This window comes from Rhizobium sp. rho-13.1, assembly GCF_007000305.1.
Taxonomy (GTDB): Bacteria; Pseudomonadota; Alphaproteobacteria; order Rhizobiales; family Rhizobiaceae; genus Rhizobium; species Rhizobium rhododendri.
This window is the reverse complement of sequence record NZ_SCFL01000003.1, coordinates 227,126-340,087: the sequence shown is the minus strand read 5'-3', so window position 1 is coordinate 340,087 and position 112,962 is coordinate 227,126. Positions and strand designations below refer to the sequence as shown.

Below are 112,962 nucleotides of genomic sequence, written 5' to 3'. Positions count from 1 at the left end.
TCTTCTCTCTGTCCTTCGCCGCCTTTTTCGTGTTCCTCGGCGACAACACGCCATTCGCGCTCGAACAGGCGCCGATCCTCGGCATCTTCACGATCGAAGCGCCGCGCTGGATCTCCTGGGCCATCGGTGACTTCTCCGTCAAGCTGATCGTCGGCCTGGTAATGCTGCTGCCCTACGGCGCCCTCATGAACGTTCTGAAGCCGGCGCAGCCGGTTCGGGGCTGAGGGACTGTCCCTGAGAAACCGGTAGCGGTTCCTCACCGCAGAAGCCGGAATTCCAGCATCAGGTTGCGCTGCAGGATCGAGTGATTGTCGTCGGAGACCATGATCAGGTGGATCGTGCCGTCTTCGGCGCGGAAGGCGTCTATGCCTTCCATGTTGTCGATCTGTTCGTCGGCATTGGCCTCGAAGATCACCTTTCCATCGACTACGGCACCCGGCTTGATATCGCCGCCGACAATGCGGCGCAGGCGCATGCCGATGCCGTGGGCGAAGTCGAAACGCCGTTCCAGAAGCAGCAGGTCGCCGTCCGGGAGGAACACCCCGTCGCTGACATCGTAGTCATCGTAATGGCGGACGGTGAAGCGGCCTTTCAGGGGGCCGTCGAGAATGGCGGCGAGCATGTTGCCGTCCTTGTCGAGGCTGCGTTCCGTCACCAGTACGGCATTGCCGGCAAGCGGGCTGCCCGGCGGGCCAATCATCAGCGCTTCGAGGCTCTGGTTGCCGCGCAACGCATTGCGGTTCATGAGGATAGGGATCGAGCCCGACGGCTTGGACGTCTCGAAGCCGGGATCGGGATAGACGTCGACCCGGTGGTTCTGCTCGTAGCTGACAAGCACGGTGTTGCCGCGCAGCGCAACGCCCTCGGCATCCATTGCGCCCTTGCCTTCGTGCATCTGGCCAAACCGGTCGATCATCGGCGTGATGACCGCCTCGGAGATGCCCTGCAGCTTGCCATCGGCATCACGGTCGATGGCGCCTGTCCACCAGTGCCCGGTATCGAGCACGGAGACGAAGTGCCGGTGGTCTGGCCGCAGCCGGATGGCCGAGGCGGCACCGAACAGATCGTTGCTCGAGGTCATCTGAAGGCCGCCCAGAAACTCGAGATCGCCGAATTTAGTCACCGTCGAGCCAAAACGAAAAGCGGATATCTTGCTGGCACGGATCTCGGCAGGTCCGCCGGCGGAGGGATCGCCGGCAGACACACAGCCGGCCAGCAGCGCGGCCAGCAGGCAGACGCGGGAAAGTCGCTTCATCAGGCCCTCGGATATCAGGAAACAGCCGTCGGCGAAAACCGGCGGCGCGTTGTCAGCCAGCCCGGCGCCGCCGGCTACCGCGCAGCTGCGTCTGGTCTTCGAACAGCGATGCCAGCTGCTCCGTCATGGCGCCGGCCAGTTCGTCGGCATCGACGATCGTGACGGCGCGACGATAATAGCGTGTCACGTCGTGGCCGATGCCGATGGCGAGAAGTTCGACAGGCGAACGGGTCTCGATCTGCTCGATGACGGCGCGCAGGTGGCGCTCCAGATAATTGCCCGGATTGACCGACAGCGTCGAATCGTCGACGGGCGCACCATCCGAGATCATCATCAGGATCTTGCGCTGCTCGCGCCGCGCCAGCAGCCGGTTATGCGCCCAGATCAACGCCTCGCCGTCGATATTTTCCTTCAGCAACCCTTCGCGCATCATCAGGCCGAGATTGTTGCGCGCCCGGCGTAGCGGCTCGTCAGCCGACTTGTAGATAATGTGGCGCAGGTCGTTGAGGCGGCCCGGCGTCTGCGGCTTGCCGCCGGCAAGCCATGTCTCGCGGGACTGCCCGCCCTTCCAGGCCTTGGTCGTGAAGCCGAGGATCTCGACCTTGACGCCGCAGCGCTCCAGCGTACGCGCCAGGATATCGGCGCAAGTGGCGGCAACCGTGATCGGCCGTCCGCGCATCGAGCCGGAATTGTCGATCAGCAGCGTCACCACCGTATCGCGGAACTGCGTGTCGCGTTCCATCTTGAACGACAGCGGCTGCATCGGGTCGATGATCATCCGCGTCAGGCGGGCGGGGTCGAGATAGCCCTCTTCCAGGTCGAAATCCCACGACCGGTTCTGCTGCGCCATCAGGCGGCGCTGCATCCGATTGGCGAGGCGTCCGACGGCACCCTGAAGATGGGCCAGCTGCTTGTCGAGAAACGCCCGCAACCGCTCCAGTTCGGAGGCATCGCAAAGCTCCGACGCGCTGATGGTCTCGTCGAAATCCTCGGTGAAGACGTGATAGTCGACCTTTTCGTTGAAATCGGAGAAAGGAGTGTTCGGGCGGCGCGTCTCGCCGGGCGTTTCGGAATCGTCCTCGCCCTCGTCGGTCATGTCGTCGTCGGAAATCTCCGCGCCGTCCATCTCGCCGTCGTCCATCTGCTCGTCGGCCTGCTCGCTGTCTTCAGCGGGCGCGGCGTCAGCGCCGGCATCTTCGTCGACCTCGTCCTGGTCCTGCTCGTCGCTGCGTGGCTGGTCTTCCTCGGAGGTGCTGTCCTCGTCGTTCTGCTCGGTCTCGTCGTCGCCGTAGTCCTCGGCCATTTCCATGGCTGAGAGGACGTGGCGCATGGCGCGGGCAAAGGCCTGCTGGTCGTTGATCGCAGCCGGCAGCGCATCCAGAGCGCCGGCGGTCTTTTCCTCGATGAACGGACGCCAGAGATCGAGCACCTTTCCAGCGCTTTCCGGCGGCTTCTGGCCGGTCAGCTTCTCGCGGATGATCATCGCCATGGCTTCGCCGAGCGGCGCATCTTCCTGACGCTCGACACCGGCAAAGTTCGCCTTGGCATATTTCTCGGTATTCATGGAGTAGATGTTGGCGGCGACGCCATCCATCCGCAACGTCCCGATCGATTCAACGCGCGCCTGCTCGACGGCATCGAAGATGGTGCGGGCGTCGGTGCCCTGCGGCGCCATCGTCGCATGAACGCGCGCATCGTGGCAGGCAAGACGCAGCGCCATGGAATCGCCGAGCCCGCGGGTAACGGCAAGCTCATGCAGCGTTGGCCGCTTCGACATTTCTGGCAGGCGGATGCGCTCGCCGCTCATGCCCGGACGTTCGTTGGCAAACGTCACCTCGACTTCGCCGTCGCCGGCAATCGAGCGCACGCAGCCGGTGATCGCCCGGCGCAACGGCTCCATATCGACCTGCGTGCCGGGCTTGCCCTTCAGATTGTCTCCACGACCTGCCATATGACTTCAGTCTTTCCGAGCTATCATGTCGAGCATGAAATGCTCTAGGCCTCGAGAACGATGTTGGCGGCGCTTTCCTTCAGCTCGACGCCGAAGGCGCGCTGATAGTGCTCGGCCACCAGCGGACGCTCAAGCTCGTCGCACTTGTTGAGGAACGTGACGCGGAAGGCGAAGGCGACATCACCGAAAATCTCGGCGTTCTCAGCCCAGGTGATGACGGTACGCGGGCTCATCACGGTCGACAGGTCGCCGTTCATGAAGGCAGCGCGCGTCAGGTCGGCAACCCGTACCATCTTCGAAACGGTCTCGCGGCCGGCCGTCGTGCGGAAGGATTTGACCTTGGCGGCGACGATGTTCACTTCCTGCTCGTGCGGCAGGTAGTTCAGCGTCGAGACGATCGACCAGCGGTCCATCTGCGCCTGGTTGATCTGCTGCGTGCCGTGATAAAGGCCCGTCGTGTCGCCGAGGCCGATGGTGTTGGCGGTGGCAAACAGGCGGAAGGCGGGATGCGGGCGGATGACGCGGCTCTGGTCGAGAAGCGTCAGGCGACCCGACGATTCCAGCACGCGCTGAATGACGAACATCACGTCCGGGCGCCCAGCATCGTATTCGTCGAACACGAGCGCGACATTATGCTGGTAGGCCCAGGGCAGGATGCCGTCCTTGAACTCGGTGATCTGCATGCCGTCCTTAACGACAATGGCATCCTTGCCGACAAGGTCGATACGGCTGACATGGCTGTCGAGGTTGATACGCACGCAGGGCCAGTTGAGGCGCGCGGCGACCTGCTCGATATGCGACGATTTGCCCGTGCCGTGGTAGCCCGAAATCATCACGCGCCGGTTATGCGCGAAGCCGGCGACGATGGCGAGCGTCGTGTCGCGGTCGAAGAGGTAGTCCGAATCGAAGTCCGGAACATAGGCGTCGCCCTTGCTGTAGGCCGGCACGCGCATGTCGGAATCAATACCGAAGGCTTCGCGCAGCGAAACCGTGGTGTCGGGCAGCTGCGAGATATCAACGTCAATCTTACTCATCATGTCTCCAAGGCGGGTGATCGCACCCGGCCGCATTGCATGTTCTTTGTCGCGACTGCTTCGCCACCGAAGATGGCCGCTCATCTCGAATGGTCAAGACGACGGCGATTCTTCTCCGGGACTAAAGCGAAATCTCTGTGCGACCGGGCTGCGCCGGAGAGCATGACAAGCAAAGTCCCGGACAAGAAACGCCGCGCCCGGAGTGTCGACCGGAGATCGCAGCGACAAACGCGCGGGATCACGCCTTGGCCGCCCGGCTGTCCCGGTCGATCTGGACCATACCTCATCCCATTTCGAACTCAAGGAGACGGATTAACAAAAACCGTTCTGCTTCAACAATTGATAGGCCTGGACGACGGCCCGGAAGCGGTCTTCGGAGCCCCGGTCACCGCCATTGGCATCCGGATGGTGTTTCTTGACGAGTTGCTTGTAGCGGCTCTTGATCTCGGTCGCCGTGGCGCCGAAGGTCAAATCCATCGTGTCGAAGGCCTTGGCCTCCAGTGTTTTCAACTTGCGCGCTGGCGCTTCGAAACGGGGTCCCCGACCGAGCCCTTCCGCCACGAAGCCGAACGGATCGCGCATCCTCGGGTGGGCGCCGGAGCGGACCTCGGAATGCAGCGGGCTGTTGCGCGCTGCCTTGTTGACGCCGACGCTCCAGGTCGGGCGGTGACCGGTGATCGCCTCCTTCTGGTAGCGGGCGATCTCGCTGTCCGACAGGCCTGAGAAGTAATTATAGCCCTTGTTGTACTCGCGGACGTGCTCGAAGCAGAACAGGAAGAATTTGCCTTCGGCATTGCGGCCGACCGGCGCGCGATGCACACCCTTCTTCTCGCAGCCGTCCCATGTGCAGATGGGGTCGGCAGGCGTCTCGTCCGGTACCTTTCTACGGCGTGTCCGGATGCCATCGAAGAATTTTGAGTCTAGTCCCATGGGGCTAATTATGGGACGTCCGGCGGCCTACAACAAGAATTGACAAACCGGAATCTTGCAGGCTTTGTGATCCGTTTTCTTGAAACCGAAGCAGGCTGCAGATCATGACCGTTCAATCGCGCATCGAAGAAACGCTGACGCAGAATTTCGCGCCCGAGCGCCTTGCCGTCATCAACGAAAGCCATCTCCACGCCGGCCACCATCCCGACATCACCGGCGCCGGGGAAACCCACATGCGGGTTCGCATCGTGTCCCAAAAATTCGCCGGCATGCCCCGCCTCGCCCGCCACCGCGCCATCACCGCCCTCCTGAAACCCGAACTAGACGCCGGCCTCCACGCCTTGGCCATCGAGCCCGCAGCACCGGGTGAAGAGATCGCCTGGTAGGTCTGGCCGGGGTTCTAGCAGCCGGCTGATGAACCAGCGTCGCGCTTCAGAGGCGGGGTTACAGCCAAAGTTAGAGCGCCACTCTCTCCGCCCTCATTTCTGTGCTCGTCACAGGAATCCAGTGCGCCCAAGTCCTTGGGCGCGACAGAACTCTCTCAACTTAAGTGCATCTTCTCGCCGCGCAGACGCGCCACGGCTGGATCCCTGTGACAAGCACAGGGATGAGGGAGGTGAGTTTTGTCGCGTTATCAAATCGACGTCCAAGGTGCTGCAGATAGCAGCAACGCCGCCATCGGACGGCGACTAAGCCCGCCTCAGCCCTACACAGGATCCGTATCTGCCGCCTCAGCCGGCCGGATGCGCAGCTTGGTAATCCTGTTCTTCTCGCGCTTCATGACAATGAAGCGCTTGCCGTAGAAGGTGAAGGCCTGGCGTTCCTCGGGGATGGTCATGGATTCGTGGATGACCAGGCCGGCGATCGTCGTTGCCTCCTCGTCCGGCAGGTTCCAGTCGAGGGCCCTGTTGAGATCGCGGATCGGCACCACGCCATCGACGACGATCGAGCCGTCCGCCTCCTGCCGCACGCCCTGGATATCGAGATCGTGCTCGTCGGCGATGTCACCGACGATCTCTTCGAGGATATCCTCCAGGGTGACGATGCCCTGCACCTCGCCATATTCGTCGACGACCACTGCAAAATGCTGCTTGCGCCGCAGAAAGGCGTTCAGCTGGTCCTCGAGATTGGTGCTATCGGGCACGAACCACGGCTTTTGCGCGATCTTGGCGACATCGAGGTTCTCCGGCTCGACGTTCGGCTCTGCCAGCGCCCGCAGCAGGTCCTTGGCATGGATGACGCCAATGATATTGTCGGTCGTCCCGCGCCATAGAGGCATGCGCGTATAAGGGCTTTCCAGCATGGTGCGGACCACCGCCTCCGGCGCGTCGTCGGCGTTGACGGCCCGCATCGACGTGCGGTGAACCATGATGTCGGACAGTTCGAGTTCGCTGAGGTCGAGGACGCCGCCGAGACGGTCGCGGTCGGCCTTCACCACCGATCCCTCGCGGTGCAGGAAGTCGACGGCGCCGCGCAGTTCCTCGTGGGCCGACAGCATCGACACTTCCTTGGAAAGGTTGATGCCGAACAGCGCCAGGATCTGCCGGACGATGACATTGACGACGCTCGACAGCGGCCCGACCACCGCCACGAACAGCTTGACCATCGGCGCGACATAGAGCGCGAAACGGTCCGGTGCCGAGATCGCCCAGCTCTTTGGCAGGACTTCGGCGAAAATGACCAGGATGACGGTCATCGCCAGGGTGGCCAGTGCCACGCCCGAGCTGCCGAACAGCCCGAGGAACAGGCTGGTGGCAATCGACGAAGACAGGATGTTGGCAAGATTGTTGCCGATCAGCAGCGCCCCGATCAGCCGGTCACGACGCTCGATCAGCCCGTTGACGACAGCAGCACGGATCTCGCCATTGGCCTCGAGCGTATGCATGCGGCTGCGCGATGCCGCCGTCAGCGCCGTTTCGGAACCGGAAAAGAAGGCCGAGACCAGAACGAGCAGGACGATGGACAGGAACTGCGGCCAATATTCCGCAAGTGCTGCGAATGTGCCTTCGATGGTCATTGCGGGTGATTTTCCTTGAGGAAGCTCAGCACTTCCGAAGAGGGAACATCGTCGGCGACGAAGGCCTGGCCGACGCCGTGCGTGAGGATGAAGGTCAGCTTGCCGCTCTTTACCTTCTTGTCCTGGCCGATGGCTTTCATCAGCATCTCTGCTGGTGGCAAGGCGCCCGGGATATCGCTCATGCGCGTCGGCAGGCCGACCGCCTTCAGATGTGCCTCGACCCGGGTCGCATCGTCGGGGCTCGCCAGATTGAGCCGGGCGGAAAACCGATGGGCGAGCACCATGCCGATGGAGACGCCCTCGCCGTGCACCAGCCGGCTGCTGTCGTAATTCGTGGTCGCTTCCAGCGCGTGGCCGAAGGTATGTCCGAGATTGAGCAGCGCCCGCGCGCCGTTTTCGTGCTCGTCGGCCACCACCACATCGGACTTCGCCTGGCAACTGGCGGCAATAGCCTCGATGCGGGACGGGCCGCCGGCAAACACGTCACGCCAGTTGGCCTCGAGCCAGGCAAAGAAGTCCGGCTTGTCGATCAGCCCGTATTTCGCGACTTCGGCATATCCGGCCCGGAATTCCCGTTCGCTCAACGTATTCAGCACGTCGCTGTCGGCCAGCACGAGGTCCGCCTGGTGAAAGACGCCGACGAGGTTCTTGCCCTGGCGGGTGTTGATGCCGGTCTTGCCGCCGACGGAGGAATCCACCTGCGACAGCAGCGAGGTCGGCACCTGAACGAAGCGCACGCCACGCCGGACGATACCGGCTGCAAAGCCGGCGAGATCGCCGATGACGCCGCCACCGAGCGCGATCACCATGTCGTTACGCTCGACGCGGGCTTCCAGCACCGCGTCGCAGACCGTCATCAGCGGCTCGAAGCTCTTTGTCTTCTCGCCGGCCGGCAGCACCAGGCTGGCAACAGCGATGCCAGCAGCCTCGAGGCTGGCTGTCAGGGCGGCGAGATACAGCGGACCGACATTTTCGTCGGTGATGACGGCAGCCCGCCGACCCCTAAGGCGCGCGGTAATCTCCGCACCGGCGCGCGCGATCAGGCCGGGGCCGATCAGGATATCGTAGGCCCGTTCGCCGAGCGGCACGTGGACGAGACGCTCGGACACGTCAGGAATGGCACTCATGATACTTTACTTTCCTGGCTTGTGCGGAGGATCGCCGCCAGCACGTCACGGGCGATGATATCCTTGTGGACATCGCGCGACATGACGGTGAGATCAGCCTCCGCATAGATCGGATAACGCGCCTTCATCAGGCCCTCGAGCGTCGCCTTGGGATCCCCGGTCTTCAACAGCGGCCTACTATCGCGCTTGTTGACGCGCTCCCAGAGCACGTCAAGATCGGCCTTCAGCCATATCGAGAGGCCTTTGCGCTTGATATGCCAGCGGGTGCGATCGTTGACGAAAGCACCGCCGCCGGTCGAGACGACACGCGGGCCGCCTTTCAGCAGTCTCTTGATCACCCGCGTTTCGAGCGACCGAAACTCTTCTTCTCCATAGGCCGTAAACAGTTCGGATATGGTCATTCGCGACACCCGCTCGATCTCGGCATCGGCATCGACGAAGGGAATTGCGAGATGGGTTGCAACGAGCCGACCTATCGAGGTTTTGCCGGCACCCATAAGACCGACGAGGATAAGATTGCGCTGACCGAGCGCCGCTCGGGCTCTGTCTTTGAGGCTTTGCGCAAGGGTTAGGACAGGTTCACACATCGGGCCATTCATAAATTGTTTGCAAAGGGTATCGTCAAATGCGCCCATAGCGTCAAGTCGCCGCAGTATAAACACCTCTGCAATACATCTTCGCTAACGCTGGCCTTGCCGAAATGCCCTTGGCCTCTTGCCGCACACCCAGGAGACTGCATGCCCACACTGTTTCGCTTCCTTGTTTTCTGCGCGGTGATAGCGGGGACGGTCTATGGAGCGATGTGGGCACTGGCCGTTTTCGTCGAGCCTAAGCCGCGCGATATCACAATCCGCATCCCGGCCGAAAAGCTCAATCCGCCATCGACAGGCACGATCAAGCCATGAGAGATCTCGGACGCGCCCACATGGAAGCTTTCCTCGAAATGATGAGCGCCGAGCGCGGTGCGGCGCTCAACACGCTGTCGTCCTATCAGCACGATCTCGACGACCTGCACGGCTTCCTCAAGGCCCGTGCCGTCCGAATGACGGAGGCGGCGTCCACCGATCTCGGTGCCTATCTCACAGGCCTCTCGAACCAGGGCTTCAAGGCATCCTCGCAGGCCCGCCGCCTGTCGGCGATGCGGCAGTTCTACAAGTTTCTCTATGCCGAAGGGCTGCGCACCGACGACCCGACCGGTATTCTCGATGCGCCTAAAAAGGGCCGCGCACTGCCAAAGATCATGGGCGTCGAAGAGGTCAGCCGCCTTCTGGCGCAGGCTGAAACCGAAGCCGAACTGGACGGGCCGAACAAGCTGCAGCGCGTGCGGATGCTGGCGCTGCTGGAACTCCTCTATGCGACCGGCATGCGCGTCAGCGAACTTGTCTCGCTTTCCGCCAAGGTACTGGACCACGAAGGCCGCTTCCTGATGATCCGCGGCAAGGGCAACAAGGAGCGCATGGTGCCGCTGTCGCACTCGGCCATATCGGCGATGAAGGCCTATGGACAGATGCGCCTTGCGCAGGAGGCCGCCGCCAAGGAGCCACCACCGGAAAGTCCGTGGCTGTTTCCATCCTCTTCGAAGGAAGGCTATCTGCCGCGCCAGGTGTTTGCCCGCGACCTCAAGGACCTCGCCATCCGCGCCGGCCTGACGCCATCGCTGATATCGCCGCACGTGCTGCGGCATGCCTTTGCCAGCCATCTTCTTGCCAACGGCGCCGATCTGCGCGTGGTGCAGGAACTGCTTGGCCATTCGGACATTTCCACCACGCAGATCTATACCCATGTGCTGGAAGAACGCCTTCACCAACTGGTGCAAACGCACCACCCCCTTGCCAAACAGGCGAAAAAGCAGGATTAGGACCGGCAACAAAGGCCGGAGCCTGACAACCCCGCCCGCGCAAAAGGAACGGAAACGCCCCTCATGCACCAATATCTCGATTTCGAAAAGCCCATCTCGGACCTCGAGGGCAAGATCCACGAGCTGAAGAAGCTGGCCCTGGAAGACGAAAGCATCGACACTTCCGATGAGGTGAACAGGCTAGAAGGCCGCGTCCACGAAGCAACGCTCGAGATCTACTCCAAGCTCAATGCCTGGCAGAAGACGCAGGTCGCGCGCCATCCGCAGCGACCGCATTTCATCGATTATTCTGCAGCCTTGTTCGAGGAATTCACGCCTCTGGCCGGCGACCGGAAATTTTCCGAGGACGCCGCCATCCAGGCCGGCCTCGCGCGCTTCCGTGGCCAGCCTGTTGCTGTCATCGGCCAGGAAAAGGGCAGCGATACCAAGATGCGGCTGAAACACAACTTCGGCAGCGCCCGGCCCGAGGGCTACCGCAAGGCCATCCGCGTACTCGAGATGGCGGATCGCTTCGGCTTGCCGGTCATCACCCTCGTCGATACCGCAGGCGCCTATCCCGGCGTCGGTGCCGAAGAGCGTGGACAGGCGGAAGCCATCGCCCGCTCGACGGAAATGTGTCTCGGCCTCAAGGTGCCGATCATCTCGGTCATCGTTGGCGAAGGCGGGTCTGGCGGCGCCATCGCGATTGCCACCGGCAACCGCGTCTACATGCTGGAACATTCGATCTACAGCGTCATCTCGCCCGAAGGTGCGGCCTCCATCCTCTGGCGGGATTCCGCCCGTGCGAAGGAAGCTGCCACAAACATGAAGATCACGGCCGAGGACCTGAAAGCCTTCGGTGTCATCGACGGCATCATTCCCGAGCCGCTCGGCGGCGCGCACCGCGATCCGCAAGCCGCAATCGCCTCGACCGGCAACGTCATCGCGACAGCGCTCGGTGAGTTTTCTGGTCTGTCCGGCGAGCAGGTCCGCAACGAACGACGCCAGAAATTCCTCGCCATGGGCCGCAATCTCTAGGCGAAACCCGTCCAAACGTAGAAAATCGCGCGAAATTCTGCCGTAAAAAGCCAAATCTTGGCCACATTGATGTTATCCAACGAACCTCGGGCAAAGAATTGCTTGCCTGGGGGCACCGGCCGATGCATAGGCTGGTAAGGAATCGTCAAGCATAAACGCCTATGATTTTGGTTCCTTTGATGGGTTTGCGATAAGGGTCACCCGACCCGTTTCGCGTCTAGGGCTTAGTCACACATGCGCATTCGTTACCTTGCCTCTCTTTCCCTGATGGCGCTGGCACTCGCCGGCTGCAACGACACGCTCGATTCAGCAACCTCGATCGACCTGTCTAAGGTCAAGAACAAGGTCGAGCAGCCGCTCCCGGACCGCATCGTCGCCGAAATGGCGAAAAAGGGCATGGACCGCAACTCGCCGATCATGATCCGCATCCTCAAGGAAGAGGGTGTCATGGAGATCTGGAAGGCGAAGACCGACAACCGCTTCGACAAGATTGCTGAATACAAGATCTGTGCGTGGTCCGGCCGCCTTGGCCCGAAGGTCAAGGAAGGCGACCGGCAGGCGCCCGAAGGTTTCTACAACCTGACGCCGGCCAACCTTAATCCGAATTCGAAATATTACCTGGCCATCAACACCGGCTTCCCGAACAAATACGACAGCGCCAACGGCCGCAGCGGCGTCAATCTGATGATTCACGGCGCCTGCTCGTCGTCCGGCTGCTATTCGATGACGGACCAGCAGGTTCTCGAAATCTACGCCTTCGCGCGCGACGCCTTCAAGGGCGGCCAGAAGACCATCCAGCTCGAAGCCTTTCCGTTCCGCATGACAGCCGAGAACATGGTCCGCCATCGCCTCAATTCCAATATCGACTTCTGGAAGATGCTGAAGGTCGGGTACGACGATTTCGAGGTGACCAAGCGTCCGCCGGAAGTCGAGGTCTGCGAGAAGAAATACGTCTTCAACCAGCAGTCCGACGGTCCCTTCACTGCAAGCGGCAAATGCCCTGCCATGACCACGCCGCCTGCCCTGCAGTCGGCTCTGGTCGCCTACAACAAGATCTACAAGCTCGATTACGACAAGGCGATGAGCAAATATAGCGATACCGCCTGGTACGACCCGACCGAAGCCGAGCGCAAGGCGGTCGTCGCCAAGCAGCGTGCCGGCCACGATCTGGCATACGCACCGACGGGCTCGGCCCTGGCTGCCGGCAAGATCATGAAGGTCACCGAACTCGAAACGCTGATGGCTCGCCAGTCGAACCTTCCGACGACATCTCCGACCATCATGGCCGGAATGCCGTCGGGCGTCCACAATGCCAAGGGTAGCATTGCGCAACTGCCGATGACGACTGCCTCTGTGCCGACGGTAGGCAGCGCGCCGGCAGCGACATTGGCCCCGACAGCCGTAGCCGTGACATTGCCGGCGACCGTGCCGGTACCGGCCCAGAACCCACTGGCCTATGCGCAGGTCCCCTCCCCGGTCGAGACAGCTCAGGACCAGCCTTCCGACAAGAAGCCGCCGTTCTGGAAATTCTGGTCTAAGAGTGAGTAGGCTCGACGCCGGGACCTATGACCTGCGCGGACTGAAATGTCCGCTTCCCGTTTTGAAGACCCGGAAAAAACTGGCTTCGATGCCACAGGGCGCAGTGCTGACTGTCGAGACCAGCGATCCGCTGGCCATCATCGACATCCCGCATTTCTGCAACGAAAACGGCCATACGCTGCTGGACAGCGCCAGCACGGCGGACGGCCATCGCTTCACGATCCGCAAGGGTTGACTACAGGCGCATTCCCGGGATCGCCAGCGGATTGTTTTCCAATGCCTCTCGGTCCGGCATGTCGATGCGCGGCTTGCCGAGGAAGGCGTCGAACAGGTCCTTGACGAAACTTTCCGGCAGATCCTTGGTGATCAGCACCATGCGCGTCCGCCTGTCGGCTGGATCCGGCCACGCCGGCAGTCGCACCGGCGCGTGAAAGATGTTCTGGACGCCATGCAGCACGACAGGCCGCTCGGGACGATCCTTCAGCGCCACGATGGCCTTCATGCGCAACAGCTTTTCCCCATGCGCCGAGCGCAGCAGGTCGATGAACATATCCAGCGCCATCGGATCGATCGGCTGGCTCTCGACAATCGAGAACGACCGGATCGACGCATCGTGACGATTGACGTCATGGCCATGCTGATGCCCGTCGCCATGATGGTGATCATGGTGATGATGACCATGCCCATGGCCCTGATCATGCTCATGCTCATGGTGATGCGCGTGATCGTGGGCATCGGCGGTCATCTCGTCCTGCAGCCAGCGGCCGACATCGGCAATTTTCGAGCCGGGATCGTACAGGCCGTTGACGAGGATGGCGGCGCGGGCAGCCTCCTCGCTGTCGCCGTCAACGATCGGGGCGCGCGGGTTGAGCAGCCGCAGCCGCGCTTCCAGCGCTGACGATGAAGCAGCACCCGCCATGGTGCCCTTGGAAATGATCAGCCGGTCGGCGACTGCCACCTGCCGGCGCGCTTCCTCGTGATTGTCGAGGGTCTGCAGCCCGTTGACGGCATCGACGACAGTGACCATGCCGTCGAGATCGAAGCTCTGGGCGATGACGGGATTGCCCATGATCGCCTGCATCACAGGCGCCGGGTCGGCAAGCCCCGTCGTCTCGATGACGACGCGGCGCAGCGTGCGGCTGCGGCCGGTCTGCATCCGGTCCATCAGCATCGCCAGCGTATCGACCAGCTCCCCGCGCACGGTGCAGCAGAGGCAACCATCGGACAATTCGATGATAGAGTCGCCGGAGCTCTCGACCAGCAGATGGTCGATGCCGACATCGCCAAATTCGTTGATGACGACCGCCGTGTCGCGCATCTCCGGATCCTTCAGGATGCGGTTGAGAAGCGTCGACTTGCCGGCGCCGAGAAAGCCGGTGAGGATGGACACCGGCACCTTGTCAGGCGTGCTGTTCATGATCTGGGTCCGATCAGTTGGTCGGGCGCGGCTGCGGAACCGGAATGCCTGCGACATCGCCGGATACCTGTTGCGAACTCTTCGCGACAGACGCCTTGTCGGCCGCCGCATCGGGTCCGCCGCCGATCAGCCCGGCATAGGTGAAGTTGGGGGTATGGGTCATCTCGTGGATATAGGGAGAAAGCACCTTCATCCGGCCTGTCGGGTCGCGCGTCTCGCTGCGCATCTGCGCGCCCTTGGCGCTGCAGATATCGTTGGTAACGTCCGCCACCTGGTCCTGGCCGGGACCATAGGGTTTCAATGTCTGCAAGGTGTCGTTGCCGGGAAACTGCGAGGTAAAGCCTTTTTCGAGCATGTCGGCCGACATGTCGGCGCGTTCAGCCAGGCTGTTGGTGCCGAGCACGACGGATACCAGCGTCCGGCCGTTGCGCGTCGCCGAGGCGATCTGGTTGAAGCCGGATGCACAGATGAAGCCGGTCTTCATACCATCGGCACCGTTGTAGCGGCCGATCAGCAAGTTGATGTTGGGCACCTGCTTGACGCCGTTGGTAAAGCCCTCGAGCGCGAAATAGCCGGCATACTGTGGAAACTCGCGACGCAGGGCGACGGTTACGATCGCGAGATCACGCGCCGTCGTGTACTGCCCCTTGCCGGGCAGGCCGTTCGGATTGATGAAATGCGAACTCGTCATGCCGAGTCGCGCTGCTTCCGCGTTCATCTTGGCGACGAAGCCCTGCTCGGATCCGCCGACCGTCTCGGCAACAGCCATGGCCAGATCGTTGGCCGATTTCACCAGCATCATCTTCAACGCATTATCGAGCGTCATCTTCTGGCCGGGCTTGAAATACATCTTGGCGGCAGGCTGGGCAGCGGCGTGCTTCGACATCACCACCGGGGTGTCGAGGCTGATCTGGCCGGCCTGGATGGCGCGAAACGTCGTATAGACCGTCATCAGCTTGGTCAGCGACGCGGGATACCATTTGCGGAACGCTTCCTCGTGCTCCAGCACGCGGCCGGTACTGACATCGACAAGGATGTGTGGGTTTGCAAAGGCTGCGGATGCACCGCTCAGGAAAAGCGCTGTGACGGCAGCACCCACCGGCAAAAGCCGCAAGGCGGCAAACAAAGAATTCTGCTTCGTCGGCACGGTCTGTCCTTCAGTGTCCGGAATTTTCTCGAACCTCGCAGGTATTTAACCTATATGGCTATGAGAAGGCAAAGGTGATCGACGGTTTATTTCCGTCTTCCCACGCCATATCAAAGAGATTGATCAGCAGGAAAATCGACCATGCCCATCTTGAACAGAGCAGCGGAACTGCAGGACGAAGTGACCGAATGGCGCCGCCACATCCACGCCCATCCGGGCTTGCTGTACGCTGTCGAGGAGACCGCCGCCTTCGTCACTGACAAGCTGAAAAGCTTCGGTGTCGACGAGATCGTCACCGGCATCGGCCGCACCGGCGTCGTCGGCATCATCCGTGGCACTGGCGAAGGTCGCACCATCGGCCTGCGCGCAGATATGGATGCTTTGCCGATGACCGAGATTTCCGGCAAGCCCTGGGCATCGAAGACACCCGGCAAGATGCACGCCTGCGGCCATGACGGCCACACCGCCATGCTGCTGGGAGCCGCCAAATATTTGGCGGAAACACGCAATTTCACCGGCAGTGTCGCCGTCATCTTCCAGCCGGCCGAAGAAGGCGGCGCCGGCGGCAAGCTGATGGTCGAGGACGGCATGATGGACCGTTTCAAGATCGCCGAAGTCTATGGCATGCACAATATGCCGGGCATCCCCGTCGGCAAGTTCGCCATCCGCAAGGGTGCGATCATGGCGGCGACAGACGAGTTCAGCATTGTCGTCAAGGGCCGGGGCGGCCATGCGGCGATGCCGCACACGACGATCGACCCCATTGCCATCGGCGCGCAGATCGTCACCAACCTGCAGATGATCGCCTCGCGCAGCGTCGACCCGCTCGGCTCCGCCGTCGTTTCCGTCACCAAATTCAACGCCGGCTTCGCCCAGAACGCCATCGCTAACGAAGCGACGCTCGCCGGCACTGTCCGTACGCTGGATGCCGGCATTCGCGATCTCGCCGAGCAGCGCCTGCGCCAGGTCGTCGCCGGCATCATTGCCGCCCATGGGGCCGAAGCCGATGTCCGCTATAACCGCAATTACCCGGTGACATTCAACCACGCCAACGAGACCGATTATGCGGCCGATGCGGCTCGCGACATCGCCGGCGACGCCAACGTCAATGCGGAAGTCGATCCGATGATGGGCGGCGAGGATTTTTCCTACATGCTCAACGCCCGGCCCGGTGCCTTCCTGTTCCTCGGCAACGGCGACACCGCCGGCCTGCACAATGCCGCCTACGACTTCAACGACGAGGCCATCGCCCACGGCATTTCCTTCTGGGTCCGCCTTGCCGAGCAACGTCTCGGTTCGTGACGGCAAGGTCGCGGTAACGACTGAAGCTCATTCACGGTGACCAATACCCGCGATGGCATTGATCAAAATCAATGCCATCGCGTCTTTCTCCCCTAATGTGCCCGGAGTTCGGTCAGCCACGTCGGTCAACAGAGCCGGTGTCGCCTGCCCTCTTCAGGTCTCGGGAGAAATATAAATGCTCGCCAAGAACGTCATGACAACCAGTGTCATCTCGATCCAACCCACCGCGAGCGTCCGCAGCGCCGCGCTTTCGATGATCGCTCACTCCATCAGCGGCCTGCCCGTTATCGACGACGACGGACGAATGATCGGCATCGTCACCGAGGGTGACCTGCTGCGTCGCGTCGCCGTCCGCGCGCAGGATCGGCACTACGACCTGCCGGGGCCAAACGATCCCCCTTCGCTGGATGACTACGTGCATACCCATGGATGGTCGGTCCGGGATGCGATGTGCAGCGATATCATTACGGCGGCCCCCGACACCGATGTCCGCGAGATTGCCGGCATCATGCTGTCGCACGGCATCAAGCGCGTACCGATCCTCGACAAGGGGCAACTCATCGGCATCGTCAGCCGCTGCGACCTGCTGGGCATGATCATCGACGCACCCTTCGATATCGTCGCTTCCGGCGATGAGGCAATTCGCCTCGCCATCTCCACCCGGCTGCAGGACGACCTCGGCATCGACCCCGCCCACGTCAGGGTAACGGTATCGGGCGCACGCGTTTCTATCGGCGGGCGGCTTGAGACGGACCTGCAGCAAAAAGCCGTCCGTGTGCTCGTCGAAAGCGTTCACGGCGTGACCGGCTACACCGACCACACGACGCTGACGGACTGACCACCCGAGTTCGGACTGACATCCGAGCGATCGGCTGCGACGGCATACCAAGGAACGACCATGGACGAAGCCCAAAAGAGCAACAAACCGTTGCAGACCGTGACGCGTGGCACATTCGCCAACGACGTTCTGGAAATCATGCAGCGGGAGAACGTCAGCATTGTGGTGGTGGTCGAGACAGGCATCATCATCGGCACCGTGACGGACCGCGACATAGCCATGAAGTGCCTCCTGTCGGGAAAGCTCCCGGGCGCCATCACCGCCTTCGACGTCATGACGCTGCAGCCGGACGGATGCATCGGCAAGGCCATGCGGCGCGCAGAACTGCACATCATGGAATAGCGGCAGACGGTCCCGTCCCGATGCAGCGCCCGGCTTTGCATGCCCTTCCGAACATGGAGTTCGGCAAAAGATGAGTTGCGACACGCTTGAGCCTGCGTTATGGAGACCGGGGTAAAACCGTTATGTCCACGTAGCTCAGTAGGATAGAGCACAGGATTCCTAGTTGCATTAATTGGGGGCTGCATTTGAAAGATTGCAGTCGATCTGCTCAAAGTCGGGGAACGCTTCGCTGATCTTTCAGCATGCCAATCCCGAGCCAAGCTCCGGAGAAATCCGGTGAAGGTGTAGAGACTGGATGGGCAGCACCTAAAGGCCTCGGCCCATGGTGAAGGGACAGTCCAGACCACGAACGCCTCCGGGCGGCGGTTAAAACCGAAGTGGTATGAATCCTGGGGTCGGAGGTTCGAATCCTCTCGTGGACACCATTTTTACAAAATTTCCAGACGTAAGCGCGTCAAACTATCCGGCACCGGCAAAGCTCGGTGGCGGGCTGGAGTTGTGACATTTCGGCAACCTCGGCGTGCTGAAAGTTCTGCTTCGCCGTGATCGACGCTGATCCCTGTTGATACATTCCGTTGTCCCGATATGCTTATATTCAGCGGGGATTCGCCGCTGTTCCAGGTGGAGCATGTAATAGGCCGCAGTTGCAGCAGACAGTTTTGCGCGCAGCTGCCACGGCCAATCCCGACAGATTGGATAGATCATGAACATTCGCACATTGCTGTTGGGCTCGGCCGCAGCCCTTTCCATCGTCTCCGGAGCAAAGGCTGCCGACGCCATCGTCGCCGCCGAACCGGAACCCCTTGAATATGTTCGCATCTGCGACGCCTATGGCGCCGGCTACTTCTACATTCCAGGCACGGAAACCTGCCTCAAGATCGGCGGTATGGTGCGTACCGAAGGCGAATGGCACGATGCCTACCAGCCTGACCACAAGATCGGCACCTTCTGGCATACGCGCGTCGAACTGAACGTCGATACCGCAACTGACACCGAATACGGCGCGCTGAAGACCGAGATGGTCTACCGCTTCGAATCATCTGAAGGCATCAACACCAACAAGGTCCTGTTTGCCAACATCAGCCTCGGCGGCTTCCTCGTCGGCAAGGCGGATTCGCAGTTCTCGTCCTACACGGGCTATGCCGGCGACATCATCCAGGACGACGTGGTTTCCTACGGCCCCGGACCGATCAACACCGAACTCAACCAGCTGACCTACACCTACGATCCGGGCAATGGCTTCACCGCGATGGTCTCGGTCGAGGATTCCCAGTCGGCATCCGACGCAAATTACGACTCCTCCTTCGTCCAGAGCAATGGCCGCAGCTGGCAGGTCTCCAAGGCCGACACCTATACCCCGGATGTCGTTGCCGGCCTCGGCTACAAGTCCGGCATGTGGAGCCTCAAAGTTGTCGGCGGCTACGACTCGATCGTCGAGGAAGGCGCTATCAAGGCCCGCGTCGATGCCGATTTCGGTGTCTTTTCGGCATTCCTGATGGGCGGCTGGAACACAGACGGCGACAAGCTCAACAAGTATGCTTCGGGCTACGTCACCGATGGCGCCTGCCCCGTCAACAAGGAAGAGCTTTGCGGCTGGGGCGACTGGGCTGTCTGGGGCGGCGTCAACGTGCCGATCAACGACAAGCTGAAGGGCAACGTCCAGGTCGCCTACACCGACAGCAAGATCCTTGCCGCAGCTGCCAACCTGCAGTTCAAGCCGGTCGGCGGATTCACCATCGAGCCGGAAGTCGAGTACACCAAGTGGGATTCGACCAACAACGACGCCTGGGCCGGCATTCTTCGCTTCCAGAGAAGTTTCTGATAGGCTAGACCCTCACTATCGTCTGCCAAAGGGCCCGGCTTTCGGGCCCTTTTCTGTGTTCAAGCCGCTGGTCGATTGCCTCCTGCCCCACAAGCGAGTTTTCCCATGCTGCGCCGGTTCTTTTCCTATTACGCCCCTTACAAGAAGCTCTTTTATCTCGATTTCGGCTGCGCAGTCGTTGCTGGCCTTCTGGAACTCGGGTTTCCGCTGGCGATGAAGCTGTTCATCGACACGCTGCTGCCAGGCCAGGATTGGGGCCTGATTGCCGGTGTCGCGGTGCTGCTGCTGGTTGTGTACGTGATCAATACCGGCCTCATGGCGGTCGTCAATTACTGGGGACACGCACTCGGTATCAGCATCGAGACCGACATGCGTCGCCAGGCTTTCGACCATATCCAGAAACTCAGCTTCCGCTTCTTCGACAATAACAAGACCGGGCACCTGATCGCCCATGTCACCAAGGATCTCGAGGAAGTCGGCGAAGTCGCCCACCATGGCCCGGAAGACGTCTTCATCGCCATCATGACCTTCATCGGCGCCTTCATCCTGATGTTTACCGTGCACTGGAAGCTGGCACTGCTGACGACCGTCATCGTTCCCGTGATGACCTGGATGGTCAGCCGCTATGGCGCCCGGATGACGGAAAACTGGCGGAAGCTGTTTGGCCAGGTCGGCGAGTTTAATGCCCGCATCGGCGAGAGCGTCGGCGGCATCCGGGTCGTCAAGGCATTTGCCAACGAGGACCACGAGCGCGCGCTATTCGCCGTCAACAACGAAGGATACAAGGCAACCAAGCTGAATGCCTATGCCTACATGACGGCGAGCCTCACGCTCTCTTATTTCGGCACCCGGTTCGTGCAGCTGCTGGTGATGGTGGCCGGCACCTATTTCGTCATTCGCAGCGAGCTGAGCTATGGCGGCTTCGTCGGCTTCCTGCTGCTGGTCAACGTCTTCTTCCGGCCGATCGACAAGATTACCTCCGTGCTGGAAAGCTATCCGAAGGGTATCGCCGGCTTCAAGCGCTTCACGACACTGATCGACACCGCCCCGGACATTGCCGACAGACCGAACGCCATTGCGGTTGAGCATCTGAAGGGAGACATCGCCTATACCGACGTCAGCTTCGGCTATGATGCCAATGGCAGGATTCTCGACAGGCTGAACCTGACGATCAGGGCCGGAGAGACGATTGCTTTCGTTGGCCCGTCAGGCGCCGGCAAGACGACGATCTGCTCGCTGCTGCCACGCTTCTACGAAGTCGACAGCGGCGCCATCAGCATCGACGGAATGGACATCCGCGACATGACGCAGGCCTCGCTCAGGGCGCAAATCGGCATCGTCGCCCAGGATGTCTTCCTGTTTGGCGGCACGATCCGCGACAATATCGCCTATGGACGCCTTGGCGCCAGCGACGACGAAATCATGGATGCGCTGAGGCGGGCAGCGCTGGATGAATTCGTCCTGTCGCTGCCGGACGGACTATCCACCCGCGTCGGCGAGCGCGGCGTCAAACTGTCCGGCGGCCAGAAGCAGCGACTGGCGATTGCCCGCATCTTCCTGAAGAACCCGCCAATCCTGATCCTCGATGAAGCCACGTCCGCGCTCGACACGGCCACCGAATATGCCATCCAGCAATCTCTCGCGGCGCTGTCCGAGGGACGCACGACGCTGGTGGTCGCCCACCGCCTGGCAACAATCCGCAACGCAGACCGGATCATCGTGGTCGGCACGTCCGGCATCGTCGAGGACGGTACGCACCAGCAGCTGCTCGCACGCCGGGGTCCCTATGCACGGCTGCACGAGGCGCAATTCGGGGCGGTTGCCTGATTTCTGATAGTGGAGCCGGTTTACCGCGAGGTGGAAGCGTCTACCGCCCCTGACTGGCTATACCTTCGGCACATTCGGAAGCCGGGGCGTATCCGATACGAAGACGCCGGCCTCCTCCGCTGCGGCGAGGAATGCTTCGCGGGCGTCATCGGGCGGCAACTTGTTCATCATCACCTGCCCGAAAGTCCGCAACGCATGGAAATAGGCTTCTCCCTCGCTGACTGGCCAGTAGCGGGAGAGCAGGTTCATGGCTTGCCGGGTGGAACTGACGATCATGTAGAAGCCGAGCTTGTCTCGCTCGACATAACAACTCTCAGACCACTGCTTATCCTCAAGCGTCATGGCGCCCCCCAAAAACGCAAAAGCTACGTATCAATCGATCTGACGGACTATCGTTCCGTGCACCCGGATGCTCTTCGCAACGGCAGGTACGGTCCGGCATCTGCCATTCGGAAAATGGCGATTTTGTATCAATCGTTGTAAATATAGGAACCGCACATGTCTTCATCACTCTCGGGAGCGGCGTGGCCCGTGAAAACTGCCACGGCCGTAAGCCCCTCGCCAGCGCCCCAGGTGGCGATATAGCTGACCTTGCCGGAGCCACACAGCCTGTTGCCATTTTCGAGCACCGGATCGGCAGGGTTTTGCACCCGGTAGACGGATGCTGGAACCCTGTGACCGTCGATACGGAAATGGTCGCTGACCAGATCCGAGAAATCGAGCGATTCCCCATTGGCAAAACTGATGCTGAAATCGTCCATCGAAATGTCACCGGTTATGCTGGACGCGGTGTTGCTATAGGCCGTGTAGGCGTCGGCGCGGACCGGGGAAGACCCGCCGATGCCAATCGCGCCGGCGATGCACACCGACATAGCGATGACGAACCTGTTCAGCATAGTTACCCCCCACGGCACGAATTGGAGCCCGATTGAACTCGAAAAGCCGGCAAGGACGCAGCAAACCGGTAAAATCAATGGTCAATCCGAGGCTTTATTGCACTACCCGCACAAAAATGCATCGAATTTAACTGCCGGCCTTTCCTTATGAACATGGCTACATAGTTAAGCCAGGTGGCCGCAAGGCATATTCAAGACGCAAGGAGTTGGGGATAATGGGTTCATCTGTTTTGATTGGTATTCTGATCACGTTTCTGGTGATCATTCTGGTGCTTTGGCTTGTTCAGCGTTTGCCCATCGAGGCTCGCATCCGCCAGATCGTGCAGATCATCGTGATCATCATCGGCATCATCTCGCTGCTGAAGTACCTCGCGGTATTCTAGGCCAGATCCAGTCGACGGATACGGGATTGCCCGTGTCCGTCGATTTTCCAAAGCCTGCCCATAAAAGCCTACCGCCCTCCGAGTGACGGGCTGAACACCATCAGGCTCAGGATTTCAAACAGCACCTGGGCACCGGCCTGCGCCGTATTGGTGGTCGTATCGTATTGCGGCGCCACCTCCACGACATCTCCACCGACAATATCGATCCCCTTCAAACCACGGATCAGCTCCAGCACCTCGCGTGTCGTCAGGCCGCCGATCTCAGGCGTACCGGTTCCCGGCGCAAAGCTCGGGTCGAGACTGTCGATGTCGAACGACAGATAGGTCGGCCCGTCGCCGACGATGGCCCTCGCCTTTTCGATGATCGCCGGAATACCTAGACCCGTCACGTCCTCCGCGTGGATGACCGTGATGCCGGACTCGAACGAAAATTCCCAAAGATATTCGGCCGAGCCACGAATGCCGATCTGCACCGTGCGCGTCGGATCGAGAACCCCGTCTAGCACGGCGTTTCGGAAAGGCCCGGCATGGTGGAACTTGGTCTGGTCGAAAGCGCCGCTGGTATCGCAGTGGGCGTCGATATGGATCATTCCTACCGGCCGCTTCCTGCCGACGGCTTTCAGGATGGGATGGCTGATCGAATGGTCGCCGCCGACCGATAGGGGCAGGACGCCGGCATCGACGATCTGGTTGACGCGCTTCTCGATATCCGCATGCGACTGCTCCAGCCGGTATCGGCTCTGGAAGGGCACGTCGCCGATATCGGCAACACGGATATCGAACACCGGCGCCGTACCGAGCACATGATTGTAGGGACCGATCCGCTCGATGGTGCGCAGCGCACGCGGCCCGAAACGCGAACCCGGGCGGTTGGTGACGCCGAGGTCCATCGGAATTCCGAGGATTGCTACCTGCAGATTGCCGAAATCGGGATCTTCCGCAGAAACCGGCAGATAAGGCGCACTGACGAATGTCGGCAGGCCTGAATAGGGCGCCAGCCGGGTGCCGCTCTTCGAAAAGATCTTGTCGCCGACCTTGCGAAACGCTTCGTCGAAAATCGCGCCGCCTGCAGCATCGCTGAATTTCGCCCGCAACGCGTCCAGCTTCGTCTTGTCCCAGCTCATAGCCGCTTCCTCTGCCCGATGTTGTTCCCGCCTGCCTCGCCCGACAAAGCAGTTGAGAATGCCGTTGCACTCGTTGTAGCAATGGAAAAACGAGAAAGCCAATATGACCCGCGCCCAAGCCAACCCCCTCGTCACCCGCCTCTCACCCCCGCCGATCCCCTCGGTGCACGCCTGGGGGAAGGCCTATGATGGCAGGCTCGGACCGCTGATCGATCTGTCGCAGGCAGTCCCCGGCTATCCGACCCATCCCGAGATGCTGCGCTTGCTCGGGCAAGCCGCCGCCTCGCCCGCCATGACAGGCTATGGCCCGATCGAGGGAGAGCCGGTGCTGCGCGACGCCTATGCGCGGCATGTCAGCACCGTCTATGGTGCGGAAATCAACGCCGACCACATCCACATCACCGCCGGCTGCAACCAGGCCTTCATGTCCACCGCGATTGCCCTTACGGCTTCGGGAGGCAGCGTGGCGCTGACAAATCCCTACTACTTCAATCACGAAACGACGCTGTCGATGCTCGGTATCGGGCATAGCCTGGTTCAATGCGACGCGGCCAATGGCTTCCTGCCCGATCTCAACTCGGCGCAAGCAGCGCTCGCAACCGGTGCACGGGCGCTCGTGGTGGTGACGCCCAACAACCCGACCGGTGCTGTCTATCCGAAAGATCTGCTGCATCAGCTTTTCAAGCTCTGCCAGGAGCACGGCGCCTGGCTGATCATCGATGAAACCTACCGCGACTTCCTACCCGAGGATTTCGGGCGGCCGCATGCGCTTCTGTCCGAACCCGGCTGGGAAGAAACGCTGGTGCTGCTCTACAGTTTTTCGAAATCCTTCTGCATTCCCGGCCATCGGCTGGGAGCGATCACTGCAGGACCGAGCCTCGTCGCGGAAATCGCCAAGGTCATGGACAATATGCAGATCTGTGCGCCCCGTGCGCCGCAAATGGCGGTTGCCACCGCCTTGCCTGTTCTCGCCGACTGGCGCGCCGGCAATCGCCAGGAAATCGCCCGGCGGGCCGATGCGCTGCGACTGGTGTTCGCCGATCTGCCGCAATGGGAAATCGGTGCCATCGGCGCTTATTTCGCTTTCGTCCGCCATCCCTTTTCCGGGCAGTCATCGGCAGAGGTTGCCGAGAGGCTCGCAAGGCAGGCCGGCGTCGTCTGCATTCCCGGCAGCTATTTCGGCGAAGGACAGGATCGCTATCTGCGGCTGGCTTTCGCCAACGCCGATGTGACCTCCATCGCGCTTCTCAGCGATCGCCTGCGGTAGGCCAGGTTGCCGCTGGCTGGAAACAGCCGGCAAACTGGAACCGCTCGCCCGGATGGGTGATTTCGACGTAGGTGACGGTGCGGCCATTCTGCCAGGTCTGGCGAACGAGGTTGAGGCAGGCTTCGCCACGCTCGGTCTCCAGCAACCGCGCTGTCGCCTGATCGGCCGAGATCGCCCGGATGACATGACGGGCCTTGGTCCAGGGCACCTGCTCCAGCAGCCATTTTGCCGGCGGCAGCACGGCAAATTTCTCCTCCCGGGCAAGCGGCACCAGATCCAGCATGATGATACGGCGCTCGAGCGCATTCGGCCTGCCATCGACGATGTGCAGGCATTGCAGCCTGAGGATCTCGGCCCCCACCGGCTCAGAGAGCAACTTGGCATCGCCTGCGTCCAGTCGTTCGATCTTGCGCGTCAGTATACTGTGGTCGTGGCTGTGCCCGGCAAGTTCCGCGGCAGTGCTGATATCCTGGATATCCATCACGGTGCGGTCGATCTGCGGCAAGGCGACAAACGAACCGGTCTTGCGCCGGCGCACGACCATGCCACGCGCAACAAGCGCCGACAGCGCCTTGCTCACCGTCATGCGCGAGCAACCGTATTGCGCCACCAGATCCTGCTCGATCGGAATGCGGGACCCAGGCTGCCATTCGCCCGCCAGGATTTTCGCCTCGATATCGCTGAAAATGGTCTGGTAAATTGATGCCAAGGTCGACCCTCGATCCGTGTGGCAACAGAGCCTACCGGTCACCCGGCAATGGCGGGCGATTTGCCTGCAGCTGTCAGCCGGCACATTTTTTGCGTGTCCAGACTTTTACATTGACACTGTAGGCCCGCCTATATCTATTTGTATAGTCAAAAGCGGATCGCAGAAATCCGTCTCGCGGGAAAATCACATTCAAATCCTCCGACAGGGGGATGAAAAACTGGAGAGAGATCATGAAAACCAATTCCCTGCTGAAGGGTCTTCTCGGCGCTGCCTTCCTGCTAGGCGCGACGCTGTCGGCCCAGGCTGCTGATACGCTTGCCGCAGTCAAGGCTGCCGGCACCATGAAGGTCGGCACCGAAACCGCCTTCGCACCCTTCGACTTCATCGATGCCGGCGAGCATGTCGGCCTCAACGTCGATCTCTTCGCCGAAATCGGCAAGGAACTCGGCGTCAAGATCGAATGGGTCACACTTCCCTGGGACGGCGTCTTCCCGGCCCTTGAAGCTGGTAAATTCGACGTCGTTGCCGGCCCGGCTACCATCACCAAGAAGCGTCTGGAGCATTACCGCTTCACGCCGCCGATCGCCGAGGCGAGCATCGCCATCCTGAAGAAGTCCGGTGACAAGAAGATCGTGAAGCCGGAAGACATTGCCGGCACCAAGATCGGCGTCGGCAAGGCGACTTCGCAGCTCGACCAGCTGAAGGAATATTCGGCTACCCTGCCCAAGCCTGTCGACGTGCACGAATATGTCTCGTTCAACGATGCCTATGCCGACCTCGCCGCAGGCCGCGTCGAAGGCGTTGCAAACTCGCTGCCGAACATTGCTTTTGTTGCCAAGCAGCGTGAAGGCGTATTCGAAGTCGTCACGCCGACATTCGGCAAGAAGTCCTATTTCGGCTTCATCGGCCTGAAGGATGCCGATCACGCGCCTCTGATGGACGCGATCGATGCAGCTCTTTTGAAGATCAAGGCTGATGGTCGCATGGCCACGTTGCAGAAGAAGTGGTTCGGCGCCAGCTTCGACACCCCGGATGCCGTCAAGGACCCGGCATTCTGATCTGCTCGTCTTTCTGACTGATTGCGCCCCGGCTTATCCCCGGGGTGCGATCCGAGACAGGATCGGGTCTCACTGACTGCCAGGCGAGCGAATTCGAGACATGTCCTACAAACTCTTCGAACTGCTTTTGCAAGCATCGATCTACACGATCACCATCAGCGTCGCGTCGATCCTGATCGGCTTCACGCTAGCCTTGCTGATCTCGGCGATGACGCTGTCGGGCCAGCGGCTGTTCATCTGGCCAGCCCGAATTTTCATCAGCTTCTTTCGCGGCGTGCCTCTGCTGGTGCAATTGCTGCTGATCTACAATCTGCTGCCGGCCATTGGCGTGAACGTGCCGAGCATTGTCGCAGCCATCATCGGCATGTCGCTGTCGACGGCCGCCTATCAGGCAGAAAACCTGCGCGGCGGCTTTGCCAGCGTGCCGCGCGGCCTGATAGAATGCGCCGAAATGGTCGGCCTGACGCCGGCCCAGATCTTTCGCCGCATCAAGGCGCCAATCGCCATGCGGCTGACCTTTCCCGCCCTCGTCAACGAGGCGATCCTGCTGCTCAAGGCCTCGTCGCTGGTATCCGTCGTCGGCATCATCGAATTGACCCGCATGGCTCAGGACCTGTCGGCCAGCACTTTCCAGCCGCTGCAGATCTTCGCCTCGGCCGGCCTCATCTACCTGATAATCAACTGGATCGTGGCGCTTGCAGGCGGCATGATCGAGCGCGCGTTGCCGGGAGCGCCGCGATGACCTTCGACATCCATGTCATCATCGACCAGTGGCCGGCGATCGTCAGCGGCGGCCTGGTCACCATCCTCATCTGGATACTCGGCACCGTTGCGGCCGCCTTCCTCGGCTTCCTCGTTGCCGTCGCCCGCCGCTACGGCGGCCCCGTGGTCGATGCGATCTTCGGCCTGCTGGTTGCTATATTGCGCGGCACGCCTTTCCTCATCCAGATCTTCCTGGTCTACTATGGCGGCCCCTTCATCGGCCTGTCGCTCGATCCGATCCCGGCCGGCCTGATGGGTCTGTCGATCTACGGGGCGGCCTATTACAGCGAAATCTTCCGCTCCGGCTTTGCGGCCGTGCCTCCCGGCCATATCGAAGCCGGCGAATGCGTCGGCATGAGCCAGGGCCAGATCATCCGACGCATCCTGCTGCCGGAAATGATCATGCTGGTGCTGCCGCCTTCGCTGAACATGACCATCATCCTGATGAAGGAAACGGCGGTGCTGTCGATCATCACGGTGCCCGAACTGACGGCCACGCTGAGTGCCATAGGCTCGCAGCAATATGCCTTTGTCGAAGCGCTCTTCGTGCTCGCCGTCTTCTATTGGGTCCTGGTCGAAGCCACCGGCTGGCTCGGCCATCTCGCCGAAACGAAACTCACCAGATTCAGGTTTTTCAACGCATGAGTATCCCGGCAATCGCAGTCAAGAACCTGGTCAAGAAGTTCGGCGACACGACCGTACTGCACGGCATCGATCTGGAAATCCCTCAAGGACAGGTCTCCTGCCTGATCGGCCCCTCCGGCTCCGGCAAGAGCACGCTGTTGCGCTGCATGGCCTTTCTCGAGGAAGCGACAAAGGGCACCATCACCATCGATGGCGAAGTGCTCGGCTTTACGGAGAATGCCCAAGGGGTGCGGGAACGCCTGTCGGCCGCGACCAACCGGGCTATCCGCGGCCGTATCGGTATGGTCTTCCAGCAATTCAATCTCTGGCCGCACATGACGGCACTCGGCAACGTCAGCGAAGCGCTGAAGACGGTGCACAAGATGAGCCGCAAGGATGCCGAAGACAGCGCCATGGCACAACTGGTCAAGGTCGGGCTCGAAAACCGGGCCGGGCATTATCCGTCACAGCTGTCCGGCGGCCAGCAGCAGCGCGTGGCAATTGCCCGGGCGCTGGCCCTGAAACCGAAGATCATGCTGTTCGACGAGCCAACCTCGTCGCTCGACCCGGAACTGACCGGCGAAGTGCTGAACGTAATGCGCGACCTCGCGTCTGAGGGCATGACGATGGTCGTGGTTTCCCACGAGATCGGCTTTGCCGCCACCGTCGGCCAGCAGATGACATTCCTCGACCATGGCAAGATATTGTTCAGCGGCACGCCGCAAGAGGTCTTTGCCAAGCCCCGCCACCCCCGCCTGGAGCAATTCCTCGACACCTACCTCGATCGCGGCGCCTCGACGCTGCTTTAGGCGGCATTCCAGCATTCTGACTGTCCTGCGCCCCGGACTATGCCTATAAGTTTTCGACCGGACGGAGATCGAAATACTTCAGGGGTAATTTCATGCTGCAGAAACTGCTCGACGGTGGACCGATGACGCGGACGGTCTCGCTGCCTCGGGGACGGCACAGGCTGCATGCCATGCCGACCAGCGCCGGCTATGAGATCCGCCAGAACGAGACTTACGACTGGGATGGCCGCAAGCGCGGGCAGACACCGTTTACAGTACTGCAGCACACCGTCAGCGGCGAAGGGCGTTTGCGCTACGAAAACCGCAATTATCGTCTGGGTTCGGGCGATACGCTGCTGGTCATGGTGCCTCACAACCATCGCTACTGGCTGGAGAAGAACAGCCGCTGGGAGTATTTCTGGATCTCGATGAACGGCGAGGAAGCGCTGCGCATCCACCAGCTGATTCTGGCGGCGGCCGGCCCGCTGCTGAAGCTGCCGCAAGGGACTATCGACCAGCTGGCGGATTGCAGCCTGCAGCTGATCCACGGCGCCAAGAGCCCCGCCCAAGCCTCCGCCGTCGCCTATAGCGCCGCTATGGCACTCTACGACGGGGTGTTCGGGTCACACGCCTTCATGCAGACCCAGAGCGCGATGCAGGCAGTTGTCGATCACATCAACGCCAATCTCGACAAGCCGCTGCCCGTCGAGGAACTGGCGGAAGTAAGCGGCCTCAGCCGGGCGCATTTTTCGCGGGTTTTTGCCGAGAGCGAGGGCCTGCCGCCGGCAGAATTCGTCCTGCAGCAACGCATGCAGAGGGCTGCCGTTCTGCTGACAAAGGCAGCCTTCCTGCCGGTCAAGGAAGTGGCGATCATGTCGGGCTTCGACGACGCCAACTATTTTTCAAAGGCGTTCAGGCGGGTCTATGGCCTCAACCCGACAGAGTTTCGCACCACCGGCATGTACGCATCACTGCGCAACGTTCCGGCGACCAACCGCTGAAACTGGCTCGGAGGTCACGTAATGGCAATGTGATTGGTGACGGAGGCAACCCCGGGCACAGCCCGCGCGACTTCGGCAGCACGCTCGACTTCGTCGGCGGTTGCGACAGCGCCCCGAAGAACGATCGCATCGCCCTCGGCAGTCACAATCACATCGGAAGCGCTGATGCCGCCGGAGACCGCGAGTGCCTCTGCCACGCGCACCTCAAGTGTCGCATGATTTGGGTTTTCGACTTCGATTTCAGGCTCTTCGCCGTTAAATGTTGCGGGTTTCAGCACCATGACTGCATCTCCTTGTGTTTCAGGAGATAAAACGCCGATACCGGCCATAGGTTCAGACACGCCGATGCGCCGATGCCATTACCACTTGATCCGGTAGTTCATGCGCAGATCGCCCGCCCGTGTCGCGGAAAGCGGATCGGCAACGGACGCGGTGAAGCGAAGATGCGGTGCAAGCGGCTGGTTGAGTGCCAGCGTGCCCGTGATGTCTCCGGTAGCCGAGGTCACCGTACCGCTCGCCGAAACCGCAGTGCCGGCCCAGGGATACGTCATTGTCAGCGCTTGCGTCGCATCGATCGACGGCGACACACCTGAGGCAGCCGCGTAGTTGAGATTGAGCGAGTTCGATGCCTTCAGGTCGAGATTGCTGGAATAGATCCAGCTCCTGGATCGGCTCAGCGAAACACCACCGCTGCCACCGAGGGTGTCGATCCGGACGACGACGGCGCGATCTTCCGTCGTCCCCAGTCTTTGCCGGCTGTCAGCAACCTTGCCCCAGACGGTCGCCAGTTCGGAGCCGCTTAACAGCTGGCCGCCAGTCCCGGTGCTCAGCCCGAGGTCGGCGCCGGCGCTTGCATCGACAGCCAATGGCAGCTTCACCCCGACTGTGGTCTGATACACCCTCGGGGCCACCTTCACGGGAGCCCAGATCAACGCGCCGTCGGCCTTTGCCGGCAGAGCAATCGTCATTGTGCCGAGCACGACGCAAACGGGCGCCATGCGGAACAGCATTTTTGCCATGGATCATCTCCAGGGTTGGTATCGAGACAGACGGACATTGTCCGCAACGGGGGCAACCGAACACCGCACGATAGAAACGGTTCGGGTACCTCTTGCTAACAGGGCCAGGGCCCGGACGATGGGATCGTCACCAGCGCAGCGCATCTTATCGATGAAAAGAGTAAATGCCGCGTTGTTATGGTTCAATGATCCCATCCGTACCTATGCTTGTAAACCCCCGTCCTTCAGAATTATGCTGCAACGCACACTTGCCGCCCCGAACCTTCCGCGCTAGAGCCTGCGAGAGCAGGGATGACACCGAGTTGCCAAAGATGCAGATACGCGAACCATGACATTGGATAAGCAGGCGCCGCGTCGGCTGACGATCATGGGCTCGACCGGCTCCATCGGCCGGAACACGCTGGACGTGATCGGCCATCTCGGCGGACGCGATGCGTTCGAGGTCAAGGCCCTGACGGGAAACGGCAATATCGCACTGCTGGCAGAGCAGGCGAAGGCCGTTGGCGCCACTCTTGCGGTCACGGCCGACGACAGGAACTACAGCCTCCTGAAAGACGCCCTTGTCGGATCGGGGATATCGGTGGCCGCCGGTCGCAGCGGCCTCGAGGAGGCTGCCGACATGGAATCCGATTGGGTCATGGCGGCCATCGTCGGCACAGCTGGTCTGGCACCCACCCTTGCGGCTGCCCGCCGCGGTGCCGATATCGCCCTTGCCAACAAGGAATGCCTGGTCTCCGCCGGCGATCTTTTCGTCACCGCAGTCAGGCAGGGCGGCGGACGGCTGCTGCCGGTCGACAGCGAACACAATGCCATCTTCCAGGTGCTGGAGGAAAGCCAGCGCCACGCCGTCGAACGCGTCATCATCACCGCTTCGGGCGGCCCCTTCCGGACCTTTACGCTCGAGCAGATGGCCGATGTTACCGTCGAGACGGCGCGCGCCCATCCGAACTGGTCGATGGGTCTGAAAATCTCGATCGACAGCGCCTCGATGTTCAACAAGGCGTTGGAAATGATCGAAGCGCGGCATCTGTTCGGCCTCACCCCGGATCAGATCGAGGTCGTCGTCCACCCGCAGTCGGTGGTCCATTCCATGGTTGGCTATTCCGACGGTTCGGTGCTGGCCCAGCTTGGCGCGCCCGATATGCGGACCGCTATCGGCTACGCCCTGTCCTATCCGCGCCGGGCACATCTGCCGGTGGAGCGGCTGGATTTCACAAAGCTGGCACGCCTCGACTTCGAGACGCCGGATGACGTCCGGTTTCCGGCCATCCGCCTTGCCCGACTGGCGATGACCCGCGGTGGCGTCCAGGGAGCGGTCCTGAACGGCGCGAAGGAAATTGCGCTTGACGCCTTCATCGCCGGCCGCACCGGCTTTCTGACAATGGCAAAGGTCGCGGAAGACGTGATGGACCGCCTCGCCCATCTGCCGGCCGCGTCGAGCATGGACGACGTATTCGCCGCAGACGAAGAAGCCCGGCGACTGGCGACCGGGCTTCTGAACTAAATCGGCGAATGGAGCGAACCGTCAGGCGACGGCGCGTGCGAGCGCGCAGCGTGCCCAGAGCGATTGCACAGCCTCGACCAGATGGGCGATATCCGCATCGCTGTGCAGCGGCGTCGGGGTAATGCGCAGGCGCTCGGTCTTCTTCGGCACGGTCGGATAGTTGATCGGCTGAACGTAGACATCGAAGCTGTCGAGCAGGATATCCGAGATCCATTTGCACTTGGCAGCATCGCCGACCATGATCGGGACGATGTGGCTGGGGTTCGGCAAATGCGGAATACCGGCAGCATCCAGCATGCCGCGCAGCTTGCGGACCCGGTCCTGGTGGCGGGCGCGTTCGAAGCTGCTGGATTTCAGGTGCTGGATCGACGCAACAGCGCCAGCAGCAAGCGCCGGCGGGATCGACGTCGTGAAGATGAAGCCTGAGGCAAACGAGCGGATGAAGTCGCAGAGCGCTGTCGATGCGGCGATATACCCGCCCATCACGCCGAATGCCTTGCCGAGCGTTCCCTCGATGACCGTGATGCGATCCATCAGCCCTTCGCGCTCGGCGATGCCGCCGCCACGCGTACCGTACATGCCAACCGCGTGCACCTCGTCGAGATAGGTCATGGCGCCGTACTTGTCGGCGAGATCGCAGATTTCCTTGATCGGCGCGATATCGCCGTCCATCGAATAGACGGACTCGAAGGCGATCATCTTCGGCGCCTTGGGATCGGCAGCGGCGAGCTTGGCTTCCAGATCTTTCAGGTCGTTATGACGCCAGATCACCCTGTCGCACTTGGCATAGCGGATTCCCTCGATCATCGAGGCGTGGTTCAGCGAATCCGAAAAGATGATCATCCCCGGAATGCGCGAGCCGAGCGTGCCAAGCGCTGCCCAGTTCGAGACATAGCCCGAAGTAAAAACCAGAGCCGCTTCCTTGCCGTGCAGGTCAGCCAGTTCGCGCTCGAGAAGAACGTGGTAATGGGTCGTTCCAGAGATATTCCGGGTGCCTCCCGCACCCGCGCCACAGTGATCGATCGCCTCTTTCATCGCCGCGATTACCTTGGGATGCTGCCCCATTCCAAGATAGTCGTTGGAACACCAGACAGTCACATCCTTCGGTCCGTCGGCTGTGTGGCGCGTCGCGCGCGGAAAATCACCGCGATGGCGCTCCAGGTCGGCAAAAACGCGATAGCGCCCTTCCTGATGCAGCCCGTCCAACTCGCCCTTAAAAAACGCTTCGAAATCCATCATTTTCTCCAGTACCGTGACCGTGTTGTATGACTGCTGCACGGCACGTCAACCCTATCCCGTCCGACTGCGGCAAATGGCCGTAGTTTGGAATAGCTCAAAAGAGAAAATAGCCCATCGGCGCGCTTTTGCAATTGATCCATGCCAATGCGCGATGGACTTTCACGATGAAACAATTGCCTGACCTTGCGTTTAGAGCAGAGATCCATGTCGGCAAGCAACATTCAGCAAAAAACCGCATAGGTCGGTAGACAATCATATTTAGCGCTATATTTTGGTGTTTACACCAGCATTAAGACGGTGCTGACACCGCGCGGACACAATGGGGACGGCCAGCCGCTTTGACGGCAAAGCCAACGTGGAGAGAGATTTATGAAGAAAGTCCTAGCTTTCGTGCTGATCGGATTGTCGATCGCAAGCTGCACACCGACCGAGCAGGGTGCGGGTATCGGCGCAGCGTCCGGCGCCCTGATCGGCGGTGCGGTCACCGGCAATTTTCGAGGCGCAGCCGTCGGCGGCGCTATCGGCGGGTTAACGGGTGCAGCGATCGGCAGCGTCGCCGAACAGCCCGGCCAGTGCTACTACCGAGACCGCTACGGCCGTCGCTATATCGACGACTGCCCACGCGGCGGATACCGCAACGACGGCTACTAAGCCACATCGCCTCCAGCGCGCCCCGGACGAGGGTCCGGGACGTCTGCATCCCAGGGGCGCAGTCTCACGTATATTATTAAAATGCTACACATGGCGACTTTGAACCGCTATGGTGAGACGGCGTTAACGGTTTGGGACGCAAAGCTGGCTAAATTACAAGTAATCGTAAAGCGCCGTATGTACATCAGACGAACCGGCCCGGGGATTGGTTTTGCGTATCGACGAGCAGGCACCGTTATTGCGGTCGCGGCGTGCGTATTTGTGAGTCCCGCTCTCATCACTGATGCCTTCGCTTTCAAGCTCTTCGGCATCAATTTTTTCGGCAAGGATGAGGACAAAACCGATGCGGTCGCCGATCCCGTCCGCTATTCGGTAACGTTGAATACCGGCAACGCCGACAAGGACCTCAAATCTACGCTCGAGTTGAGTTCCATGCTTGAGGCCGACAAGGACAAGGCTGTGTCAGGCGATCTGGGCGTCGTCATCAAGGCCCGCGACGACCGCGACCGACTGCTGGCATCCCTCTACGAAAACGCGCGCTACGGCGCGGTAGTAACGATCACCATCAACGGCACCGATATAGACCAACTCCCGCCGCAGCCGACATTCGGCCGGGCGAAACCCGTGCCTGTGGTCATCACGGTCGATCCAGGCCCGCTGTTCAAGCTCGGCAAGATCCGACTGGAAGGCGACGCCGCCGGTCGCGACCCGACGAATTATGGCCTGGTATCGGGTGGTGACGCCGGTTCGCTGGTCATCATCAAGTCGGCCGACAAGGTCGTTGCCGAGATGAAAAGCGAAGGCCGGCCGCTCGCCCGGGTGATCAGGCGCGATGTCGTCGCCGACCACGCGACAAATACGGTCGACGTCACGCTCGACGTCAAGAGCGGCCCGATTGCCAATATCGGCGACGTCACGGTGACCGGCGAGAAACGTCTCGATCCGACTTTCGTCCAGCGTTATTCGCGCCTTAACAAGGGGGATCGCTATTCCCCAGAGCAATTGAAGAAAGCCTCCGAACGGCTACGCAAGCTCGGTGCGATCGGCAGCGCAACGATCCATCAGCCCGACAAGCTCGCACCTGATGGCACGTTGCCGCTGAACCTGGAGATTTCGGAAGCCAAGCGCCACTACTTCGGCGCAGGCGCGCAATACTCAACCACCGATGGCTTCGGGCTGCAGGGTTACTGGGGCGATCGAAACGTTTTCGGCAAGGCGGAATCTCTACGCATCGAAGGTACGGTGTCCCGCCTTGGCGAAACCACCAACTACCAGGATCTCGATTACGAGGCCGGGATCATCTACACGAAGCCGGCCGCCGTGCTGGCTGCCGGCACCTTCATTGCCAGCATCAAGGCAGTGAGCACGAATCCGGACAACTACAGCGCCAGGACGATTACCGGCGATGTCGGCTACTCCTATGAGCTCAGTGACTACGACACTGCTCTGGCAGGCGGTCGCGTGAGCTACGAGGACAGCACCACCGATGCTTTCGGCGACCAGCAGTTCCTGACCTTCTCCGTACCGCTCGAGTATATCCGCGACACACGCGACAACAAACTCGACGCCACCGAGGGTTACCGGGCGACGCTCGACGCGCAGCCGGGCTACGAGGCGCTGGGCGGGACGATCTTTACGTCGCTCGAAGGCTCCATCTCCGGCTACAACGGCATCGGGTCCGACGACAACGTCGTCTTTGCCGGCAAGCTTGCAGCCGGCTCGCTGCTCGGCGCGGACAATATCTCCGACATCCCGACGACACGGCGCTTCTTCGCCGGCGGCGGCGGCTCTGTGCGCGGCTATGCCTACCAGGAAATTACCGCCTACAATGCCTTGAACCAGGCACTCGGTGGCACGTCCTATGCGACGGTGTCGCTGGAGGCGCGCGTCAAGGTGACCAAGACCATCGGCCTCGTGCCATTCATCGACGCCGGCAGTGTTACGGACAAGAACATCCCGGATTTCTCCGACGTTCGCGTCGGCGCCGGCGTGGGCTTGCGCTATGCCACGCCGTTCGGTCCGATCCGGGTGGACTTTGCCGTGCCTCTCAACAAGTACCAGGGCGGCACGTCCTATGGCATCTATGCCGGCATCGGACAGTCCTTCTGATAGTGCAGCAATGTCGACCTAAGATTCCGGCACGAAATGGGGTAACATCGCTCTGATGGGCACTTTGATAAGAGTTTTGAGCGGACTGACCAGGCTCGTCGGCATCGTCCTCGCAGCCGTCGTGGTGATTGCGATCGGCTTGGTCCTGGCGATCGGCTTTGCCCCGGGCGTGACCCGTTTTGCCGTCGATGAAGTCGCCAAACTCGCCTCGACGCCTGACCGCCGTATCACCGTCACGGACCCCTCCGGTCTTTTGACGGGCAAGCTGCGCGCCGGCAACGTTACGCTCTCCGACACAAAGGGAATTTTTGGCCAGATCTCCGGCCTGTCCGTCGACTGGTCGCCGCTTGCCCTCATCAAGGGCACCTTCCATGCCGAGACGATCGCCGCTGACAAGGTAGATTTCGTGCGCTTGCCGATCAGCACTGCGGAAGTCGTGCCGGAGCCGACGCAGGCAACGCGCACAGCGTTCACCTTGCCCGTCGCCGTCACAGTCGATGCGTTCAACCTGCCCGAGATCCAGCTCGGCAAGCAGATTGCCGGCAACGACTTCGCGCTGGCAGCCTCGGGCAGCCTCGATGCTGAAGGCAACAGCATGGCGATGAAGCTCAACGCCAACCGCCTGGATGTGCCGGACGCAAGGCTGGTGGCCGATGTCGTCTTTGCACCCGATGACAACCAGCTGAAACTCCAGGCCAATCTCGCAGAGCCGAAAGGCGGCATGCTGGCCGGTCTGCTGCGCTTGCCCGGAAGCCCGGCAATGAACATCGATCTTTCCGGCCAGGGTCCGCTCTCAGACTGGACCGGCAAGCTGCAGGCGGCCCTCGATGGCCAGCAGATGGCGACGATAGACGGGCGCCACGTGTTGTCGGCAGACGGCGTGCGCCACATCACTGTCAAGGGCGGCGGCAAGGTGGACTCTCTGCTGCCACCGAATTTCCGGCCTCTCTTTGCCGGCCAGACGACCATCGACGTCGCAGCCGCCTTTGACGGCAAAGGCAAGATCGATATCCAGACCGGCAATCTCGCGACAGGCAGCGTCGTGCTTGCGGCATCCGGGACACTCGATCCTGCCGGTAATAACAGTCTCAATGCCAATCTTATCGGCACCTCTGGACCGGTAGACTTCCGCTGGCCGCTGGCCGAAGGCGAGGCTCGCGCCCTTATTTCACGCGTCGATCTCGCCCTGACCGGCGCAGCAGGGTCGGCAAAAATCGATGCCAGGGCGCAGATCGACAGCGCCAGCGTTCCGCAGGGGCGGCTTTCAAAGGTAGACCTCACCGCAAAGAGCGATGATTTCAATGTCTCGGCAAGCTCCGGTCCGCTGCTGCTCAACCTGTCGGTCGGCGATGCTTCCTTCGTCAATCCGGACCTGCAGCGGGCAGTTCACGGCCCGCTCTCGCTATCCGCCCCCTTGCAACTCTCTTCCAACAATATCGGCTTCAATGGCACGACGCTGCAAAGCGGCGGTATCAACGGCACGCTCAACGGTCGCTACACGCTGACCTCGCAATCTCTGAACGGCAATTTCAAGCTGGCAGTAGCCCCCGCAGCACTGCCCGAAGCGATTGCCCAGAAATTCGATACGCCGATTTCGCTGGAGGCGCAGGTCGCCGGCACTATCCCGTCCAGGATCAATCTTTCCAATCTCCATCTGAAATCCGGTACCGCCGAGATCAACGGCAATATCGCCCTTGCGGACGAGGCACTGACAGCGGATCTTTCCGGCCGATTGCTCAAACTTTCAAAGCTGCTGGAAACTGCCGACGGACAGGCCGACTTCACCGTCAAGGCAGCGGGGCCGCTGGCAAAACTCGGCGTCGATGCCAGCCTGAAGGCGATCAACGTTAAACTGGCCGGTCGCCTGCTGGATACGCTCGACGTCGCTGTCAAAGGCGTCGCCGATCCGAAGGCGCCCGAGGGCAGCGTCACGGCGTCGGGTGCAATCGACGGCAAGCCGATCAACATCAGCGCCAATGCTACTTCCAAGGATGGCGCAACCGACATACCCGGCCTCAGCGTGGAGATCGGCGATAACAGCCTGAATGGGTGGCTGACCCTATCGCCAGGCTTCGAGCCGGCCGGCTCCTTGACCTTCGACTTTCCTGATATAGGGCTGTTGGCGGCACTGGCCGGTCAGCGGGCAGACGGCAACCTCCGGGGCGAGGTCAAGATCGACAACGACAACGGCAAGACCTCTGCCGTGATCAATGCATCCGGTTCCGGAGTGCGGCGAGACGATCTTTCCATCGTCAAGCCGGAGATCGCGCTGACCATCAGCGACCTCAAGGCATTCGCTGCCAATGGCAGCATTCGTGCGGGCGAAATCGCTTCCGGCACGAACAGGCTGGTTGCCCCGGCCCTGACATTCACGCAGCAAGGCAGCCGTACGGACTTCGATCTGAAGGCCAATTACGACGACAAGCCGGTGACGGCGTCAGGAAATGTCGTGACGGGCAACGGCCAGACGGTTGTCAGCCTCGATAACTTCGCGGCAACCCCAATGGCTATTCCGGTAAAGCTCGGCGCACCGACGAAAGCAACGATTGCCAACGGCATCGTGACACTTTCCGGTATGACCATCCAGACCGGCAGCGGATCGATCAACATGACCGGCAGCGCCGGTGCGGCTCTCGATATCCAGGTCAAGATCACTAGCCTGCCCGCAAGTCTGGCGAACACCTTCATGCCAAGCCTCGCCGCCGAGGGTACGATCTCCGGAACGGCCAAGGTAACCGGCAAGCCGGCGTCCCCCAGCGTCGTGTTCCAGGCAGACTGGGCCAATGCCGCAACGAGCCAGACGAAATCAGCCGGCATTTCCAAGCTGGGCATCAAGACAAACGGTAAGTTTGCAGACAACAAGGTCACGATCGATCTCAATCTCGCCGGCCCCTCCGGTCTGTCGCTGAACGGTGGCGGCAGCGTCGAGGTTGCAGGCAGCAAAGCCCTGGCCCTGAAATTCGACGGCACCGTACCATTCGACGTCCTTGCCGGGCAGTTATCGGCACAGGGTTACGTCGCCAGCGGCGCGGCCAAGGTCAATGTCCAGATCGGTGGCACGACCGCAGCGCCGGCGATCACCGGTAGCGTCAACGTCAGCGGCGCCAAGCTCCTCGATATCCGTCGCAACCTTGCGGTCAACGCAATCTCCGCCAACCTGACGCTGGAGGGCCAGCAGGCGCGCCTCGTCAGCCTGAATGCGACGCTGGGAAGCGGTGGCACAGTTTCCGCCAGCGGCACGGTCGGTATCTCCGGTGACTTCCCGGCAGACATCGCCATCAAGCTCAACAGGGCCACCTATGTCGACGGCACTCTCGTCACCGCCACCGTCGACGGCACGCTTGGCATCAAGGGACCGATCCTGACCGCGCCCGTCCTCAGCGGCCGGCTGAGGCTGGAGAAGGCGTCGATCACGGTGCCGGAAAAACTGCCCGCCTCGCTGTCGGAGATCAACATCCGCCACAAGAACGCCCCCGCCGCCGTGACCGCCCAGTTCAAGAAGGACAGGGCGGAAGGCGCCACGCAGAAATCGATGAGCCTCGGGCTCGACCTGCAACTCGATGCGCCGTCCCAGATCTTCGTGCGCGGTCGTGGCATCGATGCGGAACTCGGCGGCAGCGTCATCATCAAGGGCACGGCAGCAACGCCTGTCGTCACCGGCGGCTTCACCATGCGCCGTGGCCGATTGACCATTCTCAGCCGTCGGCTTGATTTCACCGACAAGAGCCGCATCAGCTTTGCCGGCGACCTGACCCCCACCCTCGACATGGAAGCGACCTCGACGGCGAGTTCGACGACCGTGACCGTCAATGTGTCAGGCGTCGCCACGGACCCGACCATCGGCTTCTCTTCATCGCCCGCTCTGCCGCAGGACGAGGTCATGGCACAGCTCATCTTCGGCCAGTCCATGGCCAAGCTTTCGCCGGTGCAGATTGCCCAGCTTGCCGACGCCGCCAGCCAACTCGCCGGTGGCCGCTCGACCTCGCTGTTCGAGGGTTTGCGCAACCAACTCGGCGTGGACGACCTCGATGTCACTACCGATTCCAAGGGCCAGACCCAGGTCGGCGTGGGCCGCTACATCAACAAGCGCACCTATCTGGAACTGCAGCAGGGCACCGGCAATTCGACCAAGGCCGTGATCAACCTCGATGTCGGGCGCGGCATCAAGCTGCAGGGCTCGGCTGGCTCCAATGGTGCCGGTGGCGCCGGCGTCGTCTATGAACACGAATACGACTAGAAACCGGTCTTGCTGGTTTTCAGGAGAATGTTCGATTCCGTCGTGTTGATGCCGTCGATGAGCCGGATGCGCCTGAGCGTCTCGTCGAAGCCGGCAAGGTCATGGCTCTCCAACTCGGCGATGAAATCCCATTTGCCATTGGTACTGTGCAGGGCGCGCACCTGCGGCAACCCGCGCAGCTGATCGGCGACCCGGTCCGCCAGCCTGCCGAGCACCTCGATCATCACGATTGCGCGCACACCGGCAGATCTTGTCTCGTGGCCCGTGCGTATCGTGAAGCCGGTGATGGTGCCGTTTTCCACCAGCCTGTCGATGCGCGCCGAGACTGTTGCGCGCGATGCGCCCGTTGCCGCAGCCAGCGACGAAACAGGTATCCGCGAATTATGCCTGAGTGCACTCAGAAGCTCCCGGTCCAGATCATCCATAGACATCTCACTTTGTAAAATTGGCCTTAGCAATCTGCACAATCATACGCAAAAACCGACACTTTTCCATCTTTTTGCTGTCATCGCCGTAGGCCATATTTCCCTGACAATTCAGGGAACAGCCTCATGAACACCCACTCGACCTCTGTCACGCTGATCGGCGTTCCTCTCGAAGAAGGCTCTGGCCGACGAGGCGCGGCCATGGGGCCGACGGCGCTCCGCATCGCCGGCATCGACACGATGCTGATCGAGCTCGGCCATAGTGTTATCGATGCCGGTGACCTTCACCCTGAACCGGCCGGCGACTTGCCGGATCATCCAAAGGCTCATCACCTGAAGGTCGTCGGCGCCTTTACCCGGGCGCTGGAATCAAGCGTATACGACGTGGCCAAGGCAGGCGGGTTTCCCATCATTCTTGGCGGCGACCATGCCCTGTCGATGGGCAGCGTCTCCGGCATGGCGCGCTATGCAGCCGGTATCGGCCGCCCGCTTTTCGTCTTGTGGCTCGACGCCCATGCCGACTTCAATTCGCCGGTGACGTCTCCGTCCGGCAATATCCACGGAATGCCCGTGGCGTTTTTCTGCGGCGAGGCGGAATTCGCCGACATCCTGCCGAAGGAGCGACCCTTCGTCGATCCGCGCAAGGTCTATCAGGTCGGCATCCGCTCCGTCGATCCACATGAGCGCGACGCCATCCGCGAGCACGGTGTCAATGTCTTCGACATGCGCGCCATCGACGAGCACGGCGTGGCCTCCATCATCAGCAACATCCTGACGACCGTGAGCAATGCCAATGGCCTGCTGCATGTCAGCTTCGACGTCGATTTCCTCGATCCGGACGTCGCACCCGGCGTCGGCACCACCGTTCCCGGCGGCGCCACCTTCCGAGAAGCCCATCTGGTGATGGAGATGCTGTCGGACAGCGGCCTTGTATCGTCGCTGGATCTCGTCGAACTCAATCCGTTTCTCGACGATCGCGGCAAGAGTGCCCGCGTTCTTGTCGAACTGACGGCCAGCCTGTTCGGCCGCCGCATCTTCGACCGCCCGACCCGCGCCGCCTGATCTTGGAGAGGAGACCGCCCGTGACCTTGTCCGCCAATCTCACAGCCACCGAACAGCGCCTCGGCGCCCACAACTACAAGCCGCTCGACGTCGTCCTGTCACGTGGCGAAGGCGTGTATGTCTGGGACACCGACGGCAATCGTTATCTCGATTGCCTGTCCGCATATTCGGCGGTCAACCAGGGTCACTGCCATCCGAAAATCCTCGCGGCCATGACCGAGCAGGCCGGCAAGCTGACGCTTACCTCGCGGGCTTTCCGCAACGACCAGCTTGCCTACCTCTACGAAGAGCTCGCCGCCCTCACCGGCTCGCACAAGATCCTGCCGATGAACTCCGGGGCCGAGGCAGTCGAGACCGTCGTCAAGGCGGTCCGTAAATGGGGATATGAGGTCAAGGGCGTCGCCGAGAACCAGGCGGAGATCATTGTCTGCTCGGAGAACTTCCACGGCCGGACGCTCGGCATCATCAGTTTTTCGACGGACCCCGATGCCCGCAATGGCTTCGGCCCCTACGCGCCCGGCTTCGTCACAGTGCCCTTCGGCGATGCCGATGCCCTGGCGGCAGCGATCACCGAAAATACAGTTGCAGTTCTGGTGGAGCCGATCCAGGGCGAAGCCGGCGTCATCATCCCGCCGGCCGGCTATTTCACGCGTGTCCGTGAACTCTGCACCGACAACAACGTCACGCTGATCCTCGACGAGATCCAGACCGGGCTTGGCCGTACAGGCAAGCTGCTGGCTGAGGAGCATGAAGGCATCGAGGCGGACGTGACGCTGATCGGCAAGGCGCTGTCAGGCGGCTTCTATCCGGTGTCGGCGGTGCTTTCGAACTCGGAGGTGCTGGGGGTCCTGAAGCCCGGTCAGCATGGCTCGACCTTCGGCGGCAACCCGCTAGCCTGCGCCGTCGCCCGGGCCGCGCTGAAGGTGCTGACGGAAGAAGGCATGATCGAGAACGCCGCCATTATGGGCAATCGCTTCCTCGATGGCCTCAGGGCAATCCGGTCCAACATCGTCAAGGACGTTCGCGGTCGCGGCTTGATGATGGCGATAGAACTGGACCCGGAAGCCGGCGGCGCCAGGCCTTACTGCGATGCCTTGAAAACACTCGGCATTCTGGCCAAGGACACCCACGGCCATACCATCCGCCTTGCACCCCCGCTTGTCATCACAGCAGATCAGGTCGACTGGGCCATCGAGCGACTTGCCAAGGTGCTCGCATAGCACGACCCTTTCGTTGTCTCTATAGTTAGATGCATGCGTGCTTACCCCTAGGATTTCAGGGGTAAACAATAGAATCTAAGTAAATTTTTAATGACTTCATTCTAATACAAATAGCAACGCGCATCAGACTTCCGAATAAAAATGACATTTCACAAATTTAAAATTTTCGTCTGAACTACAAATAACTCAACACACAGCAAATAATCAGCCATACTTACAAATTAGATAGAATATAAAATGAAAATGGGCGGTGCTCACATTTTACATTCTGCTGATTGGCGAAGTGTGCCTTGACGACATTGCTTCCTTGGAGGAAAATTCTATGTCGATCATACCGTTCAGTTCCGGGGCCAAAGCCAAGGCGATCAACGCAGCCCTCATGAAATCCCAGGCAGTCATCGAGTTCGACCTGACGGGGAAGATCACCACTGCCAATGAGAATTTCTGCAACACCCTTGGCTACAAGCTGCAGGATATCGTCGGCAGGCACCACAGCATTTTCTGCGACCCCGCCTATGTCGCATCCAGCGAGTACCGTACCTTCTGGGCCAATCTCGGCGACGGCAAGTTCGATTCCGGCGAATATAAAAGACTTGCAAAGGACGGACGCGAAGTCTGGCTCCAGGCGACCTACAATCCTGTGCTGTCGCACGGCAAACCCTGCAAGGTGGTCAAATTCGCCAGCGTCATCACCGAAGCAAAATTGCGCGCGGCCGATGCCGAGGGCAAGCTCAATGCGATTTCCCGCGTCCAGGCCGTGATCGAATTTACGCCTGGTGGAGAGATCCTTACGGCAAACGAAAACTTCCTGTCGCTCCTTGGATATAGGCTCGAGGACATCAGCGGCCGTCACCACCAGATATTCTGCGACCCGGCCTATGTTTCAACGCCGGCATACAGGAAGTTCTGGGAAACGCTCGCCTCCGGTCAATTTATCGCGGAAGAGTTCATGCGGATCGGCAAGGGCGGCAAGGTCGTCTGGATTCAGGCTTCCTACAACCCTATTCTGGACATGAACGGTCGCATCTTCAAGGTCGTCAAATTCGCAACCGACGTCACCGAACGCGTCCGTGCAGTCGCAGAACTGGCCGCTGGCCTGACGGCGCTTGCCAACGGCGATCTGGTATCGCGCATTGAAAAGCCGTTCATTCCGACGCTTGAAAAAGTCCGCGTAGACTTCAACCACTCCGTCGAGAAGCTGGAATCCGCCATGCGCGTGGTGGCCGAAAATGCCAACGCGATCGCCGCCGGCGCAAGCCAGACCCGCACAGCCTCCGACGAGCTCGCGCGGCGTACCGAGCAACAGGCCGCCGCCGTGGAGCAGACAGCCGCTGCCCTGGAGGAGATTACCCAAACGGTTGCCGATAGCGCCCGTCGGGCCGAGGAATCCGCCAATCTGGTGGCCCAGACCAGAAGCGGAGCCGAACTCTCCGGAGCGGTCGTGCGCAACGCCGTTAATGCGATGGGGGAAATCGACAAGTCTTCACGCGAAATCAGCAACATCATCAGCGTCATCGACGACATTGCCTTCCAGACAAACCTGCTGGCCCTGAACGCCGGCGTCGAGGCAGCGCGGGCCGGAGAAGCCGGCAAGGGCTTCGCAGTCGTCGCCCAGGAAGTCCGCGAACTCGCACAGCGCTCGGCCAAGGCGGCCAAGGAGATCAAGACACTGATCACCACCTCCTCGACGCAGGTCAAGAACGGCGTGTCGCTCGTGGATGAAACAGGCCGCGCGCTGGACACCATCGTCCGCCAGGTCGGCGAGATCGACACGAACGTTGCCGCTATCGTCGTTGCGGCGCGGGAACAGGCGACCGGGCTGAAAGAAATCAACAACGCCGTCAACTCCATGGACCAGAACACCCAGCAGAATGCAGCCATGGTCGAGGAGACGACAGCGGCAAGCAGCAGTCTCGCCAACGAGGCCGAGAGCCTGCGCGAGTTGTTGGCGCAGTTTAGATTTGGGCAACACTCTTCCACTATGATTCGCTCAGGGCGTCCCGATGCCAGAGCGACGACGGGTTCGGCGCCCGTATCGAGGGTGAAGGCCGTTCGCGCCAGCGGTCGCGGGGCCACAGCCGCGCTTGCTCAGGAAAATTGGGAAGAATTCTAATGGCAACCATCACGACAACGAGTTTCAGCGGCGAGACCCTCGAGATCATCGCTTTCCGGCTTCACGAGCAGGAATTCTGCGTGAAGACGACCACCATCCGCGAGATCCGCGGCTGGGCTCCTTCAACCCCGATCCCGCATGCACCTTCTGACGTCATCGGCGTCATGAACCTGCGCGGTTCGGTGATCCCGATCATCGATCTTGCCTACAAGCTCGGCATGAAGAGCACGGTCGCCAACGAACGCAGCGCCATCGTTGTCGCCGAGGTCCACAACATGGTGATCGGCATGCTCGTCGACCGCGTCTCGGACATCCTGACGATTGGCTCGGACCAGGTGCAGCCGGTCCCGGAAGTCACCGCTTCCTTCGATCGCTCCTATTGCGAAGGCATCATCGCCACCGAAAACGGCATGATCTGCTTTCTCAACCTGGCGAAGATGTTCAAGGAAACCGACGCCGAAGACATGGCTGCTTAGAAAACATGGCTGCTTAAAGACGTGGCCGCATAAACTGCCGTCGTCTTCCACAAATGAAACCGCTCCGTTCCGGGGCGGTTTTTTTATTGCCTTAATGCCTGAACCCGTGCGCCCGCAGACATTATACTGACCGCACAATCTTTGGTTTTATTGTCTATTTAGAATATACCATAATTTAACTATTTTTATCCATCTTTGTATTGCGACATCATGTTGCGGACAGCTTAACGCAGACAGCCAGTGCAACTCTGGCGCACCTAGCAAATCGATTATTCAAATACGGCCGTTCCGGATGGATCGACCAACGCCTCTTCGTGCGATGTGCCTGAGGGCTGTTGTCGCGCCTGGAGGCTTCAATGGAGCATTGGCGCTGGCGTGGGGCTGCGCCAGGAAATGAGGCACCTCGCTATGAGCTTCGGACTGACTTCAGACGCCCAGCATATTCTCAATGCCATCTCGCGATCACAGGCAGTGATCGAATTCGACCTGACAGGCAAGATCCTGAAAGCAAACGAAAACTTCTGCAACGCGCTCGGCTACCAGCAGAGCGAGATCGTCGGCAAGCACCACAGCATGTTTTGCGACCCGGATTACAGCGCCTCGCAGGAATATCGTAATTTCTGGGCCAGCCTTGGCCGCGGCGACTATGCTTCAGCCGTTTTCAGACGCATCGGCAAGAACGGTCGGAATGTCTGGATTCGGGCAAGCTACAATCCCGTTCAAAAGAGCGGCAAGCCCTACAAGGTCGTCAAATTCGCCTCCGACATCACGGCCGCATACACCAAATCTGTCGAGGACGCAGGCAAGCTGGATGCGCTTTCCCAATCTCAGGCCATCATCGAATTCACACCGACGGGCGAAATCCTCGTCGCCAATGAAAATTTCTGCAATGCGCTCGGCTATTCGCTCAGCGAGATCGTTGGCAAACACCACAGCATGTTCTGCGATCCGGCCTACAGCCGCTCCGAAGAGTATGCAAACTTCTGGCGCCGTCTGGCGGGTGGCGAGTTTGTCGCCAACGAGTTCGTCCGCCTCGGCAAGGGTGGTCGCGAAATCTGGATTCAGGCCGCCTACAATCCGATCCTCGATGCCAACGGGAAGGTCTTCAAGGTCGTCAAATTTGCGACGGATGTCACCAGCCGCATGAGTGCCATCGCGAAACTCGGCGAAAGCATGAAGGCACTGGCGCAAGGCGATCTTACCCAGACAATTGACACGCCGTTCGTACCCTCGATGGAGCAGTTGCGTCGCGATTTCAACGACGCGCTGGGCAAGCTTTCGGCGGCGATGGAGACTATCGGCGGCAACGCCAGCGCTATCGCAGCCGGCTCGCGCGAGATCGGCACGGCGGCAGACGACCTGTCCAAACGGACGGAGCAACAGGCCGCCTCCATCGAAGAGACGGCGGCAGCGCTCGAAGAGATCACGACCGCTGTCAACGACAGCAGCAAGCGTGCGGACGAGGCCGGGCGGCTTGTCGCCCAGACAAGGCAAGGGGCCGAGCAATCTGGCAATGTGGTGCGCAACGCAGTTGCCGCGATGGGCCAGATCGAACAATCGTCCCGCGAGATCAGCAGCATCATCGGTGTCATCGACGATATCGCCTTCCAGACCAACCTGTTGGCGCTGAATGCCGGCGTCGAGGCCGCCCGTGCCGGCGAGGCCGGAAAGGGCTTTGCAGTCGTTGCCCAGGAAGTCCGCGAACTCGCTCAGCGCTCCGCCGGGGCTGCCAAGGAGATCAAGGGGCTGATCAACAAGTCCGGCCAACTGGTGAAAAACGGCGTCGCGCTGGTCGACGAGACAGGCAAGGCGCTCGAGGAAATCGTCCAGCAGGTCGGCGATATCGACAAGAATGTCATCGCCATCGTCGTCGCCTCGAAGGAACAGTCGCTCGGCCTCAAGGAAATCAACCAGGCCGTCAATGCCATGGACCATGCGACCCAGAAGAACGCAGCCATGGTCGAGGAAAACACTGCGGCCAGCCACAAACTTACGCACGAGACCGAGGAGTTGCGGACGCTGCTCGCCCAGTTCGGCGTCGCCGGCGACAGGCCCTCGCGCACGGCAGCCGCCTCGCCACGCTCCCGGACCGCGCCATCGCCAGTTCGGCAACCGGTGTTGCGGGCTGCCAGAAGCAGCGGTTCGTCATTAGCCGTCGCCGAGAGCTGGGAGGAATTCTAGCCGCGATATCAGGCGTTGAGACCGCATGCGGCGTTGCTCAATCGAGTGCCGCGTCGATGATCCGGCGGGGGTGGGTGAATATCTCGAAATCCTCCCCCCGGACCAGCGCAACAAGCGTCATGCCCGCCTCTTCAGCAGTCCGGATGGCGAGCGCCGTCGGAGCTGATATCGCAATCAGCACGGCGCTGCCGAGGATGGCGGCCTTCTGCACCATCTCGACCGACAAGCGGCTGGTGACCACCACCGCGCCTGCGCTGGCGTCGAGACCGGCACGAACGACCGCACCGCACAGCTTGTCCAGAGCATTGTGACGGCCGACATCCTCGCGCACGGCCGAAAGCCCCTTCCCCGGCAGGTAGAAGCCCGCCCCATGCACAGCCCGGGTCTCGCGATGCAGCGGCTGCGCGGCATTCAGCAGGGCGACAGCGCCGGTGACTTCGGCCATGGTCAGTGTCAGGCCGACACCCGAGATATCCGGTACCGGGCGCACAGCCTGCTCGATCGACTCGATGCCGCACAGGCCGCAGCCGACCGGGCCGGCCATGTGACGTTTGCGGCTGCGCAACGCGTCCGCTACAGCATCGACAAGCGTGATCTGCACGTCGATACCCTGCTCATCCTCTACAGCCTCGAGGGCGGCGATCTCGCCAACCGTGGTGACGATGCCCTCCGTCAGGCTGAAGCCGACAGCGAAATCCTCGAGATCGCCCGGTGTCGCCATCATCACCGCATGCGAGGAGCCACCATAGGAAAAGGCAATCGGCACCTCTTCAGGCACGCTGCGAAGGCTTCGCGCCATCTTGCCGTCGCGGCGCGCAAATCTCTCGACATGCGCAGTCGTCTCGAACTTGCTCACCGCTTTCCCATCAGCAAATCAGCTGCCCACCGTTGATCTCGATCCCCTGGCCAGTTATGTAGCCGGATAAGGATGGTGCCGACAGGAACAGGTATGCCGGCGCGCAGTCCTCTGCCGTCCCTAGACGCTGCAAAGGGATCGTGCGTCGGGTCGCCTCGAGTTTTTCCTGGGACGAATAGCGCTCGTGGAATTCTGTCGTGATCGTCCCCGGCGACACGCAGTTGACGCGGATACCGTCCGGCGCCAGTTCCCGCGCCAAGGCCTTGGAATAGGTGGCAACGAAAGCCTTCGAGGCCGAATAGATTGCCGAACCCGGACTGCCTCCCGTCAGCGCGGAAATCGATACCGTGTTGACGATGGCCGCCTGCCCCGAGGCTCTCAGCAGCGGCAGCAGGCCTCGCGTGACCTCGACGACAGCTGTCTGGTTGAGCTGCACCACGGCCTGATATTGCGCGTCGGTGAGGTCGGCGGCCGGGTAGCGTCCGAGCATCGTCCCGGCGTTGTTGACGAGCACATCGACCGTGCCAGCATGTTCGCCAACGGCCTTGACGAAGGCAGACGTCCCATCGGCAGCACCGAAGTCGGCGGCAAAGATCACGGCACGCCCTGTATCTTTGGCGTCGCTGAGAAAAGCCGGCAACGGGCGGCTTTCATCCCGGCCGATATGCACCAGCACGCGCGCGCCACAGTCGAGAAACTGCCGCGCTACCTCAAGCCCGATCCCACGGCCCGCACCCGTCACGACAACGGTCCGGTTGGCAAACAAATTGGATTGAAACACTAGAATTCTCCCAGGCCCGATGGCTCCCATCCCGCTATCATAGGGTTTAGATCCACGAAGGAAAGCCGATTGGCGGGAGGTTTAGCGGAGAAATCGGTATCGGACGAACAAGCCGGTTCAAAAAATAAAAGCGGCCGAAGCCGCTTTGGAGATCTCGTCCTGACGCTCTGTATCAGTCGCGGATGACGCTACCCTGCAGATGCGAAAGTTCCATGATGAACTGCTCAAGCTTCGACTTGTGCTCGTGATGAACAGCATCGTTGAGTTCGGCCTGCGCCGCGTCGATACGACGGGTCAATTCATCGCGCTGCAGTTCGTCGACCGGAACGGCGGATTCGGCAAGCAGCGTGCACCCCGTCGGCAGGACGTCTGCAAAACCACCGAAAACCACATAGTCCTTCTTTGCGCCGCTGCTGGAGCGGACGCTGACCACACCTGGCTTGATGGTGGTCATGGTCGGCGCATGGTTTGCCATGACCGTCATCTCGCCTTCGCTCGCCGGAATGACGACAGCCGTCACCATTTCGGACAGCAGCAGCCGCTCGGGAGACACCAGTTCGAATTTGAAATCAGCCATGGACCGTCACTTCTCGATTGTCTTTGGTAAGGCAGTGGCGCTGGCAAAGCCTGGCGCCACCGACAAGCATCAAACGGCAGCAGCCAGCTTCTTTGCCTTTTCGACCGCTTCCTCGATGGTGCCGACCATGTAGAAGGCAGCTTCCGGGAGGTGGTCGTAATCGCCGTTCACGAGGCCCTTGAAGCCCTTGATCGTGTCTTCGAGCGCAACGAGCTTGCCCGGAGCGCCGGTGAAGACTTCGGCAACGAAGAACGGCTGCGAAAGGAACCGCTCGATCTTGCGGGCGCGGGCAACCGACAACTTGTCGTCTTCCGACAGTTCGTCCATGCCGAGGATGGCGATGATGTCCTGCAGGGCCTTGTAGCGCTGCAGGGTCGACTGAACCTTACGGGCAACTTCGTAGTGCTCTTCGCCGACGACCAGCGGGTCGAGCATGCGCGAGGTGGAGTCCAGCGGATCGACGGCAGGATAGATGCCCTTTTCGGCGATCGAACGCGACAGGTTCGTCGTTGCGTCCAGATGGGCGAACGAGGTGGCCGGAGCCGGGTCGGTCAAGTCGTCGGCGGGGACGTAAATCGCCTGAACCGATGTGATCGAGCCCTTGGTCGTCGTGGTAATGCGCTCCTGCATCTGGCCCATGTCGGTGGCCAGAGTTGGCTGATAGCCCACGGCCGAAGGAATACGGCCCAGCAGAGCCGACAGTTCCGAACCAGCCTGCGTGAAGCGGAAAATGTTGTCGACGAAGAACAGAACGTCCTGTCCCTTGTCGCGGAAGTCTTCGGCGATCGTCAGGCCGGTGAGCGCAACGCGGGCGCGCGCACCTGGTGGCTCGTTCATCTGACCGTAGACGAGAGCTGCTTTCGAGCCTTCGCCGCCGCCCAGCTTGTTCACGCCGGATTCGATCATTTCGTGGTAAAGGTCGTTGCCTTCGCGGGTGCGTTCACCGACGCCGGCAAACACCGAGTAACCGCCGTGCGCCTTGGCGACGTTGTTGATCAATTCCATGATCAGAACGGTCTTGCCAACGCCGGCGCCGCCGAACAGGCCGATCTTGCCGCCCTTGGCATAAGGTGCGAGCAGGTCGACGACCTTGATGCCGGTAACGAGGATCTGCGCGTCGGTGGACTGCTCGATATAGGCAGGTGCTTCCTGGTGGATCGAACGCTTGGTCGCGGTGACCAGCGGACCTGCTTCGTCGACCGGCTCGCCGATGACGTTCATGATGCGGCCGAGCGTCTCGGGGCCGACCGGAACGGTGATCGGGGTGCCGGTGTCCGTGACGGTCTGTCCGCGAACGAGACCTTCGGTGGCGTCCATGGCGATCGTGCGGACGGCGTTTTCGCCGAGGTGCTGCGCGACTTCCAGAACAAGGCGGTTGCCGTTGTTCATGGTTTCCAGCGCATTCAGGATCTTCGGCAGTTCGCCGTCGAACACAACGTCAACGACGGGTCCGATGATCTGCGTGATCTTGCCGGTCGAACCGACTGCAGGCGTTGCTGCTGCGGGGGTAGCTGCCATAGCCATATTCTTACCCTCTTCCTAACCTCAGAGCGCTTCCGCGCCCGAAATGATTTCAATGAGTTCCTTGGTGATCTGCGCCTGACGCTGGCGGTTGTAGCTGAGCGTCAGTTTGTTGATCATCTCACCAGCGTTCCGGGTCGCGTTATCCATCGCGCTCATCTTCGCGCCCATCTCACCGGCAACGTTCTCGAGGAGCGCGCGGAAAACCTGGACGGAGATGTTGCGCGGGATCAGATCCGTCAGGATCGACGCGGCATCGGGTTCGTATTCGTAGATCGCATTCGCCTGGGTCGCTTCCGTCGCGACCGGTGCAGTCGGCACGATCGCCGGGATAAGCTGCAGCGCCGTCGGCACCTGCGATATCACGGACTTGAATTCGGAGTAGAACAGCGTGCAGACATCGAATTCGCCGGCATTGAACATCTCGACGATGCGCTTGCCGATTTCATCGGCATTGGCGAAGCCGATCTTCTTGACGTCGCGAAGTTCCTTGCGCTCGACGATCAGCGAAGCAAACTCGCGACGCAGGATGTCGTAACCCTTCTTGCCGACGGTAAAGATCTTGACCGTCTTGCCTTCGGCCAGCAGCCTGCGGGTATGATCGCGTGCAAATCGGGCGATCTGCGAATTGAAACCGCCGCAAAGACCGCGCTCGGCCGAGCAGACGACGAGCAAATGTACCTTGTCCTGACCGGTTCCACGCATCAGCGCGGGCGCCTCGTCACTGGTGCCGACCGCCTGCGTGATGTTTGCAAGCACGGCGCCCATGCGCTGCGAGTAAGGGCGGGCAGCCTCGGCCGCCTCCTGAGCACGCCGAAGCTTCGCCGCTGCGACCATCTTCATCGCTTTGGTGATCTTCTGCGTCGCCTTGACGGAGGCGATCCGGTTTTTCAGATCCTTAAGTGAAGGCATCCGTTATCCGTCCTAAAGTGATGCCTTGATCAGGCGAAAGACTTGCCGAAGGTATCGATGGCAGCCTGGAGCTTGCCCTTGATATCGTCGCTGATGGCCTTCTGGTCGCGAATGGCGTCAAGGATATCCTTGCCGTCAGACCGCAGATAAGACAGCAGGCCCTGCTCGAACTTGCCGATATCGCTGACAGCGACCTTGTCGAGATAGCCGTTCACACCGGCGAAGATCACCGCGACCTGCTCTTCCGTCTTCAGCGGCGAGAACTGCGGCTGCTTCAGGAGTTCGGTCAGGCGTGCGCCGCGGTTCAGGAGGCGCTGCGTCGAGGCGTCCAGATCCGAGCCGAACTGCGCGAAGGCAGCCATTTCGCGATACTGCGCAAGTTCGCCCTTGATCGAACCGGCAACCTGCTTCATCGCCTTGACCTGAGCGGCCGAACCGACGCGGGAAACCGACAGGCCGACGTTCACAGCAGGACGGATACCCTGGTAGAACAGATCGGTTTCAAGGAAGATCTGGCCGTCGGTGATCGAGATCACGTTGGTCGGAATGAAGGCCGAAACGTCGTTGCCCTGTGTTTCGATGACCGGCAGAGCCGTCAGCGAACCGGAGCCCTTTTCGTCGGAAAGCTTGGCAGCACGCTCGAGAAGACGCGAGTGCAGGTAGAAAACGTCGCCTGGGTAGGCCTCGCGGCCTGGCGGGCGGCGCAGCAGCAGAGACATCTGGCGGTAGGCGACGGCCTGCTTGGAAAGATCGTCATAGCCAATCAGAGCGTGCTGGCCGTTGTCGCGGAAGTATTCGCCCATGGCGCAACCGGCAAACGGTGCGAGGTACTGCATCGGCGCCGGGTCGGACGCGGTGGCAGCAACGATGATCGAGTACTTCAGCGCGCCGCGCTCTTCGAGCACCTTGACGAACTGGGCAACCGTCGAGCGCTTCTGGCCGATGGCGACGTAGACGCAATAGAGCTTTTCAGCATCAGGGCCGTTGTCGTGGATGGCCTTCTGATTGAGGATCGTGTCGAGAATGATGGCGGTCTTGCCGGTCTGGCGGTCACCGATGACAAGCTCGCGCTGGCCACGACCAACCGGGATCAGGGCATCGATGGCCTTGAGGCCGGTCGACATCGGCTCATGCACCGACTTGCGCGGGATGATGCCAGGAGCCTTGACGTCGACGCGCGAACGGCGGGTCGCGTTGATCGGGCCCTTGCCATCGATCGGATTGCCGAGTGCGTCAACGACGCGGCCGAGCAGTTCAGGACCGACCGGAACGTCGACGATGGCGCCGGTGCGCTTGACGATGTCGCCTTCCTTGATGTCACGGTCGGAACCGAAGATCACGACGCCGACATTGTCGGATTCGAGGTTGAGGGCCATGCCGCGAATTCCGCCGGGGAACTCGACCATTTCGCCGGCCTGGACGTTATCCAGACCGTAGACGCGGGCAATGCCGTCACCGACGGAGAGAACCTGGCCGACCTCGGAAACCTCAGCCTCCTGGCCAAAATTCTTGATCTGGTCTTTCAGAATTGCGGAAATTTCCGCGGCGCGGATATCCATCAGCCAACCTCTTTCAATGCAAGCTTAAGGGTAGAAAGTTTGGTGCGTAGCGACGTATCAATCTGTCGCGACCCCACTTTCACAATCAAACCACCAAGAATAGACGGGTCCACCGTTACGGCGACCGTGACTTCTTTACCGGTAACGCTCTTCAGCGCCACCTTCAATTCGTTTTCCTGCTCCGGCGTCAGCGCATGCGCGGAACTGACCTCGGCAGTGACTTCGCCACGCTGCTCGGCAGCGATCAGGCGGAAAGAGCGGATCATGCCCGGCAGCGCAAAGAGACGACGGTGACGCGCAACGACCTTCAGGAAGTTTGCGAAGAAACCGGTGATCCCAGCCTTGGCCGACAAAGCCTCGATGGCCTTGACCTGGTCTCCGGACGAGAAGACCGGACTGGCAACGAAACGCCGCAAGTCTTCGCTTTCGTCGAGCATGGCCTGGAAACGGTCGAGATCGGCAGTCACCTGGGCGATGGCGCCCTCGGCGAGCGCAAGCTCGAACAAAGACGATGCATATCGCTCTGCCACACCGGATATAGGATGGGATGTGTCTGCCACGGGCACAATTTTCCCTGATTTCAACCCTAAAGTTAGGATCCGGGCGTGCGGATGCCTAGGACTTTGAATTGGTTTTGATTTCCCCCAAGAAATCCGCGGGAGATGCCCCCGCTTCTTCCCATTTCCGAGCCCGTCTAACATAGGAAGTTGAGACTCGCAACACACCTCGGTCCCTATTGCGCCTTTCGCGGGGATTTCTGCCGCAAAAAGCCGAATTCTCCCCGCGACGAGTTGGCGCAGGTCAAATTCTGCTCAAATCCAGCCGAGAAAATAGATAATCGGCAAAGCTGCAAGAGCTACCTGGATGACAAGCATCACCAGGTTGACGACGACGTTTCCACGGTCCGACATCAGCGACAGCACCCTCCCGAATGCTGCAAGCGCGAAAGACGTGCCGAGGGCGAGATAAACCATGGGCTGTGCCAGAAGGATCGCCATCAGGCCGAAGCCGATATACGATCCGCCCATCGACCGGGCCTCCGCATAGGCGCCGAGGCGACCCTCGCGCGGCTGCAGACCGAGAATGCGATAGGCATATCCAGGCGCAAACATCATGAAGAGCCCGAGCAAGGCCGTAAAGGCAGCCGCGCAATAGGCGAGCTGTTCGCCCCGTTCAGTCGGAAAATAAAATTCCATCACCGTTCCCAAATCATCTGAAGCATTGCCGGCCTTATGGCACGAAGTCCGTGTCGAGGAAATATGGATGCCCCGCCCCATGGTTTTGGTAACCAATGCTGTCGGCAGCGGCTCGGTTTACAAAAAGCTCTGCGGGTCGATATCGAGTTGCACATGGACGGAGCCGCGCTCCTTCGGCCCTTGCGCCAGCAGGGTGCGCAAAAAACCCTGCATGTCCGAATTGCGCCGGCCGTGCACCAGGAGCCGGAACCGATGCCGGCCGCGCACCAGCGCCAGCGGCGCTTCCGCCGGCCCGAGAACGGCAATGCCCGGCACGTTGGGCGCGGCGTTGCGCATACCGCGCGCATGGGTTTCGGCATCCTGGCGCGTTTCGGCCGAGACGATGATCGAGGCAAGCCGTCCGAACGGCGGCAGCAGAGCTCTTTCCCGCTCCGAAATCTCGCGTTCGTAAAACGCAGCCGCGTCACCCGAGACGATCGCCTGCATGACGGGATGCTGCGGCTGGTAGGTCTGCAGCAGGCCATGGCTTTTCAGGCCGGTCCGACCGGCGCGGCCGGTGACCTGGCTCAGCAGCTGGAATGTCCGCTCGGCCGCCCGTGGGTCGCCATTGGCAAGCCCGATATCGGCATCGACGATACCGACCAGCGTCATCAGCGGGAAATTGTGGCCCTTCGCCACCAGCTGCGTGCCGATGACGATATCCGCCTCGCCATTGGCGATCGCCTCCAGCTCCAGCCGCAAGCGTTTGACGCCGCCGAGAATATCGGAGGACAGGACGATGGTCCTTGCATCCGGAAAATGCTTCTCCACCTCCTCGGCGACGCGCTCGACACCGGGTCCACAGGCCACGAGATGATCGAAGGTGCCGCACTCCGGGCAGGCTTCCGGCGTCCTCTCCGCATGGCCGCATTGGTGGCACTGCAACTGCTGGCGAAACCTGTGCTCGACCAGCCAGCTGGAGCATTGCGGGCACTGGAAGCGGTGTCCGCAGACGCGGCAGAGGGTCAGCGGCGCATAGCCGCGCCTGTTGAGGAACAGCAGCGCCTGGTGCCCGTCCGCGACCGTCTTTCCAACCGCACGCAACAGCACCGGCGACAGGAAACCGCCGCGATCTGGAGCATGCCGGCGCATATCGACGAGGTGAAGATCCGGCAACGCCGCATCGCCGAAGCGCGTCGGCAGGTGGATGGTGCTGTACCGGCCGCTCTGGCCGTTGACCTGGCTTTCGACCGATGGCGTCGCCGACACCAGCACCACGGGAAAATCGCCGATCCGGGCACGCACCACAGCCATGTCGCGGGCATTGTAGAAGACGCGGTCCTCCTGCTTGTAGGCAGGGTCGTGCTCTTCGTCGACAATGATCAGCCCGAGATCCTCGAACGGCAGGAACAGCGCCGAGCGCGCACCGGCGACCACGCGCACATCCCCCGTTACAGCTTGCCGCCAGACCTTTTCGCGCGTGCGCGGTGCGAGATCGGAATGCCATTCGGCGGGCTTCGATCCGAAGCGCTGCTGGAACCGCTCGAGAAAACTTGCTGTCAGGGCAATTTCCGGCAGCAGGATCAGCACCTGCCGTCCCTGCCGCAAAGTCTCGGCAATCGCCTCGAAATAGACCTCGGTCTTGCCGGACCCGGTGATCCCGTCGATCAGAGATACCGAGAACGTCGCGTTCCTGACCTCGTCGATCACCTCGACTGCCGCCTGCTTCTGCGGCCCCTCCAGCCGGGCAGCGACGAAATCCGGATCCGGCTTGGCAACGACAGGCGGCGGGGTGAGGAAGATGGTCTCGAAAACCCCCTGCTTTACCAGACCGTCGATCACGCTTGTCGACACGCCGGCAGCGTGCGCGAGGCCGCTACGCGTCCACGAAGGCGCGCCGACGGCCATTTCCAGCACGCGGCTTCTGGCCGGTGTCAGCCGGTCGGGTGCGCCGCCGACGAACTTGAGCCCCTCGACCATCGGCTCCGGATCGAAGGCAGCCGGCACGCGCAAGGCCATCCGCGCCACATGACCGGGTGGCGAAAGCGTGTAGGTCGCCACCCAGTCGATGAAGTCGCGCATTTCTTTCGCGAGCGGCGGGCAGTCGAAGACACGGGTGATCGGCCGCAGCTTCTTGGGGTCGACGCCGTTGTCATCGCCACCGTCCCAGACGACGCCGATCACCTGGCGCGGACCCAGCGGCACCTGCACGACCGAACCGGGCTCGACCGCCATACCCTCGGGCACGGCATAGGAATAGGGCCGAGGCGCAGGCATAGGCACCAGAACTGGCACAGTACGCGTCACCGGCGGCACCTTCGCAAGCGCGCCGAACAGATCGGAGGAATCGTTGTTCATTACGGCAGACCATGCCCGGAGTTGGAAAGAAATGAAACCGGCGAATGGTGCCGAATGATCACCAACTTGGGAATGTCGCGTCAGAGCGAATTCGCAACGAGCGGGCGCGGTGCCAGCTCGCTTGTCGGTGACGAAAGCGGCGTGAACTCGGCATCGGCGTCCGCCGCCATGTCATGCACCGTCAGCTTTTCCAGCGCCCTCGTCACTTCGTTGACATCGCCTTCCAGTTGGTCCGGGGATATCAGCTTGCCGACGCGGAAGTCGAAGCGGTCGCCGCGCTTGTTGAGCAGTTCATAAAACACCGTCATGTCGCGGAGTTCGGTGGACCATTTGGCAAACCAGTAGAACAGGCCGGAATTGCGCGCCGACAGATGCACCGGCAGGATCGGCAGATTATATTTTCGTGCCAGCGCGACCGCCGACGTCTTCCACGGCCGCTCGTTCAGCTTGCCATTCGCCCAGTAGGCAATGCGACCGGAGGGAAACAGGACCATTGCCTTGCCTTCCTCGACCGTCTTGTTGGTAAGAACCAGCGTCTCGCGCGTCTTCAGCTTACTCTTGTATTCATCGCGCCATTCGACCGGAATGATCATCTCGGCAAAGCGCGGATTGACACGCACCGCGTCCCGATTGGCAAACACCATCATGTCCGGCCGGCGCGCCTTCATCAGGTCGAAGATCGCCACACCGTCGGCAATGCCGGTCGGATGGTTGCTCACCAGAATGAAGCCGCCGCTGGCCGGAATACGCTCGGCATTCTGGCAGCGGATGTCGAGCTGCAGCAGGTCGCTCATATATTCGAAGGACTGGAATCCGGGAAGCTTGGCGACATCGTCGGCAAAACGGATCGCCTTGTGATAGCGCAGCAGCACGTGCAGGAAGGGACGGATGAGCGGCCAGAAAGGGCTCTTGACGATCTTCTCGCCGCGCTCGGCGATCAGCGTATCGACGATATGGCCGGGCCTTCCCTGCGACACCAGGGCGATGGCGCCGGCAAGCTGTCCGAGGGTCGAGGTAGAATCGCGGCGCGTCATGGAAGGTCCTGCATGCTTATGTCGTGGTTATCGCGGCGTAAGATGATCGAAGCATGACACGCCAGCCGGAACGTTAGCGATTCCATAACTCTCATTGAGGCAAAGTGGCAGCCTAAAATTGGAATTCAAGAGGTTTACCGTGGGCGAGATCCTGATCATGGCCCATCCCCAGCTTCTGGACGAGCGCCAGAAATGGCTGGAGGCGCTCCGCAGCGAGCGCAGGCTATCCGCCCACACGCTGGATGCATATGAGCGCGATACACGCCAGTTCCTGTTTTTCCTCACTGGCCACCTTGCCGGCCCGACCACATTGAAGGACATCCAGGCCCTGCGCCCGGCCGATTTCCGCGCCTTTCTGGCGAACCGCCGCCGCGATGGCGCCGGTGCACGCTCGCTGGGCCGCAATCTCGCCGGATTGCGCTCTCTCCTGCGTTACCTGGAGAAAAAAGGGCTGGTGAACGCTGCCGGTGCCGCTGCCGTCCGCTCGCCGAAGCAACCGAAATCTCTGCCGAAGCCACTGTCCGACAGCCAGGCCATCAATGTCGTCAGCGACGAAGCCCAGATGCACGAGGAACCCTGGATCGCCGCGCGGGACGCCGCCGTGCTGACGCTGCTTTACGGCTGCGGGCTGCGCATCTCGGAAGCGCTCGATCTCATGCCGGACGATCTCCGCCCCGGCGCAACGTCGCTGCGCATCACCGGCAAGGGCAACAAGATGCGCATCGTGCCGCTGCTGGCAGTCGTCGTCGATGCCGTGGAGCGGTACAAGCAGCTCTGCCCCTACGATCTCGACCCGGCCCTGCCGCTGTTTCGCGGCGCTCGCGGCGGAAAGCTGCATCCCGGCCTTATCCAGCGCGGCATGCAGAAACTTCGCAGCGCTTTCAACTTGCCGGAAACGGCAACACCACATGCGCTGCGGCACTCGTTTGCCACCCATCTGCTGGCCGGCGGTGGCGATCTTCGCACCATCCAGGAGCTGCTCGGCCACGCCAGCCTGTCGACGACGCAGGTCTACACCGGCGTCGATTCCGCCCGCCTGCTCGAAGTCTATGACCGCGCCCATCCGCGGGCTTAAACTCCGGTTAACCGAATGCGTTAAGAGAATATCCGCTCCGCGCGGGGTAGAGCAGATGCAGATCCCGTCCGCTGAAAGATCGTCATGACATCAGTCTACCGCCAGAAGACCCGGCCCGCCATCCTTTCGACGCTCGGCAACGCCGGCTTCTGGGCGGCGGCGTCCCTGCCCCTTGCATTCGCCGTCACGCTGGTTGTCACGCTGGCTTCTTTTGCGCCCGCCCATGCCGCAGACGATGCGGCCTGCGGCGGCAGGAACCTGCTTGCCGAACTGCAGAAGAACGATCCGGCGAAATACGCGTCTTTCCTCGCTGACGGTGACAAGGTCGCGAACGGGCGCAGCATTTTCTGGAAGATTGAAAAGCCCGGAGTGAAGACCTCCTGGCTGCTCGGCACCATGCACGTCACCGATCCGCGCGTGCTGGTCATGCCGAAGGGCGCGGCGGAAGCGGACGCCAAGGCCGACACGATCATCGTCGAATCCGACGAAATACTCGATGAAAAGAAGGCGACGATGGCGATCCTCGCCCGCCCGGACCTCACCATGCTCGCCAACGGCGCGACGATCAATTCGCTGCTGCCGGCAGCCGACGCCGCCAAGCTCGAGGCCGGCCTTGCCAAACGCGGCATCACGCTGGGCGCGGTGTCGCATATGCAGCCATGGATGATCTCCAGCGTCGTCGCATTGCCGTCCTGCGAACTCTCGCGCAAAGCCAAGGGCGCACAGTTCCTCGACCAGAAGATCGCCAACGACGCAGCCGCAGCCGGCAAGCAGGTCAAGGGGCTGGAAACGCTCGTCGAGCAGCTTCAGGCCATGGCCGACCTGCCGGCCGCCTTCCACCTGAAGTCGCTGATCGAAACCCTGCAGCTCGGCGACAAGATGAACGACGTCGTCGAGACGATGACCGAACTCTATTTGTCCGGCAATGCCGGGGCGACGATGGCTATGCTGAAGGTCGTCACGCCCGATGGCGAAGACACCGATAGCGACGGCGATTACGCCTCCTTCGAGCAGCGCATCATCCTCGACCGCAACAAGGTCATGGCCGAGCGCGCCGCGCCGATCCTTGCCAACGGCAACGTCTTCATGGCCGTCGGCGCCCTGCACCTGTCAGGCGACCAGGGCCTGGTCGAACTGTTCCGCAAGCAGGGCTTTACGCTGACGGCGGTTGATTGATCTGGCGGCTCGAGGAGCGTCTCACCTAAGCAAATTTGCGGCCCCATAACACAGTTTTCGGCATGGGGGATAAATCCGGCGTGATTTATTTTTTCACGCAGTCAAATCAGGTTCTTACAGATTTTCGAGGCTTGTTTCATCCCCATACCTGCCGGTGGGCCTATACTGCAGAGGTCAAAGGAAGGGGAAGCCGGGTCGCGAACCGGTCGCTCCAACGGGACGATATCCGGTGTCCGATGATGGTTGGAAGCGATGATCACGAGGCGTTGGGCTGAGTGATCGGGATATCGGGTAGCGGAATTCGGACCCCCGTATCGATATCGTCAAATCGCAACCGATCGGCAGGCAGCCACACCCCGACACAAACAACACCAGCCACCCGGCTGCTTGCCATTTCCCCATCACGTTCGGCCATATCAGGCGCGACGCATTTTGGCATGCCTGCAGTTGGCTGGCATCGAAGCAAGCGCAGGAGCGCCAGGGCGAGAGGCCTTGGCGCTCCTTTCGATTTTACATATGGATCGGCTTGAAGGCGGCAGCCATGGCTGCTTCCTTGACGGCTTCCGACATAGTCGGATGGGCGTGGCAAACACGGCCGAGATCTTCTGCAGAGCCGCTGAAATCCATCAGCACGGCGATTTCATGGATCATGTCGCCGGCACCGAAGCCGATGATGTGGCCACCGAGGACCTTGTCGGTTTCCTTGTCGGCCAAAATCTTGACGAAGCCATCCGTTGCCAGCATGGCGCGGGCGCGGCCGTTGGCGCTGAACGGGAACTTGCCGACCTTGTAGGCGACGCCAGCGGCCTTGAGCTCTTCCTCTGTCTTGCCGACGGAAGCCACTTCCGGCTGGGTGTAGACGACGCTCGGGATGACGTCGTAGTTGACGTGGCCGGCCTGGCCAGCGAGAATTTCCGCCAGCGCGACGCCTTCGTCTTCCGCCTTGTGGGCGAGCATCGGACCCTTCACGACGTCGCCTATGGCATAGATGCCGGCTACGTTGGTCTTGAAGTGGTGGTCGATTTCAACGCGGCCTCTGTTGTCGAGCACGACGCCGGCTTCCTCGAGGCCGAGGTTGGCGGTGTACGGCTTGCGGCCGGTGGCAATCAGCACGACGTCAGCATCGAGCGAGGTCGCTTCACCGCCCTTGGCCGGCTCGAAGGTGACCTTGGCGCCCGTCGCCGACTTCTCGACGCCGGTAACCTTGGCGCCCAGGTGGAAGTCCATCCCCTGCTTGGCGAGCAGGCGGTGGAACTGCTTCGACACCTCGCCGTCCATGCCGCCGAGGATGGTGTCGAGATATTCGATGACCGTGACCTTGGCGCCGAGACGCGACCAGACGGATCCGAGTTCGAGACCGATGACACCGCCGCCGACGACGATCATCGTCGCCGGGACCTTCTCCAGCGCAATGCCGCCGGTGGATGAAATGATGATCTTCTCGTCGAGATCGACGTGGACGCCCGGAATGCCCGCAACGTCCGAGCCGGTGGCGATGACGATGTTCTTGCCTTCGATTTCCTGGACCTGGCCATCATCGCCGGTGACCGAAACCTTGCCGGCCGAGACGATCTTTCCTGAGCCGATGAAGCTGTCGATCTTGTTCTTCTTGAACAGGAACGCGACACCCTCGACGTTCGACTTCACGGTGGCATCCTTGTGAGCCATCATGTTGGGCAGGTTCAGGGTTGGAGCAGCGACCTCGATGCCGAGCGCTTCCATGCCGTGACCGGCCTGGTGGAACATCTCGGAGGCATGCAGCAGGGCCTTGGAGGGAATGCAGCCGATGTTGAGGCAGGTGCCACCAAACGTGGCGCGCTTCTCGATGACAGCGACCTTCATGCCCAGCTGTGCTGCCTTGATGGCGCAGACATAGCCGCCAGGGCCGGTTCCGATAACGATCACATCATAAGACATCGAGAATTCCTCTTGGATTTTTCCGGTTAGTCGGCGGCGCGCGCCAGGGCGAGACGAAGGCCGAAGCCGACCAAGGCCGCTCCGGTGATACGGTTGAACCATTTTCCGCCCGCAATGAAGCGGTCGCGGATCGGCTTGACGGTAAAGAATACCGAGACTGCGGCAAACCAGGCAACGAGCGCCGTCGCCATGCCGATGCCGTAGCTGAACTGGATGAGCGCAGGCGTGTCGTGGTGGACCAGGGTCGAAAACAGCGACAGGAAGAACAGCACTGGCTTAGGGTTCAGCGCATTGGTGATGAAGCCTGTTGCCAGGCATCGCCAGGCGGACACCGGCTTGCGGTCGTCTTCCGTCACCGCGATATCGGCAACCTTGAAACCCGGTTCCCGGAACGACTTGATGCCGAGATAGACGAGGTAGGCAACACCGGCCCATTTGATCACGCTGAACAGCAACAGCGATTTAGAGACGATCAGGCCGAGGCCGAGGATGGTGTAGCTGATGTGGAACAGCAGCGAAAAGCCCATGCCGACGCCGGTCATCATGGCAGCCCGACGGCCATGGACGACACTCTGGCGCAGCACGACGGCGAAATCGGCGCCGGGCACGACGATGAAGATGGAGAACACCGCCATCAGGCCCAGGAATTCGAACAGATATTGCATATTTGCCCCCCTCTCAGCGTCCGCCGCTGACGTCTAGGATGGCACCCGTAATATAGGAAGCCGACGGTGACAACAGGAACAACACCGCATCGGCAATCTCCTGCGCCTCGCCGGGCCGCTGCATCGGCACCAGATGGGCCAGATCCCGCGCCCGATCCGGAAGTCCGCCGGAAGCGTGGATCTCGGTGTCGATGATACCCGGACGCACAGCGTTCACCCGGATATTCTCTGCCGCAACTTCCTTGGCAAGGCCCGTCGTGAATGTGTCGATTGCACCCTTGGAGGCGGCATAGTCGACATACTGGCCCGGCGAGCCGAGCGTCGCTGCCACAGAGGAAATATTGACGATAGCACCGCCCTTGCCGCCATGCCGTGTCGACATCCGCCTGACGGCTTCGCCCGCACAAAAGATAGAGCCAGTGATGTTGATGCGAAACATCCGCTCGAGCCGGTCCCAGGACATCTCATCCACCCGCGCGGTCATGTCGACAACACCGGCATTATTGACCAGGCCGTCGATGCGGCCGAAATGAGTATCGACGACTGCATACATCGAGGCTATCCCGGCAGCACTTCCGACGTCTCCCTCGGCGATGACAGCCTGCCCGCCGTTGCTTGCAATCTCATCGACCACGGCTTCGGCCGCGCTTCGGTTCGTCGCGTAGTTGACGACCACGGCGAAACCCTGCTTCGCTGCGGAGAGCGCGATAGCTGCGCCTATTCCGCGGCTGCCGCCGGTGACGAGAAGCACGGGACGGTCGCTGCCCATATCACGTCACCAGAAAAGGCCGACGAACATCAGCACGAGACCGATGAACGACACCGTCCAGATCCACGAACGGTAAGGGCTGAGGCCCAGCATGTAGGCCGGGAGATATGCAAAACGTGCCCAGAACCACAGAGCGGTACCCCAAGATACCAGCGCATCGTCGTGATTGCCAAAGATCGCCACCACGCTGAGCGCGATGAAGATGGGATAGGTTTCCTGGAAATTGCGCAGCGCGCGCGTTGCCCGGCCCGTCAGGAGGTTGGGTTCCGGCTCGTCGTCGCGGGTCGAATTGGCCGCCTTGACGCCGATCTGCAGGCGAAACGCGGTTGCCTGCGCCGTTAGATAGGCGAAAGCCAGCGCCGCGCTCCAGAGCAGATAGGTGATTTGAAAGGACATTTAGACTTTCCGGAGGGCAAGCGGGCCGCCAGATGCGGCCCTGCTGTTCAGTTTTAGAGATCGAGAACGAGGCGTTCCGGATCTTCGAGGCTTTCCTTGACGCGGACCAGGAAGGTAACGGCTTCCTTGCCGTCGACCATGCGGTGATCGTAGGATAGGGCGAGATACATCATCGGGCGGATGACGATCTGGCCGCCGACGACGACCGGGCGCTCCTGGATCTTGTGCATGCCGAGAATACCGGACTGTGGTGCGTTGAGGATCGGCGAGGACATCAGCGAGCCGTAGACACCGCCGTTGGTGATGGTAAACGTGCCGCCCTGCATGTCCGCCATCGACAGCGTGCCATCGCGGGCAGCCTTGGCAAGACGGCCGAGGTCCTTCTCGATTTCCGCAACGGTCATCTGGTCGGCATCACGGATGACCGGAACGACGAGGCCCTTGTCTGTGCCGACGGCCATGCCGACGTGACAATAGTTCTTGTAGATGATGTCGGTGCCATCGATCTCGGCGTTGACGGCGGGCAGTTCCTTCAGGGCGTGGGTCACGGCCTTGGTGAAGAAGCCCATGAAGCCGAGCTTGACGCCGTGCTTCTTCTCGAAAATGTCCTTGTACTTCGTGCGGAGCGCCATGACAGCCGTCATGTCCACCTCGTTGTAGGTGGTCAGCATGGCAGCGGTGTTCTGCGCATCCTTGAGGCGACGGGCGATCGTCTGGCGCAGGCGGGTCATCTTGACGCGCTCTTCGCGCGGCGCATCCTCGACGGCAGTCGGTGCGCGCGGCGCGGCCTTGGCAGGCTCTGCAGCAGCAGGCGCCGAAAGGCCCTTGGCGACAGCAGCGATCACATCGCCCTTCAGGACTTGGCCACGCTTGCCGGAACCGTCAACCTGATCGGCAGCAACGTTATTTTCGGCCATCAGCTTTGCAGCAGCCGGAGCCGGTGGCATCGATGTCGGTGCGGCGGGAGCAGCCGGGGCAGAGACGGAAGCGACAGGTGCAGCGGCCGCAACAGGCTCGGCCTTGGCAGGGGCAGCAGCAGCCGGGGCGGCCGCAGCGCCAGCGCCGCCGGCAGAGATCTGACCGAGCAACGCGTTGAGACCGACCGTCTCGCCGGCCTGGGCAACGATTTCCGAAAGTGTGCCTGAAATCGGCGATGGCACTTCGATCGTCACCTTGTCGGTTTCGAGTTCGACAAGCGGCTCGTCGACCTTGATGACGTCGCCAACCTTCTTGAACCAGGTACCGACGGTCGCCTCGCTGACGGACTCGCCGAGGGTGGGTACGCGAATTTCAGTGGCCATGTTCAAATCCTGAATTTTGATCGTTATCGGTGGGACGGCGCTCCGGCAGCGGCCGAAGAGTGGTCTGACGGAGCCCGGCAGGCGACGTCTTCAATCGTATGCTGTGCGAAGGGGATATATCGAGACATCCCCTCCGCTTCGTTCTTAGCCGCCGAGCGCATCCTCGAGGAAGGCTGCCAGTTGCGCCAGATGCTTCGACATCAGGCCCGTTGCCGGCGATGCGGCGGCCGGACGGCCGGTGTAGCGGACGCGCTGGTACTTGGCGTCGATATGGGCAAGCACCCATTCCAGATAAGGATCGATGAACGACCAGGCGCCCATGTTCTTGGGCTCTTCCTGGCACCAGACCATTTCCGCGTTGCGGAAGCGGCTAAGTTCGTTGATCAGCGCCTTTGCCGGGAATGGATAAAGCTGTTCGATGCGCAGCAGGTAGACGTCGTCGACACCGCGCTTCTCGCGCTCTTCCAGAAGGTCATAGTAGACCTTGCCGGAGCAGATGACGACGCGACGGATCTTGGCGTCCTTCTGCAGCTTGATCGGTCCGTCCTTGATGACTTCGGCATCGTCCCACAGCAGGCGGTGGAAAGAGGATTCTCCGGCCATTTCGGCGAGGCCCGACACAGCCTTCTTGTGACGCAGAAGCGACTTCGGCGTCATCATGATCAGCGGCTTGCGGAAGTCGCGCTTCATCTGGCGACGCAGGATGTGGAAATAGTTAGCCGGCGTCGTAACGTTGGCGACCTGCATGTTGTCTTCTGCGCAAAGCTGTAGGAAGCGCTCCAGGCGTGCCGACGAATGCTCGGGGCCCTGACCTTCGTAGCCGTGCGGCAGCAGGCAGACCAGGCCCGACATGCGCAACCACTTGCGCTCGCCCGACGATACGAACTGGTCGAAGACCACCTGCGCACCGTTGGCGAAATCGCCGAACTGGGCTTCCCAAAGCGTCAGAGCATTCGGACGGGCCAGCGAGTAGCCATATTCGAAGCCGAGCACAGCCTCTTCCGAGAGCATCGAATTGATGACTTCGTAGCGTCCCTGGGTCGACGACAGGTTGGCAAGCGGCACGTAGCGCTGCTCGGTTTCCTGATCGTAGAGCACCGAGTGGCGCTGCGAGAACGTGCCGCGCTCGCAGTCCTGGCCGGAAAGGCGGATCTTCGTGCCCTCGACGCAAAGAGCGCCGAAAGCCAGCGCTTCTGCCATTGCCCAGTCGATGCCTTCGCCCGACGAGATCATGTTGGCGCGGTTTTCCATGAAGCGCTGGATCGTCCGGTGCGCGTTGAAGCCTTCGGGGATTTCGGACAGCTTGCGGCCGATATCCTTCAGCGTCTTCATCGGCACGGCTGTCTTGCCGCGGCGCTGTTCGTCTGCATTGTCTGCGGTCCGAAGGCCCGACCACTGGCCGTCCAGCCAGTCGGCCTTGTTCGGCTTGTAGTGCTGGCCGGCCTCGAACTCTTCCTCGAGATGCGCGCGCCAGTCGGCCTTCATCTTGTCGACGTCTTCCTGCGAGACGACGCCTTCTTCGATCAAGCGGGCCGAATAGAGCTGCAGGACAGACTGGTGACCACGGATCACCTTATACATCTTCGGCTGCGTGAAGGACGGTTCGTCGCCTTCGTTATGGCCGTAGCGACGGTAGCAGAACATGTCGAGGACGACAGGCTTGTGGAACTTCATGCGGAATTCGGTCGCGACCTTGGCCGCGTAGACGACGGCTTCCGGATCGTCACCGTTGGCGTGGAAGATCGGTGCCTCGATCATCTTGGCGACGTCGGACGGATAGGGCGACGAGCGCGAGTAGGCCGGATTGGTGGTGAAGCCGATCTGGTTGTTGATGATGACGTGCATGGTGCCGGCGACGCGGTGGCCGCGAAGACCGGAGAGGCCAAGGATTTCAGCAATCACACCCTGGCCGGCAAAGGCCGCATCGCCATGGATGAGCAGCGGCATGACCTTGGCGCGCTCGGAAAGCGGGATCGTGTCGCCTTCCCAGACGGTGGCGCCCATGTCCTGCTTGGCGCGGACCTTGCCCATGACGACAGGGTCGACGATTTCCAGGTGCGACGGGTTGGCCGTCAGCGAGACGTGGATCTTGTTGCCGTCGAAATCGCGGTCGGAGGAGGCACCGAGATGGTACTTCACGTCGCCGGAGCCTTCGACTTCGTCGGGCGCATAAGAGCCGCCCTTGAACTCGTGGAAGATGGCGCGGTGCGGCTTGCCCATGACCTGGGACAGCACGTTGAGGCGGCCGCGGTGGGCCATGCCGAACACGGCTTCGCGCACGCCGAGAGCGCCGCCGCTCTTCAGCATCTGCTCCAGCGCCGGGATCAGCGATTCACCGCCGTCGAGGCCGAAACGCTTTGTGCCCTTGAACTTGACATCGAGGAACTGCTCGTAGCCTTCGGCTTCGATGACCTTCTGCAGGATAGCCTTCTTGGCTTCCGGAGAAAACGCGACGCCCTTTTCCTTGCCTTCGATGCGTTCCTGAACCCAGGCTTTTTCTTCCGGGTTGGACATGTGCATGAATTCGACGCCGATCGTCGAGCAATAGGTGCGCTCGAGGATCTCGATCATTTCGCGGACCGAGGCGTATTCGAGGCCGAGAACGTTGTCGATGAAGATCTTGCGGTCGTAGTCGGCCTCGGTGAAGCCGTATGCTTCCGGCGACAGCTCGTGGTAGTCCTCGACCGGGGCAGCGATGCCGAGCGGATCAAGCTTGGCGTGCAGGTGGCCGCGCATCCGGTAGGCACGGATCATCATGATGGCGCGCACCGAGTCGCGGGTCGCCTGGATGATGTCGGCGCCGTCGGTCGGCTTGCCCGCTGCTTCCGCCTTGGCCTTGACCTTGGTCTCCACGACCTTTTCGATCACGCCCCAGTTGCCGTCAAGCGCCGAGACCAGATCGCCACCGGCCGCAATTGGCCAGTTCTTGCGCTGCCACGAGGCGCCCTTGGCTGCCCGCTTCACGTCGCCCGGATTATCGTCCAGCGCCTTGAAGAAGGACTGCCATTCGTCGGAAACCGACGACGCGTCCTGCTCGTAGCGCGCATAGAGTTGCTCGATATAGGCCGCGTTGGCGCCGTCGAGGAACGACGTGATCTGAAATTGCTCGTTGGCTTCTTGTCTTGCCATGGTGATCTGCGGACGCTGGTCCGCCTCCCGACTTGAATGGATTGCCGGTCATTTCCGGCGGCCGCATTTCAATTTTCATCCGCCAGTGGCGGCAGTCATTTCGGGCAGATGCCCTGAAATCGAAATGGGCAGGGGCTGATGTCCCTGCCCTTCTATATCGGATCAGCCCTTGAGGACTTCAACCAGCGTCTTGCCGAGGCGGGCCGGAGACGGCGATACACGGATGCCTGCGGCTTCCATCGCAGCGATCTTGTCTTCCGCGCCACCCTTGCCGCCAGAGATCACGGCGCCGGCATGGCCCATGGTGCGTCCGGGAGGGGCCGTGCGGCCAGCGATGAAGCCGACCATTGGCTTGGAGCGACCACGCTTGGCCTCGTCCTTGATGAACTGCGCCGCGTCCTCTTCAGCCGAACCGCCGATTTCGCCGATCATGATGATCGACTTGGTTTCTTCGTCTGCGAGGAACATTTCCAGGATGTCGATGAACTCGGTGCCCTTGACCGGGTCGCCACCGATGCCGACAGCCGTGGTCTGGCCGAGGCCTTCGTTGGTCGTCTGGAAAACGGCTTCGTAGGTCAGCGTGCCGGAGCGCGACAGGACGCCGACGGAGCCCTTCTTGAAGATCGAGCCCGGCATGATGCCGATCTTGCATTCGTCAGGCGTCATCACGCCTGGGCAGTTCGGGCCGATGAGGCGCGACTTGGAGGCGTCGAGGCGAGCCTTGACCTTGATCATGTCGGCAACCGGGATGCCCTCCGTGATGCAGACGATCAGCGGGATCTCGGCTTCGATGGCTTCGAGGATGGCCGCGGCAGCGCCGGCTGGCGGCACGTAGATGACCGATGCGTCGGCGCCAGTTGCTTCCTTGCCTTCGGCAACGGTTGCAAAAATCGGCAGGGATTCGCCGGCCGAACCGCTCCAGGTCTCGCCACCCTTCTTCGGGTTGATACCGCCGACCATCTTGGTGCCGTGGTAGGCGAGCGCCTGTTCCGTGTGGAACGTGCCGGTCTTGCCGGTCAGACCCTGAACCAGGATCTTGGTGTCTTTGTTAATCAGAATGGACATCAGTTGTCTTCCTCTTCCTCGAACTCGAGGGGATCGAATGCTTCAAAGGCGTCATTGGAAAAGCGGTAGCCTTTGCCGGCGGCCGACTTTTGCGTCAGGTGCGCTTCGAGGTTCTTGGACCACTGGGTACGGAACCAGTCATAGTGCTGGTCGACCTGGGAAATGCCCAGCTCGCCCTTCCAGACGAAGAGGTCTGCATCCTTGATCTTCTCGGCAAAGTAGGCCTGCGCGTCATCGTTGTGCGTGAAATGCGCCCAACGCTCGGCCGTGCCGTCTTCGCTGTCGTATTCGCTGTCCCAGCAGACGAAGTAGCACAGATTGGCATCTGTCTCGTTCGGGCCGAAAGGCTGGCGATTGGGGTTCTTCGGGGATTTGGCCATGGTTTTAAGCTGCTTTCACGGCTGCGACGATCTTCTGGGCGGCATCGTCCAGGTCGTCGGCGGAAATGACATTGAGACCGCTCTCGTTGATGATCTTCTTGCCAAGCGCAACGTTGGTGCCTTCGAGGCGGACAACGAGCGGGACCTGCAGACCGACTTCCTTGACGGCAGCCAGAACGCCTTCGGCAATGACATCACACTTCATGATGCCGCCGAAGATGTTGACCAGGATGCCCTTCACGGCAGGATCGGCCGTGATGATCTTGAAGGCTGCCGTAACCTTTTCCTTCGTCGCGCCACCGCCGACGTCGAGGAAGTTGGCAGGCTCTGCGCCATACAATTTGATGATGTCCATGGTGGCCATGGCGAGACCGGCGCCATTGACCATGCAGCCGATGTTACCATCAAGGGCAACGTAGGCCAGATCGTACTTGGAAGCGGCGATTTCCTTCTCGTCTTCCTCGCTGGTGTCGCGCAGCGCAACGATGTCTTCATGGCGGAACAGCGCGTTGCCGTCGAACGATACCTTGGCGTCGAGGACGCGCAGGCGGCCGTTGGTCATGACGATCAGCGGGTTGACTTCGAGCAGGGCCATGTCGGTTTCGACGAAGGCCTTGTAGAGGATCGGGAACAGCTTTTCAGCGTCCTGGCGAGCTTCGCCTTCGAGCTTCAGCGCATCGCTGAGCTTGGCGACGTCTGCCGCCGTGACGCCCGTCGTCGGATTGATTGCGACGTTGATGATCTTTTCCGGCGTGTCGTGGGCGACGGTCTCGATGTCCATGCCGCCTTCGGTCGAAACGACGAAGGAGACCTGGCCAACGGCACGGTCGACCAGGATGGAGAGGTAAAGCTCGCGGTCGATGTCGGCGCCGTCTTCGATGTAGAGGCGATTGACCTGCTTGCCGGCTTCACCGGTCTGGGCTGTCACCAGCGTGTTGCCGAGCATGTCCTTGACGAAAGCCTGGACTTCCTCGAGCGACTTTGCGAGACGAACGCCGCCCTTGGCTTCCGGCGGCAGTTCCTTGAACTTGCCCTTGCCGCGACCGCCGGCATGGATCTGGCTCTTGACGACGTAGAGCGGGCCCGGAAGCTGCTTGACGGCTGCCTCGGCTTCCGATGCGTTGAAGATGGCAACACCTTCTGCCACCGGTGCACCAAAGCTCTTCAGCAGAGCCTTGGCCTGATATTCATGAATATTCATGGATCTATCCCTATTGGAACGCGACGCTTATTTCAGCGCCAAACTTATTTTAGCGAAGGCGCGATGTTGATGCAGGCTTCGCAGAGACCGGCGACGGCAGCGACCGACTTGTCGAAGGCTTCTTTTTCAGCCTTGTTCATGTCGATCTCGATGATCCGCTCAATGCCGCCGGCACCGATGACAGTCGGCACGCCGACATACATGTCGTTGACTCCGTACTGGCCGGAAAGATACGCGGCGCAAGGCAGCACGCGCTTCTTGTCCTTGAGGTAGGACTCAGCCATTTCGATGGCAGAGGCAGCAGGAGCGTAATAAGCCGAACCGGTCTTGAGCAGGCCGACGATTTCGGCGCCGCCATCACGGGTGCGCTGGATGATCTCCTCGAGGCGCTCCTTGGTGACCCAGCCCATGGTGACGAGGTCCGTCAGCGGAATGCCGCCGACCGTCGAGTAGCGCGCCAGCGGCACCATCGTGTCGCCGTGGCCACCGAGCACGAAGGCCGTGACGTCCTGGACGGACACGTTGAATTCCTTGGCGAGGAAGAGGCGGAAGCGCGACGAGTCGAGGACGCCCGCCATGCCGACGACCTTGTTGGCCGGCAGGCCGGAAAACTTCTGCAGGGCCCAGACCATCGCGTCGAGCGGGTTGGTGATGCAGATGACGAAAGCGTTCGGGGCATACTTCTTGATGCCGGCGCCTACCTGCTCCATCACCTTGAGGTTGATGCCGAGCAGATCGTCGCGGCTCATGCCCGGCTTGCGAGCGACACCGGCGGTGACGATGCAGACATCAGCACCCTCGATCGCCGAGTAGTCGCTGGCGCCGGTTAGGTTGACGTCAAAGCCTTCGACCGGCGAAGACTGGGAAATATCAAGGCCTTTGCCCTGTGGAATGCCGTCCGCGATGTCGAAGAGGACGATGTCGCCCAGCTCCTTCAAGCTGGCGAGATGCGCCAGCGTGCCACCAATCATGCCAGAACCAATGAGTGCGATTTTGTTACGCGCCATTTCGGGATATCCTTTGCGATCGAAAACGATGGCGCGACACTTTGAAGCATCGACCACGGCCGCCAATCGCATAGACCCAACGGCCAAAAATGGCAATTGATTATTTTGTGACGTTAAAATTCAATCGGTTAGATAGAAAAACTCTTACGTAAACGTAAGAATTATTGTCACCATATCGTTATTCGGCCGCTGACTTCGATCGAATCTGGGCGAGATACTCGGCGCTTCGCATCTCGAAAAGGCGTGAGGCCGTGCGGTCGAATTCAAAACCCTCGGTTCCACGGCGCTGCACGAGAAGTGCCTCCGGCATCGCGGCTGCGGAGATCGTCACATGGATGGCGTGATCGTAAAGCGTATCGATGAGAATGATGAAACGCTTGGTCTGGTTGCGTTTTTCCGGCCCGAGCTCCGGAATGCGGTCGATGAAGATCGTGTCGAAACGGGCAGCTATGGCGAGAAAATCTCCGGCTCCTAGCGGCGCCTCGCAGAGATCGGCGAATGAAAACCGCGCCAGCCTGTCGACGGCAGCCGGCACATGGACGGTCCGGCCCTTTCTCTGGATCTCGACTGGCTGTGCCGTGCGGCCGTGAAGCGCCCGCGCCCAGGCTGCATCCATCGCCTTGTCGGTCTCGGCGTTGAGCGGCGTCAGGTAGACAGGCTGACTGTCGTCCTTCTCCATGCGGTAATCGGTCGGCGAATCCAGCGTCACCACGTCGACATAAGTCTTCAAAAGCGTGATGAACGGCGTGAACAACGAACGATTGAGCCCCTCGCGGTAAAGGTTATCCGGCTCGACGTTGGACGTGGTGACAAGAACGCAGCCGAGCGAGAACAGTTCTGAAAACAGCCGCGACAGGATCATCGCATCGGCGATGTCGGTGACGCTGAATTCGTCGAAGCACAACAGCTCCGCCTCGGCAAACAGATCGGCGGCGACAGGCGGAACCGGGTCGGAAAGCTTCGTGTCGCCGTTCTTGATCTTCAGCCGATGGGCCGCGATGCGGTTGTGGACGTCGGCCATGAACTCGTGGAAATGCGCCCGCCGCTTCTTCTTGGACGGTGCCATGGCGAAGAACATGTCCATCAGCATCGTCTTGCCGCGCCCGACGCTGCCGTGAATGTAGAGGCCACGGATCGGCTCGGGCTTCTTGCGCGCCGCAAACAGCCATCCGAGCGCGCTGGACTTCGCAGCCGGCCGCCGCTGCTTGAGAGCGGCCAGCACCCGGTCGAGATGTTTTGCAACATCCATCTGCGCTGCATCCACCTGCAGCGAACCGGAAGCCGTCAGCGATTTCAACTTTTCGCTCACGCTGATCGAGTAGTCAGGCATAGGCTGCATGGAGAGATTCGCCTCGCGCGTCGAAAGATGGCCGGTGGGCCGCAGACCTAGCGGCTAAGCGTGATCGGCTGGCCAGAGGCCGTGGTGCCGGTGAAGCGCGAGTCGGCCGTCTTGTAAACCGAACCCAGCTGGTTGCCGCTGCGGTCCTTGAGAACGACCTGCTTGCCGGCCACTTCCCAGGATCCCATCGTCGTCAGTTCGCCGACGCAGCCACGTGTGCCGCCGCGCGATCCGCTGCCGAGATTGGTGAGTGTCAGGAACATGTCGCAGCTTGTACCGCCGTTGCCGACCTTCCAGCTACCGACCATCGATTCCTTGGTAACATCGAGGCCGGAGGCGGCAAGCGCTGCATTCTGCTGCGGCGCGCCAGCACCCGGGTTTGCCGACGGAGGGGCTGGAAACTGCGAGCCGGTACCGGTCGGGGATGGAAGCTGGCTGGACTGGACCTGCCCGACGGGCGCGGCCTGGATCGGCGGTGGAGAATAGGCTGGCGAAGCGGAGCCATAATCGTTGTTGTAACCCGTCCGCTGGCAACCAGCCAGCGCTACACCGATAACTGCAGCCGTCGCAGCATATTTGAATCGCATTAGGAAACTCCTGAAATAGCCCAGCCTGCCCCGACGTTGGCGCGCAATCACGGCGGAATTATCGTGAAAGGCATTGATGAATCAAGTGAGCACAAGGAGAAATTGTCGCGGGCTGCTGCCCTTGCCGCAGTCATGGGACAAATTTGGCGCATTTTTCCAGACGTCTGAACGAAAGACGCCCTCATATCAACATGAGGGCAGCTTGTAGCGCGATCGTGAGAGTAAGCGACTAGACGCGCCGCTCGACCATCATCTTCTTGATCTCGGCAATCGCCTTGGCCGGATTCAGGCCCTTCGGGCATGTCTGGGCGCAATTCATGATCGTGTGGCAACGATAAAGCCGGAATGGATCTTCCAGATTGTCGAGGCGTTCACCGGTGGCCTCATCGCGCGAATCGATCAGCCAGCGATATGCCTGCAGCAGGACGGCTGGACCGAGATACCGGTCGCCGTTCCACCAGTAGCTCGGACAGGAGGCCGAGCAGCAGGCACACAGGATGCACTCGTAAAGACCGTCCAGCTTCTGGCGGTCGTCATGGCTCTGCTTCCATTCCTTCGCAGGCTCCGGCGATACGGTCTTCAGCCAAGGCTCGATCGAGCGGTGCTGGGCATAGAAGTTCGTCAGGTCAGGAACCAGGTCTTTCACCACAGGAAGGTGCGGCAGCGGATAGACCTTGACGGTACCCTTCACCTCGTCCAGCCCCTTGGTGCAGGCGAGTGTATTGGTTCCGTCGATGTTCATGGCGCAGGAGCCACAGATCCCCTCGCGACAGGAGCGGCGCAGCGTCAGCGTCGGGTCGATGTTGTTCTTGATGTAAAGCAGGGCATCCAGCACCATCGGCCCGCAGTCGTCGACATCGATGTAGAAGGTATCGATGCTCGGGTTCTGACCGTCGTCTGGGCTCCAGCGATAGATCCGCAGTTCGCGGGTGTTCGTCGCACCCTGCGGCTTCGGCCAGACCTTGCCTTCGCGCATCTGAGAGTTCTTGGGGAGAGCGAGTTCAACCATGTCCAGTTCCTCTCAAATCAATACACACGCGCCTTCGGCTCGATCTTCTGCGGATCCATGCCTTCGGCGATCAGTTCGGTGTGAACCGGACGGTAGTCGAGTTTCACTTCGCCTGAGTCGTTGACCCAGGAGAGCGTGTGCTTGCGCCAGTTGACGTCGTCACGGCCGCCGAACGGACCGTCGGTGAAGTCTTCCCGTGCATGCGATCCGCGGCTTTCCTTACGGGCTTCCGCGCCGTAGATCGTGGTGATCGCGTTGGCCATCAGATTGTGCAGTTCGAGCGTCTCGACCAGATCGGAGTTCCAGATCAACGAACGGTCGGTGACCTTTACGTCAGAAAGCTCCTTCCAGATCGCCGACATGCGCTCGCAGCCCGAGGCCAGCGATTCCTGCGTACGGAATACGGCAGCGTCGTCCTGCATGGCATGCTGCATCTTTTCGCGCAGCACCGATGTCGGTGTATGACCATTGGAGAACCGCAGCTTGTCGAAGCGATCCATGATCTTTTCGCAGGCAGCCAGGTTGAGCTGAGGGATTGGCGCAGCGCGATCGATGACTTCGGCAGCGCGGATGGCAGCAGCACGTCCGAAGACGACGAGGTCGATCAGCGAATTGGAGCCAAGGCGATTGGCGCCATGAACCGATGCGCAGCCGGCTTCTCCGACAGCCATGAGGCCCGGAAGGATGCGTTCCGGATTTTCACTGTCCGCATTCAGCACTTCGCCCCAGTAGTTCGTCGGGATGCCGCCCATGTTGTAGTGCACCGTCGGCAGGACCGGGATCGGCTCGCGCGTCACGTCGACGCCGGCAAAGATCTTTGCCGATTCCGAGATACCGGGCAGGCGCTCGTTGAGAACAGCCGGATCGAGGTGGTCGAGGTGCAGGTAGATGTGGTCCTTGTTCTTGCCGACGCCACGCCCCTCGCGGATTTCCAGCGTCATGCAGCGCGATACGACGTCGCGCGAGGCAAGGTCCTTGGCTGATGGAGCATAGCGCTCCATGAAGCGCTCGCCTTCCGAATTGACGAGATAGCCGCCTTCGCCGCGCGCCCCTTCGGTGATGAGACAGCCGGCGCCGTAGATGCCGGTCGGATGAAACTGCACGAACTCCATGTCCTGCAGCGGCAGGCCGGCACGCGCCACCATGCCGCCGCCGTCGCCGGTGCAGGTATGGGCGGACGTTGCCGAGAAATAGGCACGGCCGTACCCGCCGGTCGCAAGCACCACCATCTTGGCGGAGAAGCGATGGATGGTTCCATCGTCGAGGCACCAGGCCATGACGCCGATGCACTTCGAGCCGTCTTCCGACATGATCAGGTCGAGGGCGAAGTATTCGATAAAGAATTCGGCGTTGTGCTTCAGCGACTGTCCGTAAAGCGTGTGCAGGATAGCGTGGCCGGTGCGGTCGGCAGCAGCACAGGTGCGCTGCACGGGCGGGCCCTCGCCGTAATTCTGCATGTGGCCGCCAAACGGCCGCTGGTAGATCTTGCCTTCCTCGTTGCGCGAGAAGGGGACGCCGTAATGCTCGAGTTCGTAAACGGCCTTAGGCGCTTCCATCGTCAGATACTGCATGGCATCGACGTCGCCGAGCCAGTCGGAGCCCTTGACGGTGTCGTAGAGATGCCACTGCCAGCTGTCCGGCGTCATGTTGCGCAGCGACGCAGCGATACCGCCTTGAGCGGCCACCGTGTGCGAGCGGGTCGGGAATACCTTGGTGATGCAGGCGGTCTTGAAGCCCTGTTCGGCCATGCCGAGCGTGGCGCGGAGACCCGCGCCGCCGGCACCGACGACGATCACGTCATAGGAGTGATCGACGTACTTGTAGTCCTTGCCGGTCCGTTCGGGCCCATTCTGATTGGGTGAGGTTGGTGCCATGATGCAATTATCCTACGAACGCGATTTTCAGAATGGCGAAGAGACAGAGCCCAGCGACGACGATCGAAAAGAACGTGTTGAGCATCAGCAAGACGAGTTTGCCGACTTCGCCATGGACGTAGTCCTCGATGATCACCTGCATGCCGAGCCGCATGTGGATCACGCCCGAAATCACCATCAGCGCGAAGATCACGGCGACAAACGGGTTCGACAGCGCGTGCACGACAACAGCATAAGGTGCGCCGGCGTAAATCATCAGGAAGACGACGAAGAAGATAAACAACGGCACGTTGGCGACGGCCGTCAGCCGCTGGCGCCAGAAATGCTCCGTGCCGTCCTTGGCCGAACCGAGACCGCGAACGCGGCTGAGAGGGGTGCGCATATCCATGACCAGAACCCTCAGAAACGCATCGCCAGGGCAACAGCCCAGACGATGGCGGTGAGACAGAGCGAACCGATCAGATTGGCGATCGCCAGCTTGGTGGAAAAATGCTTCTCGAAACCATGGCCGAGATCCCACATAAAATGGCGGAAGCCGCCGAGCATGTGGTGCAGCAGCGCCCAAGTATAGCCAAGCAGGATCAGCCGGCCGATGATCGTGCCGAGAAACCAGTTGGCCCAGTCGAAATAAAACTGGCCCGACGCGGCGGCGACAAGCCACCAGACGACCAAAAGCGTGCCGACGTAGAGCGCTCCACCGGTAATGCGATGGATGATCGACATGGCCATGGTCGGGATGAGTTTGTAGATTTGAAGATGCGGCGATATAGGCCGATTATGTGTGACGTTCGCCATCAAGACCTCGCGGCGTTACGATGCGCTTCCAATGCGGGCAATCCCGGGCAACACACGAATGACAAAGTCCTATGTGCGTTGCATCAGTCGCGTGGTTTAATCACCGAAATGCCTGCCGACAAGCACTATTGCAGTCCATAGAAAATTTAATCGATTGACGTCATCCACACGCCGATTTCGCCGTATTACTCTCTTGCGAGTTAACCATCCGGGTGGATTTGTCGCCCGCTGCGTGGACTTGGTCTTCCACTTCCGGCACTCTTCCTTAACTTTTTGTTAACGGTTATTTGTCCGGAGGCCGGCATGCCTGGTGTTTTCTCGCGAATCGGTACGATCCTTGGCGCAGCAGCACTGAGCGGAACCCTGGCGTTGCCTGTTCTGGCGAACGACTACCACGGCCACGGCCGGACCATTTTCCATCAGGGAGCGCACGCCTCCGGCTTTCGGAACCGCGAGGCCGGTGGACACCGCTTCTACGCCGACGATCGCAGCCCGCGCCAGGGCCATGAACACAGCCGTTTCGATCCCAGCGGTTATCGCAGCCATGCGCCCGAGCGCCAATTTACCGACGGGCACATGCGTAGAAACCATTTCCGGATGCTGGCGTCCCGGGATTTTTCGACGCGGCGTGGCGGTGGCATCGCCGTTATCGAGCGCCGTCAGCCGGACTATAATTTCATCAGTAATTACGCCGGCTCGGTCGATGTCTACCATGCCAATGGCGGCACCTATATCACCGGCTATGGCGACGGCGGCTACACCGGGTCAAGCGCCCCTGTCATGGCGCCGCGCGCAAAAATCATCGATGTCGCCCGCACGCGCAACGGCTGCGCCTACGAAAACGGCGTCTGCGTCATCAGGCCCTGATCGTCAGTCTGCGGAGAACCGCCACACGGTCGTCTTCTTGATGTCGCTGTCCTCGAGGGCGCGCGTGACCGGCACTTCATAGGTCGCCTGGAATGTGAGACCCGCTTTCGGCAGGTAGGCTCGCCCGGGATCGCCGACGAGAACGACGATGCCCCGGGAGGTGAGTGCCGATAGCCAGGGGACGAGCCGGTCTGCAAATTCGCGATCGTAGAACACGTCGCCAGCGAGCAGCACGTCCGCGTCGACGGGAAGGCCGACGATATCATCGCCGGAAAACCCGATATCGGCCCGATTTTCCGCAGCATTCAGCCGCACTGCCGTTTCCGCCCACGGATCGATATCCACCGCCAGCACCTTTGCAGCACCCGCATGTGCGGCGGCAATGGCCACCAGCCCCGATCCACTGGCAAAATCCACCACACGCTTGCCGGCGACGACATCGGGGTTATCGAGCACGAAACGCGCCAGGCCCTGGCCTCCCGCCCAGGCAAAGGCCCAGAACGGTGGTGGCAGGCCGATCTCCTGCAGCTCCTCCTCGGTCTTCAGCCAGAGGTCATGGGCTTCGCTCGCCAGATGCAGCCGGATCTCAGGCACATGCGGCGGCGCCAGCACATCGGTGTTAGCGCGGATAAAAGCTTCCGGCTCGGTCTTCACTCGCGGCTCAGCGGGGCGGATTGTCGAGGCCGCCCATCCGGCAGACCTCCAGATATTCCTCGTCGGTGACCGGCTGCACGGACAGCCGCATCGAGGTCACCAGCGACATTTTCGCCAGCTTCTCGCTCGCCTTGACATCCTTCAGCGTCACCGGCTTCGGCATATCGCAGACGGCGCGGATGTCGACGCAATCCCACTTCGGATCGCCCTTGGCGCTGGAATCCGGATGCGACAAGGCACAGACCTCGACGATACCGACGATCTCGAGCCCTTCGTTCGAGTGGTAGAAAAAGCCCTTGTCGCCGATCTTCATCGCCCGCATGTGGTTGCGCGCCAGATAGTTGCGCACGCCGGTCCATTCGGTGCCGGCCTCGCCCGCATCCTTCTGCGCCTGCCAGCCCCAGGTCTTCGGTTCGGACTTGAACAGCCAGTGAGCCACGATCACGCCTCCGGCTTGTTGAATACCCAGTTGAACGGCTTGACCTCGACGCTTTCGAACAGGCCGGCCTTGGCATAGGGATCGGCATCGGCCAGGGCCTGCGCATCGGCGAGCGACGCCGCTTCGACGATCACCAGGCTGCCGCAGGGCTTTTCATCCGAGCCGAGGAACGGGCCGGCCATCTTCAGCGTGCCCTCGTCATTCAGCTTGTTCAGATGCTCGACATGGGCAGGGCGGGTGTCCATGCGGACATGTAGATGGTCGGGTTTGTCCTTGCAGAGAAAAGCGAAAAGCATGGGTTTGCTCCTGTTTTGTGGTCAGATCTATTCGGTGGTGATCGGCCGCGTCATCAATTGTTCGATGGCGTCGGAAATATCGAGCGTGCCGTCGATAATGGCCGCAACCGCTTCGGTGATCGGCATGGCGATGCCGAGTTCGGCGGCAAGCCGAACGGCGACGGAAGCGGCAAGCGCCCCTTCGACCAGTCCCCCCTGCGCCGGATCCCGAAGCTCGCCGCGACCAAGCGCGATGCCGAAGCGCAAGTTGCGCGACTGGTGGCTGGTCGCAGTCAGCACGAGATCGCCAAGGCCGGAGAGGCCGCGCACCGTCTCCGCCTGCCCGCCCTGCGCGCCGACGAAGCGCGACATCTCGGCCAGTCCCCGGCTGATCAGCGCCGCGCGGGCCGAATCGCCGATGCCACGGCCTTCGACGATGCCGCAGGCAATCGCCAGCACGTTCTTCAGCGCGCCGCCCAGCTGGACGCCGATCCGGTCATCGGAGGCATAGAGCCGGAATGTCCGCCCCGAAATTGCCTGCGCCAACCGTTCGGCATCAGCCATGTCCCCGGCGGCGACAGCCATTGCCGTCGGCAGGCCCTTCGCAATATCGGCGGCAAAACCGGGGCCTGAAAGTACAGCGATGGCATGATGCGGCAATTCGCGTTCCAGCATTTCCGTCAACAGCGAGCCGGAAACACGATCGATACCCTTGGCACACGTAACGACGACGGCATCCTTCGAGAGGTATCTTCCATACTGTCGCGCTGCATCTGCCTGTGCCTGGGAGGGCATCGCAAACAACACGATATCGGCATGGGAAACCGCATCCGGTTCGGCGGAAAAGGTGAGACCGCCCGGAAGCGCAATGCCGGGCAAAGCCGCTTCGTGCCGGCGCTCGGCGGCAAGTTTGGCCATCAGCGCCGCATCGCGGCCGACGAGCACCACCTCGTGGCGGCCGGCCTGGGCAATGACGGAGGCCAGCGCCGTTCCGAAGGCGCCGGCGCCGATAACCGCGATGCGCTCCGTGCCACTCATGATTTTGCGCCCCGACGGCCGTGGCCGATCAGCGCCGCAGCATTAGCGTCCAGCGGCCAGCGCGATCGCGGCGCCACCGAGAGATCGTCTGCAGGTTCACCGGTTGCCATCCGCTCGAGGCCGGCCCAGGCGATCATCACGGCATTGTCGGTGCAAAGATGCAGCGGCGGAGCGATGAAGCGGAAGCCCTGCTGGTCGCATAGCTCCTGCAAGGTCCGGCGCAATTCGAGATTGGCGGCAACACCGCCGGCAACGACCAGCGCCGGACGATCCGACAATTGCGGAAACTCGGCCTTGAAGCGTTGCAGCCCGCGCCCGATGCGATCCTTCAGTGTCCGCGAAATGGCCTTCTGGAAGGAGGCGCAGATATCGGCGATATCCTGATCCGAAAGCGGCGCGATCTCCATTGCGGCCTGCCGCACGGCAGTCTTCAGGCCGGAAAAGGAAAAATCGAGCCGCGCCTCACCGACCAGCGGCCTGGGGAAGACGAACCGGTCGGCATTGCCGGTCTTTGCCGCCTTTTCCACCGCCGGACCGCCGGGATAGGGCAGGCCCAGCAGCTTGGCCGTCTTGTCGAAGGCTTCGCCGAGCGCATCGTCGATCGTCGTGCCCCAGCGCTCGTAGACGCCGACGCCGCGCACCAGGATCAGTTGCGTGTGGCCGCCGGAGACCAGCAGCATCAGATAGGGAAAGGCCAGCCCATCGGTCAGGCGCGCCGTCAGCGCATGGCCTTCGAGATGGTTGATGGCATAGAGGGGCTTGCCCGAGGCACGCGCCATCGCCTTCGCCGTCATCAACCCGACCAGCAGACCACCGATCAGGCCAGGGCCGGACGTTGCGGCAATCGCATCGACGTCGGCAAGCGACACATTGGCGCGTTTCAAAGCTTCTTCGATAAGCGTATCAAGCGCCTCGACATGGGCGCGGGCCGCGATTTCGGGGACCACGCCGCCATAGGCACTGTGCTCCTCCATCTGGCTGAGAACGACGTCGGACAATACAGAGCACTGCCCGTCCGAACGGCGTTCGACAACGGCAGCGGCGGTTTCGTCGCAGCTTGTTTCGATGCCGAGAATGCGGAGAAAGGGCGTCATGGAACCTGAACGTCGGATTGCGGTGCAGTCTAAACCTGTTTACGAGAACTGTCGGTAACAACGGATCAATACGGATGCAAACGAAACCTTTCCGGATCGGCACACGCGGTAGTCCGCTTGCGCTGGCCCAGGCCCACGAGGCGCGAGACCGGCTGATTGCCGCCCATGGCCTGCCCCCGGAAATGTTCGAGATCGTCGTCATGACGACAATGGGCGACCGCATTACCGACCGTTCGCTGGCTGAAATCGGCGGCAAGGGGCTGTTCACCCAGGAACTCGAACTGCGGCTTTTGACCGAGGACCTGGACTTTGCCGTGCATTCGGCCAAGGACATAGCCACCAATCTGCCCGAAGGCCTCTATCTCTCCGCCTTCCTGCCGCGCGAAGATATCAGGGATGCCGTGATCGGCCGCACGGCGCCGAGCCTGATGGAATTGCCGCAGGGCGCAACGGTCGGCTCTGCATCGCTTCGCCGGCAGGCACTGATCAGACGCATCCGCCCGGATATCAATGTCATCGTCTTTCGCGGCGCAGTCGACACGCGGCTGCGCAAGTTGCACGAAGGCCAGGCCGATGCCACGCTTCTGGCCGTGGCCGGGCTGAAGCGACTGGGCAAGGTCGACGTGCTTACCGAGATACTCGACCCCGACGCCTTTCCGCCGGCGCCGGCGCAGGGCGCAATCGCCATCGAAAGCCGGGTCGGAGACATCAGGACCGACGCGCTGCTGGCGCCGATCAACGACATCCCCACCTTCGACACCGTCTCCTGCGAGCGCGGCTTCCTCGCGACGCTCGACGGCTCCTGCCGCACGCCGATTGCCGGCTACGCAACCTGCGACGGCGACAACCTGCGCTTTTTCGGCATGATCCTCACCCCGGACGGCCGCATCGAGCACAACATCACCGTCGAAGGCCGGCGCTCGGATGCCGAAGCCCTTGGCGCTGCGGCCGGCGAGGCGGTGCGTGACAAGGCCGGCCCGACCTTTTTCGATAGCTGGAGCTGACCGATGCGCGTGCTCGTCACACGTCCCGCAGCATCGGGCGAGCGCACCGCGAAAAAGCTCGAAGCGCGCGGCCATGAGGCACTGCTCTTGCCGCTGACGGCAGCAGTCCACGATCCCGAGGCGGCATCGGCGGCACTGGACAACTCCACCGGCGCCATTGCCGTTACCAGCGCAGAGGCGCTCCGTGCATTGCAGGCCATCGGCCCGGCGCTCTCCGCACATATCGGACGACCGCTCTTTGCCGTCGGCAAGGCAACCGCCGAAAAGGCAGTCGCAGCCGGTTTCACCACTGTCCACCATTCCCAAGGCGATGGCACTGAACTTGCCGATCTCGTGGCCAGCCAGAAATTCTTGTTGGGTGATCGTCCGCTGACTTATCTCGCAGGCTACCCCCGCGCGTCAGGCTTCGAAAAGCAGCTTTCCCTGCACGGCGTCCCGTTCGACTGCATCGAATGCTACCGCATGGAGCCGGTAGAGCCGCCTGAAACACTGCTGCAGAGCCTTTTCAGCGACGTTCCTGTCGATGCAGTGCTCTTCTACTCCAGTCACACCGCCAGACGTTTTTTCGGCCTCGCTACAGTATCCAGGCATCTGGAGAAGCTGAAAAAGACGCGACTTCTTTGCCTGAGCGCGACGATTGCCACAATCGTCCCCTACCCGTTGCGATCAGCGGTCGAAATAGCGGAGATCCCGGAGGAAGACAGCATGCTCGGCCTTCTCGATCCCGATCCGAGCGCTAATTTGATCTAAGCTCTTTCCATAAACCGCTTCACTGTCTACCTTCTTCGCAGTGCATCACATGAGGACGCCATGATCCCCGGTAATCCGCCGCATCATACGAAGCCCGACGAAGAGCCCGTAACGATCGATCTGGAAGCCAACGCGGCTGACCGCCGCGAAGCCGAGATCGAAAGTCACAAGGACGAAATCGGCACCTCCGCCACGGACACAGTGGACATCAAGCCGCAGCCCGAGCCGGAACCGGCATACGAGCCCGCCGGAACAACGCCGACAGAGCCACCGGCCCCGACAGCCACGGCACCCGCCAACAGCACCACGGGACTGATTGCAGCCGGCATCGTCGGCGGCCTGATCGCGCTGATCGGTGCCGGAGCGCTGCAATATGCAGGCGTCCTGCCCGCCGCTTCCGGAAATGATAAGCAGCAATTCACGTCGTTGGACGCTGAGATCGACGGGCTGAAGCAGAGCGTCGCCAACCTGGCCACCTCTCCCGCAGCAACGCCGGATGCCGCGCTGGAAGCACGCATTGGCGCGCTCGAGACAGCCCTAAAGAACAACCCGCAGGCAGCAACCGCCAACGGCGCCGTCGACACCGCCTCCGCCCAGAAAATTTCCGATCTGACGGCCGAAGTCGACCAGCTCAAGGCCAGCCTGACGCAGACCTCGCAGACGCAGGCCACGACCGGCGCCGACATCAGCAAGCGGCTGGACGATGCTGAAAAGAAACTGAACGACCCGGGCAAGGATGTCGCCGTTGCCCAGGCAATCGCTGCTGCCGGCCTCAAGGCGGCGATCGATCGCGGCGGCCCGTTCCGCGCCGAACTCGACACCTTTGCCGGCGTCTCTCCTAACGACCCGACAGTGGAAACCCTGGGCAAGTTTGCCGAAACCGGCGTGCCATCGCGCGCGGAACTGATCCGCCAGGTCCCGGATGTTGCCACCACCATCATCGGTGCGACAGAAAAGCCGGCTGAAACCCAGGGCTGGAGCGACCGCCTGATGGAAAGCGCCAAGTCGCTGGTGACCGTTCGCCCCGTCGGCAATATCAAGGGTGACGGAGTCGACGCCATTGCCGCCCGCTTCGAGGACAAGATCCGCAACGGCGACCTGCCGGGCGCTGTCAGTGAGTGGAATAGTCTCCCGGAAACCGGCAAGATGGCATCGGCGGCGTTCAAACAGTCGATCGAAGCCAGGATCAAGGTCGAGGATCTCGTCGGTGAAACCCTGTCGAAGGCGATTGCCGGCGCCGGCAAGCAGAGCTGAGGTAAGAACATGATCGTCAGACTGCTTGTCTTTATCGTCCTGATCCTTGCACTCGGTTACGGCTTCTCCTGGCTGGCCGATCGTCCGGGCGACCTGTCGCTGATGTGGGGTGGCGAGCTATATCAGACCAAGCTGATTGTCGCCGCCAGCCTGCTGATCGCCATCGTCGCTGCTGTCATGATCGTCTGGTCGCTGCTGCGGATGATCTGGACCTCGCCCCATGCCGTCAGCCGCTATTTTCGGGCCCGCAAGCGTGACCGCGGCTATCAGGCATTGTCGACCGGGCTGATTGCCGCCGGCGCCGGCAATGCGCTGCTGGCCCGCAAGATGGCTGCTCGTTCGCGTGGCCTGATCCGCGCCGACCAGGAACCTCTGATCAGCCTTCTCGAGGCGCAGGCAGCGCTGATCGAAGGCAACCACGACGAGGCGCGCGCCAAGTTCGAGCTGATGGCCAAAGATCCGGAGACCCGGGAACTCGGCCTCCGTGGCCTCTATCTCGAGGCCAAGCGCCTCGGTGCCGATGAAGCTGCCCGGCAATATGCCGAACAGGCTGCAGACAAGGCGCCCTACCTGCCTTGGGCAGCACAGGCGACGCTCGAATATCGCAGCCGCGCCGGCCGCTGGGACGATGCCATCCGTCTTCTCGACCAGCAGAAGGTCGCAAGGGTCATCGGCAAGGACGAGGCGAACCGACTGCGCGCCGTGCTTCTGACGGCACGCGCCACCGACCGGCTCGACGCCAACCCGACCGGTGCGCGCGACGACGCGCTGGCCGCCCTGAAGCTTTCCGACAATCTCGTGCCTGCCGCGCTGATTGCCGCCAAGGCGCTGTTTCGCGAAGACAAGATCCGCAAGGCAGCAGCGGTGCTGGAGGATGCCTGGAAGGTTTCTCCCCATCCCGAAATAGGCCGCGCCTACGTTCGCGCCCGCAGCGGCGACAGTGTGCTGGATCGCCTGAAACGCGCCGAGAAGCTGGAAGCGCTGCGACCCAACAATGTGGAAGCATTGCTGATCACGGCGCAGGCAGCACTCGATGCCGGCAATTTTGCTGTCGCCCGCAGCAAGGCGGAAGCCGCCGCCCGCATGCAGCCCCGCGAGGGCGCCTTCATGCTGCTCGCCGACATAGAGGACGCCGAGACACGCGACCAGGGACGCACCCGCCACTGGCTCGCCCAGGCCTTGCGCGCACCGCGCGACCCGGCCTGGATGGCCGATGGTTTCGTGTCCGACAAGTGGCTCCCGGTTTCTCCGATCTCGGGCAAGCTCGATGCCTTCGAATGGCGGTCGCCTTTCAGCCAACTTGAAGGACCGGTCGAGGAAGGCACGGTCGCCTCTTTCGAGACGGCGCTCCGCAACCTGCCGCCGCTGGCGGATCTGCGCCCGGCCGCTGCTCCAGTTTCCGGGCAACCTGTCCAGGAGCCACCTGCTGTAGCCAAGCCTTTGCCATCGGGACCGTTGCCAGCCAACTCTCCGCCAGCCAAACCCATGCCGGCCAGAACGCAGCCATCGACGGCGCTGGTCACCGTGACAAAACCCGAAAGCCCGAAAAAGCCCGAGCCCCGCCCCTTCTTTGGCGGCGCCCCGGACGATCCGGGTGTCCGCACCACAAAGGCAGATCTGGAGCCCAAGACCCGGCTGAAGCTTTTTTAAGAATGAAACCGCATGTTTGAACGCTTCCAGGAATTCTTTCAAAGTCTGACGACAGATCATTCGAAGCCCGGCCTTGCGCCCGACGATCCACGGATCTCGGTGGCGGCGCTCTGCATCCAGGTGATGGAGGCCGACGGCAAGGTCGAGGCCAGCGAGAAGAAGGCCCTGCGCCGGTTGCTCAAGGACCAGTATGGCCTCGATGGCCGTGAGCTGGATGCGCTGATCGCGGCAGGCACCGAGGCCGAGAACGAGGCCGTCGACTATTTCCGCTTTACCTCGGATCTCAAGCGCCATCTCGACAGCGACCAGCGCATAGAACTGATCGGCATCCTCTGGGATATCGTCTATGCCGATGGCGAGCGCAGCGAAATGGAAGACGATGCCATCTGGCGGATCGCCGAGTTGCTGGGCGTGTCCGGCCGCGAGCGCATCATGAAGCGGCAGGAGGCAGCGGCGCGGGTGCCGGGCCTCGCCGTGGAGGCCGACGATGCGGATTGAGGCGGCCAACAGCTGCCACCGCCGGCCGATCCTGATCGTGTTGCACCAGGAGCGCTCCAGCGCCGGGCGCGTCGGGCAGATGCTGCTGCAGAAGGGCTACGACCTGGATATTCGCCGTCCCGTCCTCGGCGATCCCCTGCCGGAAACCCTTGAGGCGCACGGCGGCGCCGTTGTCTTCGGCGGACCGATGAGTGCCAACGACAGCGATCCCTTCGTGCGCTCGGAAATCAGCTGGCTGGATGTTCCGCTGCGAGAGAACCGCCCGTTCCTCGGCATCTGCCTCGGTGCCCAGATGCTGGTGCGCCAGCTCGGCGGCAAGGTACAGGCCCGGCCGGATGAAAAGGCTGAAATCGGCTGGTATCCGCTGCATCCGACCGAGCGCGGACGTCAGCTGATGCGCTGGCCGCCTATGGTCTACCACTTCCACCGCGAAGGCTTCGATCTGCCCGCTGGAGCGGAGCTCCTGGCCAAGGGCGATACCTACCCCAACCAGGCATTCCGCTATGGCGAAAACGCCTGGGGCCTGCAGTTTCACGCCGAACTGACCCGTGCCATGATGCAGCGCTGGGTCGTCCATGGTGCCCATCGCTTCGCACTGCCCAACGCCCAACAAGGTCGAGATCATCTGGAGGGCCGTATGCTTTTCGACGGTGCGCTCAGGCAGTGGCTGTCGGAATTTCTCGATATCGTCTTCGAGACGCAGGTCGCGGTCGCGGCCTGAACCGATCAGGCTGACCCTGCGGCGTTTTCATCCGGGGCATCCAGCGCGTCGATCTTGCGCAGCTGCGGAAAGCCTATTGCCCAGATGATAGCCACTGCCAAGGTGCCGACACCGCCGATCACGACCGCCGGCACCGCCCCGAATACGGAGGCCATCGTCCCCGCACGGAATTCGCCGAGCTCGTTCGAGGCACCGACAAAGACCATGTTGACGGCATTGACCCGGCCTCGAACATGATCCGGCGTCCACAGGGCAATCAGGGTTTCCCGCACATAGACCGAGATCATGTCTGAAGCGCCCATGATCATCAGGGCAACGATCGACAGCCAGGGCGTGCTGGACAGGCCGAAAATCAGCGTTCCCACACTGAACATCGCCACGCCGGCAAACATGTAGACGCCTGCCCGATGACGGAGCGGATAGGTAGCCAGCAGCACCGCCGTAGCGATAGCGCCGACACCCGGTGCTGCCCGCAACAGCCCAAGCCCCCAGGGTCCGAGTGTCAGGATATCGCGGGCAAAGATCGGCATCAGCGCCACGGCGCCGCCGAGCAGCACTGCGAACAAGTCGAGCGAAATTGCACCGAGTACGACCTTCTCAGACCATATGAAGCGGTATCCGGCGAGGATGGTGCTCCAGTTGGTTGCCATCCCCGTGCTCCGCTGGACGGGCTTGGCAATCATCTGGATCAGGATGGCGCCGAGAATGGAAAATACCGCGGCCACCGCATAGGCAAAGCTTGGTCCAAGACCGTAGAGCAGACCACCGGCAACAGGACCAACGATTGCAGCAGTCTGCCACGAGGACGAATTCCAGGCGACGGCATTCGACAGGTCTTTTGGCGGGACGAGATTGGGCGCCAGCGACTGTGTGGCCGGCCCAAGGAAAGCCCGTTCGATCCCCATGATGGTGAGAATGCCGAAGACCGGCAACGGTGCGAATGATCCCGTCGACGTCATCACCCACAGCGCCACGGCACAGAGCGCACCGACCAGCGTGCAGATTGCCACGATGTGGCGGCGGCTGTAGCGATCCGCGACCGAACCGGTGACCAGCGTCAGAAGCAGCGACGGCAGGAACTGCACGAGGCCGATAAGGCCCAGGTAGATGGCGCTGCCCGTCTGGTCGTACATCTGCCAGCCGACGGAGACACTGATGATCTGCGCGGCGAAGGAAACGAGAAAACGGGCAAAGAAGAAACGCGTGTAGGAAACATGGCGGAATGCGGCGAAGCGATCCGCAGACGAGATAAGCGACATGAACGGCTTTCCGTTAGCGACCGCCGTAGATCCCCCACGGCCGTTAAACATGATTCATCGTGCCGGCGGGCATACCACTTGCTCGCGCCTTCGCCAATGTCTACATGTCTGTCAATCGCGAAATGGAGACGTACATGTCCGGAATACTTCTGGCGCTCTTTCAAGTCATTGATATCGTCTTGCAGCTTTACGTCTACATCCTGATAGCCAGTGCCATCTTCTCATGGCTCTACGCCTTCAACGTGATCAATTCGAGCAACCAGTTCGTGAACTCGGTCGGCCGCTTCCTCTACAATGTCACCGAGCCGGTTCTCAATCCCCTCCGGCGCATCTTGCCGAACCTCGGCGGCATCGACATTTCGCCGATTGTCGTGTTGCTGATCATCTTCTTCATTCAGGCGGTCCTGCATAACACGGTCTACCCGGCCCTCCTTCAACTGACGATGTGAGCAGCGCCTGGCGCAAGCTTGCAGACCATGTCCGATTGTCCGTCCGGCTGACGCCGAATGGCGGCCGCGATGAGATAGACGGTATCGAGACCGGCGCCGATGGCGAGGTCCATATCAAGGTGCGCGTCAGCGATGTGCCCGAAAAGGGCAAGGCCAACAAGGCGCTGATCGCCTTGCTGGCGAAAAGGCTCGGCCTGCCGAAATCCTCCATCAGCATCATTTCCGGCGACACAGCGCGCAACAAAATCCTCCGGATCGACGGCGACCCGGAGGAAATATGCAAGGCTCTCTATGCTGTCGTAGAAGCCTGATCAGGCCTTCTTCTCGGCCGCATTGTGGCGAGCGATGGCTTCGAGGATCAATTCGCCGGCTTCCTTGGCACCCTTCCAGCCATAGATCTTCACCCACTTGCCGGGCTCCAGATCCTTGTAATGCTGGAAGAAATGCTCGATCTGCTTGATGGTGATATCAGGCAGGTCAGTGTATTCCTTGACCTTCTCGTAGCGCAGCGTCAGCTTCGGCGACGGGACGGCAATGATCTTCTCGTCCTTGCCGGAGTTGTCTTCCATCATCAGCACGCCGATAGGGCGGACGTTGATGACGCAGCCGGGAACGAGCGGCCGGGTGCTGGCGATCAGCACATCGATCGGGTCGCCGTCTTCCGACAGCGTATGCGGCACGAAGCCGTAATTGCCTGGATAGGTCATCGGCGTGTAGAGGAAACGGTCGACGACAAGCGTGCCGGCTTCCTTGTCCATTTCGTACTTGATCGGGTCGCCGCCAACCGGCACTTCGACGATGACGTTGACGTCTTCAGGTGGATTTTTACCAATGGAAATTGCGTCGATGCGCATGGGAGTCCCCTAAACTATGATAGCTGCCAGCCACTTAATCGGAAATAACCGGTAAGGCAACAGCGCTTCGAAAGCATGGCCTGCTTTGAGCCAAGGCCAAAAACCCCGACACCTACAAATGAATTGGCGGCGAAATTACGACGGCCGCCGCATTATGCCCGACCGCCGTGATCGCCAGCCGGCCTTACGGCCAGACAAAGCCGATCTTCTTCACCTGCTCGCCGCCAAAGGTCTCCAGCCCCTCGCAGAAATCGAGCCCGCCGTGGCTGCGATAGAAACGCTCGGCATTCTCGTTGTCTTCCAGGCACCAGACAACCATGCCCTTGCAGCCCAGCGACTTCAGCAGCCGCCGCGCCTCGCCGAACAGCAGACGGCCGAGGCCGATCCCCTGATATTCCGGACGGAGATAAAGCTCGTAGATCTCGCCTTCCTGCGGTAGCGCACTTGCCCGGTTGAGGCCAAGTGTCGCATAGCCTGCAACGGTGCCGGCAACATCGAGAACGAGCAGGGTCGCCGGTCCGCGCGTCGCCCGGCGCCACCAGGCTTCGCCGCGCCGCTCGATCATCTGCGACAGTGCACGGTGTGGAATGATGCCGGTGTAGGCATACTGCCAGGACAGCCGATGCGTCTCCGAAATGGCTCGGGCATCGTGCGGTTCAGCCCGCCGGACATCAATCGATAACGTTTTCATAACGCCTACTTTGGCCCGGCAACCGCAAATTAACCATCCAGCAATATTGCCGGAAACCATTTGCCCACAGGCTTTATGTGTGGACTAGCGCCAAACGTTAACTCTTTTTTAACGGATGTCACAAGAGGCCAAAAATCGAACATGCAAATAAAAAACCCCGATGCAAGCACCGGGGTTTGAGGTCTTCTGGGTGTCGAAAAGCCTTATGCGCTCTTCTTGCCGAAACGCTTGCGATCGTTCGGGTCCAGATAGGTCTTGCGCAGACGAATGGACTTCGGCGTGACTTCCATGAGTTCGTCGTCCTGGATCCAGGAGAGCGCCCGGTCGAGCGTCATGCGGATCGGCGGCGTCAGGCGGACAGCTTCGTCCTTGCCGGCAGACCGGATGTTGGTCAGCTGCTTGCCCTTCAGCACGTTGACTTCGAGGTCGTTGTCACGCGTGTGGATGCCGATGATCATGCCGGCATAGACCTTTTCACCTGGCTCGATGATCATCGGGCCGCGATCTTCAAGGTTGAACATGGCGTAGGCCACGGCTTCCCCGGACTGGTTGGACAACAGGACGCCGTTGCTGCGGCCGCCGATTTCGCCCTTGAAAGGCTGGTAGCTATGGAACAGGCGGTTCATGATCGCCGTGCCGCGCGTGTCGGTCAAAAGCTCCGACTGGTAGCCGATCAGGCCGCGGGTTGGCGCGTAGAATACCAGACGCAGACGATTGCCGCCCGACGGACGAAGCTCGACCATCTCGGCCTTGCGCTCGGACATCTTCTGGACAACGATACCGGAATGCTCTTCGTCGACGTCGATGACGACTTCTTCGATCGGCTCCAGCTTGTTGCCGTTTTCGTCGTCATGCATGACGACGCGAGGACGCGACACAGCCAGTTCGAAGCCTTCGCGGCGCATGGTTTCAATCAGAACGGCGAGCTGCAATTCGCCGCGGCCGGATACGTAGAACGAATCCTTGGCTTCCGACTCTTCGACCTTCAGCGCAACGTTGCCTTCGGCTTCCTTCATCAGGCGGTCGCGGATGACGCGCGAGGTAACCTTGTCGCCTTCGGTGCCGGCCAGCGGGCTGTCGTTGACGATGAAGGACATGGTGACGGTCGGCGGATCGATCGGCTGGGCATGCAGCGGCTCGGTAACAGCCGGATCGCAGAAAGTATCGGCAACCGTGCCCTTGGAAAGGCCGGCGATGGCGATGATGTCACCTGCGAAGGCTTCTTCGATCGGCTGGCGCTCGATGCCGCGGAACGCGAGGATCTTCGAGATACGGCCGGTTTCGATGGTCTTGCCATCGACGCCCATGACCTTGACAGGCTGGTTCGACTTGATCGAACCGGAATGGATGCGACCGGTGATGATACGGCCGAGGAACGGGTTGGCTTCGAGCAGCGTGCCGATCATGCGGAACGGGCCTTCGCCGACAGTCGGCTCTGGTACATGCTTGAGCACGAGGTCGAGCAACGGGCCGAGGCCCTGGTCCATCGGGCCTTCTGGTGCAGTGTTCATCCAGCCAGCACGGCCGGAACCGTAAAGGATCGGGAAGTCGAGCTGTTCGTCGGTAGCGTCGAGGGCAGCAAAGAGGTCGAAGACTTCGTTGACGACTTCTTCGTGACGCGCGTCCGGACGGTCGATCTTGTTGATCGCGACGATCGGGCGAAGGCCGACCTTCAGCGCCTTGCCGACCACGAACTTGGTCTGCGGCATCGGGCCTTCGGCAGCATCGACCAGCACGATAGCGCCATCTACCATCGAAAGGATACGCTCGACTTCGCCGCCAAAGTCGGCGTGGCCGGGGGTGTCGACGATGTTGATGCGAACATCTCTCCAGACGACCGAGGTCGCCTTCGCCAGGATCGTGATGCCACGTTCCTTTTCGAGTTCGTTCGAATCCATCATGCGCTCAACGGTGCGCTGGTTGTCGCGGAACGAACCGGACTGCTTCAGGAGTTCGTCGACAAGCGTCGTCTTGCCGTGGTCAACGTGCGCGATGATCGCGATATTTCGCATAGACATATGGGCTACTCGGAGGGTTTGCGGGCAGCCAATTGTGCGGCCCTTATCTTCGGTTGAGGCGCTCATAGCCTGTTTTTCGCATTTGCGAAAGGGGGGGCGCGACAAAGCAGCGTCTTCCCTGCCCCAGCGCAATCGCATGGCTGGGACAGGGTATGCTGTTCAATTGATCAACCGCCGGCACAAAGCCTTATGCGGCCAAGCCTTTTTGCGCCAGCATAGCATCCGGGCTCGGCAATTTGCCGCGGAACGCCCGGTAAGCATCTTCCGGGTCGATGGAGCCGCCGACCGAATAGATGTGAGCCTTCAGCTTCTCGGCCATCTCGGGATTGAAGGCGTCGCCGGTTTCCGTGAAGGCTGCGAAGGCGTCGGCATCGAGCACCTCGGACCACATGTAGGAATAGTAGCCGGCCGAATATCCGTACCCGGCAAAAACATGCTGGAAATGCGGGCTGGCGTGCCGCATCACCATCGATTTCGGCATGCCGAGCGTGGCCAGAATCTCCGCCTGTTCCGCCATCGGATCCTCGACCGGCCCACGCGTATGGAATGCCATGTCGACGAGCGCCGACGATGTGAACTCGACGGTATTGAATCCGGAGTTGAAAGTCCGGGCGGCCAGAACCTTGTCGAGCAGCGCCTGCGGCATCGGCTCGCCGGTCTGGTAGTGCACGGCATAGGTCTTCAGGATATCGGGCACCGTCAGCCAGTGCTCGTAGAGTTGTGACGGCAATTCGACGAAATCGCGCGATACGCCTGTGCCGGCAACCGACGGGTAGGTGACATCGGAGAGCATTCCGTGCAGCGCATGGCCGAACTCGTGGAACAGCGTGTAGGCATCCCCCATCGACAACAGCGCCGGCTTGCCCTCGGCCGGCTTGGCGAAATTGCAGACATTGTAGATGATCGGCCGCTCGCCCAAAGCGCCGTTCTTCAACGGCAGCTTGTGCTGAGACTGGAAGGCACTCATCCAGGCGCCGGAACGCTTCGACGGCCGGGCAAAATAGTCGCCGAGGAACATCGCGATGAGCTTGTTGGAACGGTCGCGGATTTCAAAGACGCGGACATCCGGATGATAGGCGGGCGCATCGTGGATCTCGACGGCATGAAGGCCGAAGAGGCGGCCGGCAACGTCGAAGCAGGCTGCGATGATCTTGTCGAGCTGCAGGTAGGGCTTCAGTTCGGCCTCGGAAAAATCAAACCGCTCCGTGCGGATCTTTTCCGAATAGAAGCGCCAGTCCCAGGGCATGACATCGTGGTTGCCGCCGCCTGCCTTGATCAAGGCGGCAATATCCGTCTCTTCTTCCCGCGCCCTGGCGACAGCCTTGGCCCAGACCGTGGTCAGCAGATGGTTCACCGCCTCGGGCGTCTTCGCCATGGTGTTGTCGAGCTTCAGTTCGGCATAATTGCCATAGCCGAGCAACTTTGCCTTTTCGAAACGCAGCGCCAGCGTCTGGCGGATGATGTCGCGATTGTCCGTCTCCCCGCCGTTGCGGCCGCGCGCCACCCAGGCCTCAAACGCCTGCTCGCGCAGGTCGCGACGCTCGGAAAAGGTCAGGAACGGCTCGATAATCGAGCGCGACAGCGTCACCGCATACTTGCCCGCATCCCCACGCTCCGTGGCAGCTGCCGCCATGGCCTCGGTGACAAACCCCGGCAGGCCGGCAAGATCGGCCGCGTCGGACAGGACCAGCGCCCAGCCCTTCTCGTCGGCCAGCACGTTCTGGCCGAAACTGGCGCCGAGGCCTGCCAGCGTCTCGTTGATTGCAGCCAGCCGCTCCTGCTCCGGTTTTGCGAGCTTTGCGCCAGAGCGCACGAAGCCTTTCCAGTGGCGCTCCAGCACGCGGCTTTCCTCGAGCGTCAGGCCGAGCGTATCTCTCATTTCCCAGAGTGCATCGATCCGGGCAAACAGCGCCGCGTTCATGCCGATCTTCGAATAGTGGCGTGACATCTTGGGCGCGATCTCGCGCTCCAGGCCCTGGATCACGTCGTTGGTATGGGCACCGGCCTTGCTCCAGAACAGCGACGAGACGCGCGACAACTCGTCGCCGACGATCTCCAAGGCGACGATGGTGTTGGCAAAAGTCGGTGGCTCCGGATTGTTGGCAATCTGGTCGATCTCGCCGTTGTGCAGTTCCATGGCAGCATCAAAGGCTGGCCCAAAGTCGGCGTCATGGACGCGGTCGAAGTGCGGCAGTCCCTCATGCCCTGTCCATTCGACGAGGGCGGGATTGACGGAGAGTTGCGATGACATGGGACATCCTTTCGGCATCAGATTGGTCACGGGCATATAAGAACCCCGGACCGGCAATGGTATGGTGATCGCAGCCTCTCAGCAAAACGGTGCGGCGGCGACATGTTGGAGAGGCATCAGGCCCTGCGCCACCCGAGCAGCCCCGGCGCGGAATGCAAGAGCGCCTGCGCAGCAAAACCCATGAACAAAACCCCGGAGCAGCGCACGATGACGCGTTCGTGGGACCGATAGAGCCGCCGCACGGCGCCGGCACCGATGATACCGATCAGAATGATATCGGCGGCCACGAACCCGGCAAAGGCAACGCCCAGCAGCAACGGAAGCTCGCTGAACTGCAAGGCACTGGCCGAACCGGCGACAAGCGCCGTGAAGGTCGCGAGCGCCACCGGATATCCCTTTGGATTGGTGGCGCCGAAGATAAGGCCGCGTCGGAAGGGGCGCTCGACTGCGATCATCGCCGCACCGTCGACCCGGGGCTTGGCGGTCACCGCGTGCCAGCCGATCCAGGCGAGATAGAGGCCACAGAACAAGCCAAGCAGATCGAATACGAGGCTGCCGATGGTCCGCGCACCGATGATTGCGGTCAGGGCCAGGGCAGACCACATGAGGTCGCCGAACAGATGGCCGCACATGAAAAGCGCCCCCGCCCTTCGCCCCTGGCCTGCACCTATTCCCAGCAGCGCCAGAAAAGCCGGACCGGGAATGAGCACGTAAAACAGTGCGGCAAGGAAAGTGCCGGCAATCAGGGAGGAGGTCATGGCACGGTTTCCGCTTGATTTGCGGCCAGCTTAACGCCGGCACTGCGGGCGTCAAGGCGCCCTTGTCGCCGGCAAAGATTCAATTGTGTTCACGCTATAGAGTGATTAAGGAAAACCAGAGAGAACCGCGATAAAGAGCCGAGAAACGCAATGAGCATCACAATAGATACGGATACGCTCGCATTTCTCGTCGCCGATTGTGCACGGCTGATGCGAATGGCTTTCGAGAAACGCATCTCGTCGGCCGGCCTCGGCATCACCGCCGGCGAGGCAAGAACCCTCGTTCAGATCGCTGCGGTCAACGGCAGCCGACAACTCGACATCGCTATACGCATGGGGCTTGAGCCGATGACGGTGAGCGCTTTCCTCGACCGTCTGCAGGCCCGCGGCCTGATCGAACGCCAGCCCGACCCCCTGGACCGCCGTGCAAAGCGGATACTCCTGTCGGATGCTGCGGAAGACATGATCCGCGCCATCAGCATCGAAATCGCGGCCGTCCAGCAGGAAGCAACGATGGGGCTGGACGAGCAGGCTTTGTGCGACGTGAGCAAGGCTCTCAAAAGCTTCCGGCTCAACCTGCAGAAAGTCGAACAACCCGCAATCGAAAACGCTCCGATCACAGATAGCTGAATTTACCCGAAAAAGGCCCGCCACCATGAGCGGTGACAGGCCTTGATCAGGCTGAGCTCGATGGCTCAGTTCGACAGGTTGCGCTTGCCGAGCGTGCGCAGGCGCAGGGCGTTGAGCTTGATGAAGCCGGCTGCATCCTTCTGGTCGTAGGCGCCCTGGTCGTCCTCGAAGGTGACCAGCTTGTCGGAATACAGCGACTTCGGGCTCTCGCGGCCGATGACCATGACATTACCCTTGTAGAGCTTCAGCGTCACTTCGCCCTCCACATGCTCCTGGCTCTTATCGATCGCCGCCTGCAGCATTTCGCGCTCCGGCGAATACCAGAAGCCGAAATAGATGAGCTCCGCATAGCGCGGCATCAGTTCATCCTTCAGATGCGCAGCCCCGCGATCGAGCGTGATCGATTCCATCGTCCGGTGGGCGGTCAGCAGGATCGTGCCGCCCGGCGTCTCGTAGACGCCGCGCGACTTCATGCCAACGAAACGGTTCTCGACGAGATCGAGACGGCCGATACCGTTGTCCCGGCCGTAGTCGTTGAGGGTGGCGAGCAAGGTCGCCGGGCTCATCCTGATGCCGTTGACGGACACCGCATCGCCACGCTCGAAGCCGACCTTGATAATGGTCGCCTTGTCGGGTGCGGATTCCGGAGAAATGGTGCGCATATGCACATATTCCGGCGCTTCCTGCGACGGGTCTTCCAGAACCTTGCCCTCGGAGGACGAGTGCAGCAGGTTGGCGTCGACCGAGAACGGCGCTTCGCCCTTCTTGTCCTTGGCAACCGGGATCTGGTGCGCTTCAGCAAAGGCCAGCAGGTCTGTCCGCGACTTGAAGTCCCAGTCGCGCCAGGGGGCGATGATCTTGATATCGGGGTTCAGCGCGTAGGCAGCGAGTTCGAAACGAACCTGGTCGTTGCCCTTGCCGGTCGCGCCGTGGGCAATCGCATCGGCGCCGGTTTTGCGGGCGATCTCGATCAGGTGCTTGGAGATCAGCGGCCGGGCAATCGACGTGCCGAGCAGGTAGACGCCTTCATAGACGGCATTGGCGCGGAACATCGAGAAGACGAAATCGCGGACGAACTCTTCGCGGACGTCCTCGATGTAGATTTCCTTGATGCCCATCATCTCGGCCTTCTTGCGGGCCGGCTCCAGCTCTTCGCCCTGGCCGAGATCGGCAGTGAAGGTGACGACTTCGGCGCCGAGTTCCGTCTGCAGCCATTTCAGGATGATTGAGGTGTCGAGACCGCCGGAATAAGCGAGAACGACTTTTTTCACGTCTTTGTGCGATACCATGATGATGAGGTCCGTTTTTATGCGCGCGGCGCCGGACGCCGCAAATCTTGATGTCGCGGCACTTTTATCGAGATTAGCGCCATGCGCAAGACAAACTGAAGCCGGCATTCAGCGCAGATGCGCAGTAATATTCATACGTTGATGCAGGATACGAATGATTGTGACCGCGCGCGCATCGGCTTTCTAAACGATGAAATGTGCACCGCTGCGAATAAGAAAGTAGCCATGCTTTATCCGAGCGGCCAGCAGTCCGAATTTTGCCCCCGTTGAAACGGCCTCGCAACAGGCGCGAATTTCAAGGACATAATCCTCCGCCTGCTGAAATCCCCAGTTTGCCTCGGTATAGTCATATATTTCATCGAGGTCGCCCGCCGCTTTAGGCGAGTAGACCAAACGCTTCATCGTTGAAGCCGGTTGGCACGTTTTCTTTCGATGAAAGCATCGAAATCAAACGGCTGCGGCTCCCCGGATTCTTCACCTTCAGCGATTGCCGCGCGAATTGCCTCCAACTCGGCTCGCTGTCGAAGAAGTTGCAGGGATGCCTCGACGACCTCTTCGGCCGAGCCGTAAAATCCGCCGTTCACCTGCTCATCGATAAATTCATCCATCTGCGGATCGAGCGTCACGGATATGACCTTCGTCACAGTCCCCTCCTGCCATTTGACTTGGTCGTTCAATCTACCATATCTGCTAGCGCCAAAACAATGTCTCAACCGGGAGCGACGACATGACGAACGCACAAGCCGTATTCGCAAAATCCAACGTCGCCGTCATAACCGGTGGCGCTTCCGGCATCGGCTTTTCCGCTGCCAAAAACTTTGCTGCGCGCGGCATGAGCGTCGTCTTGGTAGACCTCGGTGGCGACCGGTTGGCAAAGGCAAAGAAAGAGATCATCGCCCTTTCCAATGGTAGCGACGAACATGTCATGGCCATCGAGACCGATGTCAGTGACAAGGAATCGCTGGACGCCCTGGAGCGCACCGTCATCCAGCGCTTCGGCCGCGTCCATGTACTGATGAACAATGCCGGCATCGGCCCGGAGACATCGATCTTCAGCCCGCAGGCCGCCTGGGACAACATTCTCGGCGTCAACATGATGGGCGTGATCAACGGCACCAGGACATTCGGGCCGCACATGATCGGCCACGGCGAGCCGGGCATGATCATCAACACCGGCTCCAAGCAGGGCATTACCACGCCGCCGGGAAACCCTGCCTACAACGTCTCCAAGGCCGGCGTGAAGGCTTTCACCGAGGCGCTGCAGCATGAACTTCGCAACACGGAAGGTTGCCGTATCACCGCCCACCTGCTGATACCGGGCTTTGTCTACACACCTCTTACAAAGGGCGACCGCACGGAGAAGCCCGCCGCCGCCTGGACACCGGACGAGACCGTCGATTTCATGATGAAAAGTCTTGAGCGCGACGATTTCTACATCCTCTGCCCCGACAACGATGTGCCCCGTTCACTGGATGAAAAGCGAATTCTCTGGGCCGCTGGCGATATCGTCGAAAACAGGCCTCCGCTGTCGCGCTGGCACGGGGGGTACGATGACGCATTCAAGGCCTTTGTCGCCGGCAAGGGCTGATTGGCAACAGCCGCTAAACAAGGTAGGCATCCTGGAAACCTTTGATCCGAGGAGCCTGCCATGGACTTCCTGCCGAGCTTTGCGACGGCGCTCGCTTTTGTCGCCGCAAGCCTTCTTCTGGCCGCAACGCCAGGCCCGGACATGACGCTTTCGATCAGCCGCGCCCTGTCGCAGGGCAAGACGCCTGCGCTGTTTGTCGTACTTGGGACCAGCCTCGGAATCGTCGTCCACACGATGCTGGTGGCGTTTGGGATATCGGCCCTGATCACGGCCTCTCCGGTTGCCTTCACAATCCTGAAGACCGGCGGCGCGGCCTATCTCCTGTGGCTCGCTGTTCAGGCCATCCGCTTCGGCTCGAAACTCAGCGTCAATGCCGTGGAAGAGCCGAAAGTGTCACCGCTGTCGAACATGGCGAGCGGGTTTTGGGTCAACCTCCTGAACCCGAAGGTCATCATCTTCTTCATGACCTTCCTGCCGCAGTTCGTCACTGCCGGCGATCCGGCCGTCACCCAGAAGCTGCTCTTCTTCGGTTTTCTGTTCATTTCGGTCGGCATGCCGGTGAACGCCCTGGTCGTGCTCGCGTCAGACAGGCTGGCCTCGTGGCTGCAGAACAACAGGAAAGTCTTGCGCGGCATGGACTACACCTTCGCCGGCGTCTTCTCGATCTTCGCGGCGAAGATCCTGCTTACCCACGCGCGCTAAGTACGTCGCGTGGTCGGCCATCCCTGCGGGTGATATAGATCAACGCACCCGAGCGCGCCGACCGCAAAGATCGCAATTGCAATCCCGTCGAAATGGGTCGCCGTCAGTTTCGTCTGCTCGTTGCGAACGACTTCGCCCGTTGACCGTCAGTCCTCGCCGTGGTTGGCGATCATCATCGCTTCAAAGGCGAGGCGGTCGGTCTTGCGCATGCGCTCCGAATCCGATTTCAGCTGGCCGCAGGCGGCGAGAATATCGCGTCCGCGTGGCGTACGGATCGGCGAGGCATAGCCGGCCGCATTGATGAAATCGGCAAATTTCTCGATCTGCTCCCAGTCCGAACACTGGTAATTACTGCCAGGCCAGGGATTGAACGGGATAAGGTTGATCTTTGCCGGCACGCCCTTAAGCAGCTGAATGAGCCCCTTGGCATCTTCCAGGCTGTCGTTGACGTCCTTCAGCATCACATATTCGAACGTGATGCGGCGGGCGTTCGACAGGCCGGGATATTTGCGGCAGGCGTCGATCAGGTCCTTCAGCGGATACTTCTTGTTGATCGGCACCAGGATGTCGCGCAGATCGTCGCGCACAGCGTGCAGCGATATCGCCAGCATGACGCCGATTTCGTCACCGGTGCGGAAGATCTCCGGCACCACGCCCGAGGTCGAAAGCGTGATGCGACGACGCGACAGCGACAGGCCGTCACCGTCGGAGGCGATCAGCAGGGCGGTCTTCACGGCCTCGAAATTATAGAGCGGCTCGCCCATGCCCATCATCACCATGTTCGAGACCTTGCGGCCTTCGGCAGGCATGGCGGTACCCACAGGCGTATCGCGATCGGGGAAGTCGCCGAGCCGGTCGCGTGCCAGCAGCAGCTGCGAGAGGATTTCCTCGGCCGTCAGGTTGCGGACCAGCCGCTGGGTGCCGGTGTGGCAGAAGGAACAGGTGAGGGTGCAGCCGACCTGGCTGGAGACGCACAGCGTCCCGCGGCCTTCCTCCGGGATATAGACGGTTTCGATCTCGACCGGTCGTCCTGCACCGCGTGCCGGAAAACGCATCAGCCATTTGCGGGTGCCGTCGTTGGAGACCTGCTCCTCGACGATCTCCGGGCGGGCGATGGTAAAATGCTGCTTCAGCATTTCGCGCATGTCCTTGGCAACGTTGACCATGGCGTCGAAATCAGACACCCCGCGCACATACAGCCAGTTCCACAACTGGCTGACGCGCATCTTGATCTGCTTTTCGGGAACGCCCTTGTCGCGCAGTGCCTGCCCCATCTCCTCGCGCGTCAGGCCGATCAAAGACGGCTTCGGCAGAGCTTCGCCACCGCGCACGACGGGCGCCGAAGCGGGCTTGGCAATGGTCATGGCATCTATCACGGACATGGGATCATCCAAAAGGTTGATGCCTGCCGTGCTTCGAGGAAGCTGCAGGCGCGATCTAGGGTATTGAAATTGAATTCGGTGACGGAAGGGGCGACAGCATCGCAGGCACATCCGCAGTTCGCGGCGGCAATAGCACTAATTTCGTCGCCCGTCATCCCCCTGAAAATGCCAGAGGCCGGCGCAAGGCCAGCCTCCATGATCTTGCACCCGCGCTTTTCACACACGAAAAGCGAAACCCGGCTCAGCCTACTTGCAGCTCTCGATCTGCTTCAGCGAGGCGGAAATGCCAGCCAGCGAGTAGGTGTAGGATGTCCCCGTACCCTTCTTCGACGTCGCGGTGACGGTCAGGGAGTGGCCGGTCTTCATGGCCGAGACCAAAGCCGGCTCCTGTGCGGCGTTCTCGACCCATGCAGCCTTGTCCTTGGTAAACATCACGAACGTCTTGTTGTCGATGGTGACGTTGACCTTGGAGTTTTCCTTCAGCACATAGCCCATCATCGCCTGGGGCTCGTAGGAGATGTTCTGGCCGGGGCGCTGGGTGACGATGAAGAAGTTGTCGCCGTGGTCGATGCCCGTTGCCGGCAGCTTTGCCGTCGGCACCGACAGGACGTAGCACACCTTGCCGGTTCCCGACTGGTAGGAATAGGCACCCCAGGCATCGAACTGCTTGATGCGGGTCGGCGCTGCAGATTGCGTCTGGGCGGCAGCCGCAGGCGCGGCCTTTGGCTTGGTTTTCTGAGCGGATGCGATGCCGGCGGTGGCCAGAACGAGCGTGAGGGCGATTGCGGAGCTTTTTACAAACATGATTTCCTGCCGGTTTCTTGCGATCCAGAGCCCGACGTGAATTTCGTCGGGAGATGCGTATTCACGAGGCGCCTTATTTTGGCGTAATTTCGGTTACCAAACCGTCAATGGGATGGTCGATTGCCTCTTAACTGTGCCGATTCAGTCAAGCGATGATCGATGGATTGTCGAAACTTCTGAAGATAGATGGACCTGATTGGCGAGATCGCCAGCCTTTATAGCGATTTAAGACAGAAAGATTCAGGCAAGAGTTTGACGTTTATAAAATCCGCTGTACCTCATAAACCATTCGGACGACGGTTGCGAGTTGCAAGAGCTGGGGGGCAGGTGGAGGGGAAATGGATGCGAAGGAAAAACAGCGCTTTGCTGTCCTCGCCAGGGCCGTTGCCGAGCGCCGTGACCAGACGGCGTTTTCTCATCTGTACGACTACTTCGCGCCAAGGCTGAAGTCCTGGCTTTTGCGGCAGCGCATGGCCGATGGAGAGGCAGAGGAGCTTGTCCAGGAGGTGATGATCGTCCTCTGGCACAAGGCTGGGCTATACGACCCGGCGCGCTCTTCGCTGTCGACCTGGATTTTCCGTATTGCCCGCAATCGCCGCATCGATATGCAGCGTCGATCAAAAATTCGTGTGCTCGACGATAATGATCCGGGATTGCAGCCAATCGGCGAATTGGCGGCCGACGTCGTCATGGAATACGAAGACCGCGATGCACAGGTGCGCGCTGCAATGGCCGAGTTGCCGCACGAACAGCAGGAACTTCTGCGCGCCGCATTCTTCCTCGGACAATCGCACTCGGAGATCGCTGCCATCACCGGCCTGCCGCTCGGGACTGTCAAGTCGCGCATCAGGCTGGCTTTCGGCAAGCTTAAGAAACGGCTTGAGGCAGTCTAGGTCGCCGTCTGCCTGCGCTCACCTGCTAGGCCGGCTTGCCGGCATCCAGTTCATCCGCCAGCGCCCGGTCGGCGGCATCGTAGTGACTTTCGTTGATATGCCCGCTGACCATGCGAAACGCTGCCGTCAGCACCGCTATATCATCCGTGTAGCCCACGACTGCCATGAAATCCGGAATGATATCGAAGGGCATCACGAAATAGGCAAGCGCTGCCAGCAAGATGCCTCGCACGCGCGCAGGCGTTTGCGGATCGAGAGCGCAGTAAAAGGCAGCCACCATGTCGCGCGCAAACGGGACGTAGCGGATTGCCTTGCGAAGCGCCGGCCAGAATTTGCGGCGCACGGTCTTCTCCCGGCTTTGACGGGTATCGTCATCGCCAGGAAGAAGAATTTCGCCGAACTTGATATCTTGCATTGCTAGAAAATCCTGTGGGACCCTTGAGGCACACATATGGAAGCGGCCGCTCGAGCAATCAACCGATACGGCCGGCCGCAGCCTTGTCCATCGCTTTCGCCATGCGAAAATCCTGCTCCGTCAATCCGCCGGCATCATGGGTGGTCAGCGTCACCTCGACCTTCGAGTAGACGTTGAACCATTCGGGATGATGATCGAACTTTTCCGCCGCAAGCGCGCTTTCCGTCATGAAACCGAAGGCTTCGCGAAAGTTGGCAAATTTGAAGCTTCTGGTGATCGATTTCGCGTCCCCCGCAAGCGTCCAGCCTTCTAGGCCGGTCATCTTTTCTTCTATGGCCGTCGCTTCAAGTTTGTCGTATTTCATGTCGGTGGCCCTCGTTTGAACAGTCGAAAGTTCGTATGCATTGCTTCAAGATCCTCTTCGTCTGCATGGGCAACATCTGTCGCTCGCCGCTCGCCGAAGGAATTTTCAAACATATGGCAATAAACGCCGGACGCGCCGCAGAGTTCGATATCGACTCGGCCGGCACGGGCGGATGGCATCAGGGCAACCCGCCCGATCCGCGCTCGATCGCTGTTGCCGCTGCGCACGGCATCGATATCGCGGCCCAGCGCGCACGCCGCATCGCAGCTGCCGACTTCGATCATTTCGACCTGATCCTGGCGCTTGATCGTGACAATTTAAGGGTTCTCGAAAAGATGGCGAGTGGCGCAAACGCGGCCAAGCTGCATCTCTTCAATCGGTATGCGCTGGAAACCGGCGAAGACATCCCGGATCCCTACTACGGCGGCCGGGATGATTTTGACCGTGCCTACAGCATGCTCTTGACCGGCTGCAAGGCCTTGCTGGAAACCGCCGGGAAAGTTCGCACCTCGTGAAGCGGAAAAATCTCTTCCGTCAGATACGGACCGCCGCCCACCGATTCCCGAGACGATAGCAGCACAAAGCGTGACGCCGTGAACAGCGATGTCTGGAAATTGCCGCGGCCGGAGAGATAGTGCGCGACATCGTCCAGACGCGACGATTTCAACCGGGCCAGCGTAACGTGCGGCATGAATTTCCGGGGATCCGCCGACAGGCCGACCCGCTGGCAGATCCGCTCGATCTCGCCCTGCAGGGCATACATTTCGGGGTTGGGCGTGACCCCGGCCCAGACGGAATGCGGTTTCTTGGAGCCGAAGGCACCGATGCCATCTAGCTTGATCTGGAATTCGGGCCTTTCGATCCGGTCCAGGCGCTCGACGATTTCATCGGCGGTCCGGCCGTCGACGTCCCCGATAAAGCGCAAGGTGATGTGGTAGTTCTCTACGTCAATCCACCGGGCGCCCGGTAGACCACCGCGCAACAACGACAGGCTCATCGCCGCGTTACGGGGAATTTCGAGGGCGGTAAACAGTCTCGGCATGGCGAGATCCCCGAATCTTTTGCAGATACATGCAGCGAATCACGCAATCAAATGCGGCGCAAGTGTCTATTTCTGCACCGCAGCGATCGTCCCAATGAAACTTGTCACCTGTGGCATAATCCGCTGTACCATGACATCGACCCCTTCAGGATTGGGATGCATGCCATCCTGCAGTTGCAACTTTGCCTGAGCGGCAACGCCGTCAAGGAAGAATGGGTACAACGGCAACTGGTACTTGTCGGCCAGCCGCTTGTAGATCGGGTTGAAACGGGCGGCGTAATCCCCACCCATATTCGGCGGCGCTAGCATGCCTGCCAGAAGAACGGGAATTTTGCGTTCCTTCAGCTTGGCGATGATCGCATCGAGGTTCTTCTCGCTCTCCTCCGGTGCAATGCCACGCAGCGCATCGTTGGCGCCGAGTTCGAGAATGACGCCATCGGTACCGTCTGGCACCGACCAGTCTGTCCGCGCCAACCCGCCGGAGGTCGTGTCGCCGGACACACCGGCATCGGAAACCGCGACATCGAGCCCCTTGGCTTTCAACGCGGCCTCGAGCTTTGCCGGAAAACCGTCGCCCGGTGGCAGCATGTAACCGGCCATCAGGCTGTCGCCGAGACCGACCAGCTGGATGGTTCTTGCGGCCGCCGGACCGCAGAGGCCGAACACAAGGGCAGCGGCAATGACGACGAATTGAAACCCGGCAACTTTAAAACGCATGATCGATTCCCTAGATTGCCTGCATTGGGCGCGCAGCAGCGGCCCGTCTTCGCTTATATAGGGCAGTTCTCATTGGCTAAAACAATCATCGAGCTGAAGAAGGCGGATTTGACGCTGGGCAACGCCGCCGCGTCGGTGCATGTGCTGAAAGGCATCGACCTGACCATTTTCGAAGGCGAATCCGTCGGCATCGTCGGTCCTTCCGGATCAGGCAAATCGACGCTGCTGATGGTTCTGGCCGGGCTGGAGAGCCTCGACAGCGGCGAAATCATCATTCGCGACACCCCGCTGCATGCGCTCAGCGAAGACAAGGTCGCCGATTTTCGCGGCCGCAACATCGGCATTGTCTTTCAGTCCTTCCACCTGATCGCCAACATGACGGCGCTGGAAAATGTCGCGGTGCCGCTGGAACTGGCCAATGTGCGGGATGCCTTCGACATCGCCCGCCGGGAGCTCCAGTCCGTCGGGCTGGGCGAACGTCTCACCCATTATCCCGGCCAGCTCTCGGGCGGCGAACAGCAGCGGGTGGCGATTGCCCGCGCGCTTGCCCCCTCGCCGGCCCTGATCATCGCCGACGAACCGACCGGCAACCTCGACACCGATACCGGCCGGCAGATCGCCGACTTGTTGTTTGCAAAGAAGGCCGAGCGCGGCACGACCCTGTTGCTGGTCACCCACGACAACGCGCTGGCGGCCCGCTGCTCGCGCCAGATCCGCGTCCGCTCCGGCGCAATCGACAGCGACAACACGAAGACGTCCGACCAGCAGGCGATTTTCGCATGACGCTCGGCGGCGCCCGCCTTTCACTCGCCTTCCGTCTGGCGCTGCGCGAACTGCGTGGCGGCTTGCGCGGGTTTTATATCTTCCTCGCCTGTATCGCGCTCGGCACCGGCGCCATCGCCGCCGTCAATTCCGTTTCGCGCTCGATCACCGATGCTATCGCAACGCAGGGCCAGACGCTGCTGGCCGGCGACGTGCGCTTCGAAATCAACAATCGCGAGGCAACGCCAGAAGAGATGTCCTATCTCAAAGGCCTCGGCACGCTTTCTGCGTCGACCGGTGTGCGATCGATGGCGCGCCTGCCGGATGGTACCGACCAGTCACTGGTCGAGGTCAAGGCCGTCGATCAGGCCTATCCGCTTTATGGCAAATTCGAAGCTGATCCGGATCAGCCGCTTTCGACGCTTCTGGCGGAAAAGGACGGCACCTATGGCGCGCTGGTAGCGCCCCTGCTGCTCGATCGCCTCAACCTGAAAATCGGCAGCGAACTGCTGCTGGGCAGCGCCAAGCTGCGAATTTCAGGCACGATCAAGAACGAACCCGACGCGATTTCCGAGGGCTTCGCCTTTGCGCCGAGATTGCTCACCAGCGCCGATGCCCTGACAGCCTCCGGCCTGGTGCAGAACGGCAGCCTCGTCGAGCATGGCTACAAGATCCGCATGGCAGACCCTGCCAATGGACTGAAAGGCATTGCAGACCGTGCCAACAAGGCCTTTCCGCAAGCCGGCTGGTCGATCCGCACCAGCGACAAGGCAGCACCGTCGCTGGCCGACAACATCACCCGCTTCTCGCAATTCCTCACCCTCGTCGGCCTGACGGCGCTGATCGTCGGCGGCGTCGGGGTGGCCAATGCCGTGCGCGCCTTTCTCGACAGCAAGCGCACGACCATCGCAACCTTCAAATGCCTCGGCGCTCCCGCCTCCGTCGTGGTGATGATCTATCTGATCCAGATCGCCCTGATCGCGCTCGCCGGCATTCTTGTCGGCCTTGTGATCGGCGCGATAGCCCCGATTTTCGCGTCTCAGTTCATGGCGCAGTTCCTGCCGGTCTCGACAGCGCCGACCCTCTACCCGGGTGCGCTGACGCTGGCCGCGCTGTTCGGCCTCCTGACCACGCTCGCCTTCGCGATCCTGCCGCTCGGCCACGCCCGCGAAGTGCCGGCGACGGCGCTGTTCCGCGAGCAGGGCTTCGAGACCCGCAAGCTGCCGTCCTGGCCCTATCTCCTCGGCGCAGCGCTATTGCTCGCAGCCCTCTCCGCGCTTGCCGTCTTTACCGCCTATGACCGCTTTATCGCCATCGTCTTCATCGTGGCCATCGCGGTGGCCTTCGCAGTCCTGCGGCTGGTCGCCTGGGGCCTGGCATGGCTCGCAAAGCGCAGTCCGCGCGTCAATTCGCCGGCACTGCGGCTTGCTATCGGCAACATCCACCGGCCGGGCGCGCTGACCGCATCCGTCGTGTTGTCTCTCGGCCTCGGCCTGGCACTGCTGGTGACCTTGACGCTGATCGACAGCAACATGCGGCGCGAACTGACCGGCCACATGGCAGACAGGGCGCCGAACTTCTTCTTCGTCGATATCCAGGGCAGCGAACTCGATGGCTTCAAGACGCTGGTCTCAGCGCAGGCGCCAAAGGGCAAACTGACCGAGGTGCCGATGCTGCGCGGCCGCATCACCGCCTTCAACGGCGAGGACGTTACCAAGCGGCAGGTCCCGCCGGCCGGCCAATGGGTGCTGCGCGGCGACCGAGGCATCACCTATGCCGAAACGCCGCCGGAAAATGCCGCCATCACCGAAGGCAAGTGGTGGGACAGGGGATATACCGGCGAACCGCTGGTGTCGTTCTCGCAGGAGGAAGGCAAGGCGCTGGGCTTGAAGCTCGGAGACAGCGTCACCGTCAATGTGCTCGGGCGCAACATGACGGCCAAGATCGCCAACTTCCGCAAGGTGGAATGGCAATCGCTGTCGATCAATTTCGTCATGATCTTCACCCCGAACACCTTCAAGGGCGCGCCACACGCCTGGCTGGCGACGCTGACAGACCCGTCCGCGACGGCCGAGCAGGAGGCGACGATCCTGCGAACCGTGACCAATGCCTATCCGACTATCACCAGCGTCCGCGTCAAGGATGCGCTCGACATGATCAACTCCCTCGTGGCCCAGCTGGCGACAGCCATCCGTGCCGCCGCCTCGATCGCGCTGATCGCCTCGGTGCTGGTGCTGGCCGGTGCGCTTGCCGCCGGCAACAGGGCCCGCACCCACGATGCCGTGGTGCTGAAGACGCTGGGGGCGACCCGCGCCATGCTGATCCGCGCCTTCACCTACGAATACCTCATCCTCGGCGTGGCAACGGCGATCTTTGCGCTCGCTGCCGGCTCGGTCGCGGCGTGGTACATCGTCAGCCGGATCATGCATTTGCCGTCAAGCTTCCTGCCGGACGTCGCCTTTTCGACAATTGTCATCGCTCTGGTGCTGACGGTCGGCATCGGCCTCATCGGCACGTGGCGCATTCTAGGCCAGAAAGCAGCACCCGTGCTGCGCGAACTCTAGGGTCCGCCATTAACCCAGGCGGCCAAAAGCCCCGAGGTTACATCGATTTAACCCGATTGCAGATCGTTGGCTCTTGTACGCGCGCCTCGAAAGCCTCATATTCTCGTCAGGCATGCTGGAGCTCCGCAGCGGCGCCCGGGACTGAAGTGCCCGACACCGTCATCCACTCGGAGCTTGAAAGAGGAAAACATGGCTGACTTTCGTAATTTCCCCAACCGGGCAACCGGCGCGCAATCGGGCGCAGTGATCGACGAGGGCCTTCGCAGCTACATGCTGAAGGTCTATAACCTGATGGCACTGGGTCTGGTGCTGACGGGCGTCGCCGCCTACGCCCTGATCGCACTCACCACGACCACTGATCCGACACAGGCAGCGGCCAATTTCCACGGCGTCATGCTGACCAGCGCCGGCGTTGCCGTCTACGGCTCGCCGCTGAAGTGGGTCATCATGCTGGCGCCCCTGGCTGCCGTGTTCTTCCTGAGCTTCCGCATCAACAACATGAGCGTGTCCGCTGCTCGGACGACATTCATGGTCTATGCGGGCCTGGTCGGATTGTCGCTGTCGTCGATCTTCCTGGTCTATACGACTGGTAGCGTCGTCCAGACGTTCTTCATCACGGCTGCCGCCTTCGGTGCGCTTTCGCTCTACGGCTACACGACTAAGCGCAGCCTGTCGGCGATGGGTTCGTTCCTGATGATGGGCCTGTTCGGCATCATCATCGCCTCGGTCGTCAACATCTTCATGCAGTCCTCGGCCCTGCAGTTTGCCATCTCGGCAATCGGCGTCCTGGTCTTCGCCGGCCTCACGGCCTACGATACCCAGCGGATCAAGGAACTGTACTTCGAAGCAGACGACGACGTCGTTGCCGGCCGCAAGGCCATCATGGGCGCCCTGACCCTGTACCTCGACTTCATCAACCTGTTCATGTTCCTGCTGCAGTTCATGGGCAACCGGAAGTAAGGCTCAGGCGCCAGGCTCCGAGAAGTCTTTTGAGACGAGAAATCGACCATACGGGGGCATCGCTGCCCCCGTTTCTGTATTGTTTTTCAGTTCGATGACCGCTGAGATAGATCTTGCCAGCGGTCGTCACGCGGTGATGGTCATCACCAGCCAGTCTCGATCGGTGATCTCTGCCAGCATTGCCTGCGCATCGGCAAGGGCATGGCTCTCCTTTAAAAGTGACCACGCAGCCAGGGTCTGGTCGTCGGCGTGTGGCGGGATGCCTCTAGCCAAGTGATCGAGGCGTTTCTTCAGCGCCTGTCCGATGCGTCCCGGCGTCCAGCCACCGGTGTCGCGGTAGCCGCCTTGATCGAGCTTCACGGCCGGCGCAGCGTAGCTTTCCAGCATCGCTTCAACCGGATTTCCCCTGAGAAGGAAGCTGATGTCCTCCGACGACCAACCCAGCAGGGGCAGCTGCGTCTCCAGCAGGTGATGGTTGGCATCGTTGCTGGCGCTAAGGCCGGGAATGGGAACGAAGGCACCGGCCAGTGTAGCTAGGGCAGCGAGCCCCGGGCTTATGAACTGTGGCTGCATCCACGACGAAACAACTCCCTCTTGATGGAGGCGGAACGCCGATCGCAGATCTTCGCGCTCTGCCAGCGAGCCATACGCGCCCAGCGCCAAGGTCGAAAGCTCTCGGTAGTCGCGCCGGCTCCACGCGGCCAGCAAAGTTGAAACCTTCTGGTCGAATTCGGCCGTAGCCGGGCAACGAAAGGCGTGATGAAGGATTGCCATGCGGGACTCCCATTGGGAAGCCGCCAGGCAAGGTTGCCCAGCGGCGAAACACTTTTACCGGAAGAACTCAAATCTACCGGGAAACCTTCAGCGCACGCAATTTTGCTGCGAGCCGTTGATGACCGTTACGCCGAAATTATTGGCATTGAAGGCGAGATTATGAAAGCCCAAGGCCGCGACCCTGGAGGCTGTATTATTTGAGGGAGGAGGCTGTGGCACCATGTTTACCATTTCGCCCTTGCCGATGTTCCAATGGCCTGGCGGCACATTGTCGAAAACAATTCTCCATGGAAAAGGCAGAGGATTGTTCGGACCGCCGATGGCAACGCTCACATCGCCGACGATATCCTGGGCATTTTGCAGCGGGTGAGCAACGGTATTGGCAAGATGGACTTTAACAAAGCATTCATATCGGGGCAAAAGTTGCTGCGCCTCCACGTCGCTAGCGGCGTAAAAAAACGACAGGTTCGGGTTGACGCCGCTGACACCGAAGCTCGCCAGGCTCCAGTCCACGGTGCCATTCGCGGCGGCATGTACCGTATGATAGACGTCATAGGCCTGGGCATGGTTCGCGAGACCGATGGTGGTGAAAGAGGCAAGCATCGCTGCCAACAGGCTGTGACGCAGTTTGTCGATTTTCATTGGACTTTCCTTTTCACAATAAGGGAGTGGTCGCTCGTCGCACCATGCGCAGAGCGTTGCCGGAAATGCAGAAGCGGTGACGGGTCACCGCAATGTTTGGGGGGCTAGGCAGAGCGTGCTTGGGACGCTCCGAAGTCTGTCAAAGAAGGCCGTTGCCATCTCAGGATCTGCGGCAGGTTGC

112 protein-coding genes (1 of these 112 running past the window's edge) are annotated in these 112,962 nt (G+C 61.2%); 47 read left to right on the top strand and 65 right to left on the bottom strand.

Annotated elements, in window-relative coordinates; genetic code table 11:
* On the top strand, positions 1-224 hold the end of the coding sequence (locus tag EQW76_RS12865; RefSeq protein WP_142824771.1) for a queuosine precursor transporter. Its footprint begins 409 nt before the window's first position; only the last 224 of its 633 coding nucleotides appear in the window; its start codon lies beyond the left edge, outside the window; its stop codon occupies positions 222-224.
* A 32-nt stretch (positions 225-256) separates the two neighbouring features.
* On the opposite strand, the gene EQW76_RS12860 is transcribed toward EQW76_RS12865, so the two are convergent.
* The 4 genes from EQW76_RS12860 to EQW76_RS12845 all read right to left on the bottom strand — a co-directional run bounded on the left by EQW76_RS12860 (position 257) and on the right by EQW76_RS12845 (position 5,170).
* A complete protein-coding gene (locus EQW76_RS12860) occupies positions 257-1,255 on the bottom strand; it encodes an esterase-like activity of phytase family protein (RefSeq protein WP_142824770.1) in 999 nt (332 codons plus the stop codon).
* A gap of 52 nt (positions 1,256-1,307) precedes the next feature.
* Positions 1,308-3,206 (bottom strand): cobaltochelatase subunit CobT, encoded by a 1,899-nt coding sequence (gene cobT, locus EQW76_RS12855; RefSeq protein WP_142824769.1) that lies wholly within the window; start codon positions 3,204-3,206, stop codon positions 1,308-1,310.
* Between the two features lie 44 nt (positions 3,207-3,250).
* Positions 3,251-4,240 (bottom strand): cobaltochelatase subunit CobS, encoded by a 990-nt coding sequence (gene cobS / locus EQW76_RS12850; protein WP_111220043.1) that lies wholly within the window; start codon positions 4,238-4,240, stop codon positions 3,251-3,253.
* Between the two features lie 312 nt (positions 4,241-4,552).
* On the bottom strand, positions 4,553-5,170 hold the full coding sequence (locus tag EQW76_RS12845) for a J domain-containing protein (RefSeq protein ID WP_142824768.1): 618 nt from the start codon (positions 5,168-5,170) through the stop codon (positions 4,553-4,555).
* A 104-nt stretch (positions 5,171-5,274) separates the two neighbouring features.
* On the opposite strand from EQW76_RS12845, the gene EQW76_RS12840 reads away from it, so the two are divergent.
* The gene (locus EQW76_RS12840; RefSeq protein ID WP_142824767.1) at positions 5,275-5,556 is read left to right on the top strand and encodes a BolA family protein; all 282 of its coding nucleotides are present in this window, start codon (positions 5,275-5,277) and stop codon (positions 5,554-5,556) included.
* A gap of 320 nt (positions 5,557-5,876) precedes the next feature.
* Here the strand turns inward: EQW76_RS12840 and EQW76_RS12835 are convergent, their stop codons facing one another.
* Genes EQW76_RS12835 through EQW76_RS12825 form a run of 3 tightly spaced genes read right to left on the bottom strand, consistent with a single transcriptional unit; the run spans position 5,877 to position 8,901 of the window.
* A complete protein-coding gene (locus EQW76_RS12835; protein ID WP_142824766.1) occupies positions 5,877-7,187 on the bottom strand; it encodes an HlyC/CorC family transporter in 1,311 nt (436 codons plus the stop codon).
* Entirely contained in the window at positions 7,184-8,314 is a 1,131-nt protein-coding gene (gene aroB / locus EQW76_RS12830; RefSeq protein ID WP_142824765.1) for a 3-dehydroquinate synthase, read from the bottom strand. The genes EQW76_RS12835 and aroB overlap by 4 nt, the downstream gene beginning before the upstream one ends.
* Positions 8,311-8,901, bottom strand: a complete 591-nt coding sequence (locus tag EQW76_RS12825) for a shikimate kinase (RefSeq protein WP_142824764.1) — start codon at positions 8,899-8,901, stop codon at positions 8,311-8,313. The genes aroB and EQW76_RS12825 overlap by 4 nt, the downstream gene beginning before the upstream one ends.
* A gap of 150 nt (positions 8,902-9,051) precedes the next feature.
* Between EQW76_RS12825 and EQW76_RS29360 the strand changes: the two genes are divergently transcribed.
* From EQW76_RS29360 to EQW76_RS12805, 5 genes are all read left to right on the top strand, one after another.
* Entirely contained in the window at positions 9,052-9,219 is a 168-nt protein-coding gene (locus EQW76_RS29360) for a hypothetical protein (protein ID WP_162854752.1), read from the top strand.
* Positions 9,216-10,172 (top strand): site-specific tyrosine recombinase XerD, encoded by a 957-nt coding sequence (gene xerD, locus EQW76_RS12820; RefSeq protein ID WP_142824763.1) that lies wholly within the window; start codon positions 9,216-9,218, stop codon positions 10,170-10,172. The genes EQW76_RS29360 and xerD overlap by 4 nt, the downstream gene beginning before the upstream one ends.
* 63 nt (positions 10,173-10,235) lie before the next feature.
* A complete protein-coding gene (locus tag EQW76_RS12815; RefSeq protein ID WP_142824762.1) occupies positions 10,236-11,189 on the top strand; it encodes an acetyl-CoA carboxylase carboxyltransferase subunit alpha in 954 nt (317 codons plus the stop codon).
* 234 nt (positions 11,190-11,423) lie between these two features.
* The gene (locus tag EQW76_RS12810) at positions 11,424-12,737 is read left to right on the top strand and encodes a murein L,D-transpeptidase family protein (protein WP_142824761.1); all 1,314 of its coding nucleotides are present in this window, start codon (positions 11,424-11,426) and stop codon (positions 12,735-12,737) included.
* On the top strand, positions 12,730-12,963 hold the full coding sequence (locus tag EQW76_RS12805; RefSeq protein ID WP_224127888.1) for a sulfurtransferase TusA family protein: 234 nt from the start codon (positions 12,730-12,732) through the stop codon (positions 12,961-12,963). Before EQW76_RS12810 ends, EQW76_RS12805 begins: the two co-directional genes overlap by 8 nt.
* Here the strand turns inward: EQW76_RS12805 and EQW76_RS12800 are convergent, their stop codons facing one another.
* A complete protein-coding gene (locus tag EQW76_RS12800) occupies positions 12,964-14,145 on the bottom strand; it encodes a GTP-binding protein (RefSeq protein WP_142824759.1) in 1,182 nt (393 codons plus the stop codon). It abuts the gene before it with no gap.
* A gap of 13 nt (positions 14,146-14,158) precedes the next feature.
* Entirely contained in the window at positions 14,159-15,292 is a 1,134-nt protein-coding gene (locus EQW76_RS12795; RefSeq protein ID WP_142824758.1) for a D-alanyl-D-alanine carboxypeptidase family protein, read from the bottom strand.
* Positions 15,293-15,433: 141 nt separating this feature from the next.
* Between EQW76_RS12795 and EQW76_RS12790 the strand changes: the two genes are divergently transcribed.
* The 5 genes from EQW76_RS12790 to EQW76_RS12770 all read left to right on the top strand — a co-directional run bounded on the left by EQW76_RS12790 (position 15,434) and on the right by EQW76_RS12770 (position 21,423).
* Positions 15,434-16,594, top strand: coding sequence for a M20 aminoacylase family protein (locus EQW76_RS12790; RefSeq protein ID WP_142824757.1), 1,161 nt, complete (start codon positions 15,434-15,436; stop codon positions 16,592-16,594).
* Between the two features lie 175 nt (positions 16,595-16,769).
* On the top strand, positions 16,770-17,432 hold the full coding sequence (locus tag EQW76_RS12785; RefSeq protein ID WP_142824756.1) for a CBS domain-containing protein: 663 nt from the start codon (positions 16,770-16,772) through the stop codon (positions 17,430-17,432).
* A 60-nt stretch (positions 17,433-17,492) separates the two neighbouring features.
* Complete coding sequence (locus EQW76_RS12780; RefSeq protein ID WP_142824755.1) at positions 17,493-17,774, top strand: CBS domain-containing protein; 282 nt, start codon at positions 17,493-17,495, stop codon at positions 17,772-17,774.
* Between the two features lie 703 nt (positions 17,775-18,477).
* The gene (locus tag EQW76_RS12775; protein ID WP_142824754.1) at positions 18,478-19,596 is read left to right on the top strand and encodes a porin; all 1,119 of its coding nucleotides are present in this window, start codon (positions 18,478-18,480) and stop codon (positions 19,594-19,596) included.
* 105 nt (positions 19,597-19,701) lie between these two features.
* Positions 19,702-21,423: an ABC transporter ATP-binding protein gene (locus EQW76_RS12770; RefSeq protein WP_142824753.1), complete on the top strand. Its 1,722-nt coding sequence runs from the start codon at positions 19,702-19,704 to the stop codon at positions 21,421-21,423.
* Between the two features lie 57 nt (positions 21,424-21,480).
* Here EQW76_RS12770 and EQW76_RS12765 read toward each other — a convergent pair whose 3' ends face one another.
* Positions 21,481-21,765 carry a DUF982 domain-containing protein gene (locus tag EQW76_RS12765; RefSeq protein ID WP_142824752.1) on the bottom strand — a complete coding sequence of 95 codons (285 nt, stop codon included), beginning with the start codon at positions 21,763-21,765 and terminating at the stop codon, positions 21,481-21,483.
* A gap of 128 nt (positions 21,766-21,893) precedes the next feature.
* Positions 21,894-22,319: a hypothetical protein gene (locus EQW76_RS12760; RefSeq protein ID WP_224127884.1), complete on the bottom strand. Its 426-nt coding sequence runs from the start codon at positions 22,317-22,319 to the stop codon at positions 21,894-21,896.
* 215 nt (positions 22,320-22,534) lie between these two features.
* Here EQW76_RS12760 and EQW76_RS29355 point away from each other — a divergent pair, with 215 nt between their 5' ends.
* Entirely contained in the window at positions 22,535-22,702 is a 168-nt protein-coding gene (locus EQW76_RS29355) for a Thivi_2564 family membrane protein (RefSeq protein ID WP_111219842.1), read from the top strand.
* A gap of 68 nt (positions 22,703-22,770) precedes the next feature.
* On the opposite strand, the gene speB is transcribed toward EQW76_RS29355, so the two are convergent.
* The gene (gene speB / locus EQW76_RS12750; protein WP_142824751.1) at positions 22,771-23,826 is read right to left on the bottom strand and encodes an agmatinase; all 1,056 of its coding nucleotides are present in this window, start codon (positions 23,824-23,826) and stop codon (positions 22,771-22,773) included.
* Between the two features lie 103 nt (positions 23,827-23,929).
* Here speB and EQW76_RS12745 point away from each other — a divergent pair, with 103 nt between their 5' ends.
* Positions 23,930-25,093, top strand: a complete 1,164-nt coding sequence (locus EQW76_RS12745; RefSeq protein WP_142824750.1) for an aminotransferase — start codon at positions 23,930-23,932, stop codon at positions 25,091-25,093.
* Here EQW76_RS12745 and EQW76_RS12740 read toward each other — a convergent pair.
* The gene (locus EQW76_RS12740; protein WP_142824749.1) at positions 25,074-25,802 is read right to left on the bottom strand and encodes a UTRA domain-containing protein; all 729 of its coding nucleotides are present in this window, start codon (positions 25,800-25,802) and stop codon (positions 25,074-25,076) included. The genes EQW76_RS12745 and EQW76_RS12740 overlap by 20 nt on opposite strands.
* 230 nt (positions 25,803-26,032) lie before the next feature.
* Between EQW76_RS12740 and EQW76_RS12735 the strand changes: the two genes are divergently transcribed.
* From EQW76_RS12735 to EQW76_RS12715, 5 genes are all read left to right on the top strand, one after another.
* Complete coding sequence (locus EQW76_RS12735; protein WP_142824748.1) at positions 26,033-26,860, top strand: transporter substrate-binding domain-containing protein; 828 nt, start codon at positions 26,033-26,035, stop codon at positions 26,858-26,860.
* A gap of 100 nt (positions 26,861-26,960) precedes the next feature.
* Positions 26,961-27,602 (top strand): amino acid ABC transporter permease, encoded by a 642-nt coding sequence (locus EQW76_RS12730; protein ID WP_142824747.1) that lies wholly within the window; start codon positions 26,961-26,963, stop codon positions 27,600-27,602.
* Positions 27,599-28,267 (top strand): amino acid ABC transporter permease, encoded by a 669-nt coding sequence (locus EQW76_RS12725; protein ID WP_142824746.1) that lies wholly within the window; start codon positions 27,599-27,601, stop codon positions 28,265-28,267. Before EQW76_RS12730 ends, EQW76_RS12725 begins: the two co-directional genes overlap by 4 nt.
* Positions 28,264-29,055 (top strand): amino acid ABC transporter ATP-binding protein, encoded by a 792-nt coding sequence (locus EQW76_RS12720; RefSeq protein WP_142824745.1) that lies wholly within the window; start codon positions 28,264-28,266, stop codon positions 29,053-29,055. Before EQW76_RS12725 ends, EQW76_RS12720 begins: the two co-directional genes overlap by 4 nt.
* Before the next feature lie 92 nt (positions 29,056-29,147).
* On the top strand, positions 29,148-30,035 hold the full coding sequence (locus EQW76_RS12715; RefSeq protein ID WP_142824744.1) for an AraC family transcriptional regulator: 888 nt from the start codon (positions 29,148-29,150) through the stop codon (positions 30,033-30,035).
* Between the two features lie 14 nt (positions 30,036-30,049).
* Here EQW76_RS12715 and EQW76_RS12710 read toward each other — a convergent pair whose 3' ends face one another.
* A complete protein-coding gene (locus EQW76_RS12710; protein ID WP_142824743.1) occupies positions 30,050-30,316 on the bottom strand; it encodes a BON domain-containing protein in 267 nt (88 codons plus the stop codon).
* Positions 30,317-30,394: 78 nt separating this feature from the next.
* Positions 30,395-31,054: a hypothetical protein gene (locus tag EQW76_RS12705; protein ID WP_142824742.1), complete on the bottom strand. Its 660-nt coding sequence runs from the start codon at positions 31,052-31,054 to the stop codon at positions 30,395-30,397.
* 328 nt (positions 31,055-31,382) lie between these two features.
* On the opposite strand from EQW76_RS12705, the gene dxr reads away from it, so the two are divergent.
* Positions 31,383-32,558, top strand: a complete 1,176-nt coding sequence (gene dxr / locus EQW76_RS12700) for a 1-deoxy-D-xylulose-5-phosphate reductoisomerase (RefSeq protein WP_142824741.1) — start codon at positions 31,383-31,385, stop codon at positions 32,556-32,558.
* Positions 32,559-32,579: 21 nt separating this feature from the next.
* Here the strand turns inward: dxr and hemA are convergent, their stop codons facing one another.
* The gene (gene hemA / locus EQW76_RS12695; RefSeq protein ID WP_142824740.1) at positions 32,580-33,794 is read right to left on the bottom strand and encodes a 5-aminolevulinate synthase; all 1,215 of its coding nucleotides are present in this window, start codon (positions 33,792-33,794) and stop codon (positions 32,580-32,582) included.
* 372 nt (positions 33,795-34,166) lie between these two features.
* Here hemA and EQW76_RS12690 point away from each other — a divergent pair, with 372 nt between their 5' ends.
* From EQW76_RS12690 to EQW76_RS12680, 3 genes are all read left to right on the top strand, one after another.
* Positions 34,167-34,448, top strand: coding sequence for a YMGG-like glycine zipper-containing protein (locus tag EQW76_RS12690; RefSeq protein ID WP_111219818.1), 282 nt, complete (start codon positions 34,167-34,169; stop codon positions 34,446-34,448).
* A 177-nt stretch (positions 34,449-34,625) separates the two neighbouring features.
* The gene (locus tag EQW76_RS12685) at positions 34,626-36,557 is read left to right on the top strand and encodes an autotransporter assembly complex family protein (protein ID WP_142824739.1); all 1,932 of its coding nucleotides are present in this window, start codon (positions 34,626-34,628) and stop codon (positions 36,555-36,557) included.
* A gap of 76 nt (positions 36,558-36,633) precedes the next feature.
* Positions 36,634-40,794: a translocation/assembly module TamB domain-containing protein gene (locus EQW76_RS12680; RefSeq protein WP_244615201.1), complete on the top strand. Its 4,161-nt coding sequence runs from the start codon at positions 36,634-36,636 to the stop codon at positions 40,792-40,794.
* On the opposite strand, the gene EQW76_RS12675 is transcribed toward EQW76_RS12680, so the two are convergent.
* A complete protein-coding gene (locus EQW76_RS12675; protein WP_111219812.1) occupies positions 40,791-41,219 on the bottom strand; it encodes an Lrp/AsnC family transcriptional regulator in 429 nt (142 codons plus the stop codon). The genes EQW76_RS12680 and EQW76_RS12675 overlap by 4 nt on opposite strands.
* Positions 41,220-41,345: 126 nt before the next feature.
* Here EQW76_RS12675 and rocF point away from each other — a divergent pair, with 126 nt between their 5' ends.
* The 5 genes from rocF (at position 41,346) to EQW76_RS12650 (ending at position 48,271) form a co-directional block, all read left to right on the top strand.
* Positions 41,346-42,281, top strand: a complete 936-nt coding sequence (gene rocF, locus EQW76_RS12670; RefSeq protein ID WP_142824737.1) for an arginase — start codon at positions 41,346-41,348, stop codon at positions 42,279-42,281.
* Positions 42,282-42,301: 20 nt separating this feature from the next.
* Complete coding sequence (gene rocD, locus EQW76_RS12665) at positions 42,302-43,501, top strand: ornithine--oxo-acid transaminase (RefSeq protein ID WP_142824736.1); 1,200 nt, start codon at positions 42,302-42,304, stop codon at positions 43,499-43,501.
* Positions 43,502-43,823: 322 nt separating this feature from the next.
* Complete coding sequence (locus EQW76_RS12660; protein ID WP_142824735.1) at positions 43,824-45,614, top strand: PAS domain-containing methyl-accepting chemotaxis protein; 1,791 nt, start codon at positions 43,824-43,826, stop codon at positions 45,612-45,614.
* Positions 45,614-46,090: a chemotaxis protein CheW gene (locus EQW76_RS12655; protein WP_111219804.1), complete on the top strand. Its 477-nt coding sequence runs from the start codon at positions 45,614-45,616 to the stop codon at positions 46,088-46,090. Before EQW76_RS12660 ends, EQW76_RS12655 begins: the two co-directional genes overlap by 1 nt.
* A gap of 408 nt (positions 46,091-46,498) precedes the next feature.
* Entirely contained in the window at positions 46,499-48,271 is a 1,773-nt protein-coding gene (locus EQW76_RS12650; protein WP_142824734.1) for a methyl-accepting chemotaxis protein, read from the top strand.
* A gap of 37 nt (positions 48,272-48,308) precedes the next feature.
* Here the strand turns inward: EQW76_RS12650 and fdhD are convergent, their stop codons facing one another.
* The 10 genes from fdhD to EQW76_RS12600 all read right to left on the bottom strand — a co-directional run bounded on the left by fdhD (position 48,309) and on the right by EQW76_RS12600 (position 59,044).
* On the bottom strand, positions 48,309-49,070 hold the full coding sequence (gene fdhD, locus EQW76_RS12645) for a formate dehydrogenase accessory sulfurtransferase FdhD (protein WP_244616964.1): 762 nt from the start codon (positions 49,068-49,070) through the stop codon (positions 48,309-48,311).
* A 67-nt stretch (positions 49,071-49,137) separates the two neighbouring features.
* Positions 49,138-49,908, bottom strand: coding sequence for an SDR family oxidoreductase (locus EQW76_RS12640; protein ID WP_142824732.1), 771 nt, complete (start codon positions 49,906-49,908; stop codon positions 49,138-49,140).
* A gap of 172 nt (positions 49,909-50,080) precedes the next feature.
* Positions 50,081-50,485, bottom strand: a complete 405-nt coding sequence (locus EQW76_RS12635; RefSeq protein WP_142824731.1) for a F0F1 ATP synthase subunit epsilon — start codon at positions 50,483-50,485, stop codon at positions 50,081-50,083.
* 69 nt (positions 50,486-50,554) lie between these two features.
* A complete protein-coding gene (gene atpD, locus EQW76_RS12630) occupies positions 50,555-52,009 on the bottom strand; it encodes a F0F1 ATP synthase subunit beta (protein ID WP_142824730.1) in 1,455 nt (484 codons plus the stop codon).
* Positions 52,010-52,030: 21 nt separating this feature from the next.
* A complete protein-coding gene (locus EQW76_RS12625) occupies positions 52,031-52,918 on the bottom strand; it encodes a F0F1 ATP synthase subunit gamma (RefSeq protein WP_142824729.1) in 888 nt (295 codons plus the stop codon).
* Positions 52,919-52,947: 29 nt separating this feature from the next.
* A complete protein-coding gene (atpA, locus tag EQW76_RS12620) occupies positions 52,948-54,477 on the bottom strand; it encodes a F0F1 ATP synthase subunit alpha (RefSeq protein ID WP_142824728.1) in 1,530 nt (509 codons plus the stop codon).
* Positions 54,477-55,043: a F0F1 ATP synthase subunit delta gene (locus EQW76_RS12615; RefSeq protein WP_202617160.1), complete on the bottom strand. Its 567-nt coding sequence runs from the start codon at positions 55,041-55,043 to the stop codon at positions 54,477-54,479. Before EQW76_RS12615 ends, atpA begins: the two co-directional genes overlap by 1 nt.
* A 246-nt stretch (positions 55,044-55,289) precedes the next feature.
* On the bottom strand, positions 55,290-55,673 hold the full coding sequence (locus EQW76_RS12610; RefSeq protein ID WP_142824726.1) for a DUF4345 domain-containing protein: 384 nt from the start codon (positions 55,671-55,673) through the stop codon (positions 55,290-55,292).
* A 117-nt stretch (positions 55,674-55,790) separates the two neighbouring features.
* Positions 55,791-58,010 carry a primosomal protein N' gene (locus EQW76_RS12605; protein WP_142824725.1) on the bottom strand — a complete coding sequence of 740 codons (2,220 nt, stop codon included), beginning with the start codon at positions 58,008-58,010 and terminating at the stop codon, positions 55,791-55,793.
* A gap of 80 nt (positions 58,011-58,090) precedes the next feature.
* A complete protein-coding gene (locus EQW76_RS12600; RefSeq protein ID WP_142824724.1) occupies positions 58,091-59,044 on the bottom strand; it encodes a 1-acyl-sn-glycerol-3-phosphate acyltransferase in 954 nt (317 codons plus the stop codon).
* A gap of 139 nt (positions 59,045-59,183) precedes the next feature.
* On the opposite strand from EQW76_RS12600, the gene EQW76_RS12595 reads away from it, so the two are divergent.
* Positions 59,184-60,119 carry a tyrosine recombinase XerC gene (locus tag EQW76_RS12595; protein ID WP_142824723.1) on the top strand — a complete coding sequence of 312 codons (936 nt, stop codon included), beginning with the start codon at positions 59,184-59,186 and terminating at the stop codon, positions 60,117-60,119.
* A gap of 84 nt (positions 60,120-60,203) precedes the next feature.
* Positions 60,204-61,295 (top strand): TraB/GumN family protein, encoded by a 1,092-nt coding sequence (locus EQW76_RS12590; protein WP_142824722.1) that lies wholly within the window; start codon positions 60,204-60,206, stop codon positions 61,293-61,295.
* 510 nt (positions 61,296-61,805) lie between these two features.
* Here the strand turns inward: EQW76_RS12590 and lpdA are convergent.
* From lpdA to sdhC, 16 genes are all read right to left on the bottom strand, one after another.
* Positions 61,806-63,212 (bottom strand): dihydrolipoyl dehydrogenase, encoded by a 1,407-nt coding sequence (lpdA, locus tag EQW76_RS12585; protein ID WP_142824721.1) that lies wholly within the window; start codon positions 63,210-63,212, stop codon positions 61,806-61,808.
* 26 nt (positions 63,213-63,238) lie between these two features.
* A complete protein-coding gene (locus tag EQW76_RS12580; RefSeq protein ID WP_142824720.1) occupies positions 63,239-63,877 on the bottom strand; it encodes a LysE family transporter in 639 nt (212 codons plus the stop codon).
* Between the two features lie 13 nt (positions 63,878-63,890).
* Positions 63,891-64,646: an SDR family oxidoreductase gene (locus EQW76_RS12575; protein WP_142824719.1), complete on the bottom strand. Its 756-nt coding sequence runs from the start codon at positions 64,644-64,646 to the stop codon at positions 63,891-63,893.
* Positions 64,647-64,652: 6 nt separating this feature from the next.
* Positions 64,653-65,042 (bottom strand): MAPEG family protein, encoded by a 390-nt coding sequence (locus EQW76_RS12570; protein WP_142824718.1) that lies wholly within the window; start codon positions 65,040-65,042, stop codon positions 64,653-64,655.
* A 53-nt stretch (positions 65,043-65,095) separates the two neighbouring features.
* Positions 65,096-66,343, bottom strand: coding sequence for a 2-oxoglutarate dehydrogenase complex dihydrolipoyllysine-residue succinyltransferase (odhB, locus tag EQW76_RS12565; RefSeq protein ID WP_142824717.1), 1,248 nt, complete (start codon positions 66,341-66,343; stop codon positions 65,096-65,098).
* Positions 66,344-66,487: 144 nt separating this feature from the next.
* Complete coding sequence (locus tag EQW76_RS12560; protein ID WP_142824716.1) at positions 66,488-69,472, bottom strand: 2-oxoglutarate dehydrogenase E1 component; 2,985 nt, start codon at positions 69,470-69,472, stop codon at positions 66,488-66,490.
* A 162-nt stretch (positions 69,473-69,634) separates the two neighbouring features.
* The gene (sucD, locus tag EQW76_RS12555; protein ID WP_142824715.1) at positions 69,635-70,537 is read right to left on the bottom strand and encodes a succinate--CoA ligase subunit alpha; all 903 of its coding nucleotides are present in this window, start codon (positions 70,535-70,537) and stop codon (positions 69,635-69,637) included.
* A complete protein-coding gene (locus EQW76_RS12550; protein WP_142824714.1) occupies positions 70,537-70,917 on the bottom strand; it encodes a hypothetical protein in 381 nt (126 codons plus the stop codon). The genes sucD and EQW76_RS12550 overlap by 1 nt, the downstream gene beginning before the upstream one ends.
* A gap of 4 nt (positions 70,918-70,921) precedes the next feature.
* Positions 70,922-72,118, bottom strand: a complete 1,197-nt coding sequence (gene sucC, locus EQW76_RS12545) for an ADP-forming succinate--CoA ligase subunit beta (RefSeq protein WP_142824713.1) — start codon at positions 72,116-72,118, stop codon at positions 70,922-70,924.
* Between the two features lie 44 nt (positions 72,119-72,162).
* Complete coding sequence (mdh, locus tag EQW76_RS12540; RefSeq protein WP_142824712.1) at positions 72,163-73,125, bottom strand: malate dehydrogenase; 963 nt, start codon at positions 73,123-73,125, stop codon at positions 72,163-72,165.
* Positions 73,126-73,303: 178 nt separating this feature from the next.
* Positions 73,304-74,464 (bottom strand): cell division protein ZapE, encoded by a 1,161-nt coding sequence (gene zapE, locus EQW76_RS12535; protein WP_142824711.1) that lies wholly within the window; start codon positions 74,462-74,464, stop codon positions 73,304-73,306.
* A gap of 47 nt (positions 74,465-74,511) precedes the next feature.
* A complete protein-coding gene (locus EQW76_RS12530; RefSeq protein ID WP_142824710.1) occupies positions 74,512-75,051 on the bottom strand; it encodes a protease inhibitor Inh/omp19 family protein in 540 nt (179 codons plus the stop codon).
* A 229-nt stretch (positions 75,052-75,280) separates the two neighbouring features.
* Positions 75,281-76,060: a succinate dehydrogenase iron-sulfur subunit gene (locus EQW76_RS12525; RefSeq protein WP_142824709.1), complete on the bottom strand. Its 780-nt coding sequence runs from the start codon at positions 76,058-76,060 to the stop codon at positions 75,281-75,283.
* 17 nt (positions 76,061-76,077) lie between these two features.
* Positions 76,078-77,934: a succinate dehydrogenase flavoprotein subunit gene (sdhA, locus tag EQW76_RS12520; RefSeq protein ID WP_142824708.1), complete on the bottom strand. Its 1,857-nt coding sequence runs from the start codon at positions 77,932-77,934 to the stop codon at positions 76,078-76,080.
* A 7-nt stretch (positions 77,935-77,941) separates the two neighbouring features.
* Positions 77,942-78,322, bottom strand: coding sequence for a succinate dehydrogenase, hydrophobic membrane anchor protein (gene sdhD / locus EQW76_RS12515; RefSeq protein ID WP_142824707.1), 381 nt, complete (start codon positions 78,320-78,322; stop codon positions 77,942-77,944).
* 11 nt (positions 78,323-78,333) lie between these two features.
* On the bottom strand, positions 78,334-78,729 hold the full coding sequence (sdhC, locus tag EQW76_RS12510; RefSeq protein WP_142824706.1) for a succinate dehydrogenase, cytochrome b556 subunit: 396 nt from the start codon (positions 78,727-78,729) through the stop codon (positions 78,334-78,336).
* Positions 78,730-79,032: 303 nt separating this feature from the next.
* On the opposite strand from sdhC, the gene EQW76_RS12505 reads away from it, so the two are divergent.
* On the top strand, positions 79,033-79,596 hold the full coding sequence (locus EQW76_RS12505; protein ID WP_142824705.1) for a hypothetical protein: 564 nt from the start codon (positions 79,033-79,035) through the stop codon (positions 79,594-79,596).
* A gap of 3 nt (positions 79,597-79,599) precedes the next feature.
* Here EQW76_RS12505 and EQW76_RS12500 read toward each other — a convergent pair whose 3' ends face one another.
* Genes EQW76_RS12500 through tsaD form a run of 5 tightly spaced genes read right to left on the bottom strand, consistent with a single transcriptional unit; the run spans position 79,600 to position 83,096 of the window.
* Entirely contained in the window at positions 79,600-80,250 is a 651-nt protein-coding gene (locus EQW76_RS12500; protein ID WP_142824704.1) for a methyltransferase, read from the bottom strand.
* Between the two features lie 7 nt (positions 80,251-80,257).
* A complete protein-coding gene (locus tag EQW76_RS12495; protein ID WP_142824703.1) occupies positions 80,258-80,689 on the bottom strand; it encodes an EVE domain-containing protein in 432 nt (143 codons plus the stop codon).
* A 2-nt stretch (positions 80,690-80,691) separates the two neighbouring features.
* Positions 80,692-80,985 (bottom strand): YciI-like protein, encoded by a 294-nt coding sequence (locus tag EQW76_RS12490; protein ID WP_142824702.1) that lies wholly within the window; start codon positions 80,983-80,985, stop codon positions 80,692-80,694.
* A gap of 27 nt (positions 80,986-81,012) precedes the next feature.
* Complete coding sequence (locus EQW76_RS12485; protein ID WP_142824701.1) at positions 81,013-82,002, bottom strand: NAD(P)H-dependent glycerol-3-phosphate dehydrogenase; 990 nt, start codon at positions 82,000-82,002, stop codon at positions 81,013-81,015.
* Positions 81,999-83,096, bottom strand: a complete 1,098-nt coding sequence (gene tsaD, locus EQW76_RS12480) for a tRNA (adenosine(37)-N6)-threonylcarbamoyltransferase complex transferase subunit TsaD (RefSeq protein ID WP_142824700.1) — start codon at positions 83,094-83,096, stop codon at positions 81,999-82,001. Before tsaD ends, EQW76_RS12485 begins: the two co-directional genes overlap by 4 nt.
* A gap of 74 nt (positions 83,097-83,170) precedes the next feature.
* On the opposite strand from tsaD, the gene hemC reads away from it, so the two are divergent.
* The 6 genes from hemC to EQW76_RS12450 are packed head-to-tail and all read left to right on the top strand — an operon-like array spanning position 83,171 to position 88,973.
* Positions 83,171-84,100, top strand: coding sequence for a hydroxymethylbilane synthase (hemC, locus tag EQW76_RS12475; RefSeq protein ID WP_142824699.1), 930 nt, complete (start codon positions 83,171-83,173; stop codon positions 84,098-84,100).
* A 3-nt stretch (positions 84,101-84,103) separates the two neighbouring features.
* Positions 84,104-84,850 carry a uroporphyrinogen-III synthase gene (locus EQW76_RS12470; protein ID WP_142824698.1) on the top strand — a complete coding sequence of 249 codons (747 nt, stop codon included), beginning with the start codon at positions 84,104-84,106 and terminating at the stop codon, positions 84,848-84,850.
* A gap of 60 nt (positions 84,851-84,910) precedes the next feature.
* Entirely contained in the window at positions 84,911-86,104 is a 1,194-nt protein-coding gene (locus EQW76_RS12465; protein ID WP_142824697.1) for a COG4223 family protein, read from the top strand.
* Between the two features lie 9 nt (positions 86,105-86,113).
* Positions 86,114-87,754, top strand: coding sequence for a heme biosynthesis protein HemY (locus EQW76_RS12460; protein WP_142824696.1), 1,641 nt, complete (start codon positions 86,114-86,116; stop codon positions 87,752-87,754).
* Between the two features lie 12 nt (positions 87,755-87,766).
* Positions 87,767-88,252: a TerB family tellurite resistance protein gene (locus EQW76_RS12455; RefSeq protein WP_142824695.1), complete on the top strand. Its 486-nt coding sequence runs from the start codon at positions 87,767-87,769 to the stop codon at positions 88,250-88,252.
* Complete coding sequence (locus EQW76_RS12450; protein WP_142824694.1) at positions 88,242-88,973, top strand: glutamine amidotransferase; 732 nt, start codon at positions 88,242-88,244, stop codon at positions 88,971-88,973. Before EQW76_RS12455 ends, EQW76_RS12450 begins: the two co-directional genes overlap by 11 nt.
* A 5-nt stretch (positions 88,974-88,978) precedes the next feature.
* Here EQW76_RS12450 and EQW76_RS12445 read toward each other — a convergent pair whose 3' ends face one another.
* The gene (locus tag EQW76_RS12445) at positions 88,979-90,232 is read right to left on the bottom strand and encodes an MFS transporter (RefSeq protein WP_142824693.1); all 1,254 of its coding nucleotides are present in this window, start codon (positions 90,230-90,232) and stop codon (positions 88,979-88,981) included.
* Between the two features lie 104 nt (positions 90,233-90,336).
* Here EQW76_RS12445 and EQW76_RS12440 point away from each other — a divergent pair, with 104 nt between their 5' ends.
* Together EQW76_RS12440 and EQW76_RS12435 are read left to right on the top strand one after the other, a co-directional pair.
* Positions 90,337-90,681, top strand: a complete 345-nt coding sequence (locus tag EQW76_RS12440; protein ID WP_142824692.1) for a YggT family protein — start codon at positions 90,337-90,339, stop codon at positions 90,679-90,681.
* Positions 90,678-90,992: a DUF167 domain-containing protein gene (locus tag EQW76_RS12435; protein WP_142824691.1), complete on the top strand. Its 315-nt coding sequence runs from the start codon at positions 90,678-90,680 to the stop codon at positions 90,990-90,992. The genes EQW76_RS12440 and EQW76_RS12435 overlap by 4 nt, the downstream gene beginning before the upstream one ends.
* Here EQW76_RS12435 and ppa read toward each other — a convergent pair whose 3' ends face one another.
* The 5 genes from ppa to EQW76_RS12410 form a co-directional block, all read right to left on the bottom strand.
* Entirely contained in the window at positions 90,993-91,535 is a 543-nt protein-coding gene (gene ppa / locus EQW76_RS12430) for an inorganic diphosphatase (RefSeq protein ID WP_142824690.1), read from the bottom strand.
* Positions 91,536-91,719: 184 nt separating this feature from the next.
* A complete protein-coding gene (locus tag EQW76_RS12425; protein WP_142824689.1) occupies positions 91,720-92,226 on the bottom strand; it encodes a GNAT family N-acetyltransferase in 507 nt (168 codons plus the stop codon).
* A 203-nt stretch (positions 92,227-92,429) separates the two neighbouring features.
* The gene (gene typA / locus EQW76_RS12420; RefSeq protein ID WP_142824688.1) at positions 92,430-94,244 is read right to left on the bottom strand and encodes a translational GTPase TypA; all 1,815 of its coding nucleotides are present in this window, start codon (positions 94,242-94,244) and stop codon (positions 92,430-92,432) included.
* Positions 94,245-94,431: 187 nt separating this feature from the next.
* Positions 94,432-96,495, bottom strand: a complete 2,064-nt coding sequence (locus EQW76_RS12415) for a M3 family metallopeptidase (RefSeq protein WP_142824687.1) — start codon at positions 96,493-96,495, stop codon at positions 94,432-94,434.
* Positions 96,496-96,611: 116 nt separating this feature from the next.
* Positions 96,612-97,253, bottom strand: coding sequence for a LysE family translocator (locus EQW76_RS12410; protein ID WP_142824686.1), 642 nt, complete (start codon positions 97,251-97,253; stop codon positions 96,612-96,614).
* 150 nt (positions 97,254-97,403) lie between these two features.
* Here EQW76_RS12410 and EQW76_RS12405 point away from each other — a divergent pair, with 150 nt between their 5' ends.
* Positions 97,404-97,883, top strand: coding sequence for a MarR family winged helix-turn-helix transcriptional regulator (locus EQW76_RS12405; protein ID WP_111219706.1), 480 nt, complete (start codon positions 97,404-97,406; stop codon positions 97,881-97,883).
* Positions 97,884-97,948: 65 nt separating this feature from the next.
* Here EQW76_RS12405 and EQW76_RS12400 read toward each other — a convergent pair whose 3' ends face one another.
* From EQW76_RS12400 to EQW76_RS12390, 3 genes are all read right to left on the bottom strand, one after another.
* Entirely contained in the window at positions 97,949-99,172 is a 1,224-nt protein-coding gene (locus EQW76_RS12400; RefSeq protein ID WP_142824685.1) for an argininosuccinate synthase, read from the bottom strand.
* A gap of 183 nt (positions 99,173-99,355) precedes the next feature.
* Positions 99,356-99,574: a type II toxin-antitoxin system RelE/ParE family toxin gene (locus EQW76_RS12395; protein WP_142824684.1), complete on the bottom strand. Its 219-nt coding sequence runs from the start codon at positions 99,572-99,574 to the stop codon at positions 99,356-99,358.
* Positions 99,571-99,816 (bottom strand): type II toxin-antitoxin system ParD family antitoxin, encoded by a 246-nt coding sequence (locus EQW76_RS12390; RefSeq protein ID WP_142824861.1) that lies wholly within the window; start codon positions 99,814-99,816, stop codon positions 99,571-99,573. The genes EQW76_RS12395 and EQW76_RS12390 overlap by 4 nt, the downstream gene beginning before the upstream one ends.
* Positions 99,817-99,899: 83 nt before the next feature.
* Here EQW76_RS12390 and EQW76_RS12385 point away from each other — a divergent pair, with 83 nt between their 5' ends.
* Positions 99,900-100,760, top strand: a complete 861-nt coding sequence (locus EQW76_RS12385; RefSeq protein ID WP_142824683.1) for an SDR family NAD(P)-dependent oxidoreductase — start codon at positions 99,900-99,902, stop codon at positions 100,758-100,760.
* 60 nt (positions 100,761-100,820) lie between these two features.
* Positions 100,821-101,462 (top strand): LysE family translocator, encoded by a 642-nt coding sequence (locus EQW76_RS12380; protein ID WP_142824682.1) that lies wholly within the window; start codon positions 100,821-100,823, stop codon positions 101,460-101,462.
* Positions 101,463-101,608: 146 nt separating this feature from the next.
* Here the strand turns inward: EQW76_RS12380 and rlmN are convergent, their stop codons facing one another.
* Positions 101,609-102,844 carry a 23S rRNA (adenine(2503)-C(2))-methyltransferase RlmN gene (rlmN, locus tag EQW76_RS12375; RefSeq protein ID WP_142824681.1) on the bottom strand — a complete coding sequence of 412 codons (1,236 nt, stop codon included), beginning with the start codon at positions 102,842-102,844 and terminating at the stop codon, positions 101,609-101,611.
* A 246-nt stretch (positions 102,845-103,090) separates the two neighbouring features.
* Positions 103,091-103,648 carry an invasion associated locus B family protein gene (locus EQW76_RS12370; RefSeq protein ID WP_142824680.1) on the bottom strand — a complete coding sequence of 186 codons (558 nt, stop codon included), beginning with the start codon at positions 103,646-103,648 and terminating at the stop codon, positions 103,091-103,093.
* Between the two features lie 338 nt (positions 103,649-103,986).
* Between EQW76_RS12370 and EQW76_RS12365 the strand changes: the two genes are divergently transcribed.
* Positions 103,987-104,541, top strand: a complete 555-nt coding sequence (locus EQW76_RS12365; RefSeq protein ID WP_142824679.1) for a sigma-70 family RNA polymerase sigma factor — start codon at positions 103,987-103,989, stop codon at positions 104,539-104,541.
* Between the two features lie 25 nt (positions 104,542-104,566).
* Here EQW76_RS12365 and EQW76_RS12360 read toward each other — a convergent pair whose 3' ends face one another.
* Positions 104,567-104,956: a YkvA family protein gene (locus tag EQW76_RS12360; protein ID WP_142824678.1), complete on the bottom strand. Its 390-nt coding sequence runs from the start codon at positions 104,954-104,956 to the stop codon at positions 104,567-104,569.
* Between the two features lie 58 nt (positions 104,957-105,014).
* Positions 105,015-105,320, bottom strand: coding sequence for a 4a-hydroxytetrahydrobiopterin dehydratase (locus EQW76_RS12355; RefSeq protein WP_142824677.1), 306 nt, complete (start codon positions 105,318-105,320; stop codon positions 105,015-105,017).
* 35 nt (positions 105,321-105,355) lie between these two features.
* Here EQW76_RS12355 and EQW76_RS12350 point away from each other — a divergent pair, with 35 nt between their 5' ends.
* On the top strand, positions 105,356-105,835 hold the full coding sequence (locus EQW76_RS12350) for a low molecular weight protein-tyrosine-phosphatase (protein ID WP_142824676.1): 480 nt from the start codon (positions 105,356-105,358) through the stop codon (positions 105,833-105,835).
* On the opposite strand, the gene thpR is transcribed toward EQW76_RS12350, so the two are convergent.
* Positions 105,769-106,362, bottom strand: a complete 594-nt coding sequence (gene thpR, locus EQW76_RS12345) for an RNA 2',3'-cyclic phosphodiesterase (RefSeq protein ID WP_142824675.1) — start codon at positions 106,360-106,362, stop codon at positions 105,769-105,771. The genes EQW76_RS12350 and thpR overlap by 67 nt on opposite strands.
* A gap of 66 nt (positions 106,363-106,428) precedes the next feature.
* Positions 106,429-107,079, bottom strand: coding sequence for an arylesterase (locus EQW76_RS12340; protein ID WP_111219682.1), 651 nt, complete (start codon positions 107,077-107,079; stop codon positions 106,429-106,431).
* A gap of 72 nt (positions 107,080-107,151) precedes the next feature.
* Between EQW76_RS12340 and EQW76_RS12335 the strand changes: the two genes are divergently transcribed.
* The 3 genes from EQW76_RS12335 to EQW76_RS12325 all read left to right on the top strand — a co-directional run bounded on the left by EQW76_RS12335 (position 107,152) and on the right by EQW76_RS12325 (position 111,365).
* On the top strand, positions 107,152-107,862 hold the full coding sequence (locus tag EQW76_RS12335) for an ABC transporter ATP-binding protein (RefSeq protein WP_142824674.1): 711 nt from the start codon (positions 107,152-107,154) through the stop codon (positions 107,860-107,862).
* Entirely contained in the window at positions 107,859-110,405 is a 2,547-nt protein-coding gene (locus EQW76_RS12330) for an ABC transporter permease (protein WP_142824673.1), read from the top strand. Before EQW76_RS12335 ends, EQW76_RS12330 begins: the two co-directional genes overlap by 4 nt.
* A gap of 189 nt (positions 110,406-110,594) precedes the next feature.
* Positions 110,595-111,365, top strand: a complete 771-nt coding sequence (locus EQW76_RS12325; protein WP_142824672.1) for a Bax inhibitor-1/YccA family protein — start codon at positions 110,595-110,597, stop codon at positions 111,363-111,365.
* Positions 111,366-111,491: 126 nt separating this feature from the next.
* Here EQW76_RS12325 and EQW76_RS12320 read toward each other — a convergent pair whose 3' ends face one another.
* Together EQW76_RS12320 and EQW76_RS12315 are read right to left on the bottom strand one after the other, a co-directional pair.
* Positions 111,492-112,139, bottom strand: a complete 648-nt coding sequence (locus EQW76_RS12320) for a hypothetical protein (protein ID WP_142824671.1) — start codon at positions 112,137-112,139, stop codon at positions 111,492-111,494.
* An 87-nt stretch (positions 112,140-112,226) separates the two neighbouring features.
* Entirely contained in the window at positions 112,227-112,781 is a 555-nt protein-coding gene (locus EQW76_RS12315; protein ID WP_142824670.1) for a hypothetical protein, read from the bottom strand.
* Positions 112,782-112,962: the final 181 nt, after the last annotated feature.

Excerpts from the sequence above, each read along its gene's own strand:
- EQW76_RS12860 (WP_142824770.1), bottom strand. The coding sequence starts at position 1,255 with ATGAAGCGACTTTCCCGCGTCTGCCTGCTGGCCGCGCTGCTGGCCGGC.
- cobT (WP_142824769.1), bottom strand. The coding sequence starts at position 3,206 with ATGGCAGGTCGTGGAGACAATCTGAAGGGCAAGCCCGGCACGCAGGTC.
- cobS (WP_111220043.1), bottom strand. The coding sequence starts at position 4,240 with ATGAGTAAGATTGACGTTGATATCTCGCAGCTGCCCGACACCACGGTT.
- EQW76_RS12845 (WP_142824768.1), bottom strand. The coding sequence starts at position 5,170 with ATGGGACTAGACTCAAAATTCTTCGATGGCATCCGGACACGCCGTAGA.
- EQW76_RS12840 (WP_142824767.1), top strand. The coding sequence starts at position 5,275 with ATGACCGTTCAATCGCGCATCGAAGAAACGCTGACGCAGAATTTCGCG.
- EQW76_RS12835 (WP_142824766.1), bottom strand. The coding sequence starts at position 7,187 with ATGACCATCGAAGGCACATTCGCAGCACTTGCGGAATATTGGCCGCAG.
- aroB (WP_142824765.1), bottom strand. The coding sequence starts at position 8,314 with ATGAGTGCCATTCCTGACGTGTCCGAGCGTCTCGTCCACGTGCCGCTC.
- EQW76_RS12825 (WP_142824764.1), bottom strand. The coding sequence starts at position 8,901 with ATGTGTGAACCTGTCCTAACCCTTGCGCAAAGCCTCAAAGACAGAGCC.
- EQW76_RS29360 (WP_162854752.1), top strand. The coding sequence starts at position 9,052 with ATGCCCACACTGTTTCGCTTCCTTGTTTTCTGCGCGGTGATAGCGGGG.
- xerD (WP_142824763.1), top strand. The coding sequence starts at position 9,216 with ATGAGAGATCTCGGACGCGCCCACATGGAAGCTTTCCTCGAAATGATG.
- EQW76_RS12815 (WP_142824762.1), top strand. The coding sequence starts at position 10,236 with ATGCACCAATATCTCGATTTCGAAAAGCCCATCTCGGACCTCGAGGGC.
- EQW76_RS12810 (WP_142824761.1), top strand. The coding sequence starts at position 11,424 with ATGCGCATTCGTTACCTTGCCTCTCTTTCCCTGATGGCGCTGGCACTC.
- EQW76_RS12800 (WP_142824759.1), bottom strand. The coding sequence starts at position 14,145 with ATGAACAGCACGCCTGACAAGGTGCCGGTGTCCATCCTCACCGGCTTT.
- EQW76_RS12790 (WP_142824757.1), top strand. The coding sequence starts at position 15,434 with ATGCCCATCTTGAACAGAGCAGCGGAACTGCAGGACGAAGTGACCGAA.
- EQW76_RS12785 (WP_142824756.1), top strand. The coding sequence starts at position 16,770 with ATGCTCGCCAAGAACGTCATGACAACCAGTGTCATCTCGATCCAACCC.
- EQW76_RS12780 (WP_142824755.1), top strand. The coding sequence starts at position 17,493 with ATGGACGAAGCCCAAAAGAGCAACAAACCGTTGCAGACCGTGACGCGT.
- EQW76_RS12775 (WP_142824754.1), top strand. The coding sequence starts at position 18,478 with ATGAACATTCGCACATTGCTGTTGGGCTCGGCCGCAGCCCTTTCCATC.
- EQW76_RS12770 (WP_142824753.1), top strand. The coding sequence starts at position 19,702 with ATGCTGCGCCGGTTCTTTTCCTATTACGCCCCTTACAAGAAGCTCTTT.
- EQW76_RS12765 (WP_142824752.1), bottom strand. The coding sequence starts at position 21,765 with ATGACGCTTGAGGATAAGCAGTGGTCTGAGAGTTGTTATGTCGAGCGA.
- EQW76_RS12760 (WP_224127884.1), bottom strand. The coding sequence starts at position 22,319 with ATGCTGAACAGGTTCGTCATCGCTATGTCGGTGTGCATCGCCGGCGCG.
- EQW76_RS29355 (WP_111219842.1), top strand. The coding sequence starts at position 22,535 with ATGGGTTCATCTGTTTTGATTGGTATTCTGATCACGTTTCTGGTGATC.
- speB (WP_142824751.1), bottom strand. The coding sequence starts at position 23,826 with ATGAGCTGGGACAAGACGAAGCTGGACGCGTTGCGGGCGAAATTCAGC.
- EQW76_RS12745 (WP_142824750.1), top strand. The coding sequence starts at position 23,930 with ATGACCCGCGCCCAAGCCAACCCCCTCGTCACCCGCCTCTCACCCCCG.
- EQW76_RS12735 (WP_142824748.1), top strand. The coding sequence starts at position 26,033 with ATGAAAACCAATTCCCTGCTGAAGGGTCTTCTCGGCGCTGCCTTCCTG.
- EQW76_RS12730 (WP_142824747.1), top strand. The coding sequence starts at position 26,961 with ATGTCCTACAAACTCTTCGAACTGCTTTTGCAAGCATCGATCTACACG.
- EQW76_RS12725 (WP_142824746.1), top strand. The coding sequence starts at position 27,599 with ATGACCTTCGACATCCATGTCATCATCGACCAGTGGCCGGCGATCGTC.
- EQW76_RS12720 (WP_142824745.1), top strand. The coding sequence starts at position 28,264 with ATGAGTATCCCGGCAATCGCAGTCAAGAACCTGGTCAAGAAGTTCGGC.
- EQW76_RS12715 (WP_142824744.1), top strand. The coding sequence starts at position 29,148 with ATGCTGCAGAAACTGCTCGACGGTGGACCGATGACGCGGACGGTCTCG.
- EQW76_RS12710 (WP_142824743.1), bottom strand. The coding sequence starts at position 30,316 with ATGGTGCTGAAACCCGCAACATTTAACGGCGAAGAGCCTGAAATCGAA.
- EQW76_RS12705 (WP_142824742.1), bottom strand. The coding sequence starts at position 31,054 with ATGGCAAAAATGCTGTTCCGCATGGCGCCCGTTTGCGTCGTGCTCGGC.
- dxr (WP_142824741.1), top strand. The coding sequence starts at position 31,383 with ATGACATTGGATAAGCAGGCGCCGCGTCGGCTGACGATCATGGGCTCG.
- hemA (WP_142824740.1), bottom strand. The coding sequence starts at position 33,794 with ATGGATTTCGAAGCGTTTTTTAAGGGCGAGTTGGACGGGCTGCATCAG.
- EQW76_RS12690 (WP_111219818.1), top strand. The coding sequence starts at position 34,167 with ATGAAGAAAGTCCTAGCTTTCGTGCTGATCGGATTGTCGATCGCAAGC.
- EQW76_RS12685 (WP_142824739.1), top strand. The coding sequence starts at position 34,626 with ATGTACATCAGACGAACCGGCCCGGGGATTGGTTTTGCGTATCGACGA.
- EQW76_RS12675 (WP_111219812.1), bottom strand. The coding sequence starts at position 41,219 with ATGGATGATCTGGACCGGGAGCTTCTGAGTGCACTCAGGCATAATTCG.
- rocF (WP_142824737.1), top strand. The coding sequence starts at position 41,346 with ATGAACACCCACTCGACCTCTGTCACGCTGATCGGCGTTCCTCTCGAA.
- EQW76_RS12660 (WP_142824735.1), top strand. The coding sequence starts at position 43,824 with ATGTCGATCATACCGTTCAGTTCCGGGGCCAAAGCCAAGGCGATCAAC.
- EQW76_RS12655 (WP_111219804.1), top strand. The coding sequence starts at position 45,614 with ATGGCAACCATCACGACAACGAGTTTCAGCGGCGAGACCCTCGAGATC.
- EQW76_RS12650 (WP_142824734.1), top strand. The coding sequence starts at position 46,499 with ATGAGCTTCGGACTGACTTCAGACGCCCAGCATATTCTCAATGCCATC.
- fdhD (WP_244616964.1), bottom strand. The coding sequence starts at position 49,070 with ATGGCGCGAAGCCTTCGCAGCGTGCCTGAAGAGGTGCCGATTGCCTTT.
- EQW76_RS12635 (WP_142824731.1), bottom strand. The coding sequence starts at position 50,485 with ATGGCTGATTTCAAATTCGAACTGGTGTCTCCCGAGCGGCTGCTGCTG.
- atpD (WP_142824730.1), bottom strand. The coding sequence starts at position 52,009 with ATGGCTATGGCAGCTACCCCCGCAGCAGCAACGCCTGCAGTCGGTTCG.
- EQW76_RS12625 (WP_142824729.1), bottom strand. The coding sequence starts at position 52,918 with ATGCCTTCACTTAAGGATCTGAAAAACCGGATCGCCTCCGTCAAGGCG.
- atpA (WP_142824728.1), bottom strand. The coding sequence starts at position 54,477 with ATGGATATCCGCGCCGCGGAAATTTCCGCAATTCTGAAAGACCAGATC.
- EQW76_RS12610 (WP_142824726.1), bottom strand. The coding sequence starts at position 55,673 with ATGGAATTTTATTTTCCGACTGAACGGGGCGAACAGCTCGCCTATTGC.
- EQW76_RS12605 (WP_142824725.1), bottom strand. The coding sequence starts at position 58,010 with ATGAACAACGATTCCTCCGATCTGTTCGGCGCGCTTGCGAAGGTGCCG.
- EQW76_RS12600 (WP_142824724.1), bottom strand. The coding sequence starts at position 59,044 with ATGACGCGCCGCGATTCTACCTCGACCCTCGGACAGCTTGCCGGCGCC.
- EQW76_RS12590 (WP_142824722.1), top strand. The coding sequence starts at position 60,204 with ATGACATCAGTCTACCGCCAGAAGACCCGGCCCGCCATCCTTTCGACG.
- lpdA (WP_142824721.1), bottom strand. The coding sequence starts at position 63,212 with ATGTCTTATGATGTGATCGTTATCGGAACCGGCCCTGGCGGCTATGTC.
- EQW76_RS12580 (WP_142824720.1), bottom strand. The coding sequence starts at position 63,877 with ATGCAATATCTGTTCGAATTCCTGGGCCTGATGGCGGTGTTCTCCATC.
- EQW76_RS12575 (WP_142824719.1), bottom strand. The coding sequence starts at position 64,646 with ATGGGCAGCGACCGTCCCGTGCTTCTCGTCACCGGCGGCAGCCGCGGA.
- EQW76_RS12570 (WP_142824718.1), bottom strand. The coding sequence starts at position 65,042 with ATGTCCTTTCAAATCACCTATCTGCTCTGGAGCGCGGCGCTGGCTTTC.
- odhB (WP_142824717.1), bottom strand. The coding sequence starts at position 66,343 with ATGGCCACTGAAATTCGCGTACCCACCCTCGGCGAGTCCGTCAGCGAG.
- EQW76_RS12560 (WP_142824716.1), bottom strand. The coding sequence starts at position 69,472 with ATGGCAAGACAAGAAGCCAACGAGCAATTTCAGATCACGTCGTTCCTC.
- sucD (WP_142824715.1), bottom strand. The coding sequence starts at position 70,537 with ATGTCCATTCTGATTAACAAAGACACCAAGATCCTGGTTCAGGGTCTG.
- EQW76_RS12550 (WP_142824714.1), bottom strand. The coding sequence starts at position 70,917 with ATGGCCAAATCCCCGAAGAACCCCAATCGCCAGCCTTTCGGCCCGAAC.
- sucC (WP_142824713.1), bottom strand. The coding sequence starts at position 72,118 with ATGAATATTCATGAATATCAGGCCAAGGCTCTGCTGAAGAGCTTTGGT.
- mdh (WP_142824712.1), bottom strand. The coding sequence starts at position 73,125 with ATGGCGCGTAACAAAATCGCACTCATTGGTTCTGGCATGATTGGTGGC.
- zapE (WP_142824711.1), bottom strand. The coding sequence starts at position 74,464 with ATGCAGCCTATGCCTGACTACTCGATCAGCGTGAGCGAAAAGTTGAAA.
- EQW76_RS12530 (WP_142824710.1), bottom strand. The coding sequence starts at position 75,051 with ATGCGATTCAAATATGCTGCGACGGCTGCAGTTATCGGTGTAGCGCTG.
- EQW76_RS12525 (WP_142824709.1), bottom strand. The coding sequence starts at position 76,060 with ATGGTTGAACTCGCTCTCCCCAAGAACTCTCAGATGCGCGAAGGCAAG.
- sdhA (WP_142824708.1), bottom strand. The coding sequence starts at position 77,934 with ATGGCACCAACCTCACCCAATCAGAATGGGCCCGAACGGACCGGCAAG.
- sdhD (WP_142824707.1), bottom strand. The coding sequence starts at position 78,322 with ATGGATATGCGCACCCCTCTCAGCCGCGTTCGCGGTCTCGGTTCGGCC.
- sdhC (WP_142824706.1), bottom strand. The coding sequence starts at position 78,729 with ATGGCGAACGTCACACATAATCGGCCTATATCGCCGCATCTTCAAATC.
- EQW76_RS12505 (WP_142824705.1), top strand. The coding sequence starts at position 79,033 with ATGCCTGGTGTTTTCTCGCGAATCGGTACGATCCTTGGCGCAGCAGCA.
- EQW76_RS12490 (WP_142824702.1), bottom strand. The coding sequence starts at position 80,985 with ATGCTTTTCGCTTTTCTCTGCAAGGACAAACCCGACCATCTACATGTC.
- EQW76_RS12485 (WP_142824701.1), bottom strand. The coding sequence starts at position 82,002 with ATGAGTGGCACGGAGCGCATCGCGGTTATCGGCGCCGGCGCCTTCGGA.
- tsaD (WP_142824700.1), bottom strand. The coding sequence starts at position 83,096 with ATGACGCCCTTTCTCCGCATTCTCGGCATCGAAACAAGCTGCGACGAA.
- hemC (WP_142824699.1), top strand. The coding sequence starts at position 83,171 with ATGCAAACGAAACCTTTCCGGATCGGCACACGCGGTAGTCCGCTTGCG.
- EQW76_RS12470 (WP_142824698.1), top strand. The coding sequence starts at position 84,104 with ATGCGCGTGCTCGTCACACGTCCCGCAGCATCGGGCGAGCGCACCGCG.
- EQW76_RS12465 (WP_142824697.1), top strand. The coding sequence starts at position 84,911 with ATGATCCCCGGTAATCCGCCGCATCATACGAAGCCCGACGAAGAGCCC.
- EQW76_RS12460 (WP_142824696.1), top strand. The coding sequence starts at position 86,114 with ATGATCGTCAGACTGCTTGTCTTTATCGTCCTGATCCTTGCACTCGGT.
- EQW76_RS12455 (WP_142824695.1), top strand. The coding sequence starts at position 87,767 with ATGTTTGAACGCTTCCAGGAATTCTTTCAAAGTCTGACGACAGATCAT.
- EQW76_RS12450 (WP_142824694.1), top strand. The coding sequence starts at position 88,242 with ATGCGGATTGAGGCGGCCAACAGCTGCCACCGCCGGCCGATCCTGATC.
- EQW76_RS12445 (WP_142824693.1), bottom strand. The coding sequence starts at position 90,232 with ATGTCGCTTATCTCGTCTGCGGATCGCTTCGCCGCATTCCGCCATGTT.
- EQW76_RS12440 (WP_142824692.1), top strand. The coding sequence starts at position 90,337 with ATGTCTGTCAATCGCGAAATGGAGACGTACATGTCCGGAATACTTCTG.
- ppa (WP_142824690.1), bottom strand. The coding sequence starts at position 91,535 with ATGCGCATCGACGCAATTTCCATTGGTAAAAATCCACCTGAAGACGTC.
- EQW76_RS12425 (WP_142824689.1), bottom strand. The coding sequence starts at position 92,226 with ATGAAAACGTTATCGATTGATGTCCGGCGGGCTGAACCGCACGATGCC.
- typA (WP_142824688.1), bottom strand. The coding sequence starts at position 94,244 with ATGTCTATGCGAAATATCGCGATCATCGCGCACGTTGACCACGGCAAG.
- EQW76_RS12415 (WP_142824687.1), bottom strand. The coding sequence starts at position 96,495 with ATGTCATCGCAACTCTCCGTCAATCCCGCCCTCGTCGAATGGACAGGG.
- EQW76_RS12410 (WP_142824686.1), bottom strand. The coding sequence starts at position 97,253 with ATGACCTCCTCCCTGATTGCCGGCACTTTCCTTGCCGCACTGTTTTAC.
- EQW76_RS12405 (WP_111219706.1), top strand. The coding sequence starts at position 97,404 with ATGAGCATCACAATAGATACGGATACGCTCGCATTTCTCGTCGCCGAT.
- EQW76_RS12400 (WP_142824685.1), bottom strand. The coding sequence starts at position 99,172 with ATGGTATCGCACAAAGACGTGAAAAAAGTCGTTCTCGCTTATTCCGGC.
- EQW76_RS12395 (WP_142824684.1), bottom strand. The coding sequence starts at position 99,574 with ATGAAGCGTTTGGTCTACTCGCCTAAAGCGGCGGGCGACCTCGATGAA.
- EQW76_RS12385 (WP_142824683.1), top strand. The coding sequence starts at position 99,900 with ATGACGAACGCACAAGCCGTATTCGCAAAATCCAACGTCGCCGTCATA.
- EQW76_RS12380 (WP_142824682.1), top strand. The coding sequence starts at position 100,821 with ATGGACTTCCTGCCGAGCTTTGCGACGGCGCTCGCTTTTGTCGCCGCA.
- rlmN (WP_142824681.1), bottom strand. The coding sequence starts at position 102,844 with ATGTCCGTGATAGATGCCATGACCATTGCCAAGCCCGCTTCGGCGCCC.
- EQW76_RS12370 (WP_142824680.1), bottom strand. The coding sequence starts at position 103,648 with ATGTTTGTAAAAAGCTCCGCAATCGCCCTCACGCTCGTTCTGGCCACC.
- EQW76_RS12365 (WP_142824679.1), top strand. The coding sequence starts at position 103,987 with ATGGATGCGAAGGAAAAACAGCGCTTTGCTGTCCTCGCCAGGGCCGTT.
- EQW76_RS12360 (WP_142824678.1), bottom strand. The coding sequence starts at position 104,956 with ATGCAAGATATCAAGTTCGGCGAAATTCTTCTTCCTGGCGATGACGAT.
- EQW76_RS12355 (WP_142824677.1), bottom strand. The coding sequence starts at position 105,320 with ATGAAATACGACAAACTTGAAGCGACGGCCATAGAAGAAAAGATGACC.
- EQW76_RS12350 (WP_142824676.1), top strand. The coding sequence starts at position 105,356 with ATGCATTGCTTCAAGATCCTCTTCGTCTGCATGGGCAACATCTGTCGC.
- thpR (WP_142824675.1), bottom strand. The coding sequence starts at position 106,362 with ATGCCGAGACTGTTTACCGCCCTCGAAATTCCCCGTAACGCGGCGATG.
- EQW76_RS12340 (WP_111219682.1), bottom strand. The coding sequence starts at position 107,079 with ATGCGTTTTAAAGTTGCCGGGTTTCAATTCGTCGTCATTGCCGCTGCC.
- EQW76_RS12330 (WP_142824673.1), top strand. The coding sequence starts at position 107,859 with ATGACGCTCGGCGGCGCCCGCCTTTCACTCGCCTTCCGTCTGGCGCTG.
- EQW76_RS12325 (WP_142824672.1), top strand. The coding sequence starts at position 110,595 with ATGGCTGACTTTCGTAATTTCCCCAACCGGGCAACCGGCGCGCAATCG.
- EQW76_RS12320 (WP_142824671.1), bottom strand. The coding sequence starts at position 112,139 with ATGGCAATCCTTCATCACGCCTTTCGTTGCCCGGCTACGGCCGAATTC.
- EQW76_RS12315 (WP_142824670.1), bottom strand. The coding sequence starts at position 112,781 with ATGAAAATCGACAAACTGCGTCACAGCCTGTTGGCAGCGATGCTTGCC.